The 115343-nt window shown below is 61.0% G+C and carries 102 protein-coding genes (2 of these 102 cut by a window edge); 29 read left to right on the top strand and 73 right to left on the bottom strand.

What is annotated here, in order from left to right; translation table 11 throughout:
* Together IB246_RS22760 and IB246_RS22755 are read right to left on the bottom strand one after the other, a co-directional pair.
* Positions 1-1006 carry the 5' portion of a sensor histidine kinase gene (locus IB246_RS22760; protein ID WP_008043628.1) on the bottom strand. The gene continues 440 nt to the left of window position 1, outside the view, so 1006 of the gene's 1446 nt are visible here — the first part of the coding sequence; the start codon lies at positions 1004-1006; its stop codon lies beyond the left edge, outside the window.
* Positions 1007-1262: 256 nt separating this feature from the next.
* Positions 1263-1442: a hypothetical protein gene (locus IB246_RS22755; protein ID WP_157222791.1), complete on the bottom strand. Its 180-nt coding sequence runs from the start codon at positions 1440-1442 to the stop codon at positions 1263-1265.
* A gap of 124 nt (positions 1443-1566) precedes the next feature.
* Here IB246_RS22755 and IB246_RS22750 point away from each other — a divergent pair, with 124 nt between their 5' ends.
* The 5 genes from IB246_RS22750 to IB246_RS22730 all read left to right on the top strand — a co-directional run bounded on the left by IB246_RS22750 (position 1567) and on the right by IB246_RS22730 (position 7817).
* Positions 1567-1938, top strand: coding sequence for a DUF6124 family protein (locus IB246_RS22750; RefSeq protein ID WP_008034164.1), 372 nt, complete (start codon positions 1567-1569; stop codon positions 1936-1938).
* A gap of 253 nt (positions 1939-2191) precedes the next feature.
* Entirely contained in the window at positions 2192-3538 is a 1347-nt protein-coding gene (locus IB246_RS22745) for a hypothetical protein (protein WP_008043629.1), read from the top strand.
* A 35-nt stretch (positions 3539-3573) separates the two neighbouring features.
* Positions 3574-5823, top strand: coding sequence for an Ig-like domain-containing protein (locus tag IB246_RS22740; protein WP_008043630.1), 2250 nt, complete (start codon positions 3574-3576; stop codon positions 5821-5823).
* A gap of 59 nt (positions 5824-5882) precedes the next feature.
* Positions 5883-6344 (top strand): curlin, encoded by a 462-nt coding sequence (locus IB246_RS22735; protein WP_008043631.1) that lies wholly within the window; start codon positions 5883-5885, stop codon positions 6342-6344.
* Positions 6345-6371: 27 nt separating this feature from the next.
* Positions 6372-7817: a curlin gene (locus tag IB246_RS22730; protein WP_008043632.1), complete on the top strand. Its 1446-nt coding sequence runs from the start codon at positions 6372-6374 to the stop codon at positions 7815-7817.
* 296 nt (positions 7818-8113) lie between these two features.
* Here IB246_RS22730 and IB246_RS22725 read toward each other — a convergent pair whose 3' ends face one another.
* The 21 genes from IB246_RS22725 to IB246_RS22625 all read right to left on the bottom strand — a co-directional run bounded on the left by IB246_RS22725 (position 8114) and on the right by IB246_RS22625 (position 33125).
* The gene (locus tag IB246_RS22725) at positions 8114-10015 is read right to left on the bottom strand and encodes a hypothetical protein (protein WP_157222792.1); all 1902 of its coding nucleotides are present in this window, start codon (positions 10013-10015) and stop codon (positions 8114-8116) included.
* A gap of 460 nt (positions 10016-10475) precedes the next feature.
* Positions 10476-11333 carry a CsgG/HfaB family protein gene (locus IB246_RS22720; protein WP_008034033.1) on the bottom strand — a complete coding sequence of 286 codons (858 nt, stop codon included), beginning with the start codon at positions 11331-11333 and terminating at the stop codon, positions 10476-10478.
* A 30-nt stretch (positions 11334-11363) separates the two neighbouring features.
* Positions 11364-11798, bottom strand: coding sequence for a curli assembly protein CsgF (locus tag IB246_RS22715; RefSeq protein WP_008043342.1), 435 nt, complete (start codon positions 11796-11798; stop codon positions 11364-11366).
* Positions 11795-12184: a curli production assembly/transport protein CsgE gene (gene csgE, locus IB246_RS22710; protein ID WP_008034030.1), complete on the bottom strand. Its 390-nt coding sequence runs from the start codon at positions 12182-12184 to the stop codon at positions 11795-11797. Before csgE ends, IB246_RS22715 begins: the two co-directional genes overlap by 4 nt.
* Positions 12181-12720, bottom strand: coding sequence for a type II secretion system protein (locus IB246_RS22705; protein ID WP_008043344.1), 540 nt, complete (start codon positions 12718-12720; stop codon positions 12181-12183). Before IB246_RS22705 ends, csgE begins: the two co-directional genes overlap by 4 nt.
* A complete protein-coding gene (locus IB246_RS22700; RefSeq protein WP_008034019.1) occupies positions 12695-13069 on the bottom strand; it encodes a type II secretion system protein in 375 nt (124 codons plus the stop codon). The genes IB246_RS22705 and IB246_RS22700 overlap by 26 nt, the downstream gene beginning before the upstream one ends.
* A 4-nt stretch (positions 13070-13073) precedes the next feature.
* Positions 13074-13547 (bottom strand): type II secretion system protein, encoded by a 474-nt coding sequence (locus IB246_RS22695; protein WP_008043347.1) that lies wholly within the window; start codon positions 13545-13547, stop codon positions 13074-13076.
* A gap of 2 nt (positions 13548-13549) precedes the next feature.
* Positions 13550-15388 (bottom strand): secretin N-terminal domain-containing protein, encoded by a 1839-nt coding sequence (locus IB246_RS22690; RefSeq protein ID WP_008043349.1) that lies wholly within the window; start codon positions 15386-15388, stop codon positions 13550-13552.
* Positions 15385-15903, bottom strand: a complete 519-nt coding sequence (locus IB246_RS22685; protein ID WP_008043350.1) for a hypothetical protein — start codon at positions 15901-15903, stop codon at positions 15385-15387. The genes IB246_RS22690 and IB246_RS22685 overlap by 4 nt, the downstream gene beginning before the upstream one ends.
* Positions 15903-16451: a GspMb/PilO family protein gene (locus tag IB246_RS22680; RefSeq protein ID WP_008043352.1), complete on the bottom strand. Its 549-nt coding sequence runs from the start codon at positions 16449-16451 to the stop codon at positions 15903-15905. Before IB246_RS22680 ends, IB246_RS22685 begins: the two co-directional genes overlap by 1 nt.
* Entirely contained in the window at positions 16438-16983 is a 546-nt protein-coding gene (locus IB246_RS22675) for a PilN domain-containing protein (protein WP_008043354.1), read from the bottom strand. Before IB246_RS22675 ends, IB246_RS22680 begins: the two co-directional genes overlap by 14 nt.
* Position 16984: 1 nt before the next feature.
* Positions 16985-17788: a hypothetical protein gene (locus tag IB246_RS22670; protein WP_008043355.1), complete on the bottom strand. Its 804-nt coding sequence runs from the start codon at positions 17786-17788 to the stop codon at positions 16985-16987.
* Positions 17769-19475: a GspE/PulE family protein gene (locus IB246_RS22665; protein ID WP_008043357.1), complete on the bottom strand. Its 1707-nt coding sequence runs from the start codon at positions 19473-19475 to the stop codon at positions 17769-17771. The genes IB246_RS22670 and IB246_RS22665 overlap by 20 nt, the downstream gene beginning before the upstream one ends.
* Before the next feature lie 84 nt (positions 19476-19559).
* Positions 19560-20093, bottom strand: a complete 534-nt coding sequence (locus IB246_RS22660; RefSeq protein WP_008043360.1) for a response regulator — start codon at positions 20091-20093, stop codon at positions 19560-19562.
* Between the two features lie 222 nt (positions 20094-20315).
* On the bottom strand, positions 20316-21269 hold the full coding sequence (locus IB246_RS22655) for a peptidylprolyl isomerase (RefSeq protein ID WP_008043369.1): 954 nt from the start codon (positions 21267-21269) through the stop codon (positions 20316-20318).
* 15 nt (positions 21270-21284) lie between these two features.
* The gene (locus IB246_RS22650) at positions 21285-22835 is read right to left on the bottom strand and encodes an ABC transporter substrate-binding protein (protein ID WP_192230175.1); all 1551 of its coding nucleotides are present in this window, start codon (positions 22833-22835) and stop codon (positions 21285-21287) included.
* A 9-nt stretch (positions 22836-22844) separates the two neighbouring features.
* The gene (locus IB246_RS22645; protein ID WP_008043374.1) at positions 22845-23465 is read right to left on the bottom strand and encodes an SCO family protein; all 621 of its coding nucleotides are present in this window, start codon (positions 23463-23465) and stop codon (positions 22845-22847) included.
* Complete coding sequence (locus IB246_RS22640; protein WP_008043375.1) at positions 23462-24118, bottom strand: SCO family protein; 657 nt, start codon at positions 24116-24118, stop codon at positions 23462-23464. Before IB246_RS22640 ends, IB246_RS22645 begins: the two co-directional genes overlap by 4 nt.
* 13 nt (positions 24119-24131) lie before the next feature.
* Entirely contained in the window at positions 24132-26084 is a 1953-nt protein-coding gene (locus IB246_RS22635; RefSeq protein WP_008043377.1) for a YncE family protein, read from the bottom strand.
* 313 nt (positions 26085-26397) lie between these two features.
* A complete protein-coding gene (gene mnxG, locus IB246_RS22630) occupies positions 26398-32208 on the bottom strand; it encodes a manganese-oxidizing multicopper oxidase MnxG (RefSeq protein WP_008043379.1) in 5811 nt (1936 codons plus the stop codon).
* A 308-nt stretch (positions 32209-32516) separates the two neighbouring features.
* On the bottom strand, positions 32517-33125 hold the full coding sequence (locus IB246_RS22625) for a lytic transglycosylase domain-containing protein (RefSeq protein WP_008043380.1): 609 nt from the start codon (positions 33123-33125) through the stop codon (positions 32517-32519).
* 197 nt (positions 33126-33322) lie between these two features.
* Between IB246_RS22625 and gspG the strand changes: the two genes are divergently transcribed.
* From gspG to IB246_RS22610, 3 genes are all read left to right on the top strand, one after another.
* Positions 33323-33772 (top strand): type II secretion system major pseudopilin GspG, encoded by a 450-nt coding sequence (gene gspG / locus IB246_RS22620; RefSeq protein WP_008043382.1) that lies wholly within the window; start codon positions 33323-33325, stop codon positions 33770-33772.
* Positions 33773-33784: 12 nt separating this feature from the next.
* Positions 33785-34972: a type II secretion system F family protein gene (locus IB246_RS22615; protein WP_008043385.1), complete on the top strand. Its 1188-nt coding sequence runs from the start codon at positions 33785-33787 to the stop codon at positions 34970-34972.
* A 148-nt stretch (positions 34973-35120) separates the two neighbouring features.
* Positions 35121-35768 carry a hypothetical protein gene (locus IB246_RS22610; protein ID WP_008043388.1) on the top strand — a complete coding sequence of 216 codons (648 nt, stop codon included), beginning with the start codon at positions 35121-35123 and terminating at the stop codon, positions 35766-35768.
* A 134-nt stretch (positions 35769-35902) separates the two neighbouring features.
* On the opposite strand, the gene IB246_RS22605 is transcribed toward IB246_RS22610, so the two are convergent.
* Positions 35903-36799, bottom strand: coding sequence for a LysR family transcriptional regulator (locus IB246_RS22605; RefSeq protein WP_008043389.1), 897 nt, complete (start codon positions 36797-36799; stop codon positions 35903-35905).
* A 160-nt stretch (positions 36800-36959) separates the two neighbouring features.
* Here IB246_RS22605 and IB246_RS22600 point away from each other — a divergent pair, with 160 nt between their 5' ends.
* Together IB246_RS22600 and IB246_RS22595 are read left to right on the top strand one after the other, a co-directional pair.
* A complete protein-coding gene (locus IB246_RS22600; RefSeq protein WP_008032696.1) occupies positions 36960-37979 on the top strand; it encodes an alpha/beta hydrolase in 1020 nt (339 codons plus the stop codon).
* A gap of 521 nt (positions 37980-38500) precedes the next feature.
* Complete coding sequence (locus IB246_RS22595; RefSeq protein WP_008041061.1) at positions 38501-39937, top strand: mechanosensitive ion channel family protein; 1437 nt, start codon at positions 38501-38503, stop codon at positions 39935-39937.
* 129 nt (positions 39938-40066) lie between these two features.
* Here IB246_RS22595 and ycaC read toward each other — a convergent pair whose 3' ends face one another.
* The 6 genes from ycaC to IB246_RS22565 form a co-directional block, all read right to left on the bottom strand.
* Positions 40067-40693, bottom strand: a complete 627-nt coding sequence (gene ycaC, locus IB246_RS22590) for an isochorismate family cysteine hydrolase YcaC (RefSeq protein ID WP_008032694.1) — start codon at positions 40691-40693, stop codon at positions 40067-40069.
* A gap of 68 nt (positions 40694-40761) precedes the next feature.
* Positions 40762-42600: an amidohydrolase gene (locus IB246_RS22585; protein ID WP_008043255.1), complete on the bottom strand. Its 1839-nt coding sequence runs from the start codon at positions 42598-42600 to the stop codon at positions 40762-40764.
* Positions 42597-43187: an antibiotic biosynthesis monooxygenase gene (locus tag IB246_RS22580; RefSeq protein ID WP_008032692.1), complete on the bottom strand. Its 591-nt coding sequence runs from the start codon at positions 43185-43187 to the stop codon at positions 42597-42599. Before IB246_RS22580 ends, IB246_RS22585 begins: the two co-directional genes overlap by 4 nt.
* Entirely contained in the window at positions 43180-43596 is a 417-nt protein-coding gene (locus IB246_RS22575; RefSeq protein WP_008043253.1) for a DoxX family protein, read from the bottom strand. The genes IB246_RS22580 and IB246_RS22575 overlap by 8 nt, the downstream gene beginning before the upstream one ends.
* A gap of 1201 nt (positions 43597-44797) precedes the next feature.
* Positions 44798-45718, bottom strand: coding sequence for a LysR family transcriptional regulator (locus tag IB246_RS22570; protein ID WP_008041152.1), 921 nt, complete (start codon positions 45716-45718; stop codon positions 44798-44800).
* Between the two features lie 31 nt (positions 45719-45749).
* Positions 45750-46733 carry an MBL fold metallo-hydrolase gene (locus tag IB246_RS22565; protein ID WP_008041153.1) on the bottom strand — a complete coding sequence of 328 codons (984 nt, stop codon included), beginning with the start codon at positions 46731-46733 and terminating at the stop codon, positions 45750-45752.
* A 209-nt stretch (positions 46734-46942) separates the two neighbouring features.
* Between IB246_RS22565 and IB246_RS22560 the strand changes: the two genes are divergently transcribed.
* Entirely contained in the window at positions 46943-47359 is a 417-nt protein-coding gene (locus tag IB246_RS22560; protein ID WP_008041154.1) for a helix-turn-helix domain-containing protein, read from the top strand.
* Positions 47360-47639: 280 nt separating this feature from the next.
* Here the strand turns inward: IB246_RS22560 and IB246_RS22555 are convergent, their stop codons facing one another.
* The 3 genes from IB246_RS22555 to IB246_RS22545 form a co-directional block, all read right to left on the bottom strand.
* Positions 47640-49082 carry a catalase gene (locus IB246_RS22555; protein ID WP_008041156.1) on the bottom strand — a complete coding sequence of 481 codons (1443 nt, stop codon included), beginning with the start codon at positions 49080-49082 and terminating at the stop codon, positions 47640-47642.
* 72 nt (positions 49083-49154) lie between these two features.
* Positions 49155-49979, bottom strand: a complete 825-nt coding sequence (locus IB246_RS22550) for an alpha/beta fold hydrolase (protein WP_008032867.1) — start codon at positions 49977-49979, stop codon at positions 49155-49157.
* A 31-nt stretch (positions 49980-50010) separates the two neighbouring features.
* The gene (locus tag IB246_RS22545; RefSeq protein ID WP_008032866.1) at positions 50011-50586 is read right to left on the bottom strand and encodes a flavodoxin family protein; all 576 of its coding nucleotides are present in this window, start codon (positions 50584-50586) and stop codon (positions 50011-50013) included.
* A 407-nt stretch (positions 50587-50993) separates the two neighbouring features.
* On the opposite strand from IB246_RS22545, the gene IB246_RS22540 reads away from it, so the two are divergent.
* Positions 50994-53798 (top strand): ATP-binding protein, encoded by a 2805-nt coding sequence (locus IB246_RS22540; protein ID WP_008041158.1) that lies wholly within the window; start codon positions 50994-50996, stop codon positions 53796-53798.
* Here the strand turns inward: IB246_RS22540 and IB246_RS22535 are convergent.
* Complete coding sequence (locus IB246_RS22535) at positions 53763-55247, bottom strand: ATP-binding protein (RefSeq protein WP_008041159.1); 1485 nt, start codon at positions 55245-55247, stop codon at positions 53763-53765. The two genes, IB246_RS22540 and IB246_RS22535, sit on opposite strands and share 36 nt — an antisense overlap.
* A 176-nt stretch (positions 55248-55423) precedes the next feature.
* Complete coding sequence (locus tag IB246_RS22530; RefSeq protein WP_008041160.1) at positions 55424-56374, bottom strand: GlxA family transcriptional regulator; 951 nt, start codon at positions 56372-56374, stop codon at positions 55424-55426.
* 327 nt (positions 56375-56701) lie between these two features.
* On the opposite strand from IB246_RS22530, the gene IB246_RS22525 reads away from it, so the two are divergent.
* Positions 56702-57424 (top strand): pirin family protein, encoded by a 723-nt coding sequence (locus IB246_RS22525; protein ID WP_008032862.1) that lies wholly within the window; start codon positions 56702-56704, stop codon positions 57422-57424.
* Positions 57425-57530: 106 nt separating this feature from the next.
* On the opposite strand, the gene IB246_RS22520 is transcribed toward IB246_RS22525, so the two are convergent.
* On the bottom strand, positions 57531-58406 hold the full coding sequence (locus tag IB246_RS22520) for a LysR family transcriptional regulator (RefSeq protein ID WP_008041161.1): 876 nt from the start codon (positions 58404-58406) through the stop codon (positions 57531-57533).
* A gap of 112 nt (positions 58407-58518) precedes the next feature.
* Here IB246_RS22520 and IB246_RS22515 point away from each other — a divergent pair, with 112 nt between their 5' ends.
* The 3 genes from IB246_RS22515 (at position 58519) to IB246_RS22505 (ending at position 61948) form a co-directional block, all read left to right on the top strand.
* Positions 58519-59730: a YbfB/YjiJ family MFS transporter gene (locus tag IB246_RS22515; protein ID WP_008041162.1), complete on the top strand. Its 1212-nt coding sequence runs from the start codon at positions 58519-58521 to the stop codon at positions 59728-59730.
* Between the two features lie 57 nt (positions 59731-59787).
* Positions 59788-60786: an NAD(P)H-quinone oxidoreductase gene (locus IB246_RS22510; protein WP_008041163.1), complete on the top strand. Its 999-nt coding sequence runs from the start codon at positions 59788-59790 to the stop codon at positions 60784-60786.
* Positions 60787-60991: 205 nt separating this feature from the next.
* Positions 60992-61948 (top strand): alpha/beta hydrolase, encoded by a 957-nt coding sequence (locus IB246_RS22505; RefSeq protein WP_008041164.1) that lies wholly within the window; start codon positions 60992-60994, stop codon positions 61946-61948.
* Positions 61949-61951: 3 nt separating this feature from the next.
* Here the strand turns inward: IB246_RS22505 and IB246_RS22500 are convergent, their stop codons facing one another.
* The 3 genes from IB246_RS22500 to IB246_RS22490 form a co-directional block, all read right to left on the bottom strand.
* Entirely contained in the window at positions 61952-63766 is a 1815-nt protein-coding gene (locus IB246_RS22500; protein WP_008041165.1) for an ABC transporter ATP-binding protein, read from the bottom strand.
* 167 nt (positions 63767-63933) lie between these two features.
* Positions 63934-64524, bottom strand: coding sequence for a DUF6338 family protein (locus tag IB246_RS22495; protein WP_008041166.1), 591 nt, complete (start codon positions 64522-64524; stop codon positions 63934-63936).
* 170 nt (positions 64525-64694) lie between these two features.
* Positions 64695-65723: an AraC family transcriptional regulator gene (locus IB246_RS22490; RefSeq protein ID WP_008041167.1), complete on the bottom strand. Its 1029-nt coding sequence runs from the start codon at positions 65721-65723 to the stop codon at positions 64695-64697.
* Between the two features lie 166 nt (positions 65724-65889).
* On the opposite strand from IB246_RS22490, the gene IB246_RS22485 reads away from it, so the two are divergent.
* The 5 genes from IB246_RS22485 (at position 65890) to IB246_RS22465 (ending at position 69190) form a co-directional block, all read left to right on the top strand.
* Positions 65890-66741 (top strand): 3-hydroxybutyryl-CoA dehydrogenase, encoded by an 852-nt coding sequence (locus tag IB246_RS22485; protein ID WP_008032849.1) that lies wholly within the window; start codon positions 65890-65892, stop codon positions 66739-66741.
* Positions 66728-67330: a TetR/AcrR family transcriptional regulator gene (locus tag IB246_RS22480; RefSeq protein ID WP_008041168.1), complete on the top strand. Its 603-nt coding sequence runs from the start codon at positions 66728-66730 to the stop codon at positions 67328-67330. The genes IB246_RS22485 and IB246_RS22480 overlap by 14 nt, the downstream gene beginning before the upstream one ends.
* Before the next feature lie 38 nt (positions 67331-67368).
* Positions 67369-68040 (top strand): hypothetical protein, encoded by a 672-nt coding sequence (locus tag IB246_RS22475; protein WP_008041170.1) that lies wholly within the window; start codon positions 67369-67371, stop codon positions 68038-68040.
* Positions 68041-68228: 188 nt separating this feature from the next.
* Entirely contained in the window at positions 68229-68642 is a 414-nt protein-coding gene (locus IB246_RS22470) for a VOC family protein (protein WP_008041171.1), read from the top strand.
* 119 nt (positions 68643-68761) lie between these two features.
* On the top strand, positions 68762-69190 hold the full coding sequence (locus IB246_RS22465) for a hypothetical protein (protein WP_008041172.1): 429 nt from the start codon (positions 68762-68764) through the stop codon (positions 69188-69190).
* A 9-nt stretch (positions 69191-69199) separates the two neighbouring features.
* Here IB246_RS22465 and IB246_RS22460 read toward each other — a convergent pair whose 3' ends face one another.
* The 11 genes from IB246_RS22460 to IB246_RS22410 form a co-directional block, all read right to left on the bottom strand.
* Positions 69200-70426: an RtcB family protein gene (locus tag IB246_RS22460; protein WP_008041173.1), complete on the bottom strand. Its 1227-nt coding sequence runs from the start codon at positions 70424-70426 to the stop codon at positions 69200-69202.
* Between the two features lie 66 nt (positions 70427-70492).
* Positions 70493-73243 carry a cystathionine beta-lyase gene (metC, locus tag IB246_RS22455; protein WP_008041174.1) on the bottom strand — a complete coding sequence of 917 codons (2751 nt, stop codon included), beginning with the start codon at positions 73241-73243 and terminating at the stop codon, positions 70493-70495.
* Positions 73244-73266: 23 nt separating this feature from the next.
* Positions 73267-73923, bottom strand: a complete 657-nt coding sequence (locus tag IB246_RS22450; protein ID WP_008041175.1) for a glutathione binding-like protein — start codon at positions 73921-73923, stop codon at positions 73267-73269.
* On the bottom strand, positions 73920-74516 hold the full coding sequence (locus tag IB246_RS22445; protein ID WP_008032837.1) for a hypothetical protein: 597 nt from the start codon (positions 74514-74516) through the stop codon (positions 73920-73922). Before IB246_RS22445 ends, IB246_RS22450 begins: the two co-directional genes overlap by 4 nt.
* A gap of 17 nt (positions 74517-74533) precedes the next feature.
* Positions 74534-75370, bottom strand: coding sequence for an amino acid ABC transporter ATP-binding protein (locus IB246_RS22440; protein WP_008041176.1), 837 nt, complete (start codon positions 75368-75370; stop codon positions 74534-74536).
* Positions 75357-76145, bottom strand: coding sequence for an amino acid ABC transporter permease (locus tag IB246_RS22435; RefSeq protein ID WP_008041177.1), 789 nt, complete (start codon positions 76143-76145; stop codon positions 75357-75359). The genes IB246_RS22440 and IB246_RS22435 overlap by 14 nt, the downstream gene beginning before the upstream one ends.
* Complete coding sequence (locus IB246_RS22430; RefSeq protein WP_008032829.1) at positions 76135-76869, bottom strand: amino acid ABC transporter permease; 735 nt, start codon at positions 76867-76869, stop codon at positions 76135-76137. Before IB246_RS22430 ends, IB246_RS22435 begins: the two co-directional genes overlap by 11 nt.
* On the bottom strand, positions 76866-78077 hold the full coding sequence (locus tag IB246_RS22425) for an aminotransferase class I/II-fold pyridoxal phosphate-dependent enzyme (RefSeq protein WP_008041178.1): 1212 nt from the start codon (positions 78075-78077) through the stop codon (positions 76866-76868). The genes IB246_RS22430 and IB246_RS22425 overlap by 4 nt, the downstream gene beginning before the upstream one ends.
* Positions 78074-79492, bottom strand: a complete 1419-nt coding sequence (locus IB246_RS22420; RefSeq protein ID WP_008041179.1) for an FAD-binding oxidoreductase — start codon at positions 79490-79492, stop codon at positions 78074-78076. The genes IB246_RS22425 and IB246_RS22420 overlap by 4 nt, the downstream gene beginning before the upstream one ends.
* Positions 79489-80340, bottom strand: coding sequence for a transporter substrate-binding domain-containing protein (locus IB246_RS22415; RefSeq protein ID WP_008041180.1), 852 nt, complete (start codon positions 80338-80340; stop codon positions 79489-79491). The genes IB246_RS22420 and IB246_RS22415 overlap by 4 nt, the downstream gene beginning before the upstream one ends.
* Positions 80341-80401: 61 nt before the next feature.
* On the bottom strand, positions 80402-81244 hold the full coding sequence (locus tag IB246_RS22410; RefSeq protein WP_008041181.1) for a transporter substrate-binding domain-containing protein: 843 nt from the start codon (positions 81242-81244) through the stop codon (positions 80402-80404).
* Between the two features lie 254 nt (positions 81245-81498).
* Between IB246_RS22410 and IB246_RS22405 the strand changes: the two genes are divergently transcribed.
* On the top strand, positions 81499-82368 hold the full coding sequence (locus IB246_RS22405; protein ID WP_008032824.1) for a LysR substrate-binding domain-containing protein: 870 nt from the start codon (positions 81499-81501) through the stop codon (positions 82366-82368).
* An 8-nt stretch (positions 82369-82376) separates the two neighbouring features.
* Here IB246_RS22405 and IB246_RS22400 read toward each other — a convergent pair whose 3' ends face one another.
* The gene (locus tag IB246_RS22400; protein WP_008032823.1) at positions 82377-82592 is read right to left on the bottom strand and encodes a TOBE domain-containing protein; all 216 of its coding nucleotides are present in this window, start codon (positions 82590-82592) and stop codon (positions 82377-82379) included.
* 800 nt (positions 82593-83392) lie between these two features.
* Entirely contained in the window at positions 83393-83587 is a 195-nt protein-coding gene (locus IB246_RS22395; protein WP_008032821.1) for a hypothetical protein, read from the bottom strand.
* Between the two features lie 233 nt (positions 83588-83820).
* Between IB246_RS22395 and IB246_RS22390 the strand changes: the two genes are divergently transcribed.
* Positions 83821-84030: a hypothetical protein gene (locus IB246_RS22390; protein ID WP_008032820.1), complete on the top strand. Its 210-nt coding sequence runs from the start codon at positions 83821-83823 to the stop codon at positions 84028-84030.
* 157 nt (positions 84031-84187) lie between these two features.
* Here the strand turns inward: IB246_RS22390 and IB246_RS22385 are convergent, their stop codons facing one another.
* From IB246_RS22385 to IB246_RS22355, 7 genes are all read right to left on the bottom strand, one after another.
* Entirely contained in the window at positions 84188-85831 is a 1644-nt protein-coding gene (locus IB246_RS22385) for a fatty acid--CoA ligase (protein ID WP_008040957.1), read from the bottom strand.
* A 32-nt stretch (positions 85832-85863) separates the two neighbouring features.
* Positions 85864-87642 carry an acyl-CoA dehydrogenase C-terminal domain-containing protein gene (locus IB246_RS22380; protein WP_008040959.1) on the bottom strand — a complete coding sequence of 593 codons (1779 nt, stop codon included), beginning with the start codon at positions 87640-87642 and terminating at the stop codon, positions 85864-85866.
* 7 nt (positions 87643-87649) lie between these two features.
* Entirely contained in the window at positions 87650-90169 is a 2520-nt protein-coding gene (locus tag IB246_RS22375; RefSeq protein WP_008040960.1) for an efflux RND transporter permease subunit, read from the bottom strand.
* 16 nt (positions 90170-90185) lie between these two features.
* The gene (locus tag IB246_RS22370) at positions 90186-91262 is read right to left on the bottom strand and encodes a WD40/YVTN/BNR-like repeat-containing protein (RefSeq protein ID WP_008040961.1); all 1077 of its coding nucleotides are present in this window, start codon (positions 91260-91262) and stop codon (positions 90186-90188) included.
* Between the two features lie 97 nt (positions 91263-91359).
* Positions 91360-92718, bottom strand: coding sequence for a DUF1329 domain-containing protein (locus IB246_RS22365; RefSeq protein WP_008032811.1), 1359 nt, complete (start codon positions 92716-92718; stop codon positions 91360-91362).
* A 41-nt stretch (positions 92719-92759) separates the two neighbouring features.
* Positions 92760-94763 carry a DUF1302 domain-containing protein gene (locus tag IB246_RS22360; RefSeq protein ID WP_008040962.1) on the bottom strand — a complete coding sequence of 668 codons (2004 nt, stop codon included), beginning with the start codon at positions 94761-94763 and terminating at the stop codon, positions 92760-92762.
* 128 nt (positions 94764-94891) lie between these two features.
* A complete protein-coding gene (locus IB246_RS22355; RefSeq protein WP_008040963.1) occupies positions 94892-95458 on the bottom strand; it encodes an RBBP9/YdeN family alpha/beta hydrolase in 567 nt (188 codons plus the stop codon).
* 355 nt (positions 95459-95813) lie between these two features.
* Here IB246_RS22355 and IB246_RS22350 point away from each other — a divergent pair, with 355 nt between their 5' ends.
* Entirely contained in the window at positions 95814-96857 is a 1044-nt protein-coding gene (locus IB246_RS22350; protein WP_008040964.1) for an AraC family transcriptional regulator, read from the top strand.
* Positions 96858-97984: 1127 nt separating this feature from the next.
* On the opposite strand, the gene IB246_RS22345 is transcribed toward IB246_RS22350, so the two are convergent.
* The 8 genes from IB246_RS22345 to IB246_RS22310 all read right to left on the bottom strand — a co-directional run bounded on the left by IB246_RS22345 (position 97985) and on the right by IB246_RS22310 (position 104743).
* Positions 97985-98995, bottom strand: coding sequence for a YeiH family protein (locus tag IB246_RS22345; protein ID WP_008043853.1), 1011 nt, complete (start codon positions 98993-98995; stop codon positions 97985-97987).
* Positions 98992-99318: a Rieske (2Fe-2S) protein gene (locus IB246_RS22340; protein WP_008043850.1), complete on the bottom strand. Its 327-nt coding sequence runs from the start codon at positions 99316-99318 to the stop codon at positions 98992-98994. The genes IB246_RS22345 and IB246_RS22340 overlap by 4 nt, the downstream gene beginning before the upstream one ends.
* Positions 99315-99977, bottom strand: coding sequence for a DsbA family oxidoreductase (locus IB246_RS22335; protein ID WP_008043848.1), 663 nt, complete (start codon positions 99975-99977; stop codon positions 99315-99317). The genes IB246_RS22340 and IB246_RS22335 overlap by 4 nt, the downstream gene beginning before the upstream one ends.
* Complete coding sequence (locus IB246_RS22330) at positions 99974-101293, bottom strand: MFS transporter (RefSeq protein WP_008032908.1); 1320 nt, start codon at positions 101291-101293, stop codon at positions 99974-99976. Before IB246_RS22330 ends, IB246_RS22335 begins: the two co-directional genes overlap by 4 nt.
* Positions 101294-101384: 91 nt before the next feature.
* The gene (locus IB246_RS22325; protein ID WP_008032909.1) at positions 101385-102437 is read right to left on the bottom strand and encodes a 3-keto-5-aminohexanoate cleavage protein; all 1053 of its coding nucleotides are present in this window, start codon (positions 102435-102437) and stop codon (positions 101385-101387) included.
* A gap of 87 nt (positions 102438-102524) precedes the next feature.
* A complete protein-coding gene (locus IB246_RS22320) occupies positions 102525-103373 on the bottom strand; it encodes a TauD/TfdA dioxygenase family protein (protein ID WP_008043845.1) in 849 nt (282 codons plus the stop codon).
* Between the two features lie 13 nt (positions 103374-103386).
* Positions 103387-104367 (bottom strand): quinone oxidoreductase family protein, encoded by a 981-nt coding sequence (locus IB246_RS22315; RefSeq protein WP_008032914.1) that lies wholly within the window; start codon positions 104365-104367, stop codon positions 103387-103389.
* A gap of 163 nt (positions 104368-104530) precedes the next feature.
* Entirely contained in the window at positions 104531-104743 is a 213-nt protein-coding gene (locus IB246_RS22310; RefSeq protein WP_008032916.1) for a DUF3079 domain-containing protein, read from the bottom strand.
* Positions 104744-104904: 161 nt separating this feature from the next.
* Here IB246_RS22310 and IB246_RS22305 point away from each other — a divergent pair, with 161 nt between their 5' ends.
* The 5 genes from IB246_RS22305 to IB246_RS22285 all read left to right on the top strand — a co-directional run bounded on the left by IB246_RS22305 (position 104905) and on the right by IB246_RS22285 (position 108453).
* Positions 104905-105264: a hypothetical protein gene (locus tag IB246_RS22305; RefSeq protein ID WP_008043844.1), complete on the top strand. Its 360-nt coding sequence runs from the start codon at positions 104905-104907 to the stop codon at positions 105262-105264.
* A gap of 87 nt (positions 105265-105351) precedes the next feature.
* Complete coding sequence (locus tag IB246_RS22300) at positions 105352-105876, top strand: iron transporter (protein ID WP_008043843.1); 525 nt, start codon at positions 105352-105354, stop codon at positions 105874-105876.
* Positions 105877-106209, top strand: a complete 333-nt coding sequence (locus IB246_RS22295) for a cupredoxin domain-containing protein (RefSeq protein WP_008032923.1) — start codon at positions 105877-105879, stop codon at positions 106207-106209.
* 22 nt (positions 106210-106231) lie between these two features.
* Positions 106232-107086: an FTR1 family iron permease gene (locus IB246_RS22290; protein WP_008043842.1), complete on the top strand. Its 855-nt coding sequence runs from the start codon at positions 106232-106234 to the stop codon at positions 107084-107086.
* Entirely contained in the window at positions 107074-108453 is a 1380-nt protein-coding gene (locus tag IB246_RS22285) for a 4Fe-4S binding protein (RefSeq protein ID WP_008043835.1), read from the top strand. The genes IB246_RS22290 and IB246_RS22285 overlap by 13 nt, the downstream gene beginning before the upstream one ends.
* 33 nt (positions 108454-108486) lie before the next feature.
* On the opposite strand, the gene IB246_RS22280 is transcribed toward IB246_RS22285, so the two are convergent.
* The 6 genes from IB246_RS22280 to IB246_RS22255 form a co-directional block, all read right to left on the bottom strand.
* Entirely contained in the window at positions 108487-110106 is a 1620-nt protein-coding gene (locus IB246_RS22280; protein ID WP_008032931.1) for a methyl-accepting chemotaxis protein, read from the bottom strand.
* A gap of 92 nt (positions 110107-110198) precedes the next feature.
* Positions 110199-110894 carry an anaerobic ribonucleoside-triphosphate reductase activating protein gene (locus IB246_RS22275; RefSeq protein WP_008043833.1) on the bottom strand — a complete coding sequence of 232 codons (696 nt, stop codon included), beginning with the start codon at positions 110892-110894 and terminating at the stop codon, positions 110199-110201.
* On the bottom strand, positions 110891-111058 hold the full coding sequence (gene nrdD, locus IB246_RS28860; RefSeq protein ID WP_008032934.1) for an anaerobic ribonucleoside-triphosphate reductase: 168 nt from the start codon (positions 111056-111058) through the stop codon (positions 110891-110893). The genes IB246_RS22275 and nrdD overlap by 4 nt, the downstream gene beginning before the upstream one ends.
* A 32-nt stretch (positions 111059-111090) precedes the next feature.
* Positions 111091-113106: a ribonucleoside triphosphate reductase gene (locus IB246_RS22265; RefSeq protein ID WP_008032936.1), complete on the bottom strand. Its 2016-nt coding sequence runs from the start codon at positions 113104-113106 to the stop codon at positions 111091-111093.
* A gap of 1004 nt (positions 113107-114110) precedes the next feature.
* Positions 114111-115103, bottom strand: coding sequence for a GTP 3',8-cyclase MoaA (gene moaA / locus IB246_RS22260; RefSeq protein WP_008043736.1), 993 nt, complete (start codon positions 115101-115103; stop codon positions 114111-114113).
* 25 nt (positions 115104-115128) lie between these two features.
* Positions 115129-115343: the 3' portion of a peptidylprolyl isomerase gene (locus tag IB246_RS22255; protein WP_008043734.1), read on the bottom strand. Its footprint extends 736 nt past the window's final position; the window shows 215 of its 951 coding nt (coding positions 737-951); the start codon falls outside the window, past its right edge — the gene reads right to left on this strand; it ends in the stop codon at positions 115129-115131.

Raw genomic sequence — 115343 nt, 5'->3', positions numbered from 1 at the left:
GTTCATCGGTGAGCGGGCGCAAGGATTGCAGCAATTCCCTGACCCACGTCGACATGCGATCGACCTGCCCGATGATGTCGTTGATGTTTTGGTGCGCCGGGCCATTGTCGAACTCCAGCGCCAGTTCGGCACTGGAGCGAATGGTCGCCAACGGGTTACGCAAACTGTGGGCCACCGCCGATGACATCTCACCCAGGGCGACAAAGGTTTCGTTGGTGATCAATTGTTTTTGCTGCGCCGCCAACAGGATCGCCGCACGCCGCACGATCCAGTACAGCCCCAGATAAATCAGCCCGCCGCCCAGTGCGGTAGCCAGCCAGATCAACACCAGACCGCGCTCCATGCGGCTGATCAGGTCCTCGGGTTCCTTGTAGATCTCGACCATCGCCGTGACGTGCTCGCCGTCGGCATCGAACAGCGGAATGTAGTTTTCGATGAAGATGAATTCCGGCGGCGAGACGAACTTTTGCTCCATGCGTGTCTTGTCGACGTCGTGATAACTGGTCGACACCGGCGTCCTGGAGGCGAATGCGCGCTCAAGGTCTTCGTCGGCATGGATCGTGGTGCCCATCAATGCCGGGTTGGTCGACCAGATCACCATGCGGTCGGGGGCGTAGATGTTGGCAAGGATCACGTCAGGCAAGTGCTCGATGTGGTCGAGAAATTCGCCCCGGGCGTTGGCGCGGGCCATCGGGTCTACGTCGGGGAAATCCTTGTCCTTGCGCGGGTCCAGCAGCTCGCCCATGCTGCGCACATTGGGAATGGATACGTGGCGCACCTCGGTCAAGGCAATCGTCTGAATGAACTGCGAGGTCAGCAATGCATCGCGCTGCACGCTCTCGGTAATCACAAATCGCGTGGACACAGCCCCCAGCGCCACCGCCACCGTACCAATCACCGCCATGCTGATGAGGGAAAACCAGCGCAGCAGATTGAACGGTTGCTTTCGCGAGCTCAAGCGCACATCGCCCTCTTCGGACTGGAGCGATTGTGTGGGCATGTTCATGGGCGTACTTCCCGGCGATTCCCCCCATTGGTTATAGCCCACGGTCAGGCATTTGCCCGGTATTGGGTGTTGACGTGACGATCCCCTGTTGGATCCATCACTCGATACACGTCGTAACCGTTCGGCAAACACACATTCAGTGGTTTTGCCTTTGCAAACTGCCACGAGCACAGTCTGGCGCTTCCGCGATTTTCAGCAGTGCTTGCTCATGTTTAATCACGCGTGTTTAAAAACACTTCGTGTTACTTCGCGCAGGCTACAACGCCTTGCGCCATTGCCTACGCTTGCGCCAGAATCCGCCGGCTTGTGCGCCTTGATCTTGGGCTTTATCGTTTTCCGGTCGCTGAAAATCAGTGATCGGGTTTGGTAGCCCGAGCTGCATAAGGTGCATTGCATCGCCATTTGAGGCTTCTGGTCTCGCATTTATGGTGGTCATGCACAGGGCGCCTTCGGGCGCGCCGGTTTCCTTGTGCCCGGTCTACCAACCTGCGTATGGCCACCACCCCTCGTTTGGTAGCGAGGGTGATGGCTCCTTGTTGTTAGCATAAGGAGTTTTATTTATGTTCAAAGTAACGCCCAATCCACCGGACACCGATCCGGCATCGCCGCAAGACAATCCCGATTCAGAAGCACATCGCGAGGCAGTCAATCGCGCCCTCGATTTCTACTTCAACCCTGCCGCCCAGAACGCTCACATCAAAGCCACTCCGCGAACACCCACCACCCTGTTCATCGTCAACCCGGAACTCGATACCGAAACCCTGTTGGCCCATGCGTGTGAATCCCTGGCATCGGCCAATGTCATGGCGACGGACCTGGCGGATCAACTGGACGGGACATGCCGCAACTCCCTGCTGGGGATTGCGCAAGTCATCATGCTGGGCGAGTTGGCGGTGAATCGGGCGCTGGATCAATTAGCCCCCACCGAGTAGCGACTGCGTCCAGCTGTCTGTAGGAGCAAGCTTGCGCCTACAGGTTTCCCGCCCTCCCCGGCATCCCCATCGCCCCCCAATGCTGGGGACAGTCGCCCGTTGGTTCGTCTGGTATCCAGGCAACGCTTAATAGCGAAACGCTGTAATGCCGGGCCTTTGCCGGCCGTTTCCAACGATTGGTACGGAAGTTGCCGACTCCCCCGTCAACTGACCCACCCCCCCAAGGGGCAGGTCTCTGATAGAGGGAATACTCATGCACCCTTTACTGTCCAAAACCACGATCGCCCTGGTCGTGTCCGCTCTGGCCCAAGGCGTCGCCCAGGCTGCGCTGTTTGCTGTCGACCCCGGCCCCTATGTTCCCGCCAACGGTAACTTCGCTTCCTGGTATCAGGACACCCACGGTCGAACCCTCGACTTGTGCCTGTCCAAGGCCGTCAGCTCCAGGGTTCCAAGTGCGCCCGGCGCACCGTCCTACATGTGCCTTTTGAATCCGAATCCCGGCATTTTCGATGACACTCAACCCATCGTTTTCCCGACCAACTTCCCCGACGAAGCGTTCTGGTTCACCGGCGACGGATCCATCGTCGATGCCGCACGGGGCATCGACCTGACCTATGTCAGCGCCGTTGAAGCCGCGTTCAGTGGTGGCGACCCGCTGGAAGGCGACCAGGTCAGTTTTGGCCGTATCCGTATTCGGGTCGACGTGCCCACGGCAGGCACCTATGTCATCACCCACCCTTACGGCGTCGATGTCTTCAACGTCGATACCCCCGGGCGCCGCGCGATCAACATGACCCGGGACATCGGCATCGGCTCGCCGAAAACCTACGACGGTGCGCTCAAAGCGGACATCGGCCCCTTCCTGCGCAGCCTCAACGGCCCTTACGTCGAGCCCAACCCGGTTACCGGTTCAACCGACACGTTCGTGGGCGATCCGAACCTGGAAGAGGCTTTCACAGGCAGCCCTTTCAATACCAACTACATCCGCATTGAAGGGCCTAACGGACTGGACTTGCGCACGACGGTGATGGCCATTTCCGGCAAATTATCGACGCTCGTTCGCCCCACTCCGATCATTGCCGAACGCAGCACCTATTCGCGCACAGCAGGCGCCAGCGCCCCGGTGGCCCACCAGGATGTTTTCGTCATGGCCCCGCCACCACCGGCCACCGTGACCCTGGACAGCAACACCCCGGTGTTGAACCTGATCGAGGCCAACACCACCGGCCACTGGTACGCCCAGTCAGCCACCAACCCGACGTTGCCGAGCAGCTTGCTGGTGACGGCCGACAACCATCTGGCCATCCCTACCAGCACGCCAACCTCCTTGTCCATGCCGCTGACCGACCTGGTGGTGATTTCACGGGCCGAGTACAGCCTGAGCAGCGGGCAAATCACGGTAGTGGCCTCGACCAGCGATGAAACATCGCCACCGATTCTCACCGCCACCTCCGGCACGGGTGTCGCCATCGGCGCCCTCAGTGGCAGCGGCGCAGAGAAATCCCTGTCGACCGGCATCTCGCCGATTCCACCGGCCAAGGTTCAGGTGACGTCATCCAATGGCGGCAGCGATACCGAAGAAGTGGTCATCGTGCAATGAACGCTCTCATGCCCAGATCCGCATCAGGAGGCATCATGAACAAGTGGCCACGCTTCGCGCTCAAGGCGCTCGGGCTGACTCTTTCGCTGTCCGGCAGTGCGTTCGCGCAACTCAATGCCGTCGATACCGGCCCCTACACTTTCGCCACGGGGAAATTTCCCATGTGGTATCAGGACAGCAACTTGCTGTCGCTGGAACTGTGCCAGTCACGGGCTACCAGCACGCGGGCACCGGGTGCTCCTGGCGCCCCCGCCTATATGTGCATCCTGAATCCGGAGCCCGGCATTTTCGACGACACCCTGCCGATGGTGTTCCCGGATAACTGGCCACCGGAAGCGTTCTGGTTCCTCGCCGAGACCAGCATCAACGATGTTGGAGGTTATGGCGTGGATGCCTACGTGGCCGGGATTGAAGCGGCGTTCGCTGCGGAAAACCCTGTCGACGGCGATCAGGCCAGCTTCGCGCGGATTCGCATGCGGGTAAACATACCTGTCGCGGGCACCTACACCATCACCCACCCGTACGGCGTGGAAACAGTCAACGTCACCACACCGGGCCGCCGGGCGATCAACATCACCCGCGACATCGGCATCGGCGCACCGGGCAACTTCGCCGGGGCACTCAACGGGGAGGTCGGGCCATTTCTGCGCAGCGTCAATGGGCCGTACACCGAAGTGAATCCGGACACCGGCGCCATCGAGACATTCGTGGGTGATCCGAACCTCAGCGAAGCGGTCACCGGCAGCCCGTTCAACAATAACTTCCTGCGTGTCCAGGGGCCGGCCGGGACCATTCAGACCAACCTCTTTACCGTGTCCGGCAAAGTCCTCGACAGCCGTGCGCAAACCCCTGTGGAAATCGGCCGCGCCACTTACCGCCGCCTCCCGACAGGTCCGGGCACGAGCAGTACCCGGGTCGAAGTCTTCGGCAAATCGGCCATCAGTTCGAGCCTGTGCTTCCGTGAAACCGTGCCTCTGGTTCCCGGACCACCGCAATCGCCCTGCCTGGTCACCATGCTTGGCAACAACACCGGCCAGTTCTTCGGCCATCGTTTGACAGGCAGCACGGTTCCTCCGGTGGTCGTGGTCACCGCGACCGACCCGAGTGGCACCAACCGGCCAACGGCAGTGTCGAGCAAAGTCACCGACATCGTGAAAATCCAGACTGCACGCTACAACTGGAGTAATCACAGCCTCCTGATCGAAGCCACCTCGTCAGACGAAGTCGTGGTGCCGGACATGGTCGCCCAAGGCTTCGGACGGCTGACGAAAACCGGCACCTTGCAACGCCTGAGCGTTGCCGATCTGTCGCAGCCACCGGCCAGTGTCACGATCAAATCCGCCGCCGGCGGCAACGACACCGAACCTGTGGTGGTGATCGGCACACAACCGAACAGCGGTGAAAACGAGGCGCCGCTGGCCGTTGCCGACACCGGCAGCACCAGCTTCGGAGTGCCGATCACCCTCAACCTGCTGGCCAACGACAGCGACCCGGACGGCAACACGCCATTGAGCATCGTCGCGCTGACCTCACCGGCCGCCGGGCAAGGCACCGTGGCGATGAGCGGCACGACCGCCGTGGTCTACACACCGCCCCCCGTAGTCACTGCGCCGATGACCACGACCTTCACCTACAGAGCTCAAGACATCAAAGGCCTGGCCTCGGTCACTCCGGCGACCGTGACCATCACCGTGGCGCCTAACCGGCCACCGGTGGCCGTCGCCGACAGCGTCGCAACCCTGGGCGTGGCGATACCGATCAGTGTGCTGGCCAACGACACCGATCCGGAAGGCAACGTGCCGCTGGCGGTCGCCAGCTTCACGCAACCACCGAACGGTCGCGGCAGCGTCAGCAGCAACGGTACGGTGATCACATACACCCCACCGGCCAACTTCACCACGGCGTTCACCACGACCTTCACCTACTTCGCCCGGGACAGCTTCGGCGCCCAGTCGACGGCACCGGCGACGGTCACCGTGCAAGTCTCGCCACGGCCACCGGCAGAAACCTTCACGGTGACCACGGCAACGGTGTCGGCACGCTCCAACAACCGCTTCACCTGGGACTTCGCGGGCACCTCATCGGTGACCACCGGCAACGTCGTCACCATCCGGGTGAGCACCCCAACCGGGTTGGCAACCCTGGGCACTGCCACGGTGGCGGTGACCGGTCGCTGGCGGCTGACGGTGAACAACACCACCACGGTGATTCCATCGGCGAACCCGACGGCCACCATCACCTCGTCCCAAGGCACCGTGCGCACCGTGACGGTGATCTCCAACTGAGCCTTGGCCCCATCGGTCACGTGGCCGATGGGGCTGGCCTCTTGCGAAAGGACAGTCTCATGAAAACGTCGACCGCCGCCCTGCTCTGCCTGCTTCTGCTTTGCAGCAGCGCGGGCGTGCGCGCCGACGATCTGATGGAGAACGATGACCTGGGCCCCGGCACCGACCTCAGCGAGTTGCCTCCGCCGATTGGCCAGCACGCGCTGATCGACCAGAACGGCCAGGCCAACGTGGCGCTGCTGCAACAGAACGGCCAGTCGCTGCTCGGCACCATCGTCCAGTCGGGGGGCAATCAGGAAGCCTACATCCTGCAACAAGGCAGCGACCTGATGGCAATGATCACTCAGCAAGGTTCCGGCAACTCGGCCTCGATCACCCAGACCGGCAGCCAGAACCGCGCGCAGATAGCCCAGAACGGCAATAACAACGACGCCAGCATCGACCAGGCCGGCACGGGGCTTTCCAGCGCCGTGACCCAATCGGGAAACGGCATGAGCGTTTCAGTCAAACAATACCGCTAAAGCACCGCACCACATGGAGGTTTCATCATGTTCAAACTGACGCCCCTCACCGCCGCGATCCTGGTCATTGCCAGTGCCCATGCGTTGGCCAACGACAGCATTTCCACCCAGGACCAGGTCGGCACCGCCAACATCGCCAATGTGAAACAGACCAAGGCCCCCTACAGCACCGCCACCCAGCAGCAACTCGGTGAAGGCAACGATGCGGCTGCGGTGCAGGACTCGGCCACCAGCACCATCGACCAGAACCAGGTCGGTGAATACAACGCCGGTTACGCCGAGCAATTGTATGAAGACAACAGCACCATCACCCAGAAACAGACCGGCAGCTTCAACACCAGCCATGCCAGTCAATCGATCGGTGCGGGCGGCGGCGAAGTGCTGCAACAGCAGGAAGGCAGCGGTAACTTTTCGTTCGTCTATCAGGACAGCCAGGAGGGCACTTCCGGTCAAACCTTCCAGTACGGCGACAGCAATGAAGCCAACATCGAACAGATCCAGCCCGGCATCGGCAACATGGCGGTGATCATCCAGTACGGCACCACCAACTACGCCACCGCCGAACAGATCAACCACATGGGCGGCCAGATCGACATTAACCAGTCCGGCGCCAACAACTATGCCTACGGCGACCAACGCAACGGCGACGGAGGCAACCTGACCATCAACCAGAACGGCGACGGCAACGGCACCGAGATCTGGCAAGACGGACAAGCGGGCAGCACGGCCACCGTCGACCAGATGGGTGAGACCAACGAAACCGTGGTGGACCAGAGCTTCGGCGAAAACAACACCGCTCAGGTCTTCCAGGTCGGCAACCTCAACGCGATCTACGCCGACCAGTTCGAGTCCACCGGCTCGACCCTGGCGCTGTACCAGACGGGTACGGGCAACGTGCATTTCACCTATCAGTCCGGCGAAGGCCATTCGCTCACCGCGACTTCGGTGGGTAGCGACAACAAGGTCTACGCCAGCAATTGGAAAGGTCCGCAAAAAGGTGGTCAATTTGGCAGCAACCAAAGCGCAACCATCACTCAGAACGGCAAGGAAAACATTGCCAACTTCACCCAGGACGGCGTCGGCCACGTCATGACCACCAGCCAGACCGGCATGGGCAACAAAACCATCGTCAGCCAGGCGGAGAACTACAACGAGCTGTACTTCGATCAGAACGGCACCGACAACGTCCTCATCGCCGACCAGCGCGGCACCACCAACCTGGTCGAGGGCAGCAGTAACGGCATGAACAACCGTAGCGAATTCGACCAGTCCGGCACCAGCAACCTGGCCTCTACCAGCCAGTGGGGCAACGATAACAAGATCACTCTGAAACAGACCGACAGCATGAACGTGGCGTATGTGACCCAGAGCGGTATCGGGAACATTGCCAATGTTGATCAGAGCGGCATGACGCAGATGGCGACCATTCAACAGGTGGGTATGGATAACCAGGCGACGGTGTTGCAGCAGTAATTGCGGGGGTATAAAAAACCGCGGCCCTTGAGGGGCGCGCGGTTTTTTTGTGGCTAGACAAAACCTGTAGCGGGCTTGCCAGATAATCGGGTATTGATAGCGTTGAAGAAGGCAGCTCAATGCTGGCAAGGCCTTGCACTTCCGACGGACAACCTGAAAATATGTGGGAAGACGCCATTACTTATTCTTGCAATTAAACAGCTTGACCCTCTGATGCTTTTTTTGACTTGCGGTACCACTCAGCGCATCAACCAAGGACTACACCATAAGACCTCACCCACGACTAACAAGCATCATTAGACACCCCTAAGCTTAGCAACCCTATTAACTCGAGAAAGGACTGAAATATTTACTTTCTTACTATCTGCTGGCGAAATTTTAGCCTGAACATATTCAGCAACATGCTTTACAGCCGGCATTTCCTTTATAATTTTTCTTCGACCAATATCACCATACTTCAACAAAGTCGAAAGAAAAGGTATCACATTGCCTGCAATATCAACTCCTAAGTCCAACGCATGCTTAACTTTATTTTTCCGACCAAGCACTGATTGCAGATCAACATTATACTGCTCTATCCTTATCGCTCTTTCTTCGCCATCAAGCAAAGAAAGCTCAGCAAATAGAGACCCCATACCCTTTCGGATAACAGCACTGGAAATCTCTCGCTCATATTCTTGGATAGAAATAAATTCATTCACCTGGAACATAGATATTAAATCAATAGTAGGGTTACCTTTGGCCTTGGCAGCCTCCAACTCATCAAATTCAACTGCATTCTCATAACTGCCACTTTTATAAAAATTCAGTGCATTCCCCATTGCCAAAGCAAATGGATAATCTGAATACGTGTTTCCATCGACGTAAAATGGAAAATAGGTTGCATCCAGTGCGTTGGCCAAATGAACTTGGTCACTATTTACGACAAATTCAAACTCCAACTCTTCTTTTCTTTCTCCTGGCAGACTAGTAGAGATAGGGTTATTGACCCCATATCTTGCAATACCCATCGGACCAGCTTCGTTCAAAGTATCGAAACTAGAGCGCAACGCTCGCTTGGGCCAAAGTAAGTACTCTGCCACGTTATCAATTCGCTGCCCAGTCAATGTCGCAATCTCTTTCACAAATGGATATATGAAACCATCCAAAGCGGGATCACTTAAGATATATGAACTATTTATACCCACAAGATCGATTGCGCAAAGCGCTGCTAGAGCCCTCCTACTCACTACAGCGTTTTTATTCTCTTGATATGCTTCATTAATAAAGCCGTAATCAAGTCGAACTTCAGGCTGTAGATTAACGATTTTAATCCGCCCTTGAGAAACAAGATGAAGAACTTCCTCCCTGGTAATATTCTGTTCCTTCAAAAAAGAACTCATATCTTCCTGCAATGGCAACACGCAATACACCACATCATACAAAAGAATCAAACTTCTGATATTACAGTTTTTGAATTTTGAAAAATTAGCAAGACACGACGATTTTTTACCCTCTACAAAATAGAGATCATCCTTTTTATACTTCCCAGCATAAATATTTTCAAGATTATCAAACCAAAGTTTTTCATCTCTCTCGAGAAACTCGCAATTTAATTTTTTCGCCGCAGATGCTGGACCGATAACAAAAACTTCATCTATAGGCATAACTTTTGGCGGAGCTTCACCTCCAACAACAATTTCGAACGTCATCGGAGACTTCAGAAGCTTTAGCTTTTCCTCTAATTTTCGTACCTCACCCAAAGGAGGAAAACCTTTGAGCGTGACAATGATAACACGACGAGAAAAATCCTCATTAAAGAAACTAACGTGCAAATCAGGAAAAGCACATGCCAAATGGTTATATAATTGATTAACAGTAAATGGCAAGCCTTCAAATCCAGAAGGAATACTGTCATCTTCAATACCCTCCACTTTGCATTCAAATTTTTCAGGCTCCGCCCACACTAGTTTTACTGGGGCAGTTATAAATCGAATCTCATCATCAAAAATTTTCTCCATTCCTTGCTTATCTTCAAGATCTTGGTCAACTTTTATCAAAAATTCAAACGAGCCAATCTTATAAATACTAGTTGACAAATATGGAAATCTAGTCCGAAAACTAAGATCCACCCTTCTACACCATCCTTCGTAGCCCATAAAAATCCAAACTCCTTCAAAAATTTTGAGTGCCGCAGCCTTAATCTTAGTTTTTTTCACCACCTATCAAGCTAGCTTTTTTCGACCGCCATCGCGAGCAGGCTCGCTCCCACAATGGATCGGCGTACACCCACCAAACCACGAGGTCGAGCGTTAGCTCGCCTTGCGCTTTTGATTTTGATCTGCCCGCCCCTTCGGGAGGCCGAGTGGAGGTTCTGCGCAGTGGGCAACCCGGCATGGATGCCGGGTTAGCCGCGCACGGCCATGGATGGCCGATCGCGGCGGGCCCACGGAGCAGGACCGGAGCGAGGGAACGCCGAGCCTTAGCGAGGGGCCGGACGCCGGGGCGAGACCTTTTGGTTCCTTTTGGGGCGTTTGCCAAAAGGGACTCGCCGTAAGGGCGAAACCATAAGTGGCCGTTACCGCAGGAATGGATATGTACACCCGAAAGAAAATGGTCGGTCATGAGGCCGCCATCGCCGGCAAGCCGGCTCCTACAGAGTTCCGGGTCTGGCCTCGGTCACTCTTCTTCAGGCACCACCTTGTTCTGGGTCAGATACCGGTCAAGCGTCTCACCGCTCTCAGGCGAATTATCCCCCGCCACCTGCCACAAACGCCGCTCGATCCCCTGCGCCAGAAGATGCCCCACCGCCGCCTCGATCGCCGACAACACACACAACTGCGCCGGCTCGTTGGTGGTGTAGCCAACCTCCGCCTCAAGCAACTTCTTGAACTCGATAAACTTGAACACCCCGGCACTACGGCCCACGGAGTAAATCGTCTTGCTGGTCATCACATTGGCCAGCACCTGCCCACTGCGCACATCCACCGCCCGCAGGTTCACCGTGACCTGATCCACCCGATACTCCCGGGAAATATCGATACCCAGGTAACGCGCCCCTTCCCCTCCGCTTTTCACATTGGTGTCGTACGCAATAATCCCGCCCTCAAGCATCATGTTCGCCGCTTGCAACGGCGGCAGTTCGCCCTGGATATTCACCGGCGTGTTCGGTTTTTTCTGCGAGGCGCGGATGATCTTGCGCTCGGTCAGCAGGTTCTGCAGCCCCTCCCGTTCCAGCACCACAAACCAGCCGCTGGCCTGCAACGCATCCATCAACATGCTCGCCGCGCCTTGAGTGACACTGGTAGAAAACGAACTGGCCGGGGTCGGTTTGTATTGCCCGGTCTGGTCGCGGAAACCGTACACCACCGCCATCAACCGACCCTTGGGTCGTGGCATGTTGATCAAGTCGTAGTAAGTCGAAGCCCTCGGGGTCAGCGTCGGGGTTTCGGTGTCCTGCTCAGCCCCGATCGGCTCGCGCAGACTGCACCCCTGTAACGCCGCCAACATCAGCCCTAGCACCATTATTCTTTTCATATCCTTCCCTCCCCATCAACCCGGATCCCTTCAAGGGGCCAGGCCGCTCACCTGAATTTCGGAGACTTCACCGGTTGCTCGGTCGGTCACGACGATGGTCAATTGGCCGGAGTCGTCGACCACGTTGACGATAAAAGCGTCGGTGGTCAGGCTCCCGGTGTTGCCCGCGGAAATGTTGTCCAGCAACTGCCCTAGCAACCGCGACTGCAACTGACTGGAGAACCGCTCCAGCGCCGAAGTGCCGGCCGCGGCGGTGCGTTTTTTCAAGTCAGGATCGTCGTAATCGTTTTGCGCCTGGGCGTTGTTGAGCAGCCAGGTCCCGTTCAGCGGGTTGCCACCAAACGAGGGGTTGATGGGCGTGTAGACCAGCTCGGTGGCCTGGACCAGGCCACAACTGCCGAGCCCGACCAACCAGATGCCTGCCCTTGAAAACAGGCGGTGCTGCGAGAACGTTGTGGTTTTCATAGTTCGTCCCTCTCAAGGTCCGTTGTGTCCTGCAACAAGGCTTCCAGCTTGCGCTGGACGATCTGCCCGCGGACCCAGTCGGCGGCGTCATAGGCCTCTTCCTTGAGTTCCACGGTGTTCGGCGGCAAAAAACGCCGGTAAACCAGACGCTGCTGATATTCCACAGTGACCAGGGCGCCCCACCGCGCCGAAGGTCGTTCGCGTACCACCAGGTTGAAATCCATCGGGCTGGTGGCGCGCAGGCGTTCACTGAACGAGTAGTAAAAGTCGTGACCGATGTGCGAGATCGTGTCATCGACGATGAACCCCATCATTTCGTCCTCTTCGCCGGCCGTGGCGGCAGCAGACGCCAGCATCAGGATCACGGCCACGCAGAATCGATTCATGGCTGCAACGCTTCGGGCGATTGTGACTGGCCCTTGGCAGGTCCCGATGTGCCCTCGAGAAAGGCTTTTTCGGCCACGAACTGCCAGTCCTTGTAACTCGCCATACCGGCAAAATCCGACCACTGAGAGGGGAAGTCCGCCTGCTTGAGCGGCGTGTCCGTGGAGGCGCTGTTGAGGCCGGTGATGCGGCCATCGAAACCGCGCATCAGGCTCCATTCTCCGCCGCCGATCGGGTCCGGATACAGCTGCCGGATATGGTGTTTTGGGCTGGGAAAACGCTCGTCCTGCAACAGGTCTTCCAGCTCCTTCGGGTATTGCGCCAAGCCTGGTGAACTGCGGTAGTAGCTGCGCAATGCCTGGGCGTATTGCGTACCGACCCAGAGCAGCTGGCGCTCACGATCACGGCGCGAGAGGGTCGACCACAACTCGCCGGCAGTGGCCAGGCCCATGCCCATCAGCATGATCAGGAACAGCACGCCCAGGTAAGTGAAGCCGCCCTCGTTCAAAGATTTACCACTCGGAATAGAGGCTGCCATCACGCGCCCTCCCTGTGGCCCCGCTTTTGATATCGGCGACGCCACCCGGTACGCCATCCGGTGGTGCGACCATGACCCAGAGGTCCTTGCGTTCGGCAATCGGGTCCATCGGCGGGTTGCGCAGGTAGCGTTGTTCCACCAGTTGCTCAAGGGAATCGGGATAACGCCCGGTGTCGCCGTAGTAGTGATCCAGGGCTTCGCGCATCACCGACAGGCTCTGGCGCAGCGTGGTCTCTTTCGAGGCCTCGAGGCTGTTGAAATAACGTGGCAAGGCGATGGTCATCAAGGTTGCGATGATTGCCATGACCACCATCAGTTCCAGCAAGGTAAACCCCTTTTCCCGACGCATAAGCTCACCACTCCCGGTAGGCGATGCCGTTAAGCCCCTTGCCCCGCGCCTGGGAGTAAACGTCAAAGACGTCTTGGCCCTCACGCGGGTTTTGAGCCGTGCTGTCATAGGAGCGCAAACCCCAGCCGCCGTCGTCGTCACGCTTGACCGGCTTCAGCGGGTCATGGGGCACGCGCCGCAGAAAATAGAACTTGGCCCCCTTGGCGCTGCGCACATCGCGCACCCCCTCCACCAACACTTTCAGGTTCGGCGGATAGCCGCTGCTGTTCAGGGACTTCTCGATGTAACCGGCGTCGAATGCGCGTTTGTACGCGTCGATGGCATCGCGAATCTGGTACAGCGCGGTGCGCAGTTCCTGCTCTTTGCCCCGGCGCACCACAGTCTCGGTCAGCGGCGCGGCCATGCCGGCCAGCAAGCCGATCAGGGCCAGCGTCACCACGACTTCGATCAGGGTAAAACCGCGTTGCGAGGCGCTCATGATCAAGGCTTCTCGATAAACACTTGAGTGGTTGAGGCCGCCACCGGCCGATCGATGTGCTCGTTCTGAATGGGCGGTTCCATCTGCCGGTCCGGTGCCTGAATGCGCATGCTGGTTTCGGTGCCGGTCGGGAATTCCATGTCCGACGGGCTCTGGTACGGCAGGTTGCGCACGATCCGTGGCGTGATCGACAGCACCAGTTCCGATTTGCTGACGTTGTCCTTGTTGCTGCCGAACAACCGGCCCAGGCCAGGAATGTCGCCAAGCCCCGGAATCTTGTTGCCGGTGGCGCCATGGTCGTTGCGCATCAGGCCGGCGAGAATCTGGGTTTCGCCGTCATGCAGGCGCAGGGTGGTCTGGGCGTTACGGGTATCGACCTGCACCGGAATCGTGCCCTGGCGGGTCGGTTCCAGTGGCGTGGCGTTACTCACTTCCAGCGCGATCTTGATCGCCACTTCGTTGTTCAGGTGCACGGTCGGCTGCACTTCCAGCTTCAGACCGACGTCCAGGTAGGTGACGCTTTCGGTGATCACCGGGCCTTGGGTCGACGGCACCGACGTGGCGCTGATGATCGGCACGCGCTGACCAATGTGGATGCGCGCCTGCTCGCGGTTGCTGACACGAATCACCGGGCTGGCCAGGGTGTTGATGTCGTTGTCCTGGGCATTGATCTTGGCCTGCGGCGAAGGCGAGATGGTGATCCGGCTGGAGTCGATGCCTTTCAATTGATCGAGAATCTGCACCGGCGAACCGTCGCCGTTGACCACGCCGAAGGTGTTCGGCCATTGCAGGCCGAGGTCGAGAATCCGTTGGGTGGCAACCTCCATCACCTCCACTTCCAGCACCACTTCGGGGTTGGACTGGTCTTGCGATTGCAAGAGTTTTTCCGCCATGCGGATCGCGTCTTCGGAGTCGCGCATGGTCAGGGTGTTGAGGCGCTCATCGACAAACACGTCGCGGGTCTTGAGCATGGTTTTGATCATGTTCAGCGCGGTGTTGGCATCGATGCTGGTCAGGTAGAAGGTGCGCATCACCAGCTCCTGGTAATCCTTGAGCTTTTGCGGTGAGTCCGGGTAGATCAGCAAGGTGTTTTCGTTCACCACTTTCTGATGCAACTGGTTCTGTTGCAGCAGCAGTTCCACGGCGTCTTCAATGCGCACGTCACGCACGAAGATTGTGGCTTTCATGTCCGGGCGCAGGTCCTTGTCGAAGATGAAGTTCAACCCGGCGACCTGGGACAGCACCTCGAAAATGGTTTTCAGGTTGGCGTCGCGAAACTCCAGGGTCACGGGCCGTTCCAGGCGTGTGCGCAGCTGTGGGTACTGGATGACGTTGCGGCTCTGGACCAGACGGATGTTGCTTTGCAGTTCCAGGGCGCCTTCATTTTTCGGGTCCAGTTCGAGGATCTGTTTGACCTGACGGTCGGCCCCGTAGATGTCGCCGCGACGCAAGTCGCCACGGGCCAGCTCGAGTTTTTCATCGAGGCTGCGCATGTAGTCGAGCTGGCGCATTGCATCCTGGGCACGCCGGTTGTTCGGCTCGATGGTCAGCACCCGGTTGTAGCTGACGCGCGCGGCGGCGAAGTCCCGGTGCGAACGGTCGGTGTCAGCCTCGGTCAGCAGCGCGGTAATCGCCTTGGCGTGGGCGGAGTTGCGGGCCAGGTGCAGTTCGGTATTACGAGGGTTTTCCCGCAGCCCTTCTTCAATACGCGCCAGGCCGGCCTCGTATTGTCCCTGCTCGATCAGCTCGGACGCTTCCTTGTTGGCGACCTGGGCAGAACTGCACGCCACCAGCCCGGCACACGCACAGCAAAAGCTCATCAGCAAACGGGATCTATTCATGGCGTGCTCCCCATAGACAAGGTCTGGGACAAATGCAAAGGCAGGTAGACGAAGCTCAGTTCCACATCGGAAATGCCCACGATCCGCCAGGTTTCGTCGATCACATCCCCTTTGCGTACGACGTATATTTTTTCTCCGCTCAGCAGAAACACTTGCTGGTCTGAACGATCATCCATGCGCCCGATAAACTGGAAAGGCATTGGCGGTGCACTGGGGACGGTCACCACCGGGGTCACGTTGACGGGTTGTTCGGTGACGCTGGCGAGCGTCGGTTCAGCCTTCCAGCTGCGGGCGGCGAACAGGTCGCCCGCCGGGCTCAAGTCCTTGATCACAGCGGCTTTGCCGGTGGCTGGCGCGGCAGGCAGGGCACCGCGGGTTTTGCTGTTGGCCGCCGTGGCCACGACGGTGACGGCCGCCTCGCCGTCGTCCGCCGACATCCAGTAATCAGGCAACCAGGCCAGCCCCGCCGCTACGCCGAAGAACCCCACCCACCCCGCTACGCGTTTGGTATTCATCATGACCTCGACAGGTAGAGGGTCATGCGGATCCGCCCGGTCAGGTCGGTGTCGGCGATCTTTTTACGCTGGAACTCCACGTCCTCCACCACCACCGCCGGCAACTGACCGAGCAAGGCATGCAGGAAGCGCCGCAGTTGCGGGTAGCTGCCACGCACCGGCAGCAGAATCTGATAGCGCGCCAGATGGGTCTTGGGGTCGATGCCCAGGGCATATTCACCGCGTGCCAGGGTGATGTGTTCCTGGGCCGCCAACGCGTAGATCTTGTCGATCGCCACCGTGGCTTGCGGCTGCGAAGGCAGCTTGCTGCGGAAGTCGTCGAGCTGACGTTGTGGCACCACCGGCGCGGCGACGCTGCCGTCTTCAACCCTGGCCAGGTATTCACTGGCTTCGCGGGTCTGTTGGCTGAGCTGTTGCAGCGACTGCCAGTCCGGCATCAAGCCCGCCAGGCCATAGACCGATGCCAACGCCAGCAGCGCCATCCCTGCCAGACCGGGAATGCCCAGGCCTTGCAGGTATTCGTGGACGATCAGTCTAGGGATTTGCATCGCCAATCTCCCAGGTAGCCGACAGGTTGAATTGCACCGGGTGCTCGGGCACGTTGGCCACGATTTCGTGGCTCAGCAGCGACACATCGGACAGCTCGTCGCTGGCCTCGAGGTTGCGGTGGAAGTCGAGCATGGCGTCGAGGTCTTTCGCCTCGGCGCTGATCCGCACCTGGCCTTTGCGCGCATCGGGGGTCAGGGTCAGCAAGGCGATATCGCCCCGGGGCATGGCTTCGAGCATGGCGAACAGGCGCTCCCACGGCCGGCGCAGTTGCTGCGAGACCTTGCGCATCTCGGCGAGGTTTTGTGCCTGCTCGCGGATTTGCGCCGGGGTCAGGCTGACCGTGCCGCCATCGTCGCCGGTGAGGACACGCTGGGCGGTTTGCAGATGGCCCTGTTGTTGCGCGGTCTGATCACTGAGGTGTTGCTGAACCACCACGCAAATCAGGCTCAACACCACGCCCACGGCCAGCAGGCTCCAGCCCAGGGGGCCCGAACGGCGGCGCGGCTGAAAGTCGAGCATCAGGGCGCGCATGTCAGGCCACCGCCCGGGACATGACGTACAAGCCATCGCGTACGGTTGTCCGGTCTTCTTCAAGGGTGCGCAAGTGCACGCCGGGAATGTCGGGTTGCACATCGATACGCGCGGGCGCATGCAGGTAAACGTTCAGTGGCCGCTCGCTGGTGGAGGCCTGCAATTGGCTTTCACGACCGATCAACGCGGTCAGTGCGGCGTCGCTGTCGCCGGTGCCCACCGAACGCACCGAGGCCCAGCGGCCTTCCCGGGCCAGCAGCAATACGCTGCGTACCGGCTCGGCGACCACGAACAGGAAGTCGCCGGTATCGAGGCTTTTATCGAAGTGGTTGAACGCCGTCATCAGGTACGGCTGCACCGAACGCAGGCGCAGGCCCCGGGCGCTGACCAGGGTGCGCAGACGCGTCAGCAAATCCTGTGGCAGTGCGCTGGCGACCCGGTCGTAGCCGGCCGGTTCCGGCGAGAGCACCAGGCTCCAGGGTTGCGTCGGCACGCCGTAAAGGTCTTCGAAGCACAGCCGGGCAAACCCGAGCAATTCGTCAGGGCTGCTGATCTGTTCGCTCCAGGGCACCAGGCAGAAACGGCTGAAGTGCCCGGAAATCACCACGCTCAACTCGGCACCGGCGTGGGTGTGATCGGCCAGCAGATGATCGAGGGTGTCCAGCGCCACCGCCCAGGCGTGGAAGCCTTCGTCGATAAAACCGACGCTGCCCAGCCACAGGGTTTCGCTGCCACGGCGCTGGGCGAGGCCGACCCCACTGGCGCCGAGCACGGCGATAAAACGATCACGAGACAAAAGTGACACGATTGATCTCCTCGAGCGTGGTGCGCCCTTCCTGAACCAGTTCCAGCGCCGACTCGCGCAGCAGACGCAAGCCACGTTTGCACGCATGGGTTTTGATTTTCGAAATCGGTTGGCGCTCGACGATCATCTGCCGCAGCTCGTCGTCCAGGTGCAGCAGCTCGGCGATCGCCGTGCGCCCGCGATAACCGGTGCCCCGGCAATGCCCGCAGCCCTTGCCGTGAACGAAGTGGAAGTGATCGACGTTGTGGGGGTCGAGACCCGAAGCGAGCAGTTCCTCATCGGTCGGGGTGCACGGCGCGCTGCAACTGGTGCAAACCAGACGGATCAAGCGCTGCGCCAGCACGGCATTGAGCGCCGAGACGAGGCTGTAGGGATCGATTTCCATCTGGGTGAACCGGCCGATGACATCGAACACGTTGTTGGCGTGGATCGTGGTGAACACCAGGTGGCCGGTGAGTGCCGATTGCACGGCGATCTGCGCGGTGTCGGGGTCACGGATTTCACCGACCATGATCTTGTCCGGGTCATGACGCAGGATCGAGCGCAAGCCACGAGCGAAGGTCAGGCCTTTCTTTTCATTCACAGGGATTTGCAGCACGCCCGGCAACTGATATTCCACCGGGTCTTCAATGGTGATGATCTTGTCCACGCCGTGGTTGATCTCGGTGATCATCGCGTACAGCGTGGTGGTCTTGCCGCTGCCGGTCGGGCCGGTCACCAGCACCATGCCGTAGGGTTCGGCGGCCAGCCTGCGCAGTTGGCGCAGGGTTTCGTCTTCAAAGCCCAGGGCCTGCAACTGCACACCGCAGACCTTGTCCGCCAGGTCCTGTTTGTCGAGCACCCGCAGCACCGCGTCTTCACCGAAGATGCTCGGCATGATCGAGACCCGGAAGTCGATCTGCCGACCACTGATGCCGATCTTGAAGCGACCGTCCTGGGGCACGCGTTTCTCGCCGATGTCCAGTTCGGCCATGACCTTGACCCTGGAAATCACCTGCTCGGCGAACTCGCTGCCCTGGATCTTGCTGATGTTGTTGAGCACGCCGTCGATGCGGTACTTGATCACCAGGCCGCTGCCGGTGGTGCCCAAATGGATATCGCTGGCGTGCATTTTCAAGGCGTCGTACAGGGTCGAGTTGACCAGTTTGACGACGACACTGGCGTCTTCGCTGATGCTGGTCAGGGACAGGCTTTGCAGGGTGTCGGTTTCGATGTTGGCGTCGGCCTGGGCGTTGAGCGATTCCACCGCATGGAAGCTCTCTTCGTGACGTGCCAGATAGGCTTTCAGGTCGTCGGCATGCACCAGATACAGGGGAGCACCGTGCAGGCAGTCATCGATCCAGGCCAGGCGCGACGTGTCGAACGGATCGGCGAACACGCCGATGATCTCCTCGTCGTGGCGCAACAGAATGAATTCGCGCTTGAGGCATTGGGCCAGGGTGACCCTGTCGAATACGGGAGTGGACTTGAACAGGTTGTCGGTGTCGAGCACCGGATAATGCAGGGTGGCGCCGAGGCACTGGATGAAGGGCATGGGGGCCAGTTCGCACAACACCCCGAGGGCTTCGAGCATCCGCTCGCCGGAACTGGCGGCCAGTGATCGGGCCTGGGCCAATTGCTCACTGGAAAAGCGCGACGGTACGGATTCCAACTGCGCCGGTTCGACGGCAAGGGATAGACGGTCCATGGCTTGCTCTCCAACGCCGGGGGCTTTGAGCCCTGTCGACGCGGCGAGCAATTACGGCGGTTACCGCAACGGCTGGTCGCGCCACTACTCCCCGGTGAGCAATTGTTCGTCGTCTGGTGCCTTGGACGTCGAGGGATTGCGTCGACGATCCGCCAGCACCCAACTGCCGTCGTACAACTGCAGCGGGAAACTCTCGGTCCTGCTCTGGCGTCGTTCGACAAACCCCTCGGATGTGCGCGCGCCTGCTTTGGGTTCGCGCTCCATCCCCAGAAGGTCACAGACTGCACGGGCCAGTTCCGCCATTGGAAATGGTTTGAACAGGATATGGCTGACTCCCACCTGCCGGGCCCGCTCACAGACTTCAGCGGTCGGGTGCCCGGTAATCAGCACAAAATGACAGTTCCTGTTCCGGCGGATGGCATCGAGCACCTCAAAGCCTTCCATATCGGGCAAGCGGTAATCGAACACCATCACATCGGGTGCAAACTGCTCGGCTTCGCCGATAGCCGCCGCACCGTCATGTGCAACCCGGACGTCCAGTGCTTGCGCCTCAAGGTAATCCTTGAGGTTTTGTGCAAGAAGCTGTTCGTCATCGACAACCAGTACTTTGTTTAACAAGGTGGACTCCTTGAAACCGCAGGTCCGAGTTCCGTACCTGGCAGAGTGCTCGCCTTACCGAGGCTAACGCACACTTCATGCCAGGCTGGGCGCCGGGTGTTTCACCACTGCATGTGTTTGATTTTCATAAAAAAGCCTTTCCGCCCAAATACACCGCCCCCCAAAGGCGGGGGCGCACACGGAATTGCCCTGAAGCTTTTCCCCACTATTGGGGGGGAACCTTCATTCATCGTCAATTCGTTCGATTCGATTACGCGATCGCAGTTGCGCCAAAACCTGCTGGCGAACCTGAGCCTGTCGCTGTCGGTCGAGGTACGCCCTGACCATCTCAAGCCCTTGCACCTCTGTGACATCGGTCACCTCCCTGTGGTTCTGCACCTGGATCAAGTGCCAGCCCAGTGCCGTGCGAACCGGCTCACTCACCGCGCCCGGTGCCAGGGCAAAGGCTGCCGCTTCAAACGCTGGCAGCATGCGTCCACGTGGAAAATAGCCCAGATCTCCGCCCTCACTCGCCGAGGCATCTTCGGACCCCGTCCGGGCCACGCTGGCGAAGTCCGCGCCCTGGCGGATTGTCGCCTGCATGTGCACCAAGCGTAGCCGCGCCGCTTCGACTGTGGCGGCATCGGCGTCCTGGGCAACCTTGATCAGGATGTGCCGCGCCTGCACCGCTTCGGGCTGGCTCATCTGCGCGCGATGTTCTTCATAGAACGCGCGGACCTGTTTTTCGTCCGGCCCCTCGACGCTGGTCAGCTCGGCAAAGACCTGCTGAGCCGCGAGTTCACGGCGGGTGTATTCGACAAAACCGGCCTCGTCGAAACCTGCGTCCTCCAGGCGTCGAGCGAATTTCTCGGCACCGCCAATGGCCTGCCGGGTCTGTTCAACCTGGCGTTGCACGGTGGCATCGCTGATCACCACTCCACGCTTGACCGCTTCCTGCCACAGCAACTCGCGGTCGATCAATGCGTCCAGCGCCTTTTGCCGAAGTTGCTTGTACGCCTTGGGATTACGAATGCTGCCCAGCGCCCGGCCCTGGTCCTCCAGGTACTCGGCAAAATAGCGTTCGAGGCGGAACTGGGAAATCTCCTCGCCATTGACCCGCGCGGCGACCGGGCCGTTGCTGCCGAACGCCACCGGCAGCCACAGCGTCAGCAGGATCAACAGAGTCTTGAGCGTCATGATCGAGGCCTCCGGTCAGGGTTTCGCGGTAATGGGCTTGTAAGGGGCTACCAGGTAGAAGCGCTGGTCGGGCAAATCCACGGTGACGATATGCGCGCCGCTCAAGCCCAGCCGCTGGCCCGGCCCGAAGTTGAGGCGCGGGGTCAGCCCGGTGTCGAAGTCATGCAGGCCTTCCAGCGCATAGATCAGCTTCTCGCGGCTGGCGTCGCGCCCGGCCTGCTTCATGCCCTCGCTGAGCAGCAGCATCGAACTGAACGCGCCGACTTGCAGCACCGCGTGCTGACCACCGAGCCCCTGCTGTTCGCGCAACTGGATCAGGGCCAGGCGCCCGGCCAGGGTCCAGTCGCTGGGCACGAACGGATAGGACAAAAACAACCGCCGGGAAAAACCACTGGGCACTCGCAAAAGGTCACCCGCCACCTGATTCGCCATGGCGAACAGGTAAGGAACCTGCCCCGCCCTCTGCAACCTTTCGGCGAGCAGACTGAAATCGCTACCGCAGCCTAGGTAAAACAATGAGCGCGAGCCCAGCGGCAGTTGGTCCTTTACCGGGTCGTAGGCCTGCAGGCTGACATTTTGCCAGGCGTGATCTTGCAGATACTGACGCAGGGTATGAGCCGCCAGTTGTTGACCGGGATCGTCCGTGTAGGTAATCAGCGTCGGGCCCTGGAGCACGCGCAAACTCCCGGTGGCGTAATCGGCCAGGGCGATCAGTTGCTCGCGCACCCCTGGCATCGGTTCAAAAATCTGTCGACTGCTCTGCGCCGTACCCTGCAACGAGAGCGGACCGATCAACGGAATGCCCGCCTGCTCCAGACGCGAAACCAGTTGCGTGTCGAGTGCCGGCGCCAGTGGCGCGATCAGGGCAAACACCTGCTCCTGATAGATCAACTGATCCAGCGCCCGCCCGGCACTGACAGGGTCCGGCCCCGGGTCGAGGATCGTCAGGCGCACCTGCCGGCCATGAATCCCCCCCGCCTTGTTGATGCGCGCCACGCTGCCTTTGAGTACCGCTGCCACCGTCGCGCCTTCCTCCGCCAACGGTCCCTGACTCGGCAACAACGTGCCCAGGTGCAGGCTGTCAGGCGTCAGGCCGGGGTCGCGCTCATCAGCCAGGCGTTTGAGGTAGGCCGTGAGGTTGCGCTGATCCTTCATCGAAAGCACGAACCGCGGCATCGCCGGGTCGAGGCGATTGTTGGCGGAATCGCGCCCCTCCTGGATCGCCCGCGCCAGGGTGCCGTCGGTGTACGCCGGGTAGTTGCGGCCATTGACGTGCCGTTGGCCATAGGTGCTGGTCAGCCGCGACCAGCTCAGATCGGGTGGACGCACCCCGCCCTCGGGCCGGCCCAGGCCATCGGCGCCGTGGCAGTTGGCGCACGGCAGGCTGGTGGCCGGCAGCAACATGCCCGTCGCCCCGATACGCGCCATGATCGGTTCACCGCTGCCCGACACGCCCTCGCGGTACAGCCGTTTGCCGGCACTTTCGTCAGGGTTCAAGGGCAATGTATCGGCGGCGCAATGAAGATTGCCGATCAGGAACAGGCCGAGGATCAGGGAGATTTTCATGGTGCGGGCTCAGCGACCGGCCACGGGCATTGTCAGCAATTGCAAGCGCTGGGCAATGGCGGCGGCCGGGGCATCGGGGCGGATTTTGCTCCAGCGTTTGTTGGCTACGTCACCCACAATCAGTTGCGTTGAATGTTGCTCGGGAGTCGGCACGATCTGGCCGATGCGCCCCAGCACCAGATCCATTTGCGCCTTGTCGCCAGTGAGAAAAAGCCAGTGGGGGCCATTGACGCCCTGCTTCAAGGTGTAAGCCTTGAGTACCGCCGGGGTATCCCGCAGCGGATCACTGGTAAGGGAGATAAAGGTAATGCCGTCTGCTTTGTCGCCCAGCAACTCACGCACTTCCTTGAGCTTGCGAGTGATCAGCGGGCAGGCATCCGTGCAACTGGTGAAAATCACGTTCAGCAGCACCACGCGGTTATGCAGCGCGTCGCTGTAGAAGCGCAGGGTCTCGCCGTTCTGGTCCTGCAACGGCGTGTCGGTGAACCAGGTTTTCGCATCGCGCGTGCCGCTCGACGGTTGCGCGGTGGCCACGACAGGAGCGGGTTCTTCGTGCCCTTCGTGAGCGAAGGCCAACGAGCTGAAAATCCAGAAGCACAGGCTCAACGCAACCCAGTCGATGACTCTCATGGTTGCTGCTCCATGGCAATGGCGGTGTGTTTGGCGTGGCTGTTGCGCTGGCCGCTGAGTTTCTCCACTTCACGGGTCAGTACGGTCGGGTCGGTGAAGCCGTAATAGCGCGTCCAGTGGCGGCTGTTGCCGTCGCCGACGAGGATCAGCGGCTGGTGGTTCTTGAAGTCGCCGCTGAACGTGCCGAGGCCTTTGAGGGTGGCGTCGATCGATTGCGCACTGCCGGTCAGCCAGCTCCAGCCCGGACCGTTCTGGAAGCTGCGGGCGTAGGCGTTCAGGCGCTTGGCGTCATCGCGCTGCGGGTCGATGCTGATCGAGACCAGTTGCACCTCGGTGCCCACCCGCGCGCCCAGCTGTTTCTGCACTTTGCCCATGATCGACGACACCACCGGGCACACCGTGGTGCAACTGGTGTAAATGAAGCTCATGACCACGATTTTGTTGGTCACCAGATCCTTCTCCAGACGCACCGGCTTGCCGTTCTGGTCCACCAGCGCGACGTCGGCGAATTTGACCTGGGCACTTTCCGAACGGGCGCCTTTGGCCGGCATGTCATGCCCGGCGTGTTCATCCGCCGAGTGCGCCAGGGCTTGCCCCGCGCCGACGGTCAACAGGCAGAACGTCAGCAGTCCACGGTGTGCGAATCGGTTCATGTCAATTTCCTCTTCAACGGGCATCGCCGGGCAGGACCCGAACGCTGGCAAAGGTCTTGTCATCGAAATTCGCGCCAAGGGACGCCGCACGCACGTGCAGGTACCAGGCGCCGTTCTGGTCGAGCGTCACTGGGGCTTCGTAGATTCCGTTGCCGACCTCAAGGGCCGCGACCTCCCGGGCCCGCGAAGTCGGGGCGCGGAAGTAGCGCACCTGCACGTCTTTCACGCCGCTGCGCTGGGCTTTCTGTTGGCCCTCAACGATGCGAAAGCGCACGGTGTACGGGCTGCCGAGGGCGGCGGTGGCGTTGTCGAGCAGGAATTCGACTTTCGGTACGCCGGGGTGTCGGCTGAGGCGGGTATCCGGCTCAACCAGCGTCGTGAAGCAATGGATGATGTTCGGCTGGTTGAGCAGGAACGCCACGTCGAAACGCCCTGCCGGTGGCAGTTTGACCCGCGCGCTGTACAGCCCCGGCTCGACTTCGCGCAGGCTGCGGTCGATGACCATCGCCGCCCGCGCTACTTGCCCGCGATTGGGGTAACCGGACATCGGTGCGTTCATGCCTTCAGCGTAGAAATAGGTGGTGTTGTCCACTGGGTTGACCACAAACACCGCGTTGTCGTCCCGCGACACCGCAAGGCTCGACGCCAGCGGTAAATCGCCGGCCAGCCGTGGCGCCTGGGGCCCGGCTTCGAAACCCTGGCTGATCGGCTGGCGACCTTCACCGAGCGACGACAGGTTGATCATCGTCACCTTGGGCGACGCCAGTCCGCGCACATAGGCGTAAGCCTTGGTGAACACCAGTTGATACGGTTCGGCGGACACGTCCAGTTCATGGACCAGCGAATCGGTGGCGGTATCGATCACGGCCACCTGGTTTTCCAGGGTGTTGAGGACGATGCCAAATCGACCGTCGGCGCTGAAACCCATCGGGCCCAGGCCCTGTTTCATCTTGATCACCCGGCGCACGTCGAGGCTGGCGGTATCGACCACGGTCACGGTGCCGTCCTTGCCGTCGGCGACATACACCGCCTGGGACAGCGGCGAGTACGCCACCGACAAAGGGTGCGAGCCGGTCTTGAGTTGCTTGCTGAGGGTCAGGCTGGCGATGTCGATGATGCTCAGCGTGCCGTCGTCGCGGTTGGTGATGAAGGCAAACCGGCTGTCCTTGCTGAAGGCGATTTCGTGATGCCCGGCGCCGGTGGCCAGGTGTTTGAGCGGCTTCAGGCTTTGGCTGTCGATCACCGTGACACCGGACGCTTCGGCCTTCGGCGCATTGTTGCCGACCCACAGCAGGCGCTCGTCCGGTTGCAACGCTACGCGCACCGGGTGGCTGCCGGCGCCCACCGAGGCGATCAACTTGAACTGCTCGCTGTCGATCACCGCCACTTCGCCGGCGGTGGGCATGGAGATGAATACGCGTTTGTTGTCCTTCGGTGTGACCCAATCCATCGGCGGCCGCTTGAGGTCGATGCGGGCCATGGTGCTGGTGATGCCGCCCACCGAGACCGACGGATCGACCACGGAGACACTGGCATCACGGTTCATCACCAGCAGGAAATAGCTGTTCAGGTCGAGCAGCGGCCGTGCGCCGATGCTCGATTTCAGGAACACCCCGACCCGGGATTTGCAGCTCCGGTCACGGCCCTGGGCCAGGTCGGCGGCAACGGTTTCCGGGTCCAGCCAGGCACCGGGATTGACGCCGGAAAGGGGTTGGCCCGAAGCGCTGTCACTGACCCGGAAGAGCACGTCGGCAAACTCGCCTTCGCGCAGCACACCGTCCTCGGCCAATGGCTGCATTTGCAAGGTTACGGACACGCCGTCACGCTCCAGCGTCTGACCGCTCCAGGTGTCCGGTAGCGCTATCTCGCTGAGCATGTCGGGCGGAGTCGTGCGCCAGACGCCCAACCAGATCAGCGCCAGCCCGACAATCAGTGCACAACCGGCAATTGCAGTGGTCCTGTTCATGTCACCTCCTCCCCTTACAGATCTGCGCCTGTCTTGCGGCCGCCATCGCTGGCAAGCCAGCTCCTACAACTCGAACCCTGTAAACCCAATCCCTTGTAGGAGCCAGCTTGCTGGCGATGAGGCCCTTACGCCTTGCATCAATCCCACGGCCGCCATCGCTGGCAAGCCAGCTCCTACAATTTGCCCTGTGTGAACCCGATCCCTTGTAGGAGCGAGGCTTGCCCGCGAAGGCGTCATCCGCCATACCACCTACAACCGAGGTGTCCCCTTCGCGAGCAAGCTTCGCTCCTACAGGGCTGGTGTCGCACAACGTCTACGGTGCCGGTTCAGGTTCGTTGGTCACGCGCAACAATCCCCAGAGCCCGGCGGTATTGCCGTAGGCGCCGTAATCGCGGAACAGGTAGTCGCCCGGTATCGCGTTGCTGCCCCCGGCGCTCGGGTGCATGAAGCTGAAATGCGCCGCCGGCAGGATGCTTTCGTGGGCGCCGATGTACATCGACATCGGGTTGAACCCGAACCGCACCGAACCCACGCCAGGCGTACTCATCGGATAACCGCCGGTGTCACTCTTCTCCGACTGGAACGGGTTGACCGACCAGACGTGGCCGTCCAGCTGGAACGTCGTGCCGCGGCTACCCCCGGATGGCATCAGGATGTGCGTGCGAAACGGTTGCCCCGGTTTCACATACAACACCGGCGTCTGCGGATCGCCGCCCACCAGCGCATTGCTGTACGCCATGTGCGCGTTGGGCACGTCGCCGTAACCCGCGCCGTCGGCGTGACCGAACGGCGCATCCGGCGCCAGGCCGAAGCGGAACCATATCGGCTCGGACTTGTAGTTGATGGCCATGCTTGAGTTGTCCTGCGGATCGGTCGGCACACCGAGGCCTTCGGCAGCGATGCCTTCCACCGGCCGACCATTGGCCCAGCGAATGTTCAAGGCTTTCTGCCAGACCATCGCAAAGTCGCGGTAAGGGGTCTGCCCCGGTGCGGTGACCGTCGCCGTGACTTTGCGCGCGTCGTCCACCCAGGTAGCACCGACCGGCAGGATGCTCATCGCGCCACCCAGGCCTTTCTGCGGTTGCTTGATCACGTCCGCCGGGGTGAAATTCAACCCGCCGAACTCCACGGCCGTGGCGTTGATGTTGTCGACGTTGCGGCCCAGTTGAGTGATCGGTTTGCCTTCACGCTCCAGGTGCCCGGCGTAATACTGATAAGTACGGCTCGGGTAGGCGCCGCTGTTGCCAACCCGCGGTGGCACGGTCTGGATCGGGTTGGCGCCGACGTTGGTGCCGTCGGATTTGGTGATGTCGTACGCCAGCAATTGCGCGTGCAGACCCACGTGGCTGGACGGCCGCATCAGGTTGTTGCTGAAGGTGGTCGAGCCCTGTCCGCTGTTGCGATCACGTTTGACGATGCCTTGCATCACCGCGGTCTGGGTCAAGTCCGGCATGACCATGGGCAGACGGTTTTCCAGGGTGATGTTGATGCAGTCCCCCGCCGTTGCGCGCAGCACCAGCGGTTCGACAGGCACACCAGGCTTGAGCTTGCCGGTGACCGTGTCGAGGTCAGACTTGCGCACGTAAATGATCGCGGTCGGGTCATGCAGCGGACCGCTTTGCCCGCCAATGGTGATGGTTTCGCCATCCTCCGGATCGGTCACCGTGACCTGCGGGATATTGACCACCCGCGAGTTGTACACCAGGGTGCCGCCCGCCGGATTCAACGGCCCGCCGACATGCTGGCCGATGCCCTCTGGATCGCCGAGGACCAGGTTCAGCGGATTACCGAGAATGTCGTTGGCCAGTGCCGCAACCACTTCATAGTTGCGTTGCACAGTCGGCCGGGTGCCGATGCCGTTCGGGTTGGCGCTGATCCGTGGGCAGGTGCCGTCGAACGCCACGGTGTTGCGCATCCCCGCCGGTTTCGGGTTGTTCGGCAGCGCGAACAGATCGCTGCGCTGGGCCGTGTAGTTGCGCATCACGCCCCAGATTCCGCTCCAGTAACCTTCGAGGGAGGCGTCCATCGAGTACAGGTAATCACCCGTGGTCGCCGCCGAGCTGGACAGCATCGAGACCGGCGCAATGAAGCCCATCTGCTCGGAGATCCCGATCATTTGCGACGAGCGCCAACCCGAGTTGGAGCTGTTGCCGTAACCGGAACCGCTTTGCAGCCACTTCACCCCGTGCAGGGTCACGTTGTGCTCTTCTTCGTGACCGCCGGCATGAACCCGCAACCGCACGTTGTCACCGGTGTAGGTGCGCAGCATCGGCGTGAACGGATCACCCGGTTCCGCGCCGCCACGGTTGATGTGCGGCGGGAACAAGGTGGTGCCGCCAGTCGGGCCGGTGGCGGCGGTGATCAGGTTCGGCGCCTGGTTCATCGCCGGGATCGCGCGGTCGGTGCGGCTTTGCATGGCGTACGCCAGATCGCCGCCGAGGCCGTAGGCCTGCATGCCGCGCTTGCCGTCAGGGCCGATCTTGTAGGGGTCGTATACCCGCAGGGCCAGCGGTTCGTTGCGGTAGTTGACCACGAACATGCCGGGGTCATCGACCGAGATCGCTTGCGGGCATGGCCGGCTCGGGCAACCGGGGACCATACCGCCCTGCACTTCGAGGATGCCGTCCAACAGGGTGCTGGCGTTGTTGCGCACCGGCGGATTGATCGCGTAGCGGAAACTGTCCGCAGTGGCCGGGAACGCTTGTGGATTCGGCACACCATTGGGACCCGCGCCCACGTACACACCGGCTTCATAGGCATGCTGGAAGTCGCTGTACTCAAGGAAGAACTCACGGAAGCTGTCGTTCTTGCCGTCGCCGTCCAGGTCGCCGGTGGACACCACGGCTTGCCACGAAGTCGGCCCGCCATCCTGGCGCGCGCCGCTGTACAACGGCTCGCCGGTTTCGGCGTGGAACCAGGTGGAACCGGCCGGTTCAGCCAGCACGGTGGCGTACAGACCAATCTGCTGGTGAGTCGATGGCCCGAGGTGATCGTGGGTGAAAATGGTCCCCAGGCCACGGTCGACGCCTTTGCTGTTCACCACCGGATCGGCAAACCAGCGCTGCATCGCAGTGCGCGCCCCGACCCAGTCGGCCCGGCCAAACTGGCCGAAGTACGGGTGGTTTTTAGCTTTCGGGCAGGCCGGTGTGCCGTCACGCGGGTCAGTGCCCTGGCATTGGTTGAACTCGCGGATGGCGTGGATGCGTTCTTGCACCGCACCGGGGGAAAGTACGCCGTCTTCGTAGTTCCAGCCGTTGGCCGAACCGTCCGCCGCCGTCAGGTCCCATTTCGGCAAGTGAATGTGCTGGCCGATCACGTCAGTCGGCGTGCGCACCTGATAGTCGTCCATTTCATAGGTGGCCGGCACCAGGTTGGTTTGCTGGTATTGCACGCAGTCGAGGGTGTTCATGCGCATCACCAAAGGCTCTGGCGGACGCTGCTTGGTGATCACCGGCCAGGCGTCTTCCCACAGGGCCAGAATGCGCGCTTGCGGGAAGTGGTAGCCGACCTTGTTGTAGACCGCGTCGAACTGGATGTTCGCCGCTTTATAGACCCGTGGCCGGTCAGCCGTGAAGGTCGAGGCCCCGCTGAAGGACATGCCGTCGAGCCGTTCGCCGCTGAAAAACTCGCCCATGCCGGCGCTGCTGGTCAGGCGTTTCTGCCGGTCGTCCATGCACGGTTCGTAGAAAGGCGCACCGGCGACTGGCAGCGCGCCGTTAGTGCGGAAGGCGCGTGCGACGATTTGATTGCCGGGCAGCACGGCGAAGCTCGGGTGGTCTTTTTTCGCGTGGAAGGCCATGGCCGCCTGTTCGACTTCGGTGCCCTCTTCCGGCAGGTAAAGTGCTTTGGCGCGGGTCACTTCCTTGGAGAAATCCAGAGAGGTGGTCACGGTGTTCGCCTCGCCACCGGCAGAGAAACCGTCCAGGGAATGGCGTCCCAAACCGCCGTCCCAGCCACCGGACTGCGCCGGATCGAGGTTGGCCCACAAGGCATTGCCGCTGGTTTTCAAGGCATAGGCCTTGGCGGCGTCGAGCATGTCCAGCGGTGGGGTTGGTGGACGTTGGCCGACCGAACTTTCCATGCCGCCGATCCAGAACGGATAACCAGGGTTTTTCAGGCTGCCGTCGGCGTTGCGGTTGGCGTAGCTGCGGTCAACCAGCGCCAGCGAGCCAATGGCCTGGGCGCCACCGCTTTGCTCACCGTCGCCGTCTTCATCATCGCCATTGCCAGCCACCAGGGTCTCACCGACTTTCGGCACGACCACGACCTTGCCCGGCATCGGCGCCATGGCTTTGCCCGGCAGCGGCACAACCGCTGGAATCGGCGTGCCGGCAATGATCTCGCCATCAGGCAAGGCCCGGGCGCCAGCGGCCGGTTTACCGCTGCGCAGTGCATAAGGTTCGCTGTGATAACCGTCGGCGCCCTGCTGGGACACCTCGAGTCGGGTGCCTTCTTCAAACACGTCATGCACCCGCCACATGCTCCACATGCCTTGGGCGAAGTGCGGATAGAAGTGGCAGTGATAGATCGCATCACCGGCGACGCGGTTACGGTTGCCCGACCCGCCGTTGGCGATTTCATAGGTGTAGCCGGCGCCCGGCCCGATGCCTTGGGCATCCACGTAGTCAGAGTTGTCGTCGTTGGGATTGAACAGCCACTGGTGCCCGTGCAAGTGGAAGATGTGTTGCTCGTGGCCGTTGTGGGTGTTGCGGAATTTGACGAAATCACCGATGTAGCTGTGGTTGACGTTGGACGGCTCTGACGGATACAGCGCCATCGTCGCCTTGACCCCGACCTGATCGGCGCGCGGTGTTTCGCCAGGCCGGATGCTTTCCAGACCGGCGTTGGCCGGTACGTCCACCAGCATCGCCACGTCGCCGACGGTGTGCGAGCTGAGGAAGAATTCTTCATAGGCACAAGACAGGCAATCGTGCATCGGCCCGACGCCTAACCGGTTGGCCACCACTTCGGCGCCCATGCCGCCGGAGCCGTAGTTGATCATGAACGAATCGCGGGTCGGCTCCAGCACATGGGCCATGACCGGGTCTTCCCAGTACGCGGGGAATGCCTGGGTCGCGGCGGTTTCATCCTGGAATTGCGAGGCGAAATCGCGGAACGGTTCCAGCCGGTTAGGCAGCGCCGGGTTGCGTTTGCCGATGGCTTCCAGCGGATAGGTCGACGGCGGGAAGCTGCCGTCGGCGTAGCTGCCCATGACGATCGCATCGCTCTCGCTGGAGATGATTTCGTTGCCGTCGACCATGTTGATGATCGGCGTGCCGGCCTTGCCTTCACGAATCCACGGTTCACGCTGCGGGTAGCGTGCCTGGTAATCGACAATCGGTTGACCGGCCGGCGTGCGGCCAGTGCTGGCGAGGCGCATTTCTTCTTCGGTCACGGTGTTGCGATAGGTGCGGCCGCCCTTGGGCACCACCACCACTTCGCCGAACAGGCCATTGGCGACGTTGCCCGCATCGCCTTCACCACCGAACGTTGCACCGCGGCTGCTGGCGGCGAACGCTCCTTCACGCTCGGCGTACAAGGTGTAGGAACGGGTCGCGCCGGGGGCAACCAGCGTATTGGGGTTGCGTCCGGTGTAGGCCGAAATGTCGTCAATGCTGTTGACCGCCTGCAGACCGTTGACCTGAAAGCCGACGTGGCGGTCGGTGACCTGCTCATCGACCTTGAACTGCTCCGCGTTGCCGATTTCTACCTCGCCCTCGATTTCCCCCTCTTCTTCCTCGCCGCTGTCGTGGCTGCCAGGGTTGGCCTGATAGGCCAGCAGGTTCTGCAGATTGATGGTCAGGCAGTCACCGGCGGCAACGCGCAACACCAATGGACGCGGACGCTTGTCGGGCCGCAGCGAAACCTTGCCCGGCACCGCTGCGCCACCGTAGGCCAGGGACACATTGTGATCGTCGACCACATCACGACGCAGGGCGAACATCATGCCGTTGGCGTTTTGTGCGCCGAGGCGGTTGAACATGAGCGGTTGATCCAGCGCCACGACGTTCGCCACCAGATTTCGTTCACAATGTACGGCGGCTTCGGCCAACTCGATGCCAAACAGGGGTGCAACAAGCAGCAGCAAGTTAACCAAATGATGAGCGTGGGGTATGCCGGTCATAATCACGGGCCTCGCTTTGGGTACTCACGGGAATGATTCTCGACAAATCCCTTTGAGCAATCCGCATGCCATAAATTTTTTTGTTATTTTTCAGCTAGCTACGTAAACGACTTGATAAGTCGGGGGATATTCCCCACCCAATCCCCACCATTCGGGTTGCCCTCTGATTCCAGCAAAACGCCCACACTTGTAGGAGCCGGCTTGCTGGCGATCGGATTTGTGGACAGGTGGTGATTGTGAAAATGCCTTCGCCGGCAAGCCGGCTCCAACAGATGAATGTGTTGCCCCACATGTGGGGCCATCACCCATCACAGCGGCGCATCCACGGCCAGGCCTTGCAAGCGGCGATATTGGCGCAGCACGCTCGGCACATAACGGCGGGTTTCGGCGAACGGCGGGATCACCCCGCCACGGCTCAGCACCGCTTGCGGCCCGGCGTTGTAGGCCGCCACGGCGAGCGCAATGTCGTTGTCAAACAGGGTCATCAGGCGCTTGAGGTATTTGGCCCCGCCCTGAATGTTGGCCTTGGGGTCATAGACGTTGGTCACGCCCATTTCCCGGGCGGTGTCGGGCATCAATTGCATCAGCCCGCCAGCCCCCTTCGATGAGGTCGCGCCGGAGTCATAGTGGGACTCGGCCTGGATCACCGCATGCAACAGCGCCGCCGGTAATTGATTGGCCTTGGCGGCCGCCGAAACCAGCTCGGCATAGGGTTGCCGGGCAATCATCTGTGGCTGTTGATCAAGGCTGACCTGCGCCGATTCAGGCTCGCGGATCACCCGTTCATAGGTACGGCCGGGGCGGTGGACATTGGACAAAACGTAGCTGCCCTTGCTGTCCACGGAAACGAATACATCGGCCTGAGCTGTGCCTGCCAGCAGCATGCAGCCGAGCAGTCCAGTGGTGAGTATTTTCATTATTCTGTCTCCCCTGACCGTCCCCGAAAAATGGGGCTATTGCCCCAATGACCGGTAGTGAACCAGCCATACGCAAGCACTGTGCCGTAAGCGCGAAGGCCAGTAGTTCAGGGGGTTCGGCAGGATGTCCGGGGGGGTGAGCATGGCAATTGCATGAGCCTCTGTGGCGACCCTTCTGCCGACTGTGTGAGGTCATCATGAATCATCGTCTGTGTTGTGCCCCGCGTAACGGCTCACCGCGAGCCCAGCGCGGGTTCACGTTGCTCGAACTGTTGGTGGTGCTGGTGGTGCTGGGGTTGTTGGCCGGCATCGTCGCGCCGAAGTATTTCGCCCAACTCGGCCGCTCCGAAGTGAAGGTGGCCAAGGCGCAAATCGAAGGACTGGGCAAAGCGCTGGATTTGTACCGCCTGGAGGTCGGCCATTACCCGTCGACCGAACAGGGTTTGCAGGCGCTGGTCACCGCGCCCAGTGATGAAACCCGCTGGACCGGCCCCTACCTGGCGAAAAAACTGCCGCAGGACCCGTGGGGCCGCAATTACACCTACCGCTACCCCGGCGAAAACGGTGAATACGACCTGTTGTCCATGGGCAAGGACGGTCAACCCGGCGGCGAAGGCGAAAACGCCGAAATCACCAGTTGGCAGTGACGGGAGGCGAGCATGCGCTTTCATCTCAAGGCCGTCGGCAAGGCTGGCGTGGTCTCGATGACGGTCGAGGCCCATGGGGACAGCGAAGCCCGACGCATTGCCGAAGACCAGGGCCTGCGGGTCGTCAGCCTGCAAGCCGAAAAGCACTGGCGGGCGTTGCGACTGCAAAAGCGTGAGACGTTCAACCTGGTGCTGTTCAGCCAGGAGCTGACCACCCTGCTCAACGCCGGCCTGCCGTTGATCGATGCGCTGGAAAGCCTGGCGGAAAAAGAAACCGCGCCACAGGCCCGCAAAACCTTGAGTGAACTGGTGCGCCTGCTTTATGAGGGCAAATCGTTCTCCCAGGCGTTGGGTCAATTGTCAGCGGTTTTCCCACCGCTCTACGTGGCGCTGGTGCAGTCCAGCGAGAAGACCGGCGCGGTGGGTGATGCGCTGGGCCGCTATGTCAGCTATCGCCAGCGCATGGACGAGGTTCGACAGAAGATCGTCAGCGCTTCGATCTACCCCATGCTGTTGCTGGTGGTGGGAGGTGGCGTGGTGCTGTTTCTGATGGGTTACGTGGTGCCGCGCTTCAGCCTGGTGTTCGAAGGGCTGGGCAATAACCTGCCGTGGCTGTCACAAGTGCTGATGAACAGCGGGATGTTCCTGCATGCTCACCAGGGCGAATTCTTCGGCACTTTGGCGGCGGTCGTCGTAGCCCTCGCCTTCCTCCAGCGCCAACCGGCCTTTCGTCGGGGCGTGGACCGGGTGATCGAAAAGCTCCCGGCAGTCCATCAACGCATCTTCATGTACGAACTGGCGCGCTTCTATCGCTCGCTGGGGATTCTGCTGCAGGGCGGTATTCCGCTCGTCACCGCCATGGGCATGGTCCGTGGCCTGCTCACCGCGGCCTCCCGCGTGCGCCTGGACCAGGCCTGCGAGCGGGTGCGCGAGGGGCAATCGCTGTCGACGGCGCTGGAGCTCAATCACCTCGTGACGCCGGTGTCCCTGCGCTTGCTGCGTGCCGGCGAGCAGTCCGGCAACCTCGGACAAATGATGGAACGCAGCGCGGATTTCTACGACGAAGAAATCAGCCGTTGGATCGAATGGTTCGTACGCTTGTTCGAACCCTTGCTCATGACCTTCATCGGCCTGTTGATCGGGGTCATCGTGATCCTGATGTACATCCCGATATTCGAACTGGCCTCGAGCATTCACTGACCCCGGGACAGGGTCGACTCGTACCGTTCATCGTTCATCGACGTTGCCACTGAATAAACCGGAACGTTGCAGTGTTCTCCCACTGAATCGAGCAGCAAGTTGCATTGTTCATCAACGTTCCAACCTGAATAAGAAGACGGAGAACGACATGCACATCAACAAGCTTTTACTGGCAGTAGCTATTGGCGCGGTTTTGTCGGCGTCTACCGTATTGATTCCGGACAGCCTGTCCGGCGTATCGAGCGCTCAGGCCAAGGATGGTGGGGGTGGTGGCGGCTCTGGTGGTGGCGGCGGCGGCTCTGGCGGCGGTGGCGGTGGCTCTGGCGGTGGCGGCGGTGGTGGAAACGGTGGCGGCGGCAACGGCGGTGGCCACGGCGGAAGCGGCAGTGGCGGCAATGGCGGCAGCGGTCACGGTGGAAACGGCGGCGGCAATAGCGGCAGCGGTCACAGTGGCAACGACCATGGCTCGGGACATTCCGGTAACACCGCCTCATCCGGTCGCAGCGGCACCCATGCCGAACCGGGAGACGATCACGGCGTTCACCACGCCGGTGAAGTCGGCCACAACCGTGGCGTTCATCACGCCGGTGAAATCGGTGACGACCACGGCGTTCATCATGCCGGTGAAGTCGGCCACAACCGCGGCGTTCATCGCGCCGGTGAAATCGGTGACGACCACGGCGTTCATCGCGCCGGCGAAATCGGCGATGACCACGGCGTTCATGTCGGCGGTGAACCGGGTGACGACCACGGCGTGCACGTCGGTGGCGAGCCGGGTGATGACAAAAGGTCCTGATCACCCCTGACCAACAGACAACACCGCCCCCTGTAGGAGCAAGCTTGCTCGCGATAGTAATCTGTCATTCAACATTAATGTGTCTGACACACCGCTTTCGCGAGCAAGCTTGCTCCTACAGGGATCGCGTGGACCTAGAGTCCACCCTCAGTCTGATCCAGCCGCTCGCGCAAAAACTCGATCAACGCCTGCACCGGTCGCGAACTCTGGCGATGCTGCGGGTACACCGCCGACAACGTCAGCGGCTGCGGGCGAAACTCATCCAGCACCGGCACCAGCCGCCCATCCTTCAACGCCGCCCCGACAATGAAGGTAGGCAGGTACGTGATCCCCATCCCGGCAATGGCCGCATCCCTGAGCAACTCACCGTTGTTGACCCGCATCCGCCCGGTCACGTTGACCGCCAGTGGCTTGCCCTGCCCTTCAAAACGCCATTGCACCTGGCGGCCATGGCCATACGGCAGGCAGTCGTGCGTGTGCAGGTCCTCGGGTTTACCCGGCGTTCCGCGCTCCGCCAGGTAAGCCGGGCTGGCGCAATACACCCGCTGGATCGAAGCGATGCGGCGGGCGATCAGCGTCGAGTCTTCAAGGATGCCAATGCGCAACGCCAGGTCGTAACCCTCGCTGAGCAGATCCACCGGGCGGTCGCTCAAATCCACTTCCACCGTGACATCGCGATAACGCTGCAAGAACACCGGCAGCAAACACCCCAGATGCGCCACCGCAAACGACAACGGTGCGCTCACGCGAATGGTGCCCCGCGGTTCGGTGGTCTGGCCGGCGATGCCCTGCTCCACCTGCTCGACTTCGCTGAGCAAGCGCAACGCCGACTCGTAATAACTCTGGCCCAGCGGCGTGACGTCCAGGCGCCGCGTGGAGCGGTTGAGCAACCGTACGCCCAGGCGTTCTTCGAGTTGCATCAAGCGACGGCTGACGAACTGCTTGGACAGGCCCAATTGATCGGCGGCCGAGGTGAAGCTGCCGGAGTCCATGACCTGGCAAAAAATACGCATATCTTCGAACGGGTTCATTGTCACTTTCCGGTTGACAGTTAAACGCTTTATAGCCGCTTTTTCCCTTTCGAGCACCCTATTAATCTGTGTCCACGGTGTTGCTGAGGCCTGAGTCCCAGCGCAGCAGCAACCTGACCCTTAGGTAACCAATCTCTAATTAATTAAAAAGGATTTGCTCATGAACCTCGTCAAAAAAACCCTGACCGCTTCCCTGCTCGCCCTCTCCGTCGGCAACGCCTTTGCCGCTGGCAGCCCAGGCGTTGAACACAACACTCAAGCCTTCCTCGAAGCCCTCGCCGCCGGTGGCGGTAAACCGCTTGAGCAGTTGAGCCCGAAAGACGCCCGTGCGGTGCTGACCGGTGCGCAAAACTCGGTCAAGGTTGATCTGTCGGGTGTGGATGTCAGCGATCGTGCAATCAAGGTCGATGGTCAAACCATCAACCTGAAAATCGTGCGTCCGGCCAAGGTCAAAGGTGAGTTGCCGGTGTTCATGTTCTTCCACGGTGGCGGCTGGGTGCTGGGCGATTACCCGACTCACCAACGCTTGATTCATGACCTGGTGGTGGGCTCCGGTGCCGTCGCGGTGTACGTCGATTACACGCCGTCGCCGGAAGCGCACTACCCGACCGCGATCAACCAGGCCTACGCCGCGACCCGTTGGGTGGCTGAGCATGGCAAGGACATCGGCGTCGACGGCAAGCGTCTTGCGGTGGCCGGTAACAGCGTCGGTGGCAACATGGCGGCGGTCGTGGCATTGATGGCCAAGGAACAGAAAGCCCCGGCGCTGCGCTTCCAGTTGTTGATGTGGCCAGTGACCAACGCACAGTTCGACACCGGCTCGTACCAGCAATTTGCCGAAGGCCACTTCCTCACCAAAGGCATGATGAATTGGTTCTGGGACAACTACACCACCGACCAGGCCGAGCGTGCGCAGATCCATGCCTCGCCGTTGCAGGCCAGCGCCGAACAGCTCAAGGGCTTGCCGGCAGCGCTGGTGCAGACCGCCGAGTTCGACGTGTTGCGTGACGAAGGCGAAGCCTATGCCCGCCACCTCGATGCGGCCGGTGTGCCGGTCACGGCGGTGCGTTACAACGGGATGATTCACGACTTCGGCTTGCTCAATCCGCTGAGCCAGATTCCGGAAGTGAAAGCGGCGGTGCGTCAGGCCGCGCTGGAACTCAAGACTCATCTGAACTGAGTCCCCTCGCCCCTCCCACGATCATCGTGCGAGGGGCTTTTCTGTAGGAGCGGCCGGCGGCGCTCCGTTTGCCGGCGAAGGCGCCCTCAAATACGCCTTCGCCGGCAAGCCTGGCTCCTACAAGGGATCGGGTTCACACAGTTCAACTGTAGGAGCGAAGCTTGCTCGCGAAGGCGCCCTCAAGTACGCCTTCGCCGGCAAGCCTGGCTCCTACAAGGGATCGGGTTCACACAGTTCAACTGTAGGAGCGAAGCTTGCTCGCGAAGGCGCCCTCAAGTACGCCATCGCCGGCAAGCCTGGCTCCTACAGGGGATCGGGTTCGCACAGTTCAACTGTAGGAGCGAAGCTTGCTCGCGAAGGCGCCCTCAAGTACGCCTTCGCCGGCAAGCCTGGCTCCTACAGGGGATCGGGTTCGCACAGTTCAATTGTAGGAGCGAAGCTTGCTCGCGAAGGCGCCCTCAAGTACGCCATCGCCGGCAAGCCGGCTCCTACAAAAAAAATCAGTCTTCCGGAGTTCTTCCATGTCCCTCATCTACGGTCATCTGCTGTCCTGGAGTGCGCTGTTGCTGGTCATCGACGCCGTGCTCTGGCACGTCGCGCCGTTCAAGCATCGCGTCACGCGGGTCGGTGTGCGCCTCGCGTTGTTTGTGATGTTCAGCGCGCTCATCATCAACGCCGGCGTCAGCCCGTTGCAGGCACCGCTGTTGGCAGACGACCGCGTGGCGCAACTGGGCGCGACGGCGCTGGGGATTCTCTGGTGGCTGTACGCCGCACGTGTGCTCACCGAAGTCATCGGCCTGCTGCTGATGCGGCGCATCGGGCACAGCGGTCGGTTGCTGCAGGACGTCATCGGCGCGCTGGTGTTTCTGATCGCCATCGTCGCCGCAGCCGGGTACGTGCTGGAGTTGCCGGTGAAAGGTCTGCTGGCGACGTCCGGGGTGGTGGCAATTGTCGTCGGCCTGGCGTTACAAAGCACCCTGAGCGATGTGTTTTCCGGGATCGTGCTCAACACCACCAAGCCGTATCAGGTGGATGACTGGATCGCGATCGACGGCGTCGAGGGCAAAGTGCTCGACATCGATTGGCGCGCCACTCACCTGCTGACCAGCGCCGGCAGTACGGCGGTGGTGCCGAACTCGGTGGCGGCCAAAGCGAAGATCGTCAACCTGAGCCGCCCCGGCAACATGCATGGTGTGTCGATCAGCATCCAGGTGCCCAACCACATCCGTCCGCGTCGGGTGCTGGATGCACTGGACCGCACGCTTCAAGGCAGCAGCAGTCTGCTGCTCAACCCGGCGCCGAAAGCCGTGCTGAAAGAGGCCGGCGAAACCATGTCCGAATACGTGGCCAGCGGGTTTATCGCCGAACTCGGCAAGAAAAGCGAAGTGCGCAATCAACTGTTCGACCTCGCCCATCGGCACCTCGAAGCGGCGGGTATTTCCCGACAGCTCGACGGCGTGATCGAACCGACATCCCGCGCGCGGTCCTTGCTGGACGAGGTGAAAGTCTTCCGTTCCCTGAGCGAAGACGAACGCGACCGAATGGCCCATTCGATGGTCGCGCAACAGTACGCGGCAGGCCAGGTGGTGCTGGAACTGGGAGAAGTGCCGGACAGCCTGATGGTCATCGCCACGGGCGTGGTCAGCGCGACAGTACCGGACGGCGCCGGGCAAACCGAGGCCGGGCGCATGGGGCCGAGCGAGGTGATGGGTGAACAGAGCATCCTCACCGATACACCGTCGCAGGCCACGTTCACCGCGTTGACCTCGTGCATCATCTACCGGATCGACAAATCCCTGACCCGCAGCTGCATGGAGCAGCGGGTTGAAGTGGGTCGGGCGTTGAACAAGTTGCAGGCGGTACGGCAGCAGAACAGTCGGTTGACGCTGCTGGCCAAACCGGTGCCGATCAAGAAAGGTGGTTTTTTGAGTTGGCTGCAAAAACGCCAATCGGTTTAACGCCTCGCACATTGTAGGAGCCGGCTTGCCGGCGATAGCGCCCGTGAGATCGCCATCGCCGGCAAGCCGGCTCCTACAAAGGCACAAAAAAAATGCCCGCAGATCGCGGGCATTTTTTTGGCTGCAGACTTATTTCGAAGTCAACACCGAGTAGCTGTTCATCAGGTTGCGGTAGTTGGGAATACGCGGCGACAGCAGATTCGCCAGGCCTTCCATGTCGTTGCGCCAGTCGCCCTGCAACTCGCACGCAACGGAGAACCAGTTCACCAGTTGAGCACCGGCCGCCGCCATGCGCGCCCAAGCAGCTTGTTGCACGGTTTCGTTGAACGTACCCGAAGCATCGGTCACCACAAACACTTCAAACCCTTCGGCCAGCGCCGACAGCGTCGGGAAGGTCACGCAAACGTCAGTCACCACACCGGCGATGATCAGTTGCTTGCGGCCGGTGGCTTTGACGGCCTTGACGAAATCTTCGTTGTCCCAGGCGTTGATCTGGCCTGGACGCGGGATGTACGGCGCGTCCGGGAACTGCTCTTTCAATTCCGGCACCATCGGGCCGTTCGGGCCGTTTTCGAAGCTGGTGGTGAGGATAGTCGGCAGTTTGAAGAACTTGGCCACGTCGCCCAGGGCCAGCACGTTGTTCTTGAATTCGTTCGGCGAGAAATCCTGAACCAGCGAAATCAGACCGGTCTGGTGATCGACCAACAGGACAACGGCATCGTCTTTGTTCAGGCGTTTGTACGGAACGTTGCTCATGTGAAACTCCTCGATGGATGGGTATTACGTCAGGCGCCGACACGCGGGTCGGCGCTTTTTTTTGATCGTCAGAACGCGAAGCACGAGCAGCCGAAGGCGCCCCAGAAACCGGCGAAATCGCTGACCGGCGCGTTCGACAACCGCGCCTTTTCATGGCTATGGGAGTGCACACCGCACGGCCCGCTGCAATGGTGAACCTGCGCCTGCATCGGCGACGTCGGGCGCCAGTGACCCGGCACCTTGACCACCGGCGACCAGTCCGGCAGCACCGGCACACTGGCCGGGCCGAGTTTTTCGAAATCACCGGCGGCGTACACCACCTTGCCGCCGACCACAGTCAACACCGACTCGATCCACTTGATCGCTTCTTCGTCGACGCTGAAAAAGTCCGCGCTCAGGGCTGCGACGTCAGCCAGTTGGCCGACTTTGATCATGCCTTTCTTGCCCTGCTCGGAAGAGAACCAAGCGCTGCCGTGGGTGAACAGCTCCAGCGCGGTCTGCCGGGACAGCCCCTCGGCGTGCAGCTCCAGGCCACCGACGGTGCGACCGCTGACCATCCAGTACAGCGAAGTCCATGGGTTGTAGCTGGACACCCGCGTCGCATCGGTGCCCGCGCCAACCGGTACACCTTCGGCCAGCATGCGCTTGATCGGCGGCGTCGCTTCGGCAGCCTTGGCGCCGTAACGCTCGACGAAATACTCGCCCTGAAACGCCATGCGATCCTGAATCGCGATACCACCGCCCAGCGCCCTCACCCGCTCGATGTTCTGCGGCGTGATGGTTTCGGCGTGATCGAAAAACCATGGCAAACCATTGAACGGAATGTCGCGGTTAACCTTCTCGAACACGTCGAGCATGCGGCTGATGGATTCGTTGTAGGTGGCGTGCAAACGGAACGGCCAGCGCTGCTCGACCAAGTGGCGGACCACCGGTTCCAGCTCGTCTTCCATGGTTTGCGGCAGGTCCGGACGCGGTTCGAGGAAGTCCTCGAAATCCGCCGCCGAGAACACCAGCATTTCCCCGGCGCCGTTGTGGCGCAGGAAATCATCGCCCTGATGCAGGGTCACGCTGCTGGTCCAGTTCTTGAAGTCGGCCAGCTCTTCTTTCGGCTTCTGGGTGAACAGGTTGTAGGCGATGCGGATGGTCAGTTGCTGGTCCTTGGCCAACTGCTCGATCACCTGGTAATCGTCCGGATAATTCTGGAAACCGCCGCCGGCATCGATGGCGCTGGTCAGGCCGAGACGGTTGAGTTCGCGCATGAATTGGCGGGTCGAGTTGACCTGATACTCCAGCGGCAACTTCGGCCCCTTGGCCAGGGTCGAGTACAAAATCATCGCGTTCGGGCGCGCGACCAGCATGCCGGTCGGCTCACCGTTCGCGTCGCGCACGATCTCGCCACCCGGCGGGTTCGGCGTATTGCGGGTGTAACCAGCCACGCGCAACGCGGCGCGGTTGAGCAGAGCGCGGTCATATAGATGCAGGACAAATACCGGCGTATCCGGCGCCGCCTGGTTGAGTTCCTCGAGGGTCGGCATGCGCTTTTCAGCGAACTGGAATTCGTTCCAGCCACCGACCACGCGCACCCATTGTGGCGTTGGCGTGCGGTCGGCTTGATCCTTGAGCATGCGCAGGGCGTCGGCCAGCGACGGCACACCTTCCCAGCGCAGTTCGAGGTTGTAGTTCAAACCGCCACGGATCAGGTGCAAGTGCGAGTCGTTAAGGCCGGGGATGACACAGCGGCCCTTGAGGTCGATGACCTGGGTGCCGGAACCGCGCAGGGCCATGGCTTCGGCATCAGTGCCGACCGCGACGAAGCGGCCATCGCTGATGGCGACGGCACTGGCGCGTGGGTTTTCACGGTCAACGGTATGAAATTGGCCATTGAACAAAATCAGGTCGGCGTTCATCGCGTTTCCTTGGGCTGAGTGGAGGGGGACAGCCAAGGCGCGAACAAACGCGTCGCCATTGGCATGAACAGGTACACCACCGAGACGACGATGGTCAGCGTGATCAGGAACGTGGCGACCACGTAATTGGACAGGAACGCGTTAAGCCGCAACAGCGGGCCCCAGATCAGCGGCACCAGCAAGGTATGCGGCAGAATCACCAGCAACGTCACCACGGCCTGCTTCCAGCGCGGCGGCGGCGAACCGGTTTCAGCCTGCGGCGCGAACCAGAATTCTTTGACCGGGTTGACCTCGGTCTGGTCGCCATCGGCGAGCATCGGCGTGGCTTCGTTGACCAGTTCCAGCCGTTGCGGCGAATCGAGCCAGTGCTGCATCGCGTCGGTGGAGCAAAAGCGCAGCACGCAGGTGTACATGTCGAGGCCGGCGCTCTTGCCGCGCATCACATCCACCCCCAAGTGCCCTTCCTGCTGCCCGGCGATGCTGACGATGTTGCGCAACCAGGCTTCGTAGGGCACTTCAAAACCGGCTTTGACCCGGTGCTTGATGACCAGGGTCACGACTTCCTCGAAACGATTGGATTCAGGCATAACGCAAAGCTCCGGCGAATCGGACATTGAGCGCCAGCCGTCCCGGCCCGGCGATAAAAAGGCTGGTGAACAGAATCAACAGCAGCCAGCCGAACTGCCCTTCCTCGAGGCTCCATTGCGGGTGCACAACCAGCAGCGCGATCCACAACACAGACAAAACCGGCAGGCACGCCAGGCGCACCAACACCCCGGCAATGATCAGTAGCGGGCACAGCACCTCGGCAAAAATCGCCAGCATCAGCGTGACATTCGCGCCAAGGTGGAAAGGGTCTTCGATGACTTGCAGTTGAGCGTTGTAGTTAAGCAGCTTGGGCAAACCGTGCACCCACAGCAGAAACAAACCACCGCTGACCCGCAAAAAAAACAGCCCGATATCCTGGGCCCGTTCATCCCATTGCGAAGCGTTCATGGACTACCTGCACAAATGAAAAACCATCGGCGTCAAAGCGCCGGGACCTCATTCGATAGTGCCGGTGTGGGGGCGGGGAAAATTGAATGTACGTGCTCTTTTTCACGGCATCACACAGCCCCTGTAGGAGCCGGCTTGCCGGCGATGGCGGCCTGATAGCCGACCTATCTTTTATTGATGTACATATCCATTCCTGCGGTAACGGCTGCTATTGGTTTCGCCCTTACGGCGAGTCACTTGCAGAAGCGGCAAGTAACCAAGCGCTCTTGCCCCTTTCGTTCGGTGGCTCGCTAATGCTCGCCATGCCCTCGCTCCGGTCCTGCTCCGTGGGCCCGCCGCCATCGGCCATCCATGGCCGGGGGCGGCTAACCCGGCATCCATGCCGGGTTGCCCACTGCGCAGAACCTGCGCTCGGCCTCTCGAGGGGGCGCTCAGATCAAAAGCTGAAGGCGAGCTAACGCTCGACCTGATGAGTGGTGAAAAGCGAAAGCGTACGCCGATTTCCTGTAGGAGCCGGCTTGCTGCGGGCGGCGTTCCGACGATAGCGGTGGGTTGGGTACATTCGTGGGTGAAGGGTCGGCTGGAAACACGCCATCGCCGGCAAGCCGGCTCCTACAGAGGGTTGGGTACATTCGAGGGTGAAGGGTCGGCTGGAAGCACGCCATCGCCGGCAAGCCGGCTCCTACAGGGGATTGGGGACATTCGTGGGTGAAGGGTCGGCTGTCAGGTCGTCATCGCCGGCAAGCCGGCTCCTACAGGAGATTGGGGACATTCGTGAGTGAAGGGTCGGCTGTCAGGCCGCCTTCGCGAGCAAGCATCGCTCCTACGAAGAGCCAAGCAACGCACCCGCTTTTCACCACTCATCAGGCCGAGCGTTAGCTCGCCTTCAGCTTTTGATTTTGATCTGCCCGCCCCTTCGGGAGGCCGAGTGGAGGTTCTGCGCAGTGGGCAGCCCGGCATGGATGCCGGGCTAGCCGCCCCCGGCCATGGATGGCCGATGGCGGCGGGCCCACGGAGCAGGACCGGAGCGAGGGAACACCGAGCCTTAGCGAGGGGCCGGACGCCGGGGCAAGACTTTTTGGTTCCTTTTGTGGCGTTTGACAAAAGGGACTCGCCGTAAGGGCGAAACCACCAGCAGCCGTTACCGCAGCAATGGATATGTACCCCCAAAAGAAAATGGTCGGCCCAAAGGCCGCCACGTTCAACCCGATACAGGCAAAGGCCTGGACATAAACTCACTGATCCGCGACCGCAACCACCGCTCCGCCGGATCATTGTCATGCACCCCACTCCAAGCCATCGAAAGCTGCGCAGCATCAATGGGAAACGGTGGATCCTCAGCCCGCAACGCACACCCCTCAACCAGCGCACACGCCGCATAATCCGGCACCGTCGCAATCATCTCCGTGCCGGCCAGCAACGCACGCAACCCACTGAACTGCGGAACACCCAACACCACCCGACGACTGCGGCCAACCTTGGCCAGATCCAGATCGATATTGCCGCTCAGGTCGCCAGAGAACGACACCATCGCATGCGGTCGCTCGCAGTATTCATCCAGCGTCAGCAACCCCGGTCGCTTGTCCCCACGCAGCACCTTGCAGGGGATGTCGCGCAATTTCTTGCACTTCGCATTCGCGGGCAAATCCGTGGTGTAACTCACCCCCACAGAGATCTCTCCCGAAGCCAGCAATGCCGGCATCAGCAAATAGTTCGCACGCCGCACCACCACAACAATCCCCGGCGCCTCTTCTTGCAGTTGCCGCAACAACGGCGGAAACAAACCGAATTCGGCGTCGTCCGACAAACCAATGCGGAACACATCGCAGCTGCTCGCCGGATCAAATTCCTTCGCCCGACTGACCGCCCCGGAAATCACATCCATCGCCGGCTGCAATTCCTTGAGAATCGCCAGCGCCCGCGTTGTCGGCTCCATGCCACGGCCATTACGCAACAGCAACGGATCGTCAAACAGATCCCGTAACCGCCCCAGCGCCGCACTCACCGCCGGTTGGCCCATGAACAGTTTTTCAGCCACCCGGGTCAGGTTCTTCTCGAACATCAAGGCCTCGAAAATCACCAACAGGTTCATGTCGACGCGGCGCAGATCGTTACGGTTCATAGGCACGGCTCCCTTGTGAATGCGTCGGACTTTACTCGATCAGCGGCACTTTCGCCGCACGTTTATAAGGACCGTATTCGACCGGTACCCATTGGAAATGTTTGCCCTCAGCGGCGATATGGCCAATGCCCGGAAACGGCAAATGCGCTGCCGTCACCCAGGTTTTACCGGCGGCTGCATCGCTGAACACCTTGGCGCGGCTTTTGATCGCTTGCTGACTGTTGACGTCAAAGCCGATCGAGACTTCCGGGTGCAAGAACTGCACCGCGAGGTTATGCACCAGATCGCCCATGAACAAAATGCTCTGCCCTTGAGAGGTGAAGCGGTACGTCGTGCTGCCCGGCGTGTGCCCGGCTTCCAGCGTGGCCTCGACCCCCGGCACAGGCGACTGGCCGGCGTCGAACGTCTTGAAACGTCCCGCCGCGACGTACGGTGCGGTGGAGTCCTGGGCGATTTTGAAATACGGTTTGGCGCCCTCGGGAGCTTTGGCCAGCGCCTGAGGATCAAGCCAGTAATCGGCTTCGGCCTTCGCGGCGTAGACCGTGGCGTTGGCAAAAACCGGTTTCTGCTGGCCATCGACCAATCCGCACACATGGTCCAGGTGCAAGTGAGTCAACAGAATCGTGTCGACCTGCGAAGGCTCGTAGCCGGCGGCTTTCATGTTGTCCGAGAGCATGCCCGCCGTCGCACCGATGCATTGACCGGCGCCGGTATCCACCAGGATCAATTGCTTGCCGGTGTTGATCAGGAAGGCGTTGAACGCAGTCTGCACCCCCGGCGTTTCAATCGAGCGACGGGCCAGCAGTGCGCGAATCTGGCTTTGGGTCAGGCCCTGGAGCAGTTTGGGCGACAGGTCGTTGTAGCCGTCGAACAGCGCCGTCACCTCAAAGTCGCCCACCGCCAGGCGGAAGTAGCCCGGCACCTGAGTGCCGACCTGTGCCGGTGCCTGAGCCGAGGAGATTCCGGACGCCAACGCCACCGCGAGGCCCAACGCGCCAACCAGAGAATGTTTCATGCCGTCACCCTTGATCAAGTCAGAAGAGCGGCCATGCACAGGCCCGCCACAAGACGTCGATCATGCCTCGCCCGGCACCGCAAAAATTGCAGCCATGTGCTGAGTCAGCGCTGTTGTTCACCACTGCGCATCGGCGAAATTAACAACGTTTAACTCGCCTGCCAGAGCCCCGCGACCAAGAATGAAGCTCACCGAAACGGACATTTGTCATGGCTCATTCTCAGCAAAACGTCGCTCGCGCGACTGCCACTGAAACGCGAAAGAAAACCACCGGCGGCCTGACCCCGTGGCGCGAAAGCCTGGTCAAGCAACTGATCCTCGAACGCCTCGGTGAAACCGTCGAAGTGACCGAACTGGCACGCGCCTGCGCCCTCTCGCGCAGTCATTTCTCCCGCGCATTCAAGTGCAGCACCGGCCTCTCGCCGCAAGACTGGATTCGCCACCAACGCATCGCCCGGGCCAAGCAACTGATCCAGAACACCGACCTGAGCCTCACGCAAATCAGCCTCGAATGCGGCTTCTGCGATCAAGCGCACTTCTGCCACATCTTCACCCGCAGCGAAGGCATCAACCCATTCGCCTGGCGCTGCCGAGCCGTGCGCGCGCTTCCACGCGTCAACCTGTAGGAGCTTGGCTTGCTGGCGATGGCGATTTTACGGACGCCATCGCCGGCAAGCCGGCTCCTACAGGGATTGTGGGGGTGTTCGGGATTTGGGGATGACGCAAAACCTGTAGGAGCCCGGCTTGCTGGCGATGGCGATTTTGTGGACGCCATCGCCAGCAAGCCGGCTCCTACAGGGATTGTGGGGGTGTTCGGGGATTGAGGATCGACGCAAAACCTGTAGGAGTCCGGCTTGCCGGCGATGGCGATTTCGTGGACGCCATCGCCGGCAAGCCTGCCGCCTTTTACCCTAACGGCACCAACCGCTCCAACGCCTCGGCCACGCCAAATCCGTACGCAGGATCGGCCTTGGTGCAGTTGTCGATATGACGCTGGCGGATCGCCTGCGGCACGCCGTTCATGGCGCGTGCGGTGTTGTCGAACAGCAACTGCTTGCGCGCCGGATCGAGCAGTCGAAACAGGTTACCCGGCTGTTCGTAATGATCCTCTTCCAACCGATGATCATAATGCTGGGCAAAGCCTTCCAGCGGCAGCGGCGGCTCGGCCAGTTCCGGCGAGTCCTGCCATTCACCGACACTGTTCGGGAAGTAACTGGCGGTACCGCCGAGGTTGCCGTCGGTGCGCATGGCGCCGTCGCGATGGTAGCTATGCGCCGGGCAGCGCGGCGCGTTGACCGGGATGTGGTTGAAGTTCACGCCGAGGCGATAACGCTGGGCATCACCATAGGAAAACAGCCGCGCCTGGAGCATGCGGTCCGGTGAAAAACTCACGCCCGGCACCACGTTGGCCGGCGAAAACGCTGCCTGTTCGATTTCGGCAAAGTGGTTTTCGGCGTTGCGATTGAGCTCCATGACGCCCACTTCAATCAGCGGGAATTCAGCGTGCGGCCAGACCTTGGTCAAGTCGAACGGGTTGTGCCGATAGTTGAGCGCCTGTTCTTCCTCCATCACCTGAATGCACAATTTCCAGCGCGGGAAGTTGCCCTGCTCGATGACTTCGTAAAGGTCGCGCAGATTGCTTTCGCGGTCTTTGCCGACCACCGCTTCGGCCTCCGCGTCCGAAAGGTTTTCGATGCCTTGCTGGCAGACAAAATGAAACTTCACCCAGACCCGTTTGTTGTCGCGGTCGATCAGGCTGAAGGTGTGACTGCCGAAGCCGTGCATGTGACGGAAGCTGGTAGGAATCCCGCGATCGCTCATCACGATGGTCACCTGGTGCAGCGCCTCGGGCAGCAGGGTCCAGAAGTCCCAGTTGCTGGTGGCGTTGCGCAGGCCGGTGCGCGGGTCGCGTTTGACCACGTGGTTGAGGTCGGAGAAACGCAGCGGGTCGCGGAAGAAAAACACCGGCGTGTTGTTGCCGACAATGTCCCAGTTGCCTTCGTCGGTGTAGAACTTCACCGCGAAGCCACGGATATCACGCTCGGCATCCGCCGCGCCGCGTTCGCCGGCCACCGAGGAAAAACGCACGAACAGCGGCGTTTCCTTGCCCACCGAGCTGAAGATGCTGGCTTTTGTATAACGGGTGATGTCATGGGTGACGGTGAAGGTGCCATAGGCGCCCGCACCCTTGGCGTGCATGCGCCGTTCCGGGATCAGTTCGCGGTCGAAGTGGGCGAGTTTTTCCAGCAACCAGATGTCTTGCAAGAGCGCCGGTCCACGGGGGCCGGCGGTCTGGATATTGAAGTTGTCGGCCACCGGTGCCCCGGTGGCGTTGGTCAGCTTTTTCATGGTCAGGTTCTCGAAGGATTCGGCTCATCAGGAGCGAGAACGGCGCGGATCTACGCCCGCGCCGTGGGCACATCAACCCTTGAGGAACGCCAGCAGATCAGCGTTGAGCTGATCCTTGTGGGTATCAGTCAGGCCATGGGGCGCGCCGGGGTAGACCTTCAGCGTAGACCCCTTGACCAGTTTTGCCGAAGCAATGCCGGCGGCCTCGATCGGCACCACCTGGTCCGCGTCGCCGTGCACCACCAGCGTGGGGATGTCGAATTTCTTCAGGTCTTCGGTGAAGTCGGTTTCAGAGAACGCCTTGATGCAGTCATAAGCGTTCTTGTGGCCGGAGGTCATGCCCTGCATCCAGAACCAGTCGATCATGCCTTGCGACGGTTTGGCGTCCGGTTTGTTGAAGCCGAAGAACGGACCGCTGGCGAGGTCGATGTACAGCTGCGAACGGTCGACCAGGGACGCCTGACGAATACCGTCAAACACCTCGATCGGCAGGCCACCGGGGTTGGCTTCGGTCTTGAGCATCAGGGGCGGCACCGCTGAAATCAGCCCGGCCTTGGCCACGCGCCCGGTGCCGTGGCGACCGATGTAGCGCGCCACTTCACCACCGCCGGTGGAGAAACCGAACAGCACGGCGTCTTTCAGGTCGAGCCGTTCGATCAACTGCGCCAGGTCATCGGCGTAGGTGTCCATGTCGTTGCCGGTCCACGGCTGACTGGAACGGCCATGGCCACGACGGTCGTGGGCGATCACCCGGTAGCCTTTGGAGGCGAGGAAGATCATCTGCGATTCCCAGCTGTCGGCGTTCAGCGGCCAACCGTGGCTGAAGACGATGGGCTGGCCGGTGCCCCAATCCTTGTAATAAATCTCGGTGCCGTCTCGGGTGGTGAACGTGCTCATGCGATGTTTCCTCAGGAGGGTTGGGGGTGATTCAAACCGGTGAGTGGCTCAGGCGTTCAGCCAGCCGCGCCACGCGTTCGCCCAGGTGCGCGGCGGTGCAGCGATCTTCCGGGGGCGGTGCGAATTCGGGGGACTGTTCGACATTCGACTGCGCCATGGCGCCCAGCGAACTGCCGAGGCGATTGAGTTGCCCGTCGAACACGCCGGTGCCGGAGCGTGCCGGCAGCAGGTCGAGGCCGACCCAGATCATCGAATGCTGCGCGGCGAACACCGCCATCTGCAGCAAGGTGTTGAGTTTGTCGCCACACAGGCAGCCGGAATTGGTGAAGCCCGCCGCGAGTTTGTCGCGCCAGGGTTGGGTCAGGTAGAACGCCGCCGTGGCTTCCATGAACCCCTTGAAGCGTGCCGAGGCGCTGCCCATGTAGGTCGGCGCACCGAATATGATCGCGTCGGCGTTGTGCAAACGGTCCCAGTGCTGATCCACGTCCTCGACCGAAATCAGCTGGCAGGTACTGCCCAGGTGCCGTTCCACACCTTGGGCCACGGCTTCAGCCATGACCCGTGTGTGCCCGTAGCCACTGTGATAGACCACCACCACGTTGCTCATTCCGGCGTCCTCATGACAAATAAATCCCTTTTCACAACACGGCCCCCCCTGTAGGAGCCGGCTTGCTGGCGATTGCGATGTACCCATCGCCGACAACTTCGGCTGAAATACCGCAATCGCCAGCAAGCCGGCTCCTACAGCTTGAGCAGTTGCGGTGCTGGAGTTTTGGGCGTAGACCGGACGCAGGACGAGTTAAACGTTGTTAATTTTCCCTGGCGCGCCAAAAGCCCCGGCGCCTTCTACACAAGCGCCGCGCCCAGTAAAAACGCAAAGAACAGGGAGGATCGTAAACCGGCAGTCCAAGTGAACACCCAGCAGTCAGTTGGCCAGCGCATTGCGCGAATGAACAAACCTGACGAATATGCTCGGTAACCGCGTACCAGACGGCTGCAAGCAGGAGTGACCCGTTGACCCTTTCCCCCGAACAGGCCATCCATTTCGGCCCTTACCGGATCTATCCCGGACAACGCCTGGTGATGGAGGCCGACCAGCCCCTGCGCCTGGGTCGGCGTGCCATGGATATTCTGTTGATCCTTCTGGAACACGCCGGAAATGTGGTCAGCAAACAGGAACTGATCGCCGGGGTCTGGCCCAAAAGCGTTGTCGAAGACATCAACCTGCGGGTGCACATGGCGGCGTTGCGCAAAGCCCTCGGCGACGGCCAGAACGGCCAGCGTTACATCGTCACCGTGGCCCAGCGCGGCTACAGCTTTGTCGCGCCGTTCTCTTTGGAGCACATCGAGCAACATCCGGCGAATGAAGCCCCCGCACCGAACGGCCACAACCTGCCCGTGCGGCGCACGCGCATGATCGGTCGCCAGTCCCTCGTCGACAGCCTGGTGGTCCAGTTGTCACGCCAGCGCTTCATTACGTTGGTCGGCCCCGGCGGCATCGGCAAAACCACCGTGGCCCTGCGCGTTGCCGAGCAATTGATCGGGCGCTACCGCGATGGCATTCGTCTGCTGGACCTGGCGCCGATCAACGATCCATCGATGATCAGCGCGCATCTGGCGACGCTGCTCGAACTGTCGTTGCATGACACCGACCCGATGAGCGGCCTCCCCGCATTTTTGCGCGACCGGCAGATGTTGCTGGTGATCGACAACTGCGAACACCTGCTCGACGCCATCGCCGTGTTGAGCGAAAGCATCCTGCGCGCCGCGCCCGACGTGCACATTCTGACCACCAGCCGCGAGAGCCTGCGGGCCGAAGGCGAGTTCGTTCAGCGTCTTGAGTCACTGGACTGCCCGCCGCCCATTGCCGTGCTCGACCGCGCGCAGGCCCTGAGCTTTTCGGCCTTGCAGTTGTTTGTCGAACGGGCGATGGCCAGCCACGACAGTTTCGAACTGCGCGATGACGAGCTGCCGCTGGCGATTGAAATCTGCCGGCGCCTGGACGGTATTCCGCTGGCAATTGAACTGGCGGCGGCGCAAGTCGGCGGCCTCGGCGTGGGCGGCTTGCTCACGCAACTGCAAGGCAGTTTTCGCCTGCTCACCCAAGGCTGCCAGACCACCTTGGGTCGCCATCAAACCTTGCGCGCCACGTTGGACTGGAGTTTCGAACTGCTGAGTGCCTGCGAACAAACCTGCCTGCGCCGACTGAGCGTGTTCAGAGGCGGCTTCACCCTGGAGTCGGCAGCAGCAGTGATCGTCGGCGAACATATCGAACCCTGTGAGGTGTTTGGCTCGATCACACAACTGGTGGCCAAGTCGCTGCTGAACGTCGAGGTCGGCGACGAAGAAGTGTTCTACCGCCTGCTCGACACTACGCGCAGCTACGCCCTGGAAAAACTCGACCAGGCCGCCGACCTGCCGGGCACCCGCGAACGCCACGCCGAGCGTTGCCTGGCCTTGATGCATCAGGCCCAGCAGGACTGGGAGCTGATCGCGACGGCGACGTGGATCGAGCGTTATGCACGCAGTCTGGAAGATATTCGCGCAGCCCTCGATTGGGGCTTGGACGCACAAGGGCCGCAGACGTTGGCGATCCGCCTGACCGCGACATCGACGCCGCTCTGGCAGGAAATGTCGCTGCTCAAAGAGCACGGCGTGTATGTGCGCAAGGCGCTGGCCCTGCTGGATGCCGCGCCCGAGCCCTGCCCCCGGCTGAAAATGGCCCTCAAACTGGCCCTCGGCAGCGCCTGCTACCACACCCATGGCGGCACGGCGGAAACCGTCGAGGCCTTCGTCAGCGCCAGAACGCTGGCCAGGCACTGCAACGACGTGGCCGGTCAGTTACGTGCGGTGTCCGGGCACATGGCGGTCAACCTCTGCTGTGCCAACTATCAAATGGCCCTGGAGCAGAGCCAGCAGTTCGACCGGTTGGGGCTGCACGGCGATGAAGTGTTGTCCCTCAGCACCCACCGTTTGCGGGTGCTGGCGCTGCACTTTGCCGGGAATCAGGAACAGGCGCGGGTGAATGCCGAAGAGGTGCTGCAGCGCATGGCCCAGAGCGGCCACCTCAACCGCTTCACCCACGGTTTTGGCGTGCAGTACGACCAGAGCGTCGCCGCCCTGACCATTCTGGCGCGCATCCTCTGGCTGCAAGGCCGGCCGGAACAGGCGTGGCGCACCGCCCGGCAAGCGCTGGACATCGCGATGCAGATCAACCACGGTACGTCCATCTGCTACACCCTGGCGCTGGCCGGTTGCCTGATCGCCCACTACAACGGCGACACCCGCACCGCGCGCGAACTCTTGCGACTGCTGCTGGAACAAGCGCAAAAACACTCGGTGCTGCTGTTCTACACTTGGGCCATGCACTACGCACAGGTGATCGACCACACCGAGCTGCGCTCCTCCCTTCTGCCGGGCGAGGGGTTGATCAAGGACATCATGGTGACGCTGGACACCGGTTTCGTCGATGACGACTTGTCACAACGGGCAGATACCGGCATCGCGGGCTGGAACACGGCGGAGATCCTGCGAGCCAGGGCTGAGGCGCTTCTGGCGCAAGAGTGCCCGTTGAACACCGACGCGGCCGAGGCCTTGCTGATCAGGGCCTTGAACGTCGCCAACCATCAGGGCGCCCTGGCCTGGGAACTGCGCAGCGCTACCTCGCTGGCACAGCTTTGGCAGCGTCAGGGCCGGCACCGGCAAGCCCATACGCTGCTGGCGCCGATCTACAACCGGTTCACCGAAGGTTTTGCCACACCGGACCTGACGAAAGTCCGCCGGTTACTCGATGAGTTGCAGCGCCACTTGCCCGCTTGATACCCACCGCGCCCGGCTGATGTAGCGGGCGTAACGCATTTCAACGGTGCGCAATTCACCGCTGCCCTCGAGTTTCTCCAGGGCGTAGGTGCGGGTGGTGTTGAGGAAACGGTAGCGGGCCAGTCCGCCGCCCTGCTCCAGCGATAGCAACGATTTGAGCGCCAGACTTTCCACCCCTTCAATCAAGCGGGCAGGCAGCAATGCCGCGCAACTGATCACGCCAATCGCGGTATCCAGCGTAAAGGCCATCTTGAACACCGACAGGCGCTGCAACACGGTTTGCTCCAGCGGGCTCAGTTGCTCATAGCTCCAGTCCAGCGCCGCTTTCAAGGTTTGATGCCGGGGCACGGCGGTGCGCCGGCCCTGGGTCAGCAGCTGAAAACAGTTGTCCAGTTGAGCTTGCAGGCCCACCAGCGCCAACGCATCAATCTGCGCCGCCGCCAGTTCGATGGCCAGGGGCAGACCATCGAGCCGGCGACAGATTTCGCGCACGACCTTGAGGTCTTGTTCGCGCAGCACAAAGCCTTGCTGACGAGCACGGGCACGGCTGACGAACAGTTGCACCGCCGAATAGCCCATCGCTTCGGCCACACTGTGCAACGCCGAAGCCGGAGGCACCGCCAGTGGCGGCAAACGCTGGACCGTTTCCCCCTGCGCCTGGAGCGGCTCGCGACTGGTTACCAGGATCGACAGGCGTGGCGCCGCCATCAGCAGGTCCTCGACCAGTGTCCGGCAGCGTTCGAGCAGGTGCTCGCAATTGTCGAGCACCAATAACGCATGACGTTGCGCCCATGTCTCCAGGGTGGTTCCGACGCCCAGCTCAAGCGCCCGGGTCAGATGATCGACCACCTGCGCAGGGTCATCGATCACCGCCAGATCCACCAGCCAGACCCCATCCTGGTAATGCTGCAAGAGCAGTTCGGCCACCCGCAACGCCACGGTGGTCTTGCCGATGCCGCCGGGACCGGTCAGGGTCATGAGGCGCCGAACCGGTAACTGCCGGACCAGACTGCCGACCAGCGAATCGCGCCCGATCACCGGCGACAGGCGCGCGGGCAGGTTGTGTTGAGGTTTCTGAACCGTTTCGATCGAGGCCAGCGTACTCGCCGGCACCCGCTGCACGGCTGCGATAAAGCTATAACCGCGCTGGGGAATGTTGACGATGTAGCGCTGCCCGTCCTGCCCGTCGCCCAATGCGCGACGCAGCGCGGCGATGTGCACGCGCAGGTTGATCTCCTCGACCACCGAAGTCGGCCAGACGAGTGCGATGAGCTCGTCCTTGCTGACCACGTTGCCCGCGCGCTGGACCAGCACCTGCAAGATATCCAGGGCCCGCCCGCCCATGCGCAGCGGCCGGTCCCCGTCGAGGATCAGCCGTTGCCGCAGGTGAAACGCATAAGGGCCGAATCGCAGCACCGCTTCGTTGTTCAAATCACTGACGCTGTTCATGCAGGTCCACGTGCGCAAACCCTAAGCGGCTAAACGGATTGTCATTTCCATTGCGCGCCAGGCTCGCGCCTCCATTACAAAGAGTTCACGGGTATCTTCGCAGGCCTCGGTGACGGAACAACGACCATGGTGGGAGCGTTACAGCCATCACGGTGCGCAGAACGGACAAAAAGGCACTAGCTGAACTGTTCGCGGTACTGGGACGGGGTCAACCCGAGTTTTTCACTGAACAGAAACCGCATGTGCCGCACACTGCCGAAACCACTTTTGAAAGCCACGGTCTTGAGCGGCAAGTCACTGGTTTCCAACAGATTTCTCGCACAGTCGATGCGTGCGCTCTGGAGAAACTCCATCGGCGTCATGTTCACTTCCCGGGCGAACACCCTGGCGAAATGACGCGGACTCATGGTGGCCAGGCCGGCCATGCGCTCGATGCTGAAGGCTTCGTCGAGGTGGTCGAGCACATAGTTCTGCACGCGCGTCACCGGTGTTTCGTGAGGGGCCACCGTCGCCATCAACGGACTGAATTGCGCCTGTCCGCCCTGACGTTTCATCACCACCAGCAACACCTTGGCCACGTCCTGGGCGACTTTCTTGCCATGGTCTTCGGCAACCACGGCGAGTGCCAGGTCAATGCCGGCAGTGACGCCGCCGGAGGTGATCAGGTTGCGGTCCTGAACAAAGATCTGATCGGTCTCCACCGTCGCCTTCGGGAACCCCTTGATCAGCCGTTCGGTGTAATGCCAGTGGGTGGTGACACGGTAGCCATCAATCAGGCCGGCATTCCCGAGCACGAATGCGCCGGTGCAGATCGAGCCATAACGTCCGGCCCGCTTAACCGCACCTTTGAGCCAGCCGAGCAACGGCGGATGTTTTTCGTTGTAGGCCCCGGGGCCGCCCGGCACCAGCAACAGGTCATACGCCTGATCCGCCTGATCGATATGCACATCGGCCTGCACGTTGACACCGTTGGAGGCACGCAACGCGCCGTGCTCGGTGCCGATGGTCGACAACACGTAACGCTCGGCCGGTTCCAGATAACGATTGGCGATGGAAAACACCTCCATGGGCCCGGCCATATCGAGCAGGAGAAAATCAGGGAACAGCACCATTGCCACGGTTTTCATGGGTTCAAAATCACTGAAATCAAAAAAAGAATACTGGCCAAACACGTACCCCCTGTAGGAGCCGGCTTGCCGGCGATGGCGGTAGGTCTGTCGACATGATTATTGTCTGAACGGACGCTATCGCCGGCAAGCCGGCTCCTACAGGGTTACGTGCATGGCATGAAGACTGTGCTGTGCATTATGGCCAAGTGCGGGGGGATCAGTCTGCTTATTATTGTCAACCAATACGGGACAGTATTTCAATTTCCATCTACTTATTGCACCACAGGATAAACATTAACCTTCTCCTCACTCGGACGAATCAACGTCCCCACAGGAGATTTCATCATGCTGACCCTTCGCAAAGCTTCCGATCGCGGCTTGGCCAATCATGGTTGGTTGAAGTCGTTCCATACCTTTTCCTTCGCCAACTACCGCAACCCGAAAGAGCAGGGTTTTTCCGACCTGCTGGTGATCAACGATGACCGCGTCGCGGCCGGCAAAGGCTTTGGCCAGCACCCACACCGTGACATGGAGATTTTCTCCTACGTGCTTGAAGGCGCCCTGGAACACAAGGACACCCTGGGCACCGGTTCGGTGATCCGCCCTGGTGACGTGCAACTGATGAGTGCCGGCAGCGGCGTGGCACACAGTGAGTACAACCACTCGGCGACCCGTGGCGTGCACTTCCTGCAAATCTGGATCGTGCCGGACGTCAGCGGCGCCAAACCGCGTTATCAGCAAGAGCATTTCAATACACAGAAGAAACGCGGGCGTCTGCAACTGATCATCTCCCCCGAGGGGAAAAACGGTTCGCTGAAGGTGCGCCAGGATGCGCGGGTGTATGCCGGCCTGATCGATGGCAAGGAAAGCGCCACGCTGGAACTGGCCGCCAATCGTTATGCCTACGTGCATGTGGCGCGCGGCAGCGTCGAACTCAACGGCCTGCAATTGCAGGAAGGCGATGGCGTGCGGGTTCGCGATGAACAGTTGCTGACCCTGAGCAACGGCGTGGATGCCGAAGTGCTGGTGTTCGACCTGCGTCCTCAGGAATTGCCTGAAATGCCGTAATCCTGTGTGAAGTAATCGCCACCTCGCTGCGCTCGACAGCTCCTACAGGTACACGCAAATCCCTGTAGGAGCTGTCGAGCGCAGCGAGGTGGCGATCTTTCAGCCGTTACTCACCCGTCCCCGCAAACCCTGCAACAATCTCATCGATCACCACCCGCACCCTCGCGGTATGCCGCAAGTCCGCGTGCGTCACCAGCCATATGTCATACGGCACCGGTCGTGTGCGTTCCGGCCACAGCCTGACCAGCCCGTCGCGCTCCCCCATGTACACCGGAATTTCCCCCAGCCCGATCCCCGCGGCAATCGCCCGGCGCACCAGCAGACTGGAACTCAGGCTCGAAACGATGCGCCCGCGCCCCAACGGTTCCGAGACCAGCGTGATGTCTTTGTTGTTCTGCAAATACGGCTGATACACCACCAGATCATGCCCCTCGAACGCCGAACCCGGTGCCGGCACACCGTGGGTGTCCACATACTCCCGGGAGGCAAACAGGCCCACCGGCCAACGCGCGATGCGTCGGGCGATCAGGTCCGGGTTGTCTGGCCGGGTGTTGCGCACGGCGATGTCGGCTTCACGTTTCGACAGGCTCAGAATCTGTGTCGAGGCATCCAGTTGCACGCGCACGTCGGGGTGCTGTGCGTGCAAGCGGGCAATCGCCGGGATCAGGAAGTCGATGGCCATGGAGTCCGTGGTGCTGACCCGAACGATACCGGTCAGCCGGTCGTCGAGCCCTTGAATCTGGCGCTGCATCTCCAGTGCGGAGTGCTCCATTTTCTCCACGGCTTTCAACGCTGCTTCACCGACGGCTGTCAGCGCGTATCCCTCCGAAGTGCGCAGAAACAGCGTCGCACTCAAGGACTTCTCCAGTGCCGTGATCCGCCTCCCGACGGTGGCCTGATCGACCCCCAGCACCCGCGCCGCGCCACGTAACGTCGATTCCCGGCATACGGCCAAAAACACCCTGGCGTCATCCCAATTCATAGGTTTCTCCACTGCTGCATATACGCATCACCATAACGCAAAATCGCTGCGTTATTGCATCAATGAATCTGGATAAGCTGGGCACCATAGATAAACCTGGAGGACGGCTCCCATGCCCAGCACATCAACCACCCCGCGCAGCGCCATCTGGCTGCCTATTTTCGCCGGCCTCTGCGCCAGCCTGGTCAGCATCGGCCTGGCGCGGTTCGCCTACACGCCGTTGATTCCCTCATTGATCCAGGCGCACTGGTTTTCCGCCAGCGACGTGGTGTACCTCGGCGCCGCCAATCTGGTGGGTTACCTGATTGGCGCGCTGATCGGCCATCCGCTGGCCCGTCGGACCTCCAACAAAAGCGCCCTGCGCCTGATGATGCTGGCGGTGACGCTGTCGTTTTTCGCGTGTGGCTTTCCGTTGTCGGTGAGCTGGTTCTTCGGCTGGCGCTTGCTGTCGGGCGTCGCTGGCGGCGCGATCATGGTGTTGGTGGCCGCAACCGTGCTGCCGCATGTGCCGGCGTCCCGCCGAGGGCTGGCCAGTGGTGCGATTTTCCTGGGCATCGGTTTGGGTATCGCCGGCTCCGGGACGATTGTGCCGCCGCTGTTGAGCCTGGGTTTGCAGAACACCTGGTTCGGTCTCGGCGCGCTGGCATTGGCGCTTACCGTCGCCAGTTGGTTCGGTTGGCCGTCAGCCACGCACGCGGCCACCGCAGCACCGTCCGCTGAACCCTCGACGATGCCGACTGACCCGAACGTTTACCTGCTGTTCGCCCAATACGCGTTCATGGCTGCCGGACTCGTGCCCGCCATGGTGTTCCTGGTGGATTACGTTGCCCGCGGGCTCGGGGCTGGCGCGCACATTGGCGCTCTTATCTGGGTGATGTACGGCCTCGGCGCGATTATCGGGCCGGTGAGTTACGGTTTTCTGGCTGACAAACTGGGCGCACGGCTGAGCATTCGCCTGGTGCTGGTGGTGCAGGCAGTTGCAGTCGGTTTACTGTCGATTTCAAGTGCTTTCACTGCGCTGGCCTTGCTGGCGGTGATCCTCGGCTCGTTCCCGCCGGGTATCGTGCCGCTGGCATTGGCCCGGGTTCACGAACTGATCCCGAACCATCATCAACAGCAGATTGCCTGGAGTCGCGCCACCGTGTCGTTCGCCACCTTCCAGGCGATTGCCGGGTTTGCGTATTCGGCGTTGTTCAACGCCAGCGGCGGGCATCACGCGCTGTTGTTCATCCTCGCAGCGGGCGCCATTGTCATAGCCCTGCTGCTGGAACAGGGCATGCGCTTGCTGAATCGTCGCGGCCGGCTGCAACCTGTATTGAGCTGAGTCACCGACGGCTTGATGTGGTCCCACTTACTGAACATTTCCAGACAGGACACTCACATGAATCTGCCCCACACCATGACCCTGATCGAAATCACCGAACCCGGCGGCCCTGAGGTATTAAAGCCACGCCAGGCGTCAGTACCAACCCCGGGGCCGGGCGAAGTACTGATTCGCGTACACGCTGCCGGGGTCAATCGCCCCGACGTGATTCAACGTGCCGGCAAGTACCCGATGAAACCCGGCATGAGCCCGATTCCGGGGCTGGAAGTGGCCGGTGAAGTGGTGGCGGTCGGTAAAGGTGTCAGCGAATTTATCGTCGGCGACAACGTCTGCGCGCTGACCAACGGCGGCGGTTACGCTCAATACTGCGTCGCGCCGGCCGGCCAGACGCTGCCGATTCCTCAAGGCATGGATTGGGTGCACGCGGCGGCGGTCCCGGAAACCTTCTTCACCGTGTGGGCCAATCTGTTTGACATGGGCGGCGCTGCCAAAGGTCAGCGCGCATTGATCCATGGCGGCACCAGCGGCATCGGCACGACCGCGTTGATGCTGTGTCGCGAATTCGGCGTCAAGGCCTTCGCCACGGCGGGCAGTGAGGAAAAGTGCGCGGCGATCCGTACGTTGGGCGCAGAAGCGATCAACTATCGCGATCAGGATTTCGCCCAGGTCATCCAGGAAAAAACCGCCGGCAAAGGCGTCAATGTCATCCTCGATATCATGGGCGGCTCGTACCTGAATTCGAACATCGCGGCGCTGGGCATGGAAGGTCGACTGGTGATGCTGGGCTTTCTCGGCGGCGCCCACGCCAAGGACGTCGACCTGTTGGCGATCATGAGCAAACGCGCCATCGTGACGGGCTCGTTGCTGCGCCCACGCACCGTGGAAGAAAAAGCCTCGATTGCCGAGCAGTTGCGCGAATACGTGTGGCCGGTGCTCGCTGCCGGGCGTTGCCTGCCGATGATCGACAAGGTTTATCCGTTGGCCGAGGCGGCACAGGCGCATGCGCGGATGGAAGGTGGCGAGCACATTGGCAAGATTGTGTTGCGGGTGGATTGATCTGCAATTGTGGCGCCCCCTCTGTAGGAGCAAGCTTGCTCGCGATAGCGGTGTGTCAGTCGACAGCATTGCTTAATGTGCCCCCGTCATCGCGAGCAAGCTTGCTCCTACAAGGAGGGTTGGTGAACGGCTGTCGAAAATGTTCCCCCCGCCGACACGCTTCTGTTAAAAACCGGACTTCAGTTTTTTACCGACGGACCATCCGATGCCCTCCTCCCCGCTCACACGTCTGCGCCGACGCTGGCTGCCCTTGCTGTGCATGGCCGCGCTGATTGTCGGTCTGCCGGTGAGTTGCGGCGTGCTTGAGCACACCGAGCGCGAGCTGCTGTTTCGTATCGAGCCGGGCACGGCGGGCTGGTATCGCGGTTTGCCGAAGGACGTTCAAGAATTCGACATCCAGCCCGCCAGTTTCAAGGATGGGCAAAACCTGCATGCCTGGTGGTGGCCGGCGGCTCGTCGTGATGCGCCTTCGATTCTCTATTTGCACGGTGTGCGCTGGAACCTCACCGGCCAGGCGTTTCGCATCGAACAATTGCGCGCCATGGGCTATTCCGTCCTGGCGATCGACTACCGCGGGTTTGGTCAGAGCAAAGGCGATCTGCCGTCGGAAGCCAGTGTGTATGAAGACGCACGAGCTGCCTGGGAACGCTTCACAACGATGCAACCGGACGCCAGCAAGCGCCTGATCTATGGCCATTCCCTCGGCGGCGCGGTAGCCATCGACCTCGCGTCAGACCTGGCCGCACAGGCGAAAAAGAACCATGTCGCGGTCCCGGTGCGCGGTCTGGTGATCGAGTCCACGTTCACGTCACTGGGCGATGCCGTGGCCCAAGTGGCCGAAAGTAACCTGCCGGTGAAATGGCTGCCAGTGCGCTGGCTGCTGTCGCAGAAATTCGATTCCATCGACAAGATCGTCGACATCGACATGCCGCTGCTGGTCGTGCATGGCCTGGCCGATGCATTCATGCCGTCGCGCTTCAGCCAGCAGTTGTTCAACGCCGCCAGCGAGCCCAAGCGCCTGTTGTTGGTGCCGGGCGGTACGCACAACAACAGCATGAGCCTGGGCGGCACCCAGTATCGCCAGGCACTTGAAGGCCTGATGAAAGCAAAACCGCCGCAGATGGCCGGGCCGGCACTGGCTCGCGGTTCTCAGGACTCCTGACGTTTAGCGATAACCTCGCGCCTGCAAGTTGAACAATTGCGCGTAACGCCCTCCGGCGGCCACCAGACTGGCGTGATCGCCGCGTTCAAGGATCGCCCCCTGATCCAGCACGATGATGTGGTCGGCATTACGCACGCTGGAAAAACGATGGGAAATCAACAGCGTCATGCGGCCTTCGGTGTGCTCGCTGAAATGCTCGAACACCGCCGCTTCCGCCGCCGGGTCGAGGGCTGAGGTCGGCTCATCCAGAATCAGGATATCGGCGTCACGGCGCATGTAGGCACGGGACAAGGCAATCTTCTGCCATTGCCCGCCAGACAGTTCCTGGCCGCCGGCAAACCAGCGGCCCAATTGGGTGGCATAGCCGCGATCCAGACGCTCAATGAAAGGCGCGGCCATGCCCTCGGCGGCAGCGGCTTGCCAGCGCTGCTCATCGTTGAACGCCAAGGTGTCACCGACACCGATGTTCTCGCCCACGGAGAACTGGTAGCGAATATAGTCCTGGAAAATCACGCCGATACGCCGGCGCAGCGCATCCTCATCCCATGCCTGCAAGTCACTGCCGTCCAGCAGGATGCGCCCCTGGTCGGGACGGTACAGGCGGGTCAGCAGCTTGATCAGCGTGGTCTTGCCCGAACCGTTCTCCCCCACCAGCGCCACGCTGTGCCCCGGCACGAGGTGCAGATCAATGCCCTCCAGCGCCGCGCGGCTCGCGCCCGGATAGCTGAACCCGACGTTTTCGAAACGCAGACCATCGCCGGGCAGCGCGCCTACGGTCAGGCTGCCGGAGTCGGCCACCACGGGTTCAGCCAGGTATTCATAGAGACTGGACAGATACAGTCCGTCTTCGTAAAGACCACTGATGGCGCTCAAGCTGCTGCTCACTGCGGTCTGCCCCTGCTTGAACAGCACCAGGTACATGGTCATCTGGCCAAGGGTGATGCTGCCGTGGACGGTGTCGACCACCACCCACGCGTAGGCCAGATAAAACGCCCCCGTGCCCAGTAATCCCAGGACAAAACCCCAGCCATCGCGGCGCAGGGTCAGCCGACGGTCTTCAGCGTAAAGACGCGCGAACGTATCGCGATAACGCTTCAACAGCAGTGGCGCGAAGCCGAACAGCTTGACCTCTTTGATGTAGCCCTCGTGGGAGAGCAGCGTCTCGATGTAGTTCTGCTGCCGGCTCTCCGGCGCACGACGGGTAAACAGCCTGAAGGCGTCCCCGGAAAAATGTGCTTCGGCAAAAAATACCGGCAACGCACCCACCACCAACAACACCAGCGCCCACGGCGAAAAATGCACCAGCAACACACCAAAACTGATCAGCACAATCAGGTTCTGGATCAACCCCAACGACTTCATCACCAGCGCCAACGGCCGGGTCGACGCCTCGCGCCGGACCCGCACCAGCTTGTCGTAGAACTCGGAATTCTCGAACTGGACCAGCGACAACGTCTGGGCTTTCTCCAGAATCATTGTGTTGACCTTCTGCCCCAACTGCACTCGCAACAGCGATTGCTGAACCGACAGCGCCCGCTGGGTCCCGGACAGCAACGCGAGCACACCGGCTTCAAACAGCACGTAACGCACCACCGGCCACAACGGCGCACTGCCCTGCTGCGCGTGCAGTTGCATGGCGAAAACCACCGCGTCGACGATGCGTTGGCCAAGCCAGGCAGCCAATGCCGGGAGTACGCCTGCGATCAGGGTCGCCAGCACCAGGCCCAGAAACAACCCGCGAGAAGTAGCCCAGACAAGGAGCAAGGCGCGTCTGGCCTGATCGAGCAATGAGGTGACGCGGGAAAGGGCCGCTGGCATGTTTATCGGTTGCGCTTGCGCGGTTTCGTCATTTCTTTTCGTAAAGGTGAAGGCCCGATGGGGAACACCAGCCCGGGGGGAAGAGGACCACCATTTTCCCACTCTTCCATCATCCGCCTCAGCTCAGGCGGCATTTCAGTCGGCGCTTTGCATGACATTTGATCACCCTATTGTTTTGCGAATTCGACACAACTCACTTTTGATACATCAATAACCAGGGCCTTTGCCCTTCCAGGTAACAGATTGCCGTCGCTATCGATCCAGCGAGGGAACTCCAGAACGAATTGTCCGTTAGCAGGCTCCGATGGCCATTCGCTTGGCCAGCCAAACAGACGTTTCCCTCCGATCAAATGCAATATCACGAAACCCTGTCTCGATGAAAAAGCACTGTACCACTCGCAAGGGAACGATTTTTTAGCCGTTATTTTCAGTTTCCTGAGTAACGCATGAAGCCTGTCGCCATGAGCGATATGACAGGAAAGAAACCCCATCACCAGCGCAATCACTGCCGACCATAACGCCTCCGATTTCCTGTCCCACACGCCGATCGAAAAAAATCGTTCTCCCGCCAGTAGCAACAGTCCTTCCAAACCGACCACCAGCGACTGAATCACAAACGTAAAAATCAGTGCCTGGACAATCTGTCCAAAAGTGTCCGGGCGCTTGAACGCCGTGAGCGAGTAAAAAATCCACGCCGCTAAAAACCCCGGAAGCAGATACTGCAGTAGCGGGATCACGTCCTTGATCAAGCTGTCCATTGCCCTTTCCAATCCATTGAAAATTCGTCCCGGAGCAAATAAATACAGCACCTCTACAGCCTGTGTCATCCACTGCTGAAGCGCTGTCGTCACAAGAGATTTCGGGACTACAGGCGGGACTACAAGCGAAAAATCCTCCTACATTCAACAAGGAAAAACTGGACAAAAACTCAATCCAGATCCGACGTCACGTGCTCCAAAAACCGCGCTCGATAACGCCCCGGACTCTCCCCCGTCCACTTCTTGAACGCCCGGTGAAACGCACTCGGCTCCTGAAACCCCAACTGTTCGGCAATGTCACCAATGCTGGCCTTGCTCTGCCGCAATTGCTCAAACGCAACCCCGCGCCGCACCTCGTCCTTGATTTCCTGATACGAACACCCTTCCCGCTCCAGCTTGCGGCGAAAGGTACTGGGGCTCAGGTGTTGTTCCAGAGCAAAGGCCTGCAAGGTCGGCCATTGGCTGTAGTGACTGTTGCGCAAACGCTGGTGGACTTGCGACGCGAGCCCATGCTGGTTGCGGAAGCGAATCACCAGCCATTGCGGCGCGGTACGCAGAAACACTTTCAGCGAAGCCAGGTCCTGGACCACCGGCAAGCGCAGGTAGTGGCTGGCGAATTCGATTTCGGTGCGCTCGGCGCCGAAGGTCAGGTTAGGCCCCCAGAGCAAACGGTCATCGCTGAGGGACACGCGCTTGTGGCGAAAGTCCGCGCGGTCGATGGGAATACGCCGACCACCCAGCCAGCACATCAGGCTGATCATCAGCACCAGAAAAGTTTCCTCGCCAAAACGCGCAACATCATCGTTTTTCGCACAGGTATCCAGGCTGATGACTGCACGTTTGCCGCGCACCGTCAGCGTGCCGCGAAAATCGCGAAGGAACAGGGCAAAGTTGTTCAGGCACTGGCGCATGGCTTTGTGCAGGTCGGGTTCCTGAATCAGGGCCCGGCAAATCAGGGCGAAGCTGCCCGGCGGCATGCCGTGGGAGTCGAGCCGGAAGAACTCGTCATCGAGCTCGCGAATCTGGATCAACCAGAGTGCGGCAAACGCACTGGCCGGCACCCGCGACACGGGCTGTTCGATCAACGCCGGGTCGATACCTGCCTGTTCCAGCGCAGCCCGCCGCCGCTGCGGATTGTCCCCCAGCCCATGGATCATCGCCTGCACAAAGTAGGCGGCCACCGAATCCTTTTCCCGCATCTGAACGCTTCGCTCCCCATCACCCGAATGGCAAAAAACACCAGCACCGTTGAACAGTTCCGGCATAGGACAACCGCCCCGCCGGTTCTAGACTCGCGGCCAATAGTACGCCTTCGGCCGCTGTGGCGGCCAAGGTATCGCGGGGTTTGACCGGAAGGACGGGTACATGAATCTGCAAAACATTGGCGTGATCGGCGCAGGCACCATGGGCAACGGCATTGCACAAGTCTGCGCCCAGGCAGGGTTCAACGTGACCTTGATCGATATCTCCGAGAGCGCCCTGCAAAAGGCTGTTGCGACCGTCGGCAAAAACCTCGATCGGCAAGTTGCCAAGGACACGCTGACAGAAGCTCAAAAGCTCGCCGCCCTCGACAAGATCCGCACCAGCACCGACTACAGCAGCTTGCACAACGTGCAACTGGTGATCGAAGCCGCCACCGAAAACCTCGACCTGAAACTGCGCGTGCTGCAACAAATCGCCGCGCAGGTCAGCGCCGAATGTGTGATCGCCTCCAATACGTCGTCGCTGTCGATTACCCAACTTGCCGCCAGCGTCAGCCAGCCCGAGCGCTTCATCGGCCTGCACTTCTTCAATCCGGTGCCGGTGATGGGCCTGATCGAAGTGATTCGCGGCCTGCAAACCAGCGACGCAACCCACGCCCTGGCGCTGGACATGGCAACCACCCTGGGCAAAACCGCGATCACCGCCGGTAACCGTCCGGGCTTTGTGGTCAACCGGATTCTGGTACCGATGATCAACGAAGCGATCCTGGTGTTTCAGGAAGGCCTGGCCAGCGCCGAAGACATCGACGCCGGGATGCGCCTGGGTTGCAACCAGCCCATCGGCCCGCTGGCACTGGCCGACCTGATTGGCCTGGACACCGTGCTGGCGATTCTTGAAGCCTTCTACGACGGCTTCAACGACAGCAAATACCGCCCCGCGCCACTGCTCAAGGAAATGGTTGCCGCCGGTTATCTGGGACGCAAGACGGGGCGTGGCTTCCATGCCTATGCCTGAGCGTTGCTCACGTTTCGCCGAGTACCGCGACAAGGTGCTGGAGCTGTTTGCCAGCAAAGGTTTCGGTCAGGTCGGCATGCGTGAGCTCGCGACGTGCCTGGGGCTTTCCCCGGGTTCGTTGTATCACCATTACCCCAGCAAACAGCACTTGCTGCTCGACCTGATCGAGGAGTTCTACGAAGAGCTGTTGGCAACCCTGGGGCGCATCGAGCAAAAGTCTCCGGCCAAGCGCGACAGGCTCAACAGCCTGATCCGCGCGCATTTGAATCTGCATCAGGAAATGCCCTGGCATTTTCGTCTGGTGGAACGCGACAGCGGCTGCCTGAATGACGAACAGCAGGCGCGCGTTCGGCAGTTGCGCGAACAGTACGAACGCACATTGCTGCTGATGCTCGGGACCAAACCCCGTCTCAGTGAACAGGCGCAACAGGCCGCCGGACATGCCATCGCCAATCTGCTGAACAGCGCGCCCTGCTGGCTGGCGCACCATCTGCTGGATGAGCCTGAGCGTAATGAACTGCTGGAAAACCTCGTGGCTGGGGCCATTGAGCGTTTGCTGCGACCCTCGGCACCACGTGCAGCGGCCTGAGAAACCAGACCGGTTTCAGTGGATCGAGCGAGCCACCGATGCAAAGCGTAAACCCACGCCGCATAATGGCGCGCCCTCAAACACAAAAAGGAATTCGTGTGTTATCCCGCCCCCGCACCCTCTGGTCATGGCTCTACTACCCCCTGAGCGCTATCGCCGTCTTCGTACTGACGCTGCACATCGCCGCCTTTGACTGGTTGCTGATAACGCCCATCGATGTCGGCGGCACTTTTATGGGGGGAGGCATGGCAACCCAGCTTTATCTGATGGGCTGGGGCGCTGCCAGCGTCGGCCTGTTGCTTGCCGTTGTGTGTCGTTTGCCCGGATCAATCTACGGCTGGATCAGCGCCGGGCTTTTGCCCGTGGGCATTGGCGCCTGGTGGCAACTGAACTATCCGGCAAACGCCGACCAAATGATTTTGAGTACCAGCCGACAGGAGATCGGCGTGGCCATGCTGATCGGCGCAGTGCTCCTATGCAGCGGCCTGTATGCCCGCTCGAGAATCAAAAGCCGCGCCTCAAAAACATCGCCATCACGCTCGGCAATGTCAGGGCGAATGGCCGTGGCGACCACGCTGCTCATCTTGTTTGTCGGCGTGCCCATGGCCATTTTCAAGCAACAGTCGTTACCGAACTGCGCCTTCAACAAGGCCGGTCAACAGTTGACGGTCTGCCTGGGCGAAGACGATGTCCCGGTGGTCGTGGATTGAGCGATAACCCGCACCGTTTCAATAGAAAAAACATCTAAACGATTTTTGCCAATCCCCACCTCTAAGGCTTTGCTAATGCCGTTGTAGGAGCGTGCGGTCTGGATAAACGCGGAGTTCTGGAGACCATCGCGAGCAGACTCGCTCCTACAGGAAAACCCACCTCCGTCTGTTGGCAACGGGAGCAAACAATGAAAATCAATCCCTACCTCATCTTCAACGGCGACTGCAAAGCCGCGTTCACTTTCTATGCCCAGGCCCTTCAAGGCCAGCTCGACGTCATGATGACCTTCGGTGAAAGCCCGGCGCGCGAGCACTTTGCGCCGGACCTGCACAACCTGATCATTCATACCCGCCTGTCGGTGGGCGATCAGGCGATCATGGGGTCGGACACCACACCTGATCGCCCCACGGATGACATGGCCGGTTGTTCGGTCTCGCTGAACGTCGACAGCATTGCCGAGGCGAAACGGGTCTTCAACGCATTGGCGGAAGACGGCAGCGTGCAAATGCCCCTGGAAGCGACCTTCTGGGCCGCACGTTTCGGGATGCTGGTCGACCGGTTTGGTGTGTCGTGGATGGTCAATTGCGAAAAGGATCAGTGACTTTACCGGCAAGCAAACGCCCAACCTGAAAAGGCTGGGCGTTCTGGACACTCCCGGACCGTCTGCTACCGTCAACAGGCCACCCCGCCTCGCAGCAGAACCGTCGGAGGAAACCCACCATGCCTGCCCATGACGCGCCCTGGTCCACCCGTTTGAAAATATCGCTGCTGGCGACAGCGCTCGCCGGAACCCTGCTGGGTTTGAGTGGTTGCGCCACGGTCGATGCCCAGACCACTGCTTATGTGGGTGTCGAGCATCCCGCGCCGACGCTGGCCAGTGAAGTCGTGGTGTTGCGTACCGAACCCCTTCGCCCGCACATTCGATTGGGTGAAGTGCTGATCGATGCCAGCGTTGATCCCGCCCCCCCGATCACCCAGGTAGAAGGAAAACTTCGGGACGAGTCAGCCAAACTCGGTGGCGATGCCGTGGTGGTGGTCTACGACCATATCCAACCGATGGGCGCTTATGTCAACGGGCCGCTGTGGGCTCGTGATGTAAGAACCATTGAGGGACGCAAACTCAAAGGGATCGTGATCAAGTACCGGTAGCGGCCGCGCCTAACCCTTCACGCACACCACCTGACGCAATGTATGCAGCACTTCCACCAGCTCGCGTTGGGCGTGCATCACGCGGTCGATGTCTTTGTAGGCCATCGGTATCTCATCGATCACCGCCGCATCCTTGCGGCACTCGACGTGGGCGGTGGCGCGGATCTGATCTTCGACGGTGAACAGGCTTTTCGCTTTGGTACGGCTCATGGTGCGGCCAGCGCCGTGGCTACAGGAGCAGAACGATTGCTCGTTGCCGAGCCCGCGAACGATGAAGCTTTTCGCGCCCATCGATCCCGGAATGATCCCCAGCTCCCCCTTCTGCGCCGACACCGCGCCTTTGCGGGTGACCAGGATTTCCTGACCAAAATGCCGCTCTTTCTGCACGTAGTTGTGGTGGCAGTTCACCGCCTCCAGGGCGACGTCGAACGGCTTGCCGATCACTTTCCGTGCCGCCTGAATCACCGATTGCATCATCAACGCACGGTTCTGCCTGGCGAAATCCTGGGCCCAACCGACGGCTTCAACGTAATCATCAAAATGCCGGCTGCCTTCTTCGAAGTAAGCCAGGTCACGGTCCGGCAAATTGGCGATGTGCTGGCGCATGTCGGCCTGGGCCAGTTGAATGAACAAGCAGCCAATGGCGTTGCCAACCCCGCGTGAGCCGCTGTGCAGCATGAACCAGACCCGATTGGCCTCATCCAGGCACACCTCAATGAAATGGTTGCCGCTGCCCAACGTGCCCAAGTGCCCTCGATTGTTGGTGCTGGCGAGTTTCGGGTATTTATCGGTGATCGCCTTGAACCGTTGGTTCAAGGCAGCCCAGGCATGATCGGCCTGTTTCGGAACGCTGTCCCAGGCACCTTTGTCCCGCACGCCTCGACCAACGGTGCGCCCATGGGGCACCGCTTTTTCGATCGCACAACGCAAGCCATGCAGGTTGTCCGGCAAATCAGCGGCGGTCAGCGACGTGCGCGCGGCGATCATGCCGCAGCCAATATCCACCCCGACGGCGGCCGGGATGATCGCGCCCACGGTAGGAATCACACTGCCGATGGTCGAGCCCTTGCCCAGGTGCACGTCGGGCATCACCGCCAAGTGCTTGAAGATGAACGGCATCTTCGCGGTGTTGATCAATTGCTGCCTGGCTTCGTTTTCTACCGGAACGCCTTCGGTCCAGAGCTTGATCGGTTTGCCGTTGGCGACTTCCAGCAGTTGATAGGTACGGTCTTGCATGATTCGGTTCTTTCCGGTGGCCGATGATCCGGCGCTGTGCTGAAGACTCAGCCGTGCGTTGAGTCTTCATGATATCGCAGCGAAACCACGTTGCAGATCCTCAATCAACGCCTCGACATCCTCCAGCCCGATGTGCAAGCGCAGCACCGGATTCAATGAACGGTCCGCCGCACTCTGGCGATCCTGGGTGTCGGCCACGGTGATCAGACTTTCGAAACCGCCCCAGGACGCGCCCAATCCGAACATCTGTAACGCATCGATGAAGCGCTCGACATAAGCGGCGTCCGCCTCGTTCAGCTCAAAGGACAGCAAGCCGTTGCTGCCCTTGAAGTCCCGTTGCCACAAGGTGTGGCCAGGGTGGTCGGGCAAGGCTGGATGGAACACCCGTTTCACCTGCGGTTGCGCTTGCAGCCAATGGGCGATTTCCAGCGCCTGGCGCTCATGCACCTCCAGTCTCGGTGCCAGGGTTCGTGCGCCGCGCAATACCAGATAAGCGTCATCCGGGCTGACGGTGACGCCAAAGGTGTCGCTCATGGTTGCCAGCGGTTGCCAGACTTCTTCGCGAGTGCAGACGCTGCCCATGACCACATCGCTGTGACCGCACAGGTACTTGGTCAGCGCCATGATCGAGATGTCCGCGCCGAGGGTCAGCGGTCGGTACAGGTAACCCGAGCCCCAGGTGTTGTCGACGGCCAGCAGAATGCCTCGCGGTTTGCACAGGGCGGCGATGGCCGGCAAGTCGCAGAGTTCGTACAGCAAGGAGCCCGGGACTTCGGTGTAGACCATTTTGGTGTTGGCTTGCAGTTGCGCCTGCAAATCGCTGCCGTCGGGGACGAAGTAGCTGACCTGGATGCCGAACGGTTCAAGAAATTCCCGGGCCAGACGCCGCACCGGTGCGTACACCGCATCGGTGATCAGCACATGATCGCCGGGGCGCAGGTAGGCCAGAAACGTCTGCGCGACCGCCGCCAGCCCGGTGCCGAACAGACGGGTGCGATAACCGCCTTCCAGTTCGGTGACCAGGTCTTCGAGGGCGAACGCGGTTGGATTGCCGCGCGCGCCGTAACTCAACACCCGCTCGGTGTCACGGCGGGCACGGGCGTCACGCATTTGCGCGAGGTTGTCGAACAGTACCGTGCTCAGACGGGTGACCGGCACGTTGACCGAACGACCGCCACTGCCCTGCTCCGTACGCGCCGAATGGACCAGGCGTGTGCGTACCCGCGCGTCCTCGGTGGCTTGAGGTTGCAGCGGTTTGAGACTGGCGATTTCCTCGTCGCTCATCTGCGCCAGCAAGCCGATTTCCCAGGCCAGGTACTGCCGCGCCGCGTCCTTGTTGCCGGAGTGCCGATCATGGGTGAAGAACAGGAAATCGATGCATTGTTCATTGGCCGGTGTGTCCGGACTTTCTTGCACCGCGAAATCCGCCGCACGCCAGGCAGCGAGCCCGCCGTCCAGCAGTCGCAGTTGTGCGCGCTGGGTTTCCGGCAATTCCTGCGCCGCGAATGCGGCCAGCAATGGATCATCGGCCACCAAGACCAATGGCCGGTTCTCACCGGCTACGTGCGTCGCGAGCAGCGAACGGATCGACCAGCGAGAGCCGGCAATATGGCCCTTGCGAAAGGTCATACTCGGGCGCAAATCGATTAGCGCGACGGTGTCGTCCTTCAACGCGTCGGACAGTGCCTGCACCGAGATCGATGGCAACGCCTCATGGGCGGCAACTTCGGCCTCGGGCAACGCCAGATCGCTGCTCACGCCCCCCTCAAGCACATACGCCTCATGTCCCAACTGCCGCAGCCAGCTCGCGACAATTGGCGCACGCACGCCATCGCTATCAATCAGCACCAACCGTGCCTGACGCACGCCGACATACAGGTCGGTGGATTGAATCAACTGCCCGCCCGGCGTGTGTTGTGAACCGGGCAGACTGCCAGCGGCAAACTCCTCGGCAGTGCGCACGTCGCACAGAAACAGACTGCGCCCGACCTCTTCGGCCCACTGCGCGACTTGCTGGGCCACAACGGTTTTCACCCCAGACCGCTCCGCCAGTCCGGCAGCGGCCACACGCTGTGCGGCCAAGGGCGCAACAGACACGGCATCGGCATAACGACGGCTGCTGCCGTGCTCCAGCTGAAAATCTTCGAGGTACCAGCCCTGAGTACCGTTCTCCAACGCGTAGACCGGATTCTTCAAGCCCAGGTTGATCAGCGTTTGCGCGCCGATAATGCTGCGGGTCCGGCCGGCGCAATTGACCACGATTGGCGTGGTGTCATCCGGCACCAGATCGTGGATGCGATAGCCCAGCTCACCGTTCGGGCAGCACACGGAACCGGGAATGGTCATCTTGCGGTATTCATCGAACGGCCGGCCGTCCAGCACCACCAGCGGCTCGCCACGGCCTTGCCATTCGGCCAACTGCTGCGCGGTGACATGCGGCGTGTGGCTGGCCTCTTCCACCAATTCGCCGAACGCCTTGGACGGCACATGCACGCCGGCAAACAGCTGATAACCGGCAGCCTGCCAGCCATCGGCACCACCCTCGAGAACGTGCACGCGCTCATACCCCAACGCCTGAAGACGCTGGGCAGAACGCGTAGCGACATCGCCGCCATTCTGGTCATAGACCACCAGCCGCACCTGAGGGTTCGGCGCCAGCCGCCGAGCCTCCAGCTCCAGTCGGCTGTAGGGCAGATTGACCCCGAAAAACAGATGGGCCTCGCCATACTGGCCGTGTTCGCGCACATCAAACAGGGCAATTTCCTGCCCGTCGAACAGCCACTGCTGCAATTGCCCTGGGGTTACGGTCTGGCTCATGGAAGTCCCGCTTGAAAAAGAAATTATTGAAGCGCCAGAGAGCGCTCATTGGCCGCCACGTCGCGGCCCTTCGCATACGCACGCTGAATCGCCGGCCGTGCCTTGAGGCGTTCGCGCCAGGCGTGGATGTGCGGGAAGTCCGCCAGGTCCTGGCCCTGACGTTGCGGCTGGATCCACGGGAAAATCGCCATGTCGGCAATGGAGTACTCGCCCGCCACATACGGCACGTCAGCCAGACGCGTTTCCAGCACCCGATACAGCCGCGTCGCTTCGGCATTGAGCAGGTCGAGAGCGAACGGAATCGGTTGCGGCGCCTTCTCCTTGAACACCTGCAACTGACTCAGGTACGGCGTGATATGCCCCACCTGCCAGAACAGCCATTCCTGGACTTTCTGCCGCTCGACGCTGCCGGCAGCGGGCAGAAAACGCCCGGCCTTGTCGGCCAGGTAATTGAGAATGGCGCCGGATTCGAACAGGTTCAGCGGCTCGCTCAAACCCTCGGGTGCATGGTCGACAATCGCCGGGATCCGCCCATTGGCGCTGATCCGCTGGAACGCCGCCTGCTTCTGCTCGCCCTCGCGGATGTTGATCGGCACCACTCGGTAATCCAGTCCGAGTTCTTCAAGCAGGATGCCGATCTTCAAACCGTTGCCGGTCGGCCAGTAGTACAAATCGATCATGCGTAGGCCTTGATCGACGGCGCCATTTGCGAGGCGTTGTAATTGAGAATGCGCCCGTCCGCTTCGACGCCATAACGACCGTTGAGGGATTCCAGCGGCAAGCCGTAGAGATGGAAATGCAAGGTCGCACTCTCGCCTTCAACGCGAATGCCGTGCAGGTCTTCACCGAGAAACGAAATCGACGTGCCGGGTTGCACGATCACTTCCTTTTGCAGGTGCAGGGTGGTGAAACCTGGCTCGCGGCCTTCGTCATCGCGACCATAGACGTAGTTGATCTCCTGGCCTTCGACGGCGCTAATGATCGCCCAGGTTTCATGGTTGTGCGGGAGCGTGCTTTTGCCCGGCAACAACGAGTTCAGGTACAGCGTCGGCGTGTCGCCGTCGTCATTCAGACGGTAGCGAAACGCGGTGCTGCCCTGCCCCGGCACTGGCGCGGGAAACGCGTCGAAATTGAACAGATCGCGGCGCTCGGCCAGGGCTTCCAGCAGGGAGACGATCTCCACCAGCGCGGCGCGGTCGACGCCACGTTGGTTGATGACGCGGATTTTCTTCAGGAAATCCTCGATGACGGCGGCACGGTTTTCGGTACTCATGGACAGGCTCCTCGGTATTAGACGGACAGGCTGTAGCGACCCAGGTTGGTCAGCAGATACGGATCGTTGGCAACGGCGGGACGGCGTCCCGGATCACCCAAGGCATGGCGCAGGAATTCCTGGGTGCGCTCGCTGCTCGGGTGCTGGAAAATCTGTGCGGCGCTGCCGTGCTCGACGATCACGCCGTTTTCGGTGAAGTAGACGATGTCGCTGATCTCTTCAGCGAAGCGCATTTCATGGGTGACCAGCACGCAGGTCATGCCCTCTTCGGTCAGCTCGCGAATCACCGTCAGCACTTCACCGACGGTTTCCGGGTCAAGGGCCGAGGTCACTTCATCGAACAGGATCAATTCCGGGCGCATCGCCAGCGCCCGGGCAATCGCCACACGTTGTTGCTGGCCGCCGGACAGTTGCCCCGGATAGGCATCGGCCTTGTGCTCCATGCGCACTTTCGCCAGCAAGGCACGCGCTTCTTTTTCGGCCTCGATGCGGCTGCGCCCCAACACCTTGCGCGGCGCAATCACCAGGTTCTCCAGCACCGACAAATGCGGGAACAGGTTGTACTGCTGAAAGACAAACCCCACGCGCTTGCGCAACTCGATGCGCTGGGCTTCCTGCGCCAGCGTGTGCACCTCGGTGGTGCCGACGCGGATGCTGCCGCGTTGCGGCTGCAACAACCCGGTGATGCAGCGCAGGATGGTTGATTTACCGGAACCGGACGGGCCGATGATCGACACCGCCTGCCCACGATGAACGTCGAGGTCGATGCCTTTGAGCACCGGGTTGCTGGCGAACGACAGGTGCAAATCGCGCAGGCTGACCAGAGGCTCGGCGACGGTTTCAGTAGAAGGCATAACGTCGCTCCAGGCGTTGGGTGAGACGGGAAATCGGGTAGCAATAAGCGAAGAACAGCACCAGCAGGCTCAGGTAGATCACCACGGTGAAGCCGGTCATGTTCACGGTGTTGCTGGCGATCTGGGCGGTGTCGATCACGTCATGCACACCCACCAGCGAGGCCAGCGCCGTGCCCATGGTGATCACCGCGTAGAGGTTCATCCACGGCGGCAACATGCGTTTGAAGCACTGCGGCAGGATGATCGAGCGAAAAATCTGCCCACGTGTGAACGCCAGCGAACGGGCCGCTTCCCACTGCGTACTCGGAATCGAAGCGATGGCGCCACGGAAGATTTCCGCGACATTGGCACTTGCCGGCAAGGCCAGGCCAATGGTCACCTTGACCCAGTCGGGGAACGAGACGTAGGTGCTGCCGATCTTGATCTCGAACGGGAACACATAGGTGGTGAAATAGATCAACACCAGCCACGGCGCATTGCGGAAAATCTGCACCCAGATCCGTGCCGGGAAACGCAGCAGACGCAGCGGCGACAACGCCAGTGCGCCCACCAGCAACCCCAGCACCGACCCCAGCGCGATGGCGACCAGACTGATCAGGATGTTTTGCCCGAAGCCCACGGCGAGGGCTGGCGACCATTGCAGCAGCGCCTTGAGCACCGGGCTTTGCGGGGCCAACCACAGCAACCCGAGCACAACGCAGATCAGCAGCAACAATTTGCCGACGTGCCGCCGTGGCCAGGTCACCGGCGCGGTGACGGACGATTCAATGGCCATAGCCGGGCATCCTCAGGCGCGCTTCCAGGTAGCGCCCCACACAATTGACGATAAAACTCAGCAGACCGAAAAAGCTCAGAATCAGGATCATCAGTTCCAGCACGTTATCGCTCTGGGTCCAGATCATGATCGACGCGTAGGTGATATCGCCCACGGCAATCGCCGAGGCGACGGCGGTCATCTTCACCAGGTCGATCAGGTTGTTGATCAACGATGGCAAGGCGAAGCGCAAGGCCAGCGGCAGTTGCACGTTCCACAACAACTGCCGAGCGTTGAACGCCAGGGAACTGGCCGCTTCCAGCGTCACGCCCGGCACCGCCTCGATGCCGGCGCGCAAGGCCTCGGCATGGAATGCGCCCTTGTGCAGCGAGATCACGATCACCACCCAGGCGAACGGCGTCAGCGGGTTCGCCGCGCCGACGGCCTGGGTCAGCAACATGTTCAGCACCAGGAAGGCGCAATACAGTTGCACCAGCGTCGGCGTGTTGCGGGTGACTTCGACGAACACCCGCGCCGGTTTCGCCAGCCACGGCTTGCCCGACGTCAGCATCGCCGCCAATCCCACGCCGGCGAGCAAACTGCCGACGATGGTGAACAGGCACAACAACACCGTGGTCAGCGCGCCCTGCACCAGGGTGCCGCGTTGGTAGGCGTCCAGCAGAAAGCTGTAGTTCAGACCGAACCCGGCGCTCCAGTGGACGAAAAGCTCCAGCCAGTGACTCATGCCGTACCCCGCAGTTGCGCGCAGGCCCGGGCAATGCGGCGTCCGGCTTCAGCCACGCTGTCGGTCGCGGTGGCGATGGACAGGCGGAACCACGGCGACAGGCCATAGGCACTGCCCGCTACGCCAGCCACCCCTTCCTCCAGCAAATAGGCGACGACGTCGGCGTCGCTGTTCAGGCGCACGCCGTCAGGACGATAACGGCCCAGCAAACCGGCGCAGCGCACAAACACGAAGAAACCGCCCTGAGGCTCAAGCACTTCGAGACCGTCTACGTCGCGCAACGTGCTCACCAACACATCCCTTCTCAGTTGATAAGCCGCAACGTGCTCAGGCAGGAAATCCAGCCCTCCGCCAAAGGCTGCCAATGCGGCCGCTTGCCCCACCGAGGAAGCCCCGGAAGTCGATTGCGACTGCACGACCGCCATGGCGCCCGTCAACAGCTGTGGCCCGGCACCGAAACCGATGCGCCAGCCGGTCATTGCGTAAGTCTTGGACACACCGCCGACCAACAGGCAGCGCGCTTGCAGATCCGGCGCGACATTGAGCAGGCTCTGCGGCGGCTGACCGTCGAAACGGATGTGCTCATAGAGTTCATCCAGCAGGATCAACACCTGCGGATGACGGCGCAGCACCTCGGCGAGCGCCTGCAACTCGGCTGCGCTGTAAACCGCGCCGCTGGGATTGCCGGGGCCGTTGAGGATCAACCAGCGCGTGCGCTCGCCGATGTGTTGCTCCAGTTGCGCGGCTGTCAGCTTGCAGCCCTGCTCCAGACCGCATTCGATAAACACCGGCTCGCCACCGTTGAAACGCACGCTGTCCGGAAACGACGGCCAGTACGGCGTGGGCACCAGCACTTCATCGCCTTCGTCGAGGGTCGCGGCAAAGGCGTTGAAGATGATTTGCTTGGCACCGTTGGCAATCACGATGGAGGGCAGCGAATACTCCAGTGCGTTTTCGCGCTGGAGCTTGCGCTGCACGGCAAGTCGCAAAGCCTTCACGCCCGGCGTCGGCGTGTACTTGGTGGCACCGGCGGCGATGGCGGCATATGCCGCCTGCTTGATGTGTTCAGGCGTGTCGAAATCCGGCTCGCCGGTGGTCAGGTCGAGAATGTCGCGACCGGCTTCGCGCAATTCGGTAGCGCGGGATTTGGCGGCGGCGTTGGCCGACAAGGACACACGCTGCACACGCCTGGAAAGTCTTAGTGTCATGGCTGGGCAACCTCCACGACCTTGCCCGGATTGAGCAGGTTTTTCGGGTCCAGCGCTTGCTTGATGCGCCGCATCAGATCCAGCTCCACCGGGCTTTTGTAGCGATCCAGCAGGCCCAGCTTGCGTTGGCCGATGCCGTGTTCGGCGCTGATCGAGCCGCCGTGGGCATGGGCGCTGTCGTGAACCAGCAGGCTGAGCGCCGCGTAGTTCGCCATGTGCGCATCCACCGTCGAATCCAGCGGATGAGCAACGTTGTAATGCAGGTTGCCGTCGCCCAGATGGCCGAAGGTGAAATGCCGCACACCGGGAAAGTGCGCCTGCAACAGCGCATCGGCGTGGCTGACGAACGCCACAACCTGGGAAATCGGCACCGAGATGTCGTGCTTCATGTTGCGGCCGGCACGTTTCTGCGCCTCGCTCATGTTTTCGCGCAACAGCCACAGCGCTTCACTTTGTGCGAGGCTTTCGGCGATCAGCGCATTGGCCAGCAAGTCTTTTTCGAACGCATCGCCGAGCACCACTTCAAAGGCTTCGCGGGCGTGAGTTTCGCTGTGGTTATCCGAGAGTTCCAGCAACGCGAACCAGGGTTGGCTGACACCGATAAAAGGTTGCGGCCCCTCGGGAAATTGCTCGCGCAGCAACGCCAGGCAATCGGCACTGAGCAGTTCAAAAGCGGTGAGGCTGGCGCCAAACCCGGCGCGGGCATGGGACAGGAATTGCACCGCCTGCGCCAGCGAGTCGAAGGCCAGCAACGCCGTGGCTTGTGCCTTGGGCAGCGGGAACAATTTCAGCGTGGCGGCGGTGATAATGCCGAGGGTGCCTTCACTGCCGATGTACAGATCGCGCAGGTCATAACCGGTGTTGTCCTTACGCAGACCGCGCAAGCCATTCCAGATTTCACCCTCGGCGGTCACCACTTCCAGCCCCAGCGTCAGCTCGCGGGTATTGCCGTAGCGCAACACGGCGGTGCCGCCGGCGTTGGTGCCGAGGTTGCCGCCAATCGTGCAACTGCCTTCGGCGCCCAGGCTCAGAGGAAACAGGCGACCGGCCTCACGGGCGACGTCCTGCACGTTTTGCAGAATGCAGCCGGCTTCGACGGTCAGCGTGTCGTTGTCGGTGTCCACGACGCGCACCCGATTCAGGCGATCCAGCAACAGCAACACCGCATGGCCGCTGGCGTCCGGGGTGGCGCCGCCCATCAGGCCAGTGTTGCCGCCCTGCACCACCACGGGTGTATCGGCGGCCACGCAGGCGCGGACCACTGCCGCGACCTCTTCGGTATTGGCCGGGTGCACGGCGGCAATGACCTGGCCGACGTAACGGCCCTGTTTATCGGTCAGGTACGGCGCGGCCTCTTCGCTGCTCTGCACATGGCTGGCGCCGAGCAGTTGCTGCAAGTCTACGAACAGACTCACGGAAGCACCGCCAGCGGCGCGGCGTTGCGATATTTTTCGTGCAAGTCACGCAGGGCCTGAGACGGCGCCATGCCGGTGCGTTCGCCCAGTTCGATCAGCCAGCCGCTGCGGTGCCAGTCGCGCACGATGGCATCGAGTTTCGCCTGGGTATCGTGCTCGCCTTTGCGCAACCAGATCACCGAGTTGGAGGGGATCAAATCACCCGGCAGCGGGATTTCATAACCGGCCCACTCGGCATCGCTCAACAACGCATGCATGGTCGGGCTGACATGCACCGCCGCCACGCAGCCATTGCCGCGCAGCGACAACAAAGACTCGGACTGGCTGCGGAACGCCTTGATCTCGGCGCCGTAGGTTTCCTGCAACGGCTTGATGAAGTTGCTGCCCTGGGACACGCACACCGGCTTGCCCTTGAGGTCGGCCCATTGGGTAATGCCCGAGCCTTTGCGAATCAACGCCGCGCCGCCCACCTCTTCATAAGGCGTGGGCACGTAATCGAGGATCTCGGCGCGCTCGTCGGTGAACTGCATGTTGGCGATCAGGATGTCGACCTTGCCCTGCTGCAAAAACTGCACGCGGTTCGGCGCCAGGACCGAAACAGTGTTGGCTTCGACACCCAAGGCCTTGGCAACGCCCTTGGCCAGTTCGACGTTGTAGCCCAAGTGCTCGCCGGTCTTCGGGTCGATGGTGCCAAACGGCGGCCCGCTGAGAATCACCCCGACACTGATGGCGTGGCGCTGCTCGATCTTGTCCAGCGTGGCATCGGCTTGAGCCAGGCTCGCGCCCAACACGACAGCGCCGGCCAGGCACAGCGAGGACAGGTTTTTTACGGAAAAATAGCGATTCATGCGCGACTACCTTGAACAGCCGTCGCGCAATGCGCCGGCGTAGTGAAGACGATGAGTTGAATCAGGCGCCGTTGGCCTGAAACTTCTTTTGCAACTCGACCAGCGCCGGTGACGCGGGCGTGATGTGGTTGCGGGTCTGCGCCTCGATCAGCCAGCCGCTGCGGTGCAGTTCCTTGACGATCGGGTCGAGCCTGGCCTGGGTGTCGCTTTCACCACGACGGGTCCAGATCACCGAAGGCGCCGGGTTCAGTTCCGGGGAGATCGCTCGGTAGTCTTTCCATTCGGCACTGTCGGCGATCAATGGATTGACCAGCGTGGCGTCGTGCACGGCGGCGACGCAGTTATTGCCGCGCAACGCCAGCAAGGATTCCGACGAACTCTTGAAGGCTTTGATCTCGACGCCCAACTCGGTGAGCGGCTTGACGTAGCTGCTGCCTTGCGAAGTGCAGACCGGCTGCCCCTTGAGGTCTTCCCAACGGCTGATCTTGCTGTCCTTGAGCACCGCAGCGGTGCCCCCGACTCGGTAAAACGGCGTCGGCACAAAACCGAGAATCTCGCCGCGTTCCGCCGTCCATTCCATGTTGGCGATCAGCAAATCGACTTTGCCCTGCTGCAGAAACTGCACGCGGTTGGCCGGCAAGACAGGCACCAGTTCCACTTCAGCGCCCAACTGGCGACCCAGTTCCTGAGCGAGTTCGACGTTCAAGCCGCGCGGCTTCTGGGTAGCCGGATCAATCCCGCCAAACGGGCCGCCCGACAACAGCACGCCGACCGCCAGCGCATGACGCTGCTCGATCTTGTCCAGCGTCGCGTCAGCCTGGGCAGCCGTGCTGGCGGCCAGTGAGACCAGGGCGCCCAACATCACAGGCAATATTCGTTTTACAGGTGTGCGCTCGAACAACATGGTTTTTCCCCCTCATGGATGATCGGCGTCCCCCGACCTGATGTGGGGGATCCTAGGTACAGCGTTGGTGTAACGGAAATTCAAATATCTAATATCGTTATAACTTGGTGTTTAGCGCTGAAAGGCAGAACGGCCATAACCCCTGTATTTGCTGCTTAAAACCCCATTCACACTGAAGAACTCAGAAAAAACACATAACGATTCTTAATGCTTATGTTTAAACTCGTGATGTAAAAACAGCCCTGGAAACGCCCATGTCGACCCTGCCCACGCTTGATCTCGAATTGCTGCGCACTTTCATCGCTGTGGTGGATCACCACAGTTTTGCCGAGGCCGGCGCGCAACTGGACCGCACGCAATCGTCGGTCACCCAACACATGCAACGCCTGGAGCAACAGGTCGGGGTGAATCTGTTCGAGAAACGCGGACGGCAAAAACAACTGACGGAAGCCGGGCTGCAGTTGCTGCGTCACGCACGGCAGATGCTCTCGCTCAACGACGAAGCCTTGAGTTCCCTGCGTGAAAGCAGCTTGAGCGGCGTGTTGCGCATCGGCTCGCCCCATGACATCGCCGACACGATCCTGCCGCCGATCCTCAGCCACATCGCTCGCTCGGCGCCGCGCTTGCGCCTGGAAATCGACGTCGGTCGCAGCCCGTTCCTGATGGAAGACCTGCACCGGGGCAAGGTCGACATGGTGATTTCCACTCGCGAAGACCCGAACCTCGAAGGCTTTGCCTTGCGCACCTCGCCGGTGTGGTGGATTTGCTCGGCGCAATACCTGCACAACCCCGGCGAACCCTTGCCGCTGATTCTCGTGGATGAGCCGAGCATCTATCGGCGCTATGCGCTGGAAGCGCTGGAACGCGCGAACATTCCCTGGCGCCAGGCGTACCTGGCGTCGAACCTGATCGGCATTAAAGCGGCGACGCGCGCGGGACTGGGGGTCACCCCCCGAAGCATGGAAATGCTCGGCCCGGACATGCGTGTGCTGGGTGAAAATGATGGATTGCCGCGACTGCCGGACGTCACTTACTACCTGTGGATCCGGCCAAACACCGCCAACCTGATCGCGCGCAAGGCCTATGACCTGATCCGCGCGAGCCAGGGCCTGTCGTTTTCTTGAACGTCGATTCAGAGCTTGGCAATCGAAACCTCGGTGGATTTGACGAAGGCGATGACTTCGCTGCCCACCCTCAATTCGAGGTCGCGCACCGAGCGGGTGGTGATCACCGAAGTGACGATCCCGGATGCGGTTTGCACATCGATTTCCGAGACCACTTCGCCTTCGACGATTTCCTTGATGACGCCCTTGAACTGGTTGCGAACGTTGATCGCTTTGATGGTCATGATGCGGCTTCCTGTGTGATGTCGAACGCATCCGAACGGATGTGCAGGCGCCCAAAGTGCACCTCCCGGAACGACATTAAAAGGAATATATAATTATCTATTTATATCTTTTGGAAATATAAGACCTCGCCCGTATTTGCAGCGCACGCCAACCCTGTAGGAGCCAGCTTGCTGGCGATGGCGATCTCACGGACGCCATCGCCGGCAAGACGGCTCCTACGGATCGGGGGAGGATTCGGGATTGGGGGTTCACGCTAAACCTGTAGGAGCCGGCTTGCTGGCGATGGCGATCTCACGGACGCCATCGCCGGCAAGCCTGGCTCCTACAACATCGCAGGGGAGGATTCGGGATTGGGGTTCACGCTAAAAACCTGTAGGAGCCGGCTTGCTGGCGATGGCGGTCTTGCGGGCGCTATCGCCAGCAAGCCGGCTCCTACGGATCGGGGGTGTGTTCGGGATTGGGGGTTCACGCCAAACCTGTAGGAGCCCGGCTTGCTGGCGATGGCGATCTGGCGGACGCCTTCGCCGGCAAGCCTGGCTCCTACAACATCGCGAGGGGATTCGGGATTGGCGGTTCTCGCCAAACCTGTAGGAGCCGGCTTGCTGGCGATGGCGATCTGGCGGACGCCTTCGCCGGCAAGCCTGGCTCCTACAACATCGCGGGGGGATTCGGGATTGGGGGGGGCTCCTACAACATCGCGGGGGTGTTCGGGACTGGGTTTACGTCGGGTTGAGACAGGCATGAAAAAGCCCAACCTGAAAAGGTTGGGCCGAGGTGTTGAACATGCATGTGTTTCCATTCACTGGCGCGTATCCATCATTTTGTCGGCGAGCGCCTTGGCTCTTTCAATCAACAGATTCTGCCTGTCCTCATGAGTGGCCCCTCCTACAACCGGCGCCGTCAGATTGCTTTCCGCAATCAGCGCAGCGCAAAAATATTGATCCCAGACAGCTTTGTCCGCGGACGTCTGTGCGGTCATTCGGTCGGCAATCATCTCCGGCTCCTCCTGATGAAGTAGCACTGCCAGTTTACGCCCGATTCAAGCACATCCAAATGTCACCATTCGTCGCTAATGTAGACGCGACAAAGAATTGCCACAGCCTCTGGCGCAGGGATTGCAATCGCCGGTCGTAATCGCCCGGAAACGACGTAATTCTGACGCGACAACCATCAAATCAATATTTTGGACGCCAGCCATGCGCTGGGTCTTTTACCCGGAGATGTAACGTGTCAACTCTCAACGAAATCGCAGCGAACCACGCGAAAATGGCGAAAAAACTGGCGGGAGAGTCGACCGAAATGTGTGAGCGACAGCCGCTGGTAGTGGGTGGGTTTGAGGTCACTTCCGTTGTTGATGAGCAACCCCATGTGCCAATGCACCTCATCGTTGCCGGGCAGGACAACCACCTCGTCCAGGCTGCTGGCTACTTGCCCTGAGTTATTTCGACAGACTCAACGACATCGCCGCGATGTTTACGCAGACCTGAAACGAAAAAAGGGATCAAGCATCTGGATGCATGATCCCCTTTGACGGATATGAAACAGCGGACCTCGCGATCAGTGGTCAGGGTTGACGTGGCATCCGCCGCGCCTTTCAGCTCGATTCGCTTTCCCGGATGAGCTTCTTGTTAATCTTCCCGACGCTGGTTTTAGGGATCTCGGCGACGAACCTGAACCGCTTGGGGATCGCCCATTTATTGATACGGCCACACTCGACAAACCCTTGCAGGTGCACCTCCAGCATCTTGCGGTCGAGGTATTGCCCAGGCTCGCACACCACCAGCGCCATCGGCCGTTCGCCCCATTGCTCGTCCGCAATGCCCACGACTGCGACCGACATGACGGCCGGGTGTTCGCTGATCAGGCTTTCCAGTTCCAGGGAGCTGATCCACTCCCCGCCCGTCTTGATGACATCCTTGATTCGATCTTTGATTTCCACCCCTCCCAAAGGGTCAATGGAGGCCATGTCGCCGGTGTGCAGCCAGCCGTTGTGCCAAAGCTCTGCCCCCTTTTCGGGCTCCTTCAAATAGCCTTGGGTCAACCAAGGCGCGCGCACCACGATCTCGCCCAGGGACTCTCCGTCATGGGCAACGTCATTGCCATTGGCATCGATGATTTTCAGGTCGACCATCGGCACGGTTGTGCCAGTCTTGATGCGGGTCGCCAGTTGGGCTTGCGTGGATTGTGCGAGGTCTTCGTCGCGCAGGTAAGTCAGGCACAGCAACGGGCAGGTTTCCGACATGCCATAACCGCTGTGTACCTGAATACCTTTGGCACTCGCTTCACTGGCGATGCCCAAGGTCAGCGCGCTGCCGCCCAGAAGCATTTTCCAGCCATCAAAACGAGTCCGTTGCGCTTCCTCGCAGTTCAGGATCATTTGCAAAATGGTCGGCACACAGTGGGAGAACGTAACCTTCTCCTCTCGATACAGCCTGACCAGGCTGTTGGGCTCGTAGCGGCCGGGGTACACCTGCTTGATGCCCATCAGGGTGGCGACATAGGGCACACCCCAGGCATGCACGTGAAACATCGGTGTGATCGGCATGTAGACATCGTCGGAGCGCAGCAGCGGCAACCCCTGGTAGACGCCCAAAGTGCCCACGGCATTCAAGGTGTGCAAGACCAATTGGCGGTGGGTGAAATACACGCCTTTAGGGTCGCCGGTAGTGCCCGTGGTGTAGAAAAGGGTCGCCACCGAGTTTTCATCGAAATCGGGAAAGTCGTACTGGTCTGCGGCCCCGGCCAACAGGTTTTCATATTCCCCCAGCACCGGCAGCGACGTGGGAGTGGCTGTGTCGTCCGTAAGCTGCAAGTAACCTTTGACGGTGTTGAGTTGCCCCTGAATCTGTTCAACCAGAGGCAGGAAATCGTCATGCACGAGCACCAGGTCGTCCTCGGCATGGTTCATGGTGAAGAGCACCTGATCCGGCGAAAGACGAATGTTCACGGTGTGCAGCACCGCGCCGATCATCGGCACGGCAAAGAAACATTCCAGGTAGCGATGGCTATCCCAGTCAAGCAGGGCCACCGTGTCCCCGGCCTTGACGCCGGCAGCGGTCAAGGCGTTGGCCAGCTTGCGTATCCGCTGGTTGAGCGTCTGGTAGCTGTAGCGCAGCTTGTCGGCATACACGATTTCCCGGCCCGGCTCGTAGCGCACGCCGGACAACAACAATTGCTTGATCAGCAAGGGATAGGCGTAGGCGCCGTCGGCGGGCGGAATTATTTTTGTCGCCATCATGGTTGTGGTTCCCGGTCCTTTTTTACGTGAGCTCAGAACTGCTCTGCATCCAATTTATAGAGGCATTCGCTGCCAGCCTTGGCCGACGCGCTCAACGAGTGGATACGTGGCAGCAGACGGGCGAAGTAGAAGCGTGCAGTGGCCAGTTTGCTGACATAGAACGCGTCCTTGGAATGCGTGCTCATGGCCGCTTTGGCCATTCGCGCCCACATGTAGGCGTACGCGGTGTAGCCGAACACGTGCAGGTATTCGACCGAAGCCGCGCCGATTTCATTCGGGTTGTTCTGGGCTCGGTCCAGCAACCATGCGGTCAGTTCGTCGAGGGTGTCGACGGCGGCGTTCAACGGTCTGGTGAACTCGCCGAGGTCAGCGCAGGCATTGGCGGTAAAGTTGCGGATCTCCGAAGCGAACAGCCGGTAGAGCGCCCCGCCGCTGCCGACGATTTTGCGCCCGGCCAGGTCCAGTGACTGGATACCGTTGGTGCCTTCGTAGATCTGGGTGATGCGCACATCGCGAACCAATTGCTCCTGGCCCCATTCGCGGATATAGCCATGGCCGCCGAAGATCTGCTGGCCATGCACGGTGGTTTCCAGCCCCATGTCGGTGAGGAACGCCTTGGCCACAGGGGTCAGAAGCGACACCAGTTCCTGGGCGCGACTGCTGATTGACTCGTCTTCGCTGTACTTGGCGGTATCCAGCTGCAGGGCCACGTAGCTGGAAAACGCCCGCCCGCCTTCGTTCAAGGCCTTCATGGTCAACAGCATCCGTCGTACATCCGGGTGAACGATGATCGGATCGGCGGCTTTGTCCTTGTTCTGCGCGCCCCTCGGCGAACGGCTTTGCAGGCGGTCACGGGCGTATTCGACGGCGTTCTGGTACGAGCGTTCGCCTTGCGCCAGGCCCTGAATACCCACGCCCAGACGTTCGTAATTCATCATGGTGAACATCGCCGCCAACCCTTTGTTCGGCGCGTCGACGATCCAGCCGGTGGCACCGTCAAAATTCATCACGCACGTGGCGGAGGCCTTGATGCCCATCTTGTGCTCGATGGAACCGCAGGACAGCGAGTTGCGCTCGCCCAGCGAGCCATCGGCATTGACCAGCACCTTGGGCACCAGGAACAGCGAAATGCCTTTCGGTCCCGCCGGTGCATCCGGCAAGCGCGCCAGTACCAGGTGAATGATGTTTTCGGTCAGGTCGTGCTCACCGCCGGTGATGAATATCTTGCTGCCGCTGATCTTGAAACTGCCGTCGGCCTGAGGTTCGGCACGGGTGCGAATCAGGCCCAGGTCTGTGCCGGCATGCGCTTCGGTCAGGCACATCGAGCCGGTCCAGGTGCCGTCGTACAAGTTCGGCAAGTAGGTGGCTTTCAGTGCTTCGCTGGCGTGAGCATTGATCGACAGGCACGCGCCGGCCGTCAGCATCGGGTACAGGCCGAAGGACAGGCTGGCCGAATTGACCATCTCTTCGACCTGGGCCGAAATGGCTTTGGGCATGCCCATGCCACCGAACCGCGGATCGCCACCTACGCCCACCCAGCCACCTTCGGCAAAAGCCTTGTAGGCGGCGGCAAAACCATCCGGTGCCGTCACCGAGCCATTGCTCCAGGTGCAGCCTTGTTCATCGCTGCTGCGGTTCAGCGGTGCAATCACTTCGGCGCTGATCTTGCCGGCTTCTTCGAGGATCGCGGCGGCCGTTTCTTCATCGATCACCTCGGCCAGGCCAGGCAATTTGGCCCACAACCGGGACACCTGGAAAACCTCGTTGAGTACGAAGTGCATGTCACGCAAAGGAGCTTTGTAATCAGACATCGTTGGCTTACTCGGAAGTGGTCAGGGCATGAGGCATGCCCGGACGTTGAGAGATTTCGGTGTTGTCGGCTTGCGCAACAGGGCCGGGCGCCAGCGCCCGTTCGCGCAACAGGAAATAAGACAGGGCAGGAATCAGCACCAGCGCACCCAGCATGTTCCACAGGAACATGAAGGTCAGCAGGATGCCCATGTCGGCCTGGAACTTGATCGGCGACCAGACCCAACACACCACGCCAGCCGCCAGGGTGATGCCCACCAGCCCGACCACCCGGCCGGTGAAGGACACCGCGTTGCGGTAGGCCTGGGACAGCGGCAAACCCTGGCGCTGGAAGTGCAGTTGCACGCTGAGCAGGTACAAGGCGTAGTCAACACCGATGCCCACGCCGAGGGCGATCACCGGCAAGGTCGCAACCTTTACGCCGATCCCCATGGCGACCATCAGCGCTTCGCAGAGGATCGAGGTCAGTACCAGCGGCAACAACGCCACCAGCGTGGCGCGCCAGCTGCGGAAGGTGATCAGGCAAAACAGCGTCACTGCCGCGTAGACGTAAAGCAACATGGTGCGATTGGCTTCGCGCACGACGATGTTGGTCGCTGCTTCGATGCCCGCGCTGCCGGCCGCCAACAGAAACTGACGATCTTCGGTGCTGTTTTCCTTGGCGAACTTGTCGGCAATCGCCACCACCGCATCCAGCGTTTCAGCCTTGTGATCCTTGAGGAACGTGATCACCGGCATCAGCGAGCAGTTGTTGTTGAACAGCTCAGGCGAGTTGACCGAAGCCTGCTGCGCGGCGTAGTTGAGCACGTCCTGGTTACGCTGGATGCTGTTGAGCTTGGGGTTGCCTTCATAGGTGCCGGCAGTGATCTGCCGCACGGCGTTGACCAGCGAGGTCGTCGCCTGCACGCCTGGATACTGTTGCAGCTCCCAGGCCAAACGATCGGCAAGAACCAACGTCTTGTAGTTCAGGCAGCCTTCCGGCGCAGTCTTGATCATCACCGCAAACAGGTCGCTGGACAGCGCGTAATGCTGGGTGATGTAGGCGTTGTCGCGGTTGTAGCGCGAGTCGGCACGCAGCTCCGGCGCACCGCTTTCGAGATCGCCGATCTTCAGGTTGAGGCTGACCATGAAGCCGCCGATGCCCATCAACACGGCGACCAATACTGCGCCGGTCGCCCACTTGGCGGTGGTGAAGCGGTCGAGCAGGTCCCAGAGTTTGCCGAAGCCCTTGTGGTGTTCGGCGCGGGTGTCGATTTTCAGCGCGCGTTCGGCAGCCTTGGCGCCAACACCGACATAGGACAGCGCCACCGGCATCAGCAACAGCGAGGTGAAGATCAGCACCGCGACGCCGATGCTGGCGGTGATCGCCAGGTCCTGGATCACCGGAATGTCGATCAGCATCAGCACTGCAAAACCCACGGCGTCGGCCAGCAACGCGGTGACGCCGGCAATGAACAAGCGGCGGAAGGTATAGCGCGCGGCAATCAGTTTGTGAGTGCCCCGGGCGATGTCCTGCATGATGCCGTTCATCTTCTGTGCGGCGTGGGACACACCAATGGCGAAGATCAAAAACGGCACCAGCACCGAGTACGGGTCGATGGCATAACCGAGCCAGGCGACGATACCCAGCTGCCAGACCACCGCAATCAGCGAGCAGCCGACCACCAGCAACGTGCTGCGCACGCAACGGGTGTAGGCATAGATGATCGCCAGCGAAGTGATGACCGCCAGGCCGAAAAACATCATCACCTGAATCAGGCCATCGATCAGGTCGCCCATCAGTTTGGCGAAGCCGATTACCCGAACCTTGTATTGGCCCTTGCCCTCTTCCCCGGATTTGCGCGCCGCGCTGTCGCCGGCGAATTCGATCTTGTCGCGCAACTGCTCTTCGAGCATCTGCGAGAACGCGTGATAGTTGATGGGCTGACCACCGGCAGCGGCTTTGTCCAGCAGCGGCACGATCAGCATGCTCGACTTGAAGTCACTGGCCACCAGGCTGCCGACCAGACCGGCGCGGGAGATGTTCTGGCGTAGTTGCTCGATTTGTTCAGGCTGACCGGAATAGGTATCGGGCATCACCGGGCCACCCTGGAAACCATCCTCGGTGACTTCGGTCCAGCGCACCGCCGGGCTCCACAGGGATTTCATCCACGCGCGGTCGACGCCTTCGGTGAGGAACAGCTGGTCGTTGACCTGCTTGAGTACGTCGAGGTAAGCGGGGTCGAAAATATCGCCCTGGGTGTTCTCGACCACCACGCGCACCGAGTTGCCCAGGCCACGCAGCGACTGGCGGTTCTCCAGGAAATTCTGGATGTACGGCTGGCTCTGCGGAATCATTTTTTCGAAGCTTGGGCGCAGCTCCAGGCGTGTCACGGCCATGAAACCCAGCACCACGGTGGCCATTGCCATCAGCAGCATGAACAGCGGCCGATAGTTGAACACCCACCGTTCGAGGAGGTTGCCGGAGTGCTGATCGAAATCCCGCAGGTCGCGGATTACCGGCATGGCGTCTTGTTTGATATTGCCCATGTCTGGGTTCTCGCTCTTAGGGTTCGAGGGCTAGCGTCTGGGCGCCACGGCTGCCCGCGACCACCAACGCACCAGCGGCGGACTGGGTAACACCGGCGACCGGGGTCGGCACCGGTTGGCGCAGCAGGTGCAATTGCGCGCCCGTGCCCTGGCTGACCAGCATCTGCCCACCCAGGGTGAACAGGCGGTAATCGCCACGGGCATCGATCAGGCCAGCGGTGATGCTGACGTGCAGGCCGGTGTCGAGTGCCGTCCAGTTTTGGCCGCCATCGGTGCTGCGCAGGACGTTGCCGCGCAGGCCATAGACGAGCGCTTCGCCAGGCTTGCCGAGCACGCCGAAAAAACTGCCTTGATACGGCGTCGGCACGGCGCTGAAGCGTTGGGTGTTGTCATCCCATTTGAGCAACAGACCTTGTTCGCCGGCGATGTACAACGCGTCGCCGGTGGAAGCGATGGCGTTGAGGTGAAAACCTTGCGGGTTGTCTGTGCGATCCTGAAATGGCGTCCAGCTTTGGCCACCGTCCTCGGTGCGCAGGATCAGGTTGAACACGCCGACCACATAACCGACTTTGTCGTTGGCAAACCATGTGTCGAGCAGCGGTTTGTCTGCGCCCTGCTCGATCAACCGCTGGCCTTCGGCAACCAGCAACGGCCATTGTTCATTGCCCGGTTCGGCACTGGCCAACGCCGTGTAATGCTTGACCAGCAAGGCGCCGATCTGACGGCCGTCGAGTTGCTTTTGCCAGGTCGCGCCGGCGTCGCTGCTGTGCAGCACCACACCGTCGTTGCCCACCGCCCAACCTTGGGTGGTGGTCGGAAAGTTCACCGCCGTGAGATCGGCACTGACCGGCACTGCTGCCTGCTGCCAGTGCTTGCCGGCATCATCGGAAAACAGAATATGGCCACGCTGACCGACGGCGACCACGCGTTCACCGGCGCGAGCCATGCCGGACAACGGACTGTTGATGGCCAAGGCACTGACCCTGGCGGGCAGGTCCAGCACATCGACGTAATCAGCCGCGAGGGTGACGCCCTGCAACAGGCCGAGCACAACGCCAAACGCCACCTGCAAATAATTCTTATACGAACACATACCGCGTCCTCTTCGGAAAACCTGGCGCCCACGCCGTCGGCGCACGGTCCACCGCCTTGTGAGCGGTGGACCTTGTAGGCGCTTTTTTGCGGTTGGCTTAGCGAATGCCGCTGCCGGCCAGGGATTCCGAAGACCACTGGGCCTTGGAAAGCGGATCGATGTACTTGATGCCGCCATAAGGCCCGACCACGCCGTTGATGTTGTAAGAACCACCGACCAGGTCGTAAATCATGAAGGGCGTGGAGTCCGGGACCTGCTTGTCGTAGCTCTGGCTGAGGAAGGCGAAGGAGCCACGGTACAACTGACCACGAGCGTCGTATTGATCCGAGGCCAGAGCGGTCCAGCTGTCTTCATCAAGGTAGAAGCGGCGCTTCTGATAAATGTGGCGGGAGCCGGCCTTGAGGTTGCCCTCCACCACCCAGACGCGGTGTTTTTCCCAGCGCACGAAGTCCGGTGCCAGGTGATTGGCGGTGGTCAGCGACTTCGGATCCTGGGCGTAGGTCAGCTTGTAGGTGTTGTAGGGCACAATCATTTCCTGCTTGCCCACCAGCTTCCAGTCGTAACGGTCCAGCGCGCCGTTGAATACGAAAACGTCGTCGTAGGTGCCCGCGCCGGCGGTGCCTGGGTTAGGCGTGTCGTAAGCCAGGTTCGGTGCCAGTTTGACCCGACGCTGACCCGGCAGGTACTGCCAGGCGCGGCGCGGTTGCTGCAGCGGGTTGGCGGCGTCCTTGAGCATCACCGCTTCACCGGCCCGGCGTGCAGGGCCGGTGTACGACAGCTTCATCTGGTAGTACACGTCGGCGCTGCTGATTGGCTGCGCCAGGTTTTCGTAGATCGGGTAGGAGATGAACGCCTGCCCGGTGGTGGCCAGGCTCGGCACGCCGGCGGAGTCAACGTTCCAGGAGTCGTACTTGGAGTTGATGCTCACGCCTTGATAGCGCAGCAGGAAGTTCCACATCGCTTCGCTGCCCGATTGCGGGATCGGGAACGGCACGCCCGGCAGCACGTTATCGATGGCCAGACCGCCTTCGAGGGACTTGGCGCCGCTGGCATTCTTCACGCCGTTATCGAGGATGGCTTTTGGCAGCGAAACGGTGCGGTGGGTCGGGTATACATCGACACGGTAAGTCGGGAAACGCTTGGCCAGTTCCACCGTGGTAGCACTGAGCATGCCCTTGTACTGATCGACGTTTTTGCCGTCGATGACCAGCAACGGTTTTTCACTGGCATACGGATCCGGGCGCATGCTGTCACCGGATTTGAAACTGGCCGGCGGCGTGGTCAGGCCACCGTCGTAGGCAGGGATGGAACCATCAGCGTTCCCGGCCTTTTCGGCGCCCACCAGGGTCAGGCTACTGCCCAACTTGGCAGCGTCCTGGGTTGAAACAGCGGCCTGTGCCTGAGCGGCCAGGACCATGGCCAGCGAAGCGGCCAACACGGTTTTTGCGAATTTCATCTTGTTATTCTCCTGCTTGCATTGAGCAAATCAGTGTTGAATCAAAAAGTGGTTTTCATCGTCAGGTAAACGGCGCCACGGTCCTCAGTCGTTGCACCACCACCGGAAAAGGCTGAGTAGCCACCGGCGAAACAGGCGTAGTTTTCGTTACCGCTAAAGGCGTTCGGCGCAGCGCCGTCACCTCCGGTCGGGCCGGTACTCACACCACTGACATTGCACTTGTCGGTCTTGCCGAAAGAGTCCACGTACTTCAGGTCGACAAAGTATTTGTTGTACACAACGGCCCCGAGACCGATGGCGTAGTTACCGGTGTCTTTGGCACCGCCACCGGAGACCGGTGAAACGCCATCGAGACCGACGTTGATGGACATCGGCGCGTTGAGGTCGACACCGGGAAACACCTGGTACCAGGTCGGTGTGAAGTTGACCGCGATGCCCCAGTTGTCCCGGGTTGGCTGGTCGATACCGCGGTAGGTGCCCTTGCCTTTGTAGAGCGCCTCGTTCTTGCTATCGAGCTTGAGCAGGTTGCTGTAATACAACTCGCCAAGCAGGGTTGCCGAATCGAATACAGGCGTTTTGGCAATGGTCATCAGACCGTTGAGCGTCCAGTGCAAGGTGTCGCCGGTGGCGGCCATGCTGTCGCCCTTCTGCGGGGTGTCATAAACCACACCGGTGGCAGCCGTACGCGCCGGCAACAGGCCAAGACCCGCGCCCAGGCCCAGCGGACTGTTAGTGCTGACAACTGCCGGAATACTCGCCAGCGGCATGTTGTGACGAATGTTCAGGTCCGAACCCACGCTCACCCCGCCCACATCCTTGGACAGGCTCAGGCCAACGATCTTGATGTTGTCGGCATAGGCCATTTGATAGGTGGCGGTGCTCAGCGAGTTGAGCGTATTGATCACCGCAGGCACTTGCCCTGCCGGCCGGGTGCCGTTCGGGTTGGCCGAGCTCAGGCCTCGGGCATCCAGCCAGGCTTGCGGGAGGATTTCCGAGGTTTCGCGGTAGTAGACGCCGAGGGTGCCATCCAGCCAGGCTGGCGACCACTTGGCCATGAGGCCCCAGTCGCCGCGCTTGTCCGGCGTCAGGTCATGCCCGCGACGCACGTTGGTCAAGCCGTTGCACGGCGCCAGGCCGCAACCCAGAGGGCTGCCAGGCACGACAGCATTAGTGTTACCCAGCAGGAACGACTGCGCGCCGAAACCGACCAGGTCGGAGCCGCCGTAGTAGGTGCCGGCTTCCGGCAGGCGTGCGGCGTCCCAGTCGAGAAAGTACTGGGCGGCCACGGTCAGTTCGGGATTGATCGTGAAGGACATCGACAGCTGATTGCGCGGAACGAACAGCTCCTTGGCTTCTGTGCCCGGCGACGCGGCCAGCTTGGCCAGGTCCAGGCCGGACTGGCCGTAGCTGATCGAATGCACCGGGTTGAGAATGGTCTCGCCCCAGAACACGTTGTGCTGGCCGGCCTTGAAGCTCAGCATCGACTCCTCGCCCACTTCGGTGCTGTAGAACACGAAGGCGTCGAGGATTTCACCGGACGGACCGGTGTAGTAACGCTGGGCATAGTTGCTCAGGTGCGGGCTGCCGTTGCCGACGTTGTCATTGGTGACCCCGGCCAGGCGCGGGTCGTTGGCGACCAGGCCCGAGGTTGAACCGTTGCCGTTGACGAACGGGTTCGAATTGGAACCGGTGTTCTCGTAAGCCTTGTCGTACCAGCTGGCGGCGCTGACGCGAAAGCCCATGTGGTTCTGGTAGACCACGTCCATCTCGGTCAACAGATCGACGCGGTTGGTGATGTTGGTCCCGGCCTTGCGGAAGTTGTAGTCGCCGTCGTTGTTGTTGGGCGTGCCCAACATGCGCTTGTCCGCGCTTTCAGTGCGTACGCCATAGTTGTACTTGATGGTGTTATCCAGGCGAACGGTCCAGTCCGGGTTACCTGTCTCGATCTCTGCCGCATGGGCCATCGGCACCGTTGCCGCGAGAATGGCTGAGGCCAGCAAGGTGTAGCGTGAAGCGGTGAACCCGTGACTCTTATTGTTGTGCATTGCGTTGTCTCCGCCATTTTGTATTTGTTTTAAGCGCAGCCGCCCTCGCGCACCCTCTTGTTCCAGGGGTTTGCGTTTTTCAGGAGTGAGGGCAAATGCCGGATGGCGCGAGCCAACCGGCGCCTGAACTAGCGATCCAGCTCGAGGATGAGGGCTTCGGCTTGCGGCCAGTGCCCGTACCCGGCAGCAGGATTGAGATGACCGACATCGCCCAGATTGAGTAGCTCACTGCCCCAGCCTTCAGCCAGGTGCGTAACGGCTTCCAGGCTGGCGAGGTGGTCGTTGGTACTGGCGGCCACCAGGCTGCGAAATGGCAGCGGCCCTTTGGGTAGAGGATCCCAACCCTGGCTACGCAGGGTTTCAGGCGATGGGTAGCCTGACGGCCAAGGGGCATCGAGGTCAGGTGGAGCAGCCAGCAGCGCGCCCTTGATCGGCCGGCGGTACTGAGCGGCCCAGTGCGCGACCATCAGTACGCCGGCGCTATGGGCGACCAGGATCACCGGCCCGTCGATCTGCTCCAGCGCGTGCTGGATCGCTTGCACGCGCTTGTTGCAATCGAGCTTGTCGGTCTCCTGCGGCGGCACACTACGTACCTTGCTCAGCCTGGCTTCAAGCAACGTCTGCCAATGTTCGGCAACGTGCTCGCGCAGGCCCGGTACGATCAGAACGGTTGCGGCAGTTTGCAGTTTGTCCACTTCAGCACCTACGCTTTCTCGATGACTCGACTGGCTCTGTGGCCAGGGGCTTTTTGTAGGACTGACATTAAAGAGCGCCCACCCCAGGCGCTTTTCATTGGACGTCAGGCACTTTTCTTTTCATGACAGATTTCCAGGTATTGGCGCGCGCCGACCACTGGTCGAAAATCCCCACAGGTTCTCTGTAGCTCACTGTAATCAATGGGTGTGCGTCGATTGCTCCACGACAACGGAGGTGATTGCGGACAGAAACTGGCGAGCGCCCTCGACAACATCGCAACTGTTCAATCGCTGATGTGCTGGATATAGTCGCCACGCTCATCTGAATCGCAACCGGCCCAGGAAAGACCTTCGCATGCCCAAGCTTGTTCGCGCCGCCGTCTTGACCAACTACCTGGAGGTTACTCAGTACCTGGGGTTCAACCCGCGCGATGTGCTGGCCGGCGTCGGCTTGAGCAAAGCCCTGCTGCAAGCCCCTGAACATCGCATTCCCATCGATGCCGCCGTGCGTCTGCTGGAGGATTCAGCCGCCGCCAGCGGCTGCCAGAACTTCGGCCTGAGCATGGCCGAGTCGCGCCAGCTCTCGGACTTCGGCGTGGTCAGCCTGCTGCTCAGCCATCAGCGCACGCTGCGTGATGCCTTGCAGGTGGTGGTGCATTACCGGCACTTGATGAATGATTCGCTGGCCATCTTCATTGAAGAGGCCGGCAAGATGGTGATCATTCGCGAAGAGGTGGTCACCGACTCGCCGATGCCCAGTCGACAGGCCACCGAGCTTGCCATCGGCGTGATGTTCCGCCTGTGCGCCGCCCTGCTCGGCTCTCACTGGCATCCCTACAGCGTCAATTTCACTCACCAGGCCCCCGACAACCTTCAACTGCATCGTCGCCTGTTCGGCTGCACCCTGGAGTTCGGCAGTGAGTTCAACGGCATCGTCTGCGCAGGTGCCAGCCTGGACATGACCAACGCCAATGCCGACCCGGCCATGGCCCGCTACGCCCAGAGCTACCTCGATTCGCTGCAAAGCCACCAAGGCACTTCGATGCTGTTCGAAGTGCGCAAGGCCATCTACCTGCTGCTGCCCATGGGCCGCGCTACCATCGAGCAAGTCGCGCAGAGCCAGGGCATGAACGTTCGCACCCTGCAACGTCGCCTGAAGGATGATGGCTGTGCGTTCAACGATGTGATCAACGATGTGCGCCGCGACCTGGTGCTGCGTTATCTGGACAACCCGAATTACACGCTTGGTCGCATTGCCGACATGCTTGGCTACTCGATGGCGAGTTCGTTTACGCGATGGTTCATCAGCCAGTTCGGCATGCCGCCGGCGACGTGGCGGGTGCAAAAGCAGGGTTCGGCAAAAGCCCCGACGGACGCTGCCCCGCCCAAACCCTACTGATATCGCGCCTGTTGTAGGAGTGAGCCTGCTCGCGATGGCTTTGCGTCAGGCGATATAGGTTTTGATGGTGTACATATCCATTGCTGCGGTAACGGCCGCTATGGGTTTCGCCCTTACGGCGAGTCACTTGCAGAAGCGGCAAGTAACCAAGCGCTCTTGCCCCTTTCGTTCGGTGCCTCGCTAATGCTCGGCATGCCCTCGCTCCGGCCTCTCGAGGGGGCGTGTAGCTCAAGATCAAAAGCTGAAGGCGAGCTAACGCTCGGCCTGATGAGTGGTGAAAATCAAAAGCATACGTGCCCCCTGTAGGAGCCGGCTTGCCGGCGAAAATCGTTTGGGCAATGCGTTCATTCAGACAGCCCGCGTTATCGTTGACGTCCATCGCCAGCAAGCTGGCTCCTACAAGGGAAATGCGTATGTGTCTGGATAAATACGATCAACTGTAGGAGCCGGCTTGCTGGCGATAGCGGTGGGTCTGTCGACGCATTTATTGACTGAACAGACGCCATCGCCAGCAAGCCGGCTCCTACAGGGGATCGGTGTACATATCCGGAATGAGGGAACACGCGCACCAAAGAGCCAGGTCGGCTTTCAGGCCGCCTCGGCGGCTGTGGCGGTCGTCGCCCCCTCGAGAGGCCGAGCGCAGGTTCTGCGCAGTGGGCAACCCGGCATGGATGCCGGGTTAGCCGCCCCCGGCCATGGATGGCCGATGGCGGCGGGCCCACGGAGCAGGACCGGAGCGAGGGCATGCCGAGCATTAGCGAGGCACCGAACGAAAGGGGCAAGAGCCCTTTGGTTACTTTGGGGCTTTTCCAAAGTGACTCGCCGTAAGGGCGAAACCAATAGCCGCCGCATCCGAAAAAACGGATATGTACTCAGACAACAATCCCCCACAAACTTTGACACAGCATGGATCAACGTCGGCAAAGACACCGATGGAGATCAACGATGACACGGGAAGCCTGGCCTCTGATCCTTCCCCAGCAAACTCGCACCGGGCAAAAAAAAACGGCGACTGCTGGCACAGTCGCCGAAAAAAACCGGTGTTGTCGACACCGGTCGAGGACACCACCACAGTGAGGAGTCAACCGCGGCGCAGCCCTCTGTCAAAAAGCGTTATGCGTCGGGTGTCAAAGCCCCCAGTGCAGCAACAACAGCACCAGCACGACGAGGAACACCGTCTCCCCCACCATCAACAGGATCGGCTTGATACCCACCGCCGCCAGCTCCTTGAGCTGGGTCTTCATGCCCAGGGCACTGATGGACACCACCAGGCACCAGCGCGACAGCTCATTGATCGAGCCCTGCACCACCGGGGCCACCCAGCCGGTGCTGTTGATGCACGCCAGCAACAGGAAACCGACGGCGAACCACGGCAGCAACGGTGGTCGCTTGCCGGTCGGATCGGCGCCCTGCATGCGGGTGATCATCGCGGCGGTGACGATCACCGGCAGCAGCATCGCGACCCGCATCAGCTTGACCACCGTGGCCGTATCGCCAGTCTCGGTCGACATGCTGTAACCGGCGCCGACCACCTGGGCCACGTCGTGGATGGTCGCCCCGAGAAACACCCCGGCCACTTGCGGCGACAGTTGCAGCCAGTTGGCAATCATCGGGTACACGATCATCGCCAGAGTCGACAGCGCCGACACCCCAATCACCGTGAACAACGTCGCGCGTTCTTTCTGCGGATGATTGGGCAGCGCTGCCGCCAACGCCAACGCGGCCGATGCACCACAAATTGCCGTGGCCCCTCCGGTGAGCATGCCGAACAAACGCTGAAAGCCCAGCGCCTTGGCAGCGATCACTGAAACGCCGATGGTCACCACCACCAGAATCACCACCAGCGCCACTGGCTTCCAGCCCAGCGCAGCCATCTGTTCAAGGGTGATGCGCATGCCCAGCAGCGCCACGCCGATGCGCAACACGGTGCGCGCCGTGAACTCGATGCCGGCCTTGCAGGCACCGTCGCCGGCCAGAAAATTCAGGGCCATGCCCAATAGCAAGGCAAACAGCATCACCGGCGCACCGTAGTGCTCGGACAAAAAAGACGCGGCCGCCGCCACGATCAGACTGACGACAAAACCCGGCGCCAGTTCGCGCGTTCGGCTGTGGATACGGGTGAGAGCGATGGCGTTCATGGCGCGGCCTCCTCGGGAACAATGACGATGAATGCCTGACCGTCGATGATCTCGACCGGGTAGTTGGCGACTTTGACTGCGGTGGAATTGAGCAGGTAACCGCTGCGCAGATCGAAGCGCAGACCATGGGCGCAACACTGAATCACTCGCCCCTCAAGTCGCCCGCCACACAGCGAGGCGCCCTGGTGCGGGCAACTGTCGTCGATGGCGAACAAGTCACCTTCGACGTTGAACAGCGCCAGGCTTTTGTCATCGAATTCGAACAGTGCACGACCGCCGACCTGCGGGTGTTTGCCGGCAGGCACGGGGATACGCCGGGTCATGCAGGTTGCCGCTCGTAATCACTTTCTTTCAGTGCCTGGCTCATGGCCCCGAGCAACACCGCTGCAGGTTGCGCGCCCACCACCGTCATGCGGCGATCGAACTGAAAGCCCGGTACGCCACTGCTCGCCTCGGGTGATCCGGCAAATGGCGTGGCGTCGCCCGTCAGGCAGTCAGCCAAGACCTGCGCATCAATGCCGCAGGAGCGGGCAATGGCGAGCAAGGTCTCGCGGCAACCAAGGTTTTCGCGTTTGCGGAAATAAGCGGCGAACAGCCGCTCAAGCAACATTTCACTCTGGGCAGCGTTGCCCAGCGCGCTGACCCGCTCGAACAGACGATGGGCGTCTGCGGTATTGGGCATCGTCTCGATCTGGCCGAGGTCGATGCTCAGTCCAACCGCCGCGGCAGCCTTTTGTACCTGGGCCTGGCGCATGGTCATGGCATCGGCATTGCCCAGGCGCTTGCGGTAGAAATCGACGAAGGGCTCACCTTCCAACGGCAACTGCGGCAGCAACTGCACGCCATGCCACTGCGTGCTGATCTGCACATCCGGATGGCGACTGCGAAACTGTACCTGCGCATGCTCCAGTTGGCGTTTGCCGATCAGGCACCAGGGGCAGATAAAATCGAAAAACACATCAATCTGTAGACGACGACTCACAACTTCACCTCTAACCCGGCCTGGCTGACGGGGTCAGGCACGCGCTGACCCTGAAGGCGGGCAATATCTTTGTGGTAATGACACTTGGCATAAAAGAACACGGCCGCTGCCGCGAGGCTGACCAATGGCACCAGCTGGAAAGCGGCATGCAGGCCGATGAGGTCCGACACCCTTCCGGTGATGAACGGCCCCGGCGCCAGTCCCAGCATGTTGTTGGCCAATGTCAGCGTGGCGAAGGCCGTGCCATGGACCGAGTAATGGGTCAGGTTGGCGACCATCGCGCCAGCCGGGCCGGTGGTGCCGGTGGCAATCAGCATGCCCAGGCAAATCAGTGCCAGTTGCATAGGCCCTGCCGTCATTGCGAACGCCGCCGACAGCAGCAGGCAACTGCCCAGGCAAAAGGCGATGGCCAGGCTGACCTTGCGTTCCGGCGAGTTGCGACACAGCCGATCGCTGAGCATGCCGCACACAATCATCCCCGCACCGCTGCACAGCACGATGATCGCCGCCATGGCGCCGGCTTTGTCCGTCGGCATGTCGTAGTAGCGATTCAGGTAGCTGGGAATCCACACCATCACCGTGCCGCCGACAAACAGCTGCAAGCCGCTGGCGACGTAGGTCGCTACCACCGAACGACTGGACCACAGCGTACGCAGCGGACGCTTGGCCCCCGCGACAGCCTTGGCGACCCGTTGCGGAGCGATGCGCGCTTCCTTGACGATGATCGGATAAAGCATCGCCAGCACCAGGCCAAACAGCGCCATGCCGGCGAACGACCAGCGCCAGCCCAGCTTGGCCGCGATGGCACCGCCCAACGCCATGCCCAGCACCGAGCCGAACATGCCGCCCGCCATGAACGCGCTGGCCAGGGTGGCGCGCATGTGTTTCGGAAACACCGAAATCACCACGGCGATACCGACGCTGCCATAAGCCGCTTCACCGACGCCGACCATGAACCGGGCAATGAACATTTGCTGGTAATCCTGCGCCAATGCGCAGCCCAGCGTGGCCAGGCTCCACAGCAGCGCCATCAGCGCCAGACTCTTGACTCGTCCAAAGCGGTCAGCCATCAACGACAGCGGGAATGTCAGCAGGCCGACCATCAAGGCAACAATACCGCTGAGCAACCCGAGCTGGCCGTCGCTCAAGGCCCACTCGCTCTTGAGCAGCGGGAACACCGCGTTCAGCACCTGACGCGACATGTAATCGGAAATCAACAGGCCGAACGTCAATGCAAAAACGATCCAGGCATATTGGCGCGAAACGCCGACGCAACCTGCGTCGTCATCGTCAGCGGCGATTGGGTGAAAGGCCATGCAGCCTCCTCAATGCTTTTATTTATTGTTGTTATCAAGCGTGTTGCAGTGCGGTGGACGAGAGGTTGCGGCCCCTCGTCCGGACCGTCGGTCAGCCGCGTTGCGGCACACCCTTTTGCCCAGCCTTGCGGTTGGGGGCCATACCGTTGGCCAGCAGGGTCTGCTCGATGCTGTCGTACTTCACACCGATGCGATAAATCTCGCGGGCTTCTTTGCCCGTGGCGATTTCGCGACCCAGTTCATGGGCAATGCGCACGGTTTGCTGGATCTGCGCCACCGAGCCGAAGCGATCACCCTTGTGATCAATGATAGTGTCTTCATTGCCCACGCGTGGGTGCATGCCCATGGCCATCGACATGGTGTTGAACGGCATGACGTTCTTGAGCAGCGACTCGGAGGTCAGGGTGCAGCCGTTCGGCGCGCGGTGGATGAAATTGAAGAAGTTGAACGGGTTCGGGCCGTCGAAACCGCCACCGATGCCGATCCAGGTCAGGTTCAGCGGGCCCTTGTAGATGCCCTTGCGCACCAGGCGCTCGAGGGTTTCCAGGGCATGCATGCCGGTCAGCTGGAAGTGCGGCTGGATGTCGTTGTCCATCAGGCGCTTGAGGTGCTCGGCAACCCAGGCCGGGCCGGCCGGTACGGTCATTTCGCTGTAGGCAGCCTGGATCAACGGGTTAGCCAGTGAGGTACCTTCCAGGTATTGCGGATACAGCAGCTCCATGATGTTCATCTGGGTGGTGTTGATCGCCACCGTGACCTGATCCGGTTTTGGCGTCAGCTCGGCCAGCATGTGGCGGGTATCGTCGGACAGCCACTTGGCGGCTTCACCATCGCTTTCCGGGGCGAAGGAAATCGAACCGCCGACCTGGATGATCATGTCCGGCACAGCTTCGCGCACGCCGGCGATCAGCTCGTTGAACTTCGACAGGCGCTTGGAGCCCTTGCCGTCCAGTTCACGCACATGCAGGTGCAGCACGGTGGCGCCGGCTTCATAGCAATCGACCGCTTTCTGAACTTGCTCGTCCATGGTCAGCGGGATGTCTTCCGGGAAATCTTCAGGCATCCATTCCGGGCCGTACGGGGCCACGGTGATGACCACTTTTTCCATGTTTTCCGGGTGCAGGGAATCGTCGAAGAATTGCATGATTTACTCCACTTTTTATGATTGTCCCGCCCACCCGGGATCGTGCCGGGCAGACGTGTTTACGAGTGCGTATGCAGAAAGGGTCGATCAGTAGGTCTTGTCGCCGATGATCCCGGCGCGCTCCATCTTGCGATGGCACGGCGGGTAATCCATGACGGCGTAGTGCTGGGTACTGCGGTTGTCCCAGATGGCGATGCTGTTGGGCTTCCAGCGCCAGCGCACCTGATACTCGGGGATGTACGCCTGGCTGATCAGGTAGCGCAGCAATTCGCTGGCGCCGGGGTTGGCGTCCTGACCGAAGCGGACCCGCTCAGAGGTGTGGTAGTTGCTGATGTGGGTGGTGAAGGCGTTGACGAACAGCACCTTCTCGCCGGTTTCCGGGTGGGTGCGCACCACCGGGTGTTCGGCGTCCGGGTACATCGCCTTGAGCGCCAGGCGTTTTTCGATCGGCATCGCCGCACCGAAACTCGCTTCGATGCTGTGACGGGCACGCAGGTCGGCGATTTTCACCTTCACGTCTTCCGGCAAACGCGCATAAGCCTCGACCATGTTGGCCCACATGGTGTCGCCGCCGACCGGCGGGCATTCCACGCAGCGCAACACGCACCCCATTGGCGGCGCCTCGCGCCAGGTGGCGTCGGCGTGCCAGGCGTTTTCATAGCGGTCCATCGGCTGGTCCGGACTCTTGTAGATCCGCACCAGCCCCGGATGATCCGGATCGCTGCCGGCCACCGGATGGTCTTCCAACTCACCAAAGCGGCGAGCGAAGGCCACGTGCTCCTCGCGAGTGATGTTCTGATCACGCAGGAACACCACCCGGTGCTTGAGCAACTGGGCACGAATCTCGGCAAACAGACCGTCGTCATGCACCGCGTCGGCGAGGTTCACGCCGATCAGTTCGGCGCCGATGTTGCAGGTCAATTGTTCGACTTTCATGGCTGGCCGCTCCTTAAATGACGAAAATCGACGAACCGGTGGTCTTGCGCGACTCAAGGTCGCGATGAGCCTGCACCGCATCCTGCAAGGCGTAGTGCTGGTTGATCTCGATCTTGATCCGGCCGCTGCCGACGTGGTCGAACAACTCACCGGCCAGGGCGGCTTTCTCCGCAGGGTCGGCGATGTAGTCAGCCAGGGCCGGACGGGTCAGGAACAACGAGCCTTTCATCGCCAGCATCACCGGGTCGAACGCAGGGATCGGACCGGATGCCGTGCCGACGCACACCATCAGGCCACGACGCTTGAGCGAATCCAGGGAGCCGGCGAAAGTGTTCTTGCCGACGCTGTCGAACACCACGTTGACGCCGACGCCATCGGTCAATTCGCGAACACGGGCGGCGACGTCTTCATGGCTGTAATTGATAGTATGGTCGCAACCGTGAGCCCGGGCGATTTGGGCCTTTTCTTCGGTCGAAACCGTGCCGATCACGTTCAAGCCGAGCAATTTGGCCCACTGCGAGACGATCAGGCCAACGCCGCCGGCGGCGGCGTGCAGCAGAATGCTGTCGCCTTCCTTGAAGTCGTAGATGCGGCGCATCAGGTACGAAGACGTCAGGCCGCGCATGGTCATGGCCGCAGCGGTCTCGAAACTGATGGTTTCCGGCAGCTTGATCAACGGCGCGGCCGCGATCAGCCGTTCGGTGCTGTAGGCGCCAAGGGTGTTGAGGAAACCGGTGTAGGTGACGCGGTCCCCCACCTGGACGTTGGTCACCCCTTCGCCAACGGCCTGGACCACACCGGACGCTTCAACCCCCATGCCGTTGGGCATCGGAATCGGGTAAGTACCATTGCGAAAATAGGTGTCGGCATAATTAAGGCCTACAGCCACATGACGAAGACGAACCTGGCCTGGACCGGGATCGCCGACCTCGACCTCCTCATAACGGAGGACTTCGGGACCACCGGTTTCGTAGAAGCGTACGGCATTGGCCATTTTTTCTTATTCTCCAGTCTGTACAGCGTCGATTTGCGCTGATTGGACTGTAGGACGCAGTCTGGTGAGCCGCTTCTCATCAGACGACACCGGCTTTTCATTTCATGACAGATGGTTGCGGGCATGGAACGCAAGACTGCGCTATGACCAGGTTGGACCTGCGTCAGATATCGTCATCCGCCGCCTTGGTTGTGACGATGAGGGGCTCGATACCCCAGTCGCCCGGCACGTTCCAGTCTTCGCCAAACAGCTCGGCCGGATGCATCGTACGCTCGGAGCCATTGCCGCACGCCAACGACTTGGCCGGGCAATACCGGTCGCATCCCCAGCAAATCCGCTCGGGGTGTTTGGGGTTGTCCGGGAAGTTCTTGGCCATGCCGATCTCCAGTCATTGAGAGGCGTGCTTGCCAAGCTACAACCATCGCGCGCAGCCGTCCTTGATGGATATCAAGCTATCGACATCGAGTGACTGCCCTCCCCCGATCATGATCCTGAGGCTAAGCTGATAACGGCCGAACAGACTTGGAGACGTCGCTCATGATCAATAAAAATCCTCACCCGAACGCAGAGACACCCGACCGTCCACCGCTGTCGACATGGGACGATCAAGACGCCGCAACATCCATCGATAGCGATGCCTTTATCGCCCCGCCTGCGCTGACAAACGCCGAACTGGTTCACTTGCGTGTCCGCGTGATTGCCCTGGAAAACCTGGTCATCGCGCTGCTGGCAGAAGGTTCGGAACGTCAGCTCGCCGTTGCCCGGGAAATGGCCGGCTACATTTCCCCCAGAGCCGGATTTACCCAGCATCCGTTGACCGTCCATGCGGCGGCACAGATGACCCACAGCGTCGAGCGCGCCCAGCGATTTCGCCGGCGCGACGAGCCGTTGGTTTAATTACTCAAAACTTGATAGCAATCATTATTGTTCGCAGCAAACCTTCCTAGACTCGGGTTCCTACTCGTCAGTGCCCAGGAAGAAATCATGCGTACCTCTCTCACACTCGCTTTGCTCTTGTTCGTACCGCTGGCTCAGGCCAAGGAATACCCGATCGGCGAACCACAGCTGTGTCCGGGGCTGGAAGTCGGGGCGGTTTATTTGCAACCGATCGAGATGGAACCGGCAGGCATGATGCGCGCCACTGCGGATTCGGATGTGCATCTGGAGGCCGACATCCGCGCCACTGCGGATAATCACCAGGGCTTTCAGGAAGGCAGTTTCGTGCCCTATCTCAACGTCTCTTTCAATCTGAAAAAGCAAGGCAAAGACCCGGAACTCAAAGGCGATTTCCACGCCATGGTCGCCAACGACGGTCCGCACTACGGCGACAATGTGAAGCTGATGGGGCCGGGCAAATATCAACTCACCTTCACCATCCTGCCACCCGGTGGTCATGCCTCTCTCGGTCGCCACACCGACAAGGAAACCGGTGTCGCGCCCTGGTTCGAACGCTGCGAACTGCACTACGAATTCGTCTACGCCGGCATTGGCAAAAAAGGCGGCTATTGAATGAAACGCCTGCAGGTTGCCTGCCTGCTGGTGGCTGGAGCCCTTGCGCCGTTGACCGCCCATGCCGAGTTACCGAGCTACGAACTGATCCTGCGCGATGGCCACTTCACGCCGGCCTTGCTGGAGGTCCCGGCCGGGCAGCGATTCAAGATCGTCCTGAAAAACAACGGTCAGGGGCCGGCCGAATTCGAGAGCACACCGCTGCGGGTTGAAAAAGTCATGTCACCGGGTGTGACCACCTTTGTCGTCATTCACCCGCTCAGGCCCGGTCACTACCCGTTTTTCGACGAGTTCAATCCGCAATTGCCCGAGGGCGGCATCCTCGCGAAATAACCTGTCAGCGCACGGAGTTTTCATGAATCAATCAATGTTCATCGTCTGGCGCGAAAGCGTCGAGGCGTTGCTGGTGATCGGCATTCTCCAGGCTTGGGCCAGCCAGCAGGGCCAGGGTCATCGGCTGGTCAAATACCTGTGGGTCGGCGTGGGGCTGGGGTTGCTGCTCTCGGGTCTGCTGGCCGTGCTGATTCTGTTTGCCGGCGAGGCCATGAGCGGCTCGGCCAGTGAATGGTTCCAGGCCGCACTCGCGCTGGTTGCCAGCCTGTTGATGGTGCAAATGGTGGGCTGGATGCACCGTCACGGGCGCTCCCTCAAACAGGATTTGCAGCGCCACGCCGATAGCCATCTGGCCCGGCAAGGCGGCATGGGGTTGCTGCTGCTGGCGATGCTCGCGGTCAGTCGTGAAGGCAGTGAAACGGTCGTGTTTCTCTATGGCGCCGGTGCTCAACTGCGAGGCCCGCAGCTCGGCTTGTTTGCCATCGGCGGCGCCATGGGACTGGTGCTGTCGGCGTTGACCATCATCCTGCTGCACAGCAGTCGCCGGTTCATTTCGTGGCAACGATTCTTTGCCATCAGCGAAGTCATCCTGCTCATGCTCGGGGCCGCATTGCTGGTCAGTGGCACCGAGCGAATCGGCGGCCAACTGCTCGCCCTCGATCTGCCGGAGCAGGTTTACGGCGTCATTGGCGACGCGTTCTGGGACAGCAGCGTCTTACTGAGCGACAGCCATGGACTCGGTGGTTTCCTGGCCGGTTTTGCCGGTTATCGGGCAACCCCCAGTGCCCTGACCTTGCTGGTGTGGATCGGTTACTGGCTGGTCGTCGGCGGATGGCTACGGCAACGGACGATGGAAAAAGTCCCATGCCTGAACTGAGTTGGCACAATCGATGGCTCCAGCGACTGGGCGACGGGATGCGTCGCCATGCGCGGTTCATTCGTGCCGCGCAGTGGCTGGTTGTGGTGTTTTACGCAGTGCTGCTGGTGATCCCGCCGCTGTTACCGCTGCCGGACAGCCAGGCCCGGATGCTCGACAACCTGACCTTGCTTGCGCAGTTTTTGTTTTGGGGGATCTGGTGGCCGTTCGTGCTGCTGTCGATCGTGATGTTCGGTCGGCTCTGGTGTGGCGTGCTGTGTCCGGAAGGCTCGCTCAGCGAATGGGCCAGCCATTACGGCAAAGGCATGGGCGTGCCGCGCTGGTTGCGCTGGGGCGGCTGGCCGACCCTGGCGTTCTGCCTGACGACCCTCTATGGCCAGTTGATCAGCGTCTATGACTACGCTCAGGCGGCGCTGCTGATTCTGGGTGGTTCGACTGTCGCTGCGGTGGTCGTCGGGTTGTTGTTCGCCCGAGGCAAGCGGGTCTGGTGCCGTTACCTGTGCCCGGTCAGCGGCGTGTTTGCACTGCTCACCCGCCTGGCGCCGGTGCATTTTCAGGTCAACGAACAACGCTGGATAGAAAACGCCCCGCCACGCCTGCCGCCCCCCAACTGCGCACCGTTGCTCGATATCCGACGCCTGCAAGGCGCCAGTGATTGTCATGCCTGTGGGCGCTGCAGCGGGCAACGCGGTGCCGTCCAGTTGATCGCCCGGTCGGGCAATCAAGAGATTCTTCACGCGACGTCGCAGACGCTATCCCCGTGGGATGCTCGCTTGCTGTTGTTCGGTGTGATCGGCCTGGCGATGGGCGCATTCCAGTGGACGGTCAGCCCCTGGTTCGTCGCCCTCAAACAAACGCTCGCCCAATGGCTGGTTGAACACGACCAGCTATGGGCCCTGCAAGACAACGCGCCCTGGTGGCTGCTCACCCACTACCCGCAGCTCAACGACAGCTTCAGTTGGCTCGACGGGTTCAGCATCGTCACTTACCTGAGTTTGAGTTCGGTGCTGCTCGGCACCGTACTAATGGTTCTCTTGCGCCTGACCGCTCGACTGGCGGGTGATCGTGCACTGTATTGGCCCCTGGCGCTCACGCTCACGCCCCTGGGTGGTGCGGGACTGTTTCTCGGGTTGTCGGCAACCACCGTGAAACTGCTGCGCTATGAAGGTTTGCTGCTGGAATGGGTGCAACCGGTCAGGGCCTGCCTGTTGGTGGCCGCGATAGGCTGGAGTTTGCTGCTGGGATGGAAGCGACTGAGCCGCGAAAACCGCTCTCTGGCGCGGCGCATGTCGGGCAGCGCCTGCCTGCTGTTGGCCAATGGTTTGATCGGGTTTGGCTGGTGGTTGCAGTTCTGGGGCTGGTCCTGAGCGCCCACCTCCACAACCACCCGCCCGGGTGGTCTAGACCTTGAATCGCGCCACGGTCTGATGCAGCGCCCCGGCCATCTGTGCCAGTTCATGGCCAGCGGTATCGGTGTGCTGCGCACCCAGCAAGACTTGCTCGGACAAGGTGCGAATCCCCACCAGATTGCGATCCACCTCACGCGCCACCAACGCCTGCTCCTCCGTGGCACTGGCAATCATCAGGTTGCGCTCATTGATCTGCGAGATGGACCGGGTGATCTGATCCAGTGCATCACCTGAGCGCTGCGCCACTTCCAAAGTAGCCCGCACCAGATGACTGCTGCTTTGCATGGCCGTCACCGCATGGCCGGTATCCTGGCGAATGTTGCCGATCATCTGCTCGATTTCCTGGGTGGACTCCTGCGTGCGATGCGCCAACGCTCGCACTTCATCGGCGACCACGGCAAAGCCGCGCCCGGCATCCCCGGCCCGTGCGGCTTCAATTGCCGCGTTGAGGGCCAGCAGATTGGTCTGCTCGGCGATGCTGCGAATCACGTCCAGGACTTTGCTGATGTCCTGCACCCGGCCCGCCAGTTGTTCGATGCGTTGCGAGGTGTCGGTGACGCCATCGGCCAGTTCGCCGATGGCAACCACGGTTTCCTGAACCTGTTCGCGGCCGCGCTGCGCGGTTTGCTCGGACTGTTTGGAGGCCTCGGAAGTACTGACCGCGTTACGCGCCACTTCATCCACCGCAGCCGTCATCTGATTCACCGCCGCAGCCGCCTGCTCGATCTCCAGCCCCTGCAATTGCAGGTTGCTGGCGGTCTGGCTGCTGACGGCACTCAGTTCTTCGGAAGAGCTGGCCACCCGATCAACCGAAGAGGCAATGTGCTTGACCATGGCATTCAGGCTTTGCTGCATCTGATGCATGTTCATCATCACACTGCCGTCGGCACTTGCCCCCACCGGCACCTGAATCGTCAGGTCGCCCTCGGCGATTTCACTCAAGAACCGTGCGGCATCATCCGGCTCGCCACCCAATGGCCGGGTCACACTGCGCGTGACGACTATTGCAGCGGCAATCACCAGCGCCAGGCAGAACAGGAACAACCCGAGCATGTTGCGCCGGGCATCGCTGTACAGTGCCTGCGCCGACTGTTCACGGTCGATGAAGATTTTCCCTTGCAGCGCCATCAACTCATCCAGGCTGCGATACACCTCGGCTTCGGCCGGTACGACTTTCTGCTTCAGCTGGGCCATGGCATCGTCGGAAGCCCCTTGCCGAATCAAGACCTGCACCTGGGTGAACGCGGCAACGTAGGCTTCGCGGTTCTTTTTCAAGGCGAGGTATGCGGCTTTGCCCTCTGGCAGATAGAACAGCGGCTCAAGGGTTTCGAGCGCCTGGGTGATGCGTTTCTTGGTGGCGTCGATCGACTGCTGCACTTGCTGATTGTCCTTGTTGATCAGCAAGTCCCGGGTGTTCCTGGCGTTATCGCGCACGCCCGTGGCAATGACCATGATCGGTTCGATCTTCGGCCAGTCCTGTTTGACGATGACCACCGCCTGTTCCTTGAGCGTTGCCAGATCGTGCAACGCGTAAAACGCCATGCCCATCAGCGCCAGCGGCGCGATTGCAAAGCCGATGACGATCCGTTGTGCCGTGGTTAATTTAGCCATATCAAATGCTCCCAGTTTGATACCTGCCTGATTGGCAGCGCATTTGAAATTCATGGTGGATGTCACTGTTGAACGTTGATTCGCAGGTTCGGTTACCCCCGTAACACGAACGCTGGAAACAACTCGCGCATCGCCTCCCAAAGATCGGGTAGCAAAGCCTGTGCCGAAACGCTCGGCAGCAGCGGATCGAACATCCGCTCGGTGCGCACCAGTTGCACGGCGAAGCGTTTGACGCCCAGCGCGCTCAATCGCTGCGCGAGGGTCAACAGACGTGCCGGTTCGACGAGATGCCAATGCACGGTGGTGCGGCATTCGTAGTCGACATCGCTGGCCAGCAGATGCTCGAGGCTGCGCCAGTTGGCTGTTCCGCTGCCCTCGACGCGGGTGATGGCCTGGCAATCCTCGGGCAATGCCTTGACGTCGAAGCCCACCCAGTCGGCCCCGGCCAGCGCCTTGGCGAACGCGGCCGGCTTGATGCCGGCGCTGTGCAAACCGATGCGAAATCCCATGGCGCGCACTTCATCCATGGCGCCGGGCAACGCGTCCTGCAAGGTCGGCTCACCGCCGCTGAACACCACGGCATCGAGCAGGTCCTGTCGACGTTGCAGAAACGCCATAACCCGCCGCCAATCCACTTCCTCGGTGCCACGAGGCGGGATCAGTTGCGGGTTATGGCAGTAACGACAACGCCAGGCGCACCCCTGGCAAAACAGCACGCAGGCGAGCTGTCCCGGATAGTCGATAGTGGTCAGGGGCACCATGCCCCCGACCCGCAGCATTCGACTCATTGGCGCCCGGCCACGGCCGCGCTTTCGGTGAAGTGCACCCGTTCGCGGTGCTCCGACTGTTTGCCCGGATTGAACGCCGACACCGGACGGTGATAACCCATCACCCGGGTCCAGACTTCGCAGCGTTGACGTTGAGCCTGGGGCAGTGTTTGCGATGCAATCATGGTGAAGCTCCTTGCGGTTGAGTGGATCGAAATCAGTGAACGGTGCCGGTTTGCTGTTCTTTGAGCAGCAGGATCTCGTCGCATTTAGGGCAGAACTCGTGCTCGCCATCGAGGTAGCCGTGCACCGGGCAGATGGAGAATGTCGGGGTCACGGTCAGGTACGGCAGGCGGAAACGCCCGAGGGCTTTGCGCACCAGTTGCTTGCAGGCTTGGGTCGAAGAAATCCGCTCGGCCATGTACAGATGCAAGACCGTCCCGCCGGTGTATTTGCATTGCAATTCGTCTTGCAGTTCCAGGGCCTCGAAGGGGTCTTCGGTGTAGCCCACGGGCAGTTGCGAGGAGTTGGTGTAATACGGCGCCTGCGCGCTGCCAGCCTGGAGAATGTCGGGATAGCGCTTGAGGTCTTCCTTGGCGAAACGGTAGGTAGTGCCCTCGGCCGGCGTGGCTTCGAGGTTGTAGAGGTGGCCGGTTTCTTCCTGGAAACGCACGAGCGTGGCGCGCACATGGTCCAGCATCCTCAGGGCAAACTGCCGGCCGTGCTCGGTGTGCATGCCCTCCTTGTCGCCGCTGAAATTGCGCAGCATTTCATGCAGGCCGTTGAGGCCGATGGTCGAGAAATGGTTGCGCAAGGTGCCGAGGTAACGCTTGGTGTACGGGTACAAACCGGCGTCCATGTGATGCTGAATCACCTTGCGCTTGACCTCCAGGCTCTCCATCGCCAGTTCCATCAGCGTGTCCAGACGCTTGAGCAAACCGCTGGTATCACCCTTGAACACATAACCCAGTCGCGCGCAGTTGATGGTCACCACGCCGAGCGATCCGGTCTGTTCCGCCGAGCCGAACAAACCGCCGCCGCGCTTGAGCAACTCGCGCACGTCCAGTTGCAAGCGGCAGCACATCGATCGTACCTGATTGGGCTGCATGTCCGAATTGAGGAAGTTCTGGAAATACGGCAAGCCGTAACGCGCGGTCATCTCGAACAGGCGGTCAGCGTTTTCACTGTCCCATGGAAAATCATGGGTGATGTTGTAGGTCGGGATCGGAAAGGTGAACACCCGCCCTTTCGCATCGCCGGCCTGCATCACCTCGATGTAGGCGCGGTTGAGCAGGTCCATTTCGGCTTGCAGGTCGCCATAGGCAAATGGCATTTCCTCACCGCCGATGATGGGGATCTGCTCGCGCAGATCCTGCGGGCAAACCCAGTCGAAGGTCAGGTTGGTAAAGGGCGTTTGCGTGCCCCAGCGCGATGGGACGTTGAGGTTGTAGATGAATTCCTGGATCGCCTGGCGTATCTGCTCGAAACCCAGCTGGTCCTTGCGCACATAGGGCGCCAGGTAGGTGTCGAACGAACTGAACGCCTGGGCACCGGCCCATTCGTTTTGCAGGGTGCCAAGGAAATTCACCATCTGCCCCAAGGCACTGCTCAGGTGCTTCGGCGGACCGGCTTCGACCCGTCCCGGCACACCGTTGAGCCCTTCGTGCAAGAGCGTGCGCAGCGACCATCCGGCGCAATAACCGGCGAGCATGTCGAGGTCGTGCACATGCAAATCCGCCTCGCGGTGGGCCTGGCCGATGGCTTCGCTGTAGACCTCGTCCAGCCAGTAGTTGGCGGTGACCTTGCCCGACACGTTCAGCACCAGCCCGCCCAGGGAATAGCCCTGATTGGCGTTGGCCTGGACCCGCCAGTCTTCACGGTCGAGGTATTCGTTCATGGAGGTGGCGACCTCGACCAGGGTCCGGCGGTCGCGGCGCAAACGTCCGTGCTGTTCGCGGTAGACGATGTAGGCGCGCATGGCGAAGAAAAAACCGGCGTCCATCAGCACCCGTTCGACACGGTCCTGGATCTGCTCGACATGCAGTCTCGGCAGCCCTTCCAGACGGGCGAGTACGGCCTCGAGCAGGCCTTCGGCTTCAACGTCGGTGTATTCCCCGGTTGCCCTGCCGGCAGCGATCAACGCCTGACGGATCTTGTCGGCGTCGAAGGCAACCAGGTCACCGTTGCGCTTGTGCAAACGGTTACTTCCTACTGAGATCAGCGTGCTTTGCATTCGGCCTCCAGATACTACATATAGATTTTTATTCATCTAAAAACACAACATGCAGTGGAGGTTACGGACAAAGGGCGGATCTGCAATTGACCGATATCAAGATTTGGCGGTGATTGCCTAGCATTTGTTTTTGGTGTGTATATCCGTTGTTGTGGTGATGGCGGCTATTGGTTTCGCCCTTACGGCGAGTCACTTGGAAAAGCCCCAAGTAACCAAGGGCTCTTGCCCCTTTCGTTCGGTGCCTCGCCTAGGCTCGGCATGCCCTCGCTCCGGTCCTGCTCCGTGGGCACGCCGCCATCGGCCATCCATGGCCGGGGGCGGCTAACCCGGCATCCATGCCGGGTTGCCCACTGCGCAGAACCTCCACTCGGCCTCTCGAGGGGGCGCTCAGATCAAAAGCTGAAGGCGAGCTAACGCTCGGCCTGATGAGTGGTGAAAATCAAAAGCAAACGCGATTCCCTGTAGGAGCGAGGCTTGCCCGCGAAAAACGACCGGACAACACGTTCATTCAGACAGCCCGCGTTATCGTTGACGTCCATCGCCAGCAGGCTGGCTCCTACAAGGGATCGGTGTACATGTCCGGAATGGGTGAGCGCAGCAGAGAAGGACAACGCGTCCCCCCAAAGAGCCAGGTCGGCTTTCAGGCCGCCTCGGCGGCTGTGGCGGTAGTCGCCCCCTCGAGAGGCCGAGCGCAGGTTCTGCGCAGTGGGCAACCCGGCATGGATGCCGGGTTAGCCGCGCACGGCCAAGGATGGCCGATCGCGGCGGGCCCACGGAGCAGGACCGGAGCGAGGGCATGCCGAGCATTAGCGAGGCACCGAACGACAGGGGCAAAAGCGCTTGGTTACTTGGCGCTTCTCCAAGTGACTCGCTGTAAAAGCGAAACCATTAGCGGCCGTTACCGCAGGAATGGATATGTACACCCTCAAAAAACCGACCGCCTGACACAAAGCCATCGCGAGCAGGCTCGCTCCCACAGTGGGTTTTCTGCTTCACAGACTTGCTCAACCACCACTCATATTCATGAACCGAACAATCTGCACATCCCCCTCCGGAGTGAAATCATGGCGCAACGGTTTACCGCGCAAAGCCTTTTGCACCGCATTGATCACCGGCTGGTCATCCAGCGGATAACGCCGCAGCAACCCTCTCAAATCCAGCGCATCGTCCTGCCCCAGACACAACAGCAGCTTGCCCTCGACGGTCATCCGCACCCGGTTACAGCTGCCACAGAAGTTATGGCTGTTGGGCGAAATGAAACCGATCCGGGTCTCGGGATGGCGTTCCAGCCGCACATAACGCGCCGGCCCGCCGCTGTTTTCCGTGCTGTCGAGCAAGCGATGACGCTGAGCAATCAACGTGCGCACGTCATCACTGGAACAAAACGATTCGCCCCGTGATCGCCCGACGTCGCCCAGCGGCATTTCTTCGATAAAACTGATATCGATGCGCTGGTCGATGGCGTATTGCACCAGCGCCGGGACCTCATCGAAGTTGCGCCCCTTCATCACCACGCAGTTGAGCTTGATTCGCTCAAACCCCGCATCCCGCGCCGCTTCGATGCCGCTCAGCACCTGATCGAGATCGCCGTTGCGGGTGATCGCGCGAAATTTCTGCGCGTCCAGGCTGTCGAGGCTGATGTTCATCCGTTTAACACCCGCCTCCACCAACGGTCGCGCCAGGCGGCCCAGCTGCGAGCCGTTGCTGGTCATCACCAGTTCGCGCAAACCGGGCAACGCGGCGATGTTGCGACACAGATCGACAATGCCGGGACGGATCAACGGCTCGCCGCCGGTGAGGCGAATCTTGCGCACGCCCAATCCGACGAACAACGTTGCCAGACGCTGCAATTCCTCCAGCGTGAGCACCTGCTGACGCGGCAGGAAGGTCATGTTTTTCGCCATGCAATACACACAACGAAAATCACACCGGTCCGTCACCGACATCCGCAGATAATCGATCTGCCGCCCAAAACCATCCTGCATCACAGCGTTCATCACATCTCCCGGTTAGCCTTGAGGCTCACTGCACCAGCGGTGAGTCAGCGCCCTGCAAATGAATACCGCGAACATCCGCCGCGCCAATCAGGGTTTGCAGGTATTGCACCAGGGCCTTTTGCCAGACGCCCTGCTGCAACTGCGTGCGGATCGCCGTCGACACCGCTTCATAGGGCAACGGCATGCCTTCGATCCGCTGATCGACGCTGACCACATGCCAGCCATAACGACTTTCCAGCG

The organism is Pseudomonas sp. PDM01, assembly GCF_014852325.1.
Taxonomy (GTDB): Bacteria; Pseudomonadota; Gammaproteobacteria; order Pseudomonadales; family Pseudomonadaceae; genus Aquipseudomonas; species Aquipseudomonas migulae.
This window is presented reverse-complemented; position numbering and strand designations above follow the sequence as displayed.

Bases quoted from the DNA above. Each gene is read 5' to 3' on its own strand.
- nrdD (WP_008032934.1), bottom strand. From the start codon at position 111,058: ATGATTGCATCGCAAACACTGCCCCAGGCTCAACGTCAACGCTGCGAA.
- moaA (WP_008043736.1), bottom strand. From the start codon at position 115,103: ATGAACGCTGTGATGCAGGATGGTTTTGGGCGGCAGATCGATTATCTG.
- IB246_RS22715 (WP_008043342.1), bottom strand. From the start codon at position 11,798: ATGAAAACCACAACGTTCTCGCAGCACCGCCTGTTTTCAAGGGCAGGC.
- IB246_RS22490 (WP_008041167.1), bottom strand. From the start codon at position 65,723: ATGCGGGAAAAGGATTCGGTGGCCGCCTACTTTGTGCAGGCGATGATC.
- IB246_RS22535 (WP_008041159.1), bottom strand. From the start codon at position 55,247: ATGAACAGCGTCAGTGATTTGAACAACGAAGCGGTGCTGCGATTCGGC.
- ycaC (WP_008032694.1), bottom strand. From the start codon at position 40,693: ATGAGCAACGTTCCGTACAAACGCCTGAACAAAGACGATGCCGTTGTC.
- IB246_RS22325 (WP_008032909.1), bottom strand. From the start codon at position 102,437: ATGCAATTCTTCGACGATTCCCTGCACCCGGAAAACATGGAAAAAGTG.
- IB246_RS22265 (WP_008032936.1), bottom strand. From the start codon at position 113,106: ATGCAAAGCACGCTGATCTCAGTAGGAAGTAACCGTTTGCACAAGCGC.
- IB246_RS22320 (WP_008043845.1), bottom strand. From the start codon at position 103,373: ATGAAAGTCGAACAATTGACCTGCAACATCGGCGCCGAACTGATCGGC.
- IB246_RS22520 (WP_008041161.1), bottom strand. From the start codon at position 58,406: ATGAATTGGGATGACGCCAGGGTGTTTTTGGCCGTATGCCGGGAATCG.
- IB246_RS22290 (WP_008043842.1), top strand. From the start codon at position 106,232: ATGAATCAATCAATGTTCATCGTCTGGCGCGAAAGCGTCGAGGCGTTG.
- IB246_RS22625 (WP_008043380.1), bottom strand. From the start codon at position 33,125: ATGAAAATACTCACCACTGGACTGCTCGGCTGCATGCTGCTGGCAGGC.
- IB246_RS22395 (WP_008032821.1), bottom strand. From the start codon at position 83,587: ATGATTGCCGACCGAATGACCGCACAGACGTCCGCGGACAAAGCTGTC.
- IB246_RS22495 (WP_008041166.1), bottom strand. From the start codon at position 64,524: ATGGACAGCTTGATCAAGGACGTGATCCCGCTACTGCAGTATCTGCTT.
- IB246_RS22340 (WP_008043850.1), bottom strand. From the start codon at position 99,318: ATGACCCGGCGTATCCCCGTGCCTGCCGGCAAACACCCGCAGGTCGGC.
- IB246_RS22655 (WP_008043369.1), bottom strand. From the start codon at position 21,269: ATGACGCTCAAGACTCTGTTGATCCTGCTGACGCTGTGGCTGCCGGTG.
- IB246_RS22330 (WP_008032908.1), bottom strand. From the start codon at position 101,293: ATGGCCTTTCACCCAATCGCCGCTGACGATGACGACGCAGGTTGCGTC.
- IB246_RS22345 (WP_008043853.1), bottom strand. From the start codon at position 98,995: ATGAACGCCATCGCTCTCACCCGTATCCACAGCCGAACGCGCGAACTG.
- csgE (WP_008034030.1), bottom strand. From the start codon at position 12,184: ATGAATCGATTCTGCGTGGCCGTGATCCTGATGCTGGCGTCTGCTGCC.
- IB246_RS22435 (WP_008041177.1), bottom strand. From the start codon at position 76,145: ATGGCCATTGAATCGTCCGTCACCGCGCCGGTGACCTGGCCACGGCGG.
- IB246_RS22695 (WP_008043347.1), bottom strand. From the start codon at position 13,547: ATGAGCGCCTCGCAACGCGGTTTTACCCTGATCGAAGTCGTGGTGACG.
- IB246_RS22460 (WP_008041173.1), bottom strand. From the start codon at position 70,426: ATGCAAGACCGTACCTATCAACTGCTGGAAGTCGCCAACGGCAAACCG.
- IB246_RS22675 (WP_008043354.1), bottom strand. From the start codon at position 16,983: ATGCGCGCCCTGATGCTCGACTTTCAGCCGCGCCGCCGTTCGGGCCCC.
- IB246_RS22545 (WP_008032866.1), bottom strand. From the start codon at position 50,586: ATGAGCAACGTGGTGGTGGTCTATCACAGTGGCTACGGGCACACACGG.
- IB246_RS22690 (WP_008043349.1), bottom strand. From the start codon at position 15,388: ATGAATAGATCCCGTTTGCTGATGAGCTTTTGCTGTGCGTGTGCCGGG.
- IB246_RS22525 (WP_008032862.1), top strand. From the start codon at position 56,702: ATGCTGACCCTTCGCAAAGCTTCCGATCGCGGCTTGGCCAATCATGGT.
- IB246_RS22370 (WP_008040961.1), bottom strand. From the start codon at position 91,262: ATGTGTTCGTATAAGAATTATTTGCAGGTGGCGTTTGGCGTTGTGCTC.
- IB246_RS22595 (WP_008041061.1), top strand. From the start codon at position 38,501: ATGTCCCTCATCTACGGTCATCTGCTGTCCTGGAGTGCGCTGTTGCTG.
- metC (WP_008041174.1), bottom strand. From the start codon at position 73,243: ATGAGCCAGACCGTAACCCCAGGGCAATTGCAGCAGTGGCTGTTCGAC.
- IB246_RS22615 (WP_008043385.1), top strand. From the start codon at position 33,785: ATGCGCTTTCATCTCAAGGCCGTCGGCAAGGCTGGCGTGGTCTCGATG.
- IB246_RS22405 (WP_008032824.1), top strand. From the start codon at position 81,499: ATGTCGACCCTGCCCACGCTTGATCTCGAATTGCTGCGCACTTTCATC.
- IB246_RS22505 (WP_008041164.1), top strand. From the start codon at position 60,992: ATGCCCTCCTCCCCGCTCACACGTCTGCGCCGACGCTGGCTGCCCTTG.
- IB246_RS22365 (WP_008032811.1), bottom strand. From the start codon at position 92,718: ATGAAATTCGCAAAAACCGTGTTGGCCGCTTCGCTGGCCATGGTCCTG.
- IB246_RS22605 (WP_008043389.1), bottom strand. From the start codon at position 36,799: ATGAACCCGTTCGAAGATATGCGTATTTTTTGCCAGGTCATGGACTCC.
- IB246_RS22750 (WP_008034164.1), top strand. From the start codon at position 1,567: ATGTTCAAAGTAACGCCCAATCCACCGGACACCGATCCGGCATCGCCG.
- IB246_RS22650 (WP_192230175.1), bottom strand. From the start codon at position 22,835: ATGAAAATCTCCCTGATCCTCGGCCTGTTCCTGATCGGCAATCTTCAT.
- IB246_RS22580 (WP_008032692.1), bottom strand. From the start codon at position 43,187: ATGCCTGAATCCAATCGTTTCGAGGAAGTCGTGACCCTGGTCATCAAG.
- IB246_RS22735 (WP_008043631.1), top strand. From the start codon at position 5,883: ATGAAAACGTCGACCGCCGCCCTGCTCTGCCTGCTTCTGCTTTGCAGC.
- IB246_RS22510 (WP_008041163.1), top strand. From the start codon at position 59,788: ATGAATCTGCCCCACACCATGACCCTGATCGAAATCACCGAACCCGGC.
- IB246_RS22555 (WP_008041156.1), bottom strand. From the start codon at position 49,082: ATGAAAAAGCTGACCAACGCCACCGGGGCACCGGTGGCCGACAACTTC.
- IB246_RS22310 (WP_008032916.1), bottom strand. From the start codon at position 104,743: ATGGCCAAGAACTTCCCGGACAACCCCAAACACCCCGAGCGGATTTGC.
- IB246_RS22560 (WP_008041154.1), top strand. From the start codon at position 46,943: ATGGCTCATTCTCAGCAAAACGTCGCTCGCGCGACTGCCACTGAAACG.
- IB246_RS22375 (WP_008040960.1), bottom strand. From the start codon at position 90,169: ATGGGCAATATCAAACAAGACGCCATGCCGGTAATCCGCGACCTGCGG.
- mnxG (WP_008043379.1), bottom strand. From the start codon at position 32,208: ATGACCGGCATACCCCACGCTCATCATTTGGTTAACTTGCTGCTGCTT.
- IB246_RS22295 (WP_008032923.1), top strand. From the start codon at position 105,877: ATGAAACGCCTGCAGGTTGCCTGCCTGCTGGTGGCTGGAGCCCTTGCG.
- IB246_RS22700 (WP_008034019.1), bottom strand. From the start codon at position 13,069: ATGCGTCGGGAAAAGGGGTTTACCTTGCTGGAACTGATGGTGGTCATG.
- IB246_RS22680 (WP_008043352.1), bottom strand. From the start codon at position 16,451: ATGCAAATCCCTAGACTGATCGTCCACGAATACCTGCAAGGCCTGGGC.
- IB246_RS22720 (WP_008034033.1), bottom strand. From the start codon at position 11,333: ATGAAAAGAATAATGGTGCTAGGGCTGATGTTGGCGGCGTTACAGGGG.
- IB246_RS22450 (WP_008041175.1), bottom strand. From the start codon at position 73,923: ATGATCGATTTGTACTACTGGCCGACCGGCAACGGTTTGAAGATCGGC.
- IB246_RS22745 (WP_008043629.1), top strand. From the start codon at position 2,192: ATGCACCCTTTACTGTCCAAAACCACGATCGCCCTGGTCGTGTCCGCT.
- IB246_RS22665 (WP_008043357.1), bottom strand. From the start codon at position 19,475: ATGGACCGTCTATCCCTTGCCGTCGAACCGGCGCAGTTGGAATCCGTA.
- IB246_RS22730 (WP_008043632.1), top strand. From the start codon at position 6,372: ATGTTCAAACTGACGCCCCTCACCGCCGCGATCCTGGTCATTGCCAGT.
- IB246_RS22385 (WP_008040957.1), bottom strand. From the start codon at position 85,831: ATGATGGCGACAAAAATAATTCCGCCCGCCGACGGCGCCTACGCCTAT.
- IB246_RS22275 (WP_008043833.1), bottom strand. From the start codon at position 110,894: ATGAGTCGAATGCTGCGGGTCGGGGGCATGGTGCCCCTGACCACTATC.
- IB246_RS22305 (WP_008043844.1), top strand. From the start codon at position 104,905: ATGATCAATAAAAATCCTCACCCGAACGCAGAGACACCCGACCGTCCA.
- IB246_RS22500 (WP_008041165.1), bottom strand. From the start codon at position 63,766: ATGCCAGCGGCCCTTTCCCGCGTCACCTCATTGCTCGATCAGGCCAGA.
- IB246_RS22415 (WP_008041180.1), bottom strand. From the start codon at position 80,340: ATGAATCGCTATTTTTCCGTAAAAAACCTGTCCTCGCTGTGCCTGGCC.
- IB246_RS22470 (WP_008041171.1), top strand. From the start codon at position 68,229: ATGAAAATCAATCCCTACCTCATCTTCAACGGCGACTGCAAAGCCGCG.
- IB246_RS22740 (WP_008043630.1), top strand. From the start codon at position 3,574: ATGAACAAGTGGCCACGCTTCGCGCTCAAGGCGCTCGGGCTGACTCTT.
- IB246_RS22315 (WP_008032914.1), bottom strand. From the start codon at position 104,367: ATGGCCAATGCCGTACGCTTCTACGAAACCGGTGGTCCCGAAGTCCTC.
- IB246_RS22485 (WP_008032849.1), top strand. From the start codon at position 65,890: ATGAATCTGCAAAACATTGGCGTGATCGGCGCAGGCACCATGGGCAAC.
- IB246_RS22530 (WP_008041160.1), bottom strand. From the start codon at position 56,374: ATGAAAACCGTGGCAATGGTGCTGTTCCCTGATTTTCTCCTGCTCGAT.
- IB246_RS22705 (WP_008043344.1), bottom strand. From the start codon at position 12,720: ATGGCAGCCTCTATTCCGAGTGGTAAATCTTTGAACGAGGGCGGCTTC.
- IB246_RS22410 (WP_008041181.1), bottom strand. From the start codon at position 81,244: ATGTTGTTCGAGCGCACACCTGTAAAACGAATATTGCCTGTGATGTTG.
- IB246_RS22285 (WP_008043835.1), top strand. From the start codon at position 107,074: ATGCCTGAACTGAGTTGGCACAATCGATGGCTCCAGCGACTGGGCGAC.
- IB246_RS22585 (WP_008043255.1), bottom strand. From the start codon at position 42,600: ATGAACGCCGACCTGATTTTGTTCAATGGCCAATTTCATACCGTTGAC.
- IB246_RS22515 (WP_008041162.1), top strand. From the start codon at position 58,519: ATGCCCAGCACATCAACCACCCCGCGCAGCGCCATCTGGCTGCCTATT.
- IB246_RS22280 (WP_008032931.1), bottom strand. From the start codon at position 110,106: ATGGCTAAATTAACCACGGCACAACGGATCGTCATCGGCTTTGCAATC.
- IB246_RS22640 (WP_008043375.1), bottom strand. From the start codon at position 24,118: ATGAACCGATTCGCACACCGTGGACTGCTGACGTTCTGCCTGTTGACC.
- IB246_RS22425 (WP_008041178.1), bottom strand. From the start codon at position 78,077: ATGACACTAAGACTTTCCAGGCGTGTGCAGCGTGTGTCCTTGTCGGCC.
- IB246_RS22475 (WP_008041170.1), top strand. From the start codon at position 67,369: ATGCAAAGCGTAAACCCACGCCGCATAATGGCGCGCCCTCAAACACAA.
- IB246_RS22480 (WP_008041168.1), top strand. From the start codon at position 66,728: ATGCCTATGCCTGAGCGTTGCTCACGTTTCGCCGAGTACCGCGACAAG.
- IB246_RS22360 (WP_008040962.1), bottom strand. From the start codon at position 94,763: ATGCACAACAATAAGAGTCACGGGTTCACCGCTTCACGCTACACCTTG.
- IB246_RS22685 (WP_008043350.1), bottom strand. From the start codon at position 15,903: ATGAATACCAAACGCGTAGCGGGGTGGGTGGGGTTCTTCGGCGTAGCG.
- IB246_RS22430 (WP_008032829.1), bottom strand. From the start codon at position 76,869: ATGAGTCACTGGCTGGAGCTTTTCGTCCACTGGAGCGCCGGGTTCGGT.
- IB246_RS22610 (WP_008043388.1), top strand. From the start codon at position 35,121: ATGCACATCAACAAGCTTTTACTGGCAGTAGCTATTGGCGCGGTTTTG.
- gspG (WP_008043382.1), top strand. From the start codon at position 33,323: ATGAATCATCGTCTGTGTTGTGCCCCGCGTAACGGCTCACCGCGAGCC.
- IB246_RS22635 (WP_008043377.1), bottom strand. From the start codon at position 26,084: ATGAACAGGACCACTGCAATTGCCGGTTGTGCACTGATTGTCGGGCTG.
- IB246_RS22550 (WP_008032867.1), bottom strand. From the start codon at position 49,979: ATGAGCACGTTCACCACCCGAGACGGCACCGAGATTTATTACAAGGAT.
- IB246_RS22600 (WP_008032696.1), top strand. From the start codon at position 36,960: ATGAACCTCGTCAAAAAAACCCTGACCGCTTCCCTGCTCGCCCTCTCC.
- IB246_RS22565 (WP_008041153.1), bottom strand. From the start codon at position 46,733: ATGAAACATTCTCTGGTTGGCGCGTTGGGCCTCGCGGTGGCGTTGGCG.
- IB246_RS22755 (WP_157222791.1), bottom strand. From the start codon at position 1,442: ATGACCACCATAAATGCGAGACCAGAAGCCTCAAATGGCGATGCAATG.
- IB246_RS22570 (WP_008041152.1), bottom strand. From the start codon at position 45,718: ATGAACCGTAACGATCTGCGCCGCGTCGACATGAACCTGTTGGTGATT.
- IB246_RS22440 (WP_008041176.1), bottom strand. From the start codon at position 75,370: ATGCCTTCTACTGAAACCGTCGCCGAGCCTCTGGTCAGCCTGCGCGAT.
- IB246_RS22445 (WP_008032837.1), bottom strand. From the start codon at position 74,516: ATGAGTACCGAAAACCGTGCCGCCGTCATCGAGGATTTCCTGAAGAAA.
- IB246_RS22645 (WP_008043374.1), bottom strand. From the start codon at position 23,465: ATGAGAGTCATCGACTGGGTTGCGTTGAGCCTGTGCTTCTGGATTTTC.
- IB246_RS22575 (WP_008043253.1), bottom strand. From the start codon at position 43,596: ATGAACGCTTCGCAATGGGATGAACGGGCCCAGGATATCGGGCTGTTT.
- IB246_RS22300 (WP_008043843.1), top strand. From the start codon at position 105,352: ATGCGTACCTCTCTCACACTCGCTTTGCTCTTGTTCGTACCGCTGGCT.
- IB246_RS22380 (WP_008040959.1), bottom strand. From the start codon at position 87,642: ATGTCTGATTACAAAGCTCCTTTGCGTGACATGCACTTCGTACTCAAC.
- IB246_RS22400 (WP_008032823.1), bottom strand. From the start codon at position 82,592: ATGACCATCAAAGCGATCAACGTTCGCAACCAGTTCAAGGGCGTCATC.
- IB246_RS22350 (WP_008040964.1), top strand. From the start codon at position 95,814: ATGCCCAAGCTTGTTCGCGCCGCCGTCTTGACCAACTACCTGGAGGTT.
- IB246_RS22465 (WP_008041172.1), top strand. From the start codon at position 68,762: ATGCCTGCCCATGACGCGCCCTGGTCCACCCGTTTGAAAATATCGCTG.